Below are 112,564 nucleotides of genomic sequence, written 5' to 3' on the forward strand. Positions count from 1 at the left end.
GTGTTGGGGGGTTGCTCTGGGGTGGCCACGTGGGCGTGGGGGGGGCGGGGCGGCGGGGCGGGGGTCCCCGGGGGGGGGGCGGGGGCGCGGGGGGGGGCGGGGGGGGGGCCCGCCCCGCCCCCCGACATGCTGTGCGTCCAAGGTGAGGAGGCCGGCGGTCACCGCGGGTCGTTCACCAACGCGGACGCCGAGGCGATGCCCCTGGAGCGCCTGCTGTCTCAGGTGCGGAAGGTCTCACGGCTTCCCCTCATCGCGGGCGGTGCCGTCGCCACGGCCGCCGACGTCTCCCGGGTCCTGTCGGCGGGAGCGACCGCGGCCGCGGCGGGCACCGCCTTCCTGCTCTGTCCCGAGAGCGGCACCGGCGCGACCCACCGCGCGGCGCTGACCGATCCTCACTTCACCCGCACCGCCGTTACCAGGGCCTTCACCGGGCGCCCCGCACGCGGCCTGGTCAACCGGTTCATGACGGAGTACTCCGGCCGGGCCCCCGCGGCCTACCCGCAGATCCACCACCTGACGGCGCCGCTGCGCCGCGCCGCGGCGGCCGGCGGAGACGCGCAGACGCTGCACCTGTGGGCGGGCACCTCCTGGAGACGGGCACGCGAGGCGCCCGCGGCGGAGGTCACCGCCGGCCTGGCCGCGATCTGAAAACGGCCCTCGGCCCACACCACCGGAAAAAACCAGACCCACCACAGGTCCCAGGCTCGGAAACCACCCGCGTGACAGGTCACGGACAGCCATGCGACCGGTACGCGCCGCGATACGAGAAAGACCGCCGGCTCCGGCTCCTCCCCCGCCGAACACGGCTTCGGCGACCTCACCTGGGGAGGGAGCGCTCCCACCGCAAATGGATGATTGAGCAGGTCAGGATGGGTAGTGACCTTGCACAACTTTCACAGCGACCGTTCTGGTTCTGGCGGACACGTCGGTAGCGCCCCCGGTGAAAGCCACAGACGGCACTCACGTAAAGGGGACGGGCATGCACACCGACCAGCGTGGCCACTGGCCGATCAGCACCGACCTGATCGGCCTGCGGCGGCATCTGCACCGCTACATGAGCCAGGTCGGCCTGGCCGGAACCCGGCGCGACGACCTGCTGCTCGCGGCCAACGAGGCGGTCATCAACGTGCTGGAGCACGGCGACGCGGCCGGAAGCGTGAGCGTCTGGCACGACGAGGCGGACCTCGTCGTCGACGTCGTCGACGACGCCGGACGCCTCACTCCCGAGCAGGCCGACCGTCCCCGGCCCACCCCGGGCTCGGTGCGCGGGTTCGGGCTGTGGCTGATGGGCCGGCTTTGCGACGAGTTCAGCATCCGCCAGAGCGACGGCCGATCCCTCGTCCGGCTGCGGATGCACCTGAACGTCGTCTCCGGCGCCGCCGGATAGCCCGCCGGGGCTCTTTTGACCGGGTCGACGTCGTGAGGTGACCGGTGTCGCAGAAGAACCGCCGTGAGCGGCGACATCACGGCCGGCGGCGTAAGAGGGCCGGGCTGCGGTCATCGCCCGCCGGCCCGCGCCCTGCGACGAGACCGCGTTCCGCACGCACGGCAGGCCGCCGGGCTCAGCCGGTGAGCGAGTCCGGCTCCCGCGAGCGAGCGGCCGTGAACATCAGCGGGGTGCCGACCCCGTGCCGGGCACTCGCGTCGGCGAGAAAGGCGGCCAGCCACCCCAGCGCGTCCAACGACCACTCGGCCAGGGTGCCGCGCAGGGCGACTCGGTGACGGGCGGGACCGAGCCACAACTCGTCGATGACGGTGGGTTCCAGGATCACGTCGTCGTCCGTCACGGTGAGCGAGTCGCACAAGAAGACGTCCTGGTCGAGTTCCCGCATCCACCTGAGCATCTCGGGCGCCGCCGAGCGGATGGACGGATCCTGCCCGCCGTCCAGCGTCACCCGCACCCGTGTTCGCAGGTGCGGGTCACCGTCGGCGAACCAGCCCGCGTCCTGGAGCAGGGTCATCACCGCGCTCCCCTGCGACGAGGTGTCCGTCGGCGCTTCAAGACTCTGCACGGGCAGCAGGACCTGAAGCGCCTCCAGGCGCAAAGCGCCGATACGGGCCACGACGTCGTCCGCGCACGACAGGAACGCCTGCACCGGCAATGGCCGACCGGCCGGGACCGGCGTGGTCAACGACACCTGAAACCACGCGACGCGCGCCGGTCGCGATGATTCCGGAAGCGGATCCTGCCCGGCGTCGTTCATACCCCACAGGCCGCCGGACGCGTTCTGCGCGGCCTCGGTGAGCCATCCCATCGCGGAGGCTCTCGCGGCGAACAGACTGTAGGCGTCGGAGGAGGCGACGAGAGGATATCGCCACGGGTGCGGCACCAGCTCACCGTGCAAAGACACGAGCATGGTGCCGACCGGTCTGATTCTCACGTCGCCTCCTCGGGGTCACCGCCTGCAGTAGATGTTCTGGCCCGGGGTGACGAGCTTGCCCGGGTCGTCGGCCAGGCCGACCAGGTCCACGTCGATGACGCTACGCCACCCGGTCAGGCTGCTGCTGTTGCAGCCCGCACGCCCGGTCGCGCGGTTGCCGGCCCCGCCGCCGGACCTCACCGTCGCGCTGCCCACCGTGCCGGCGTTTCTCCAGCTGCCGTCAGCGTAATACTGCTGCAGCTGCACGGTGACGATCGCGAGCGTGGCATTGCAGTTGCCGTTGATCCACCAGCCGTGCCCGGACGCCTCGAAGGCGGAGCTGGAGACGTGGACGTAGTCGCCCCTGGTCTCGAAGTAACACACCGCGGAAAGCGATCGGCCGTTCTCCGGGGAACTCGTGTTTCTTGAGATCGCCTCACCACCTGCGGGCGCGGGTGCCGGAACGGGAGCGGGCGCGGGCGGAGGGGCGGGCGCGGGTCGCGCCAGGGCCGCGCTCGCCGAGGTCGGTGACATCCCGAGAAGCAACGCGCCCACGATGCCGACCGTCGTGGAGATCGTACGAAAAGAGTGACGCATGACCGCACCTCCGAGCTGAGTCGAGCAGGATCGGGGCTGTCGCGCACCCCCGTCCGGCGGTTGAAAGCACGCGCGGCGCCGACCTCGATCGGCGCGCGGCAAAAATAAAAGTTTCATTGTCGTTCTATTGTGTCAAGAAAATTAAAATCATTAAGCGATGTTTCGCCGCCATATGATTTATGATTTCGCATGCGCGCCGAAATTTCGCTCTTGATTATTTTCGCGGCGATTTATCGCAAATGCCCAATAAGCCGGAAGTGGGGAATTAAATATGTGTTTTTCTGATGATGTGAGCTGGAAATCCTGAGTGTCACGCCGACGGGCGGGCGAGTTTGGCGGCCACGGCGTCGAGGACCCACTCCAGGCCCGTCGCGAAGGACGTCTCGGCGTCCACCTCCGTGCCGTCGTGTATGGCCTTGGCGAGCCCCCGACGCCCGCCCCCCGGGCGGCACGCTGGACCTGCACGAAGAGATGGGCCAGCTCGCGCTGGACAAGGCAGGACTGCTGACGCACTTCCAGGCGCCGTCTCGCCCCGAGGGACAGGCCATGCGCATCCTGGACACGGACGGGACCGTCCTGCGCGACTGGCAACCGCGTCCGGGTGACCGCGCCAATCCCGAGATCGACCGGGGGCAACTGCGTGACCTGCTGCTCGGTCCCCTCGACGTCCAATGGGGACGGGGCGTGATACAGGTGGTACCGGAAACCGGGGACGGCGTGCTGATCCGTTTCGCGGACAGGCGGCAGGAGACGTTCGATCTCGTGATCGGCGCGGACGGCGCCTGGTCCAGGGTCCGCCCGGCACTCTCGTCCGCGACACCGCACTACACCGGCGTCACCCTGGTCGAGACCTCCCTGGACGACGTCGACACCCGCCACCCCGACCTCGCCCGGCTGATCGGCGACGGTTCCGTCGCCGTGTACGGCGTGAACCGCGCCCTCGTCGCCCAGCGCAACAGCGGCGGCCACGTCAAGGTGTACGCCCAGTTCCGCGCGCCGCTGGACTGGTACACGAACCCGCAGCGGCGCACAGGCCCGGATGCGGGCCTGGACCCGGCCGACGTCGAAGCCGTGCGATCAAGCCTGCTCACCCTGTTCGACGGCTGGGCCTACCCCGTCCTCGACCTCCTCCGCCACGGCACCGCCTTCTTCCACCGCCCCCTCCACGTCCTGCCCGTGCCCCACACCTGGACCCATGTCCCCGGTGTGACGCTACTGGGCGACGCCGCCCACCTGATGCCCCCGTTGGGGGCGGGCGCGAACCTCGCGATGCTGGAGGGCGCGGAACTCGCCGAGGCCGTCGCCGCCACCCCGGCCCAGAGGAGCTGGACGAGGCCGTCCGCGCCTTCGAGGAACGGATGTGGACACGGGCCGACAGGTGGGCGAAATTCACGACGGCCGGTCTGGAACGCCTCGTGAGCCCGGACCCCGCCGAAGCCCTCGCCCTCTTCGACGAGGTCCAGCCCTCTTGAACGCCGAGCGCGAGAGCACCGACGCCCGACCGGCCCGTGCGGTGTCCCTGCGGTCACCGGGGACGGTCGCGCCCCTTGGCAACCGAAACAGATGCAGTACCAGCCGACGCTACTGGACGGCTTCGTCACCGAGGCCGAGCTGTCCCTCCAATCGGACAACAAGGGTCTACTGCGGCCTCGATCGCCTGTTTCATCTCCCGTGCGCCGTGCTCGATGCGAACGCGGACCTCGGCGGCTCGCGTGTGGGGCAGCACGTTGGTGGTCCAGATCAGCCGCCCCCTTTCGTCACCCTCCGGGTGGACTTCGAACGAGGCGTGGTGGTGCTCGAGCGGTGGTCTCGCGCCTTCGACAACCGAATAGGTCAAGCAGCGGGAGTCATCATCGATCGCGACAATCAACTCGCGGATGACGTGCCCATCGGGAAAGGTCAGGAACCGCTCGTCCCCATCCAACCGGGTGTCGATGACACGGCCCGGCAACAGACGTTCGTGCACGGCTCCGACGTCACGCAGCACATCCCAGATGTGCTCGGGAGACGCCTCGATGACGATCTCGTGGCGAATGGTCGCGGTCATGGCCGCTGTCCGACCTGGCGCAGATGGTCGGCGAGGCGATGCTGGTTGGCGGCCAGCCGCAGGCACAGGTCGCGCAGAACGATCAGCTCCTCAGGGGTGAACCCCTGGAACATCGCCCGCATGGCGAGCCGCGACGGCTCGCGGAACGCCTCCACCCACGCCCGTCCCGCAGATGTGATCTCGGCCAGGACCGAACGTCGATCCCCGGGGTCGGGAACCCGACGGACAAGCCCGTCGTGCTCCAATGTGTCGACCAGCCCGGTGGCGTTGCGGGGGCTGATCCCGGCCGCCCGGGCCAGCTCGCCGATACTGATGCCGCGTTCGCCGGCGTGGAGACGGATCAGCAGGTCGAGCGCGCCCGCGCTGACCCCTCGCCCCTGGGAGCCGTGGGCGCGCATGCGCTCGACGGCATGGTTGGCGGTCCGGACGGCGGCACCCGCCTCGAAGGTGAGCAGGTCTCCGTCGTCGGCGGCGAACCGGGCCATCGCGACCCTGACCCGAGGATCATAGAGAAAGCCCTCGGGGTCACTCTCATAAACATTTACGTCCTTCATCATGAAGGACAACAATATTACGTGCTTCCATACTTTGTCAGTCTATCCCTGACGGCCCCCAGGAAAAATCGGAGAGGCACACGAAGAAGCAGGGATCGAAGCATGCACGATCGCCACCCTGCCTCCCCGCCCCCCAATGCCCCCACGCCCGGGTCCACCCGCCCGGCCCGCTCTCGGAAAGAGACAGAGCCTCCGGACCGGATACCAGACGAGCCGAGCGACACATCACCGCGATCGAACCGTGTCGGCCCCTAACGGAGACGGGGATCGTGGGCCGTGATCCGGTACCCCACCCCGGGAGTCGTGGTGATGGCCGAGGGCTCGCCGAGCTTACGGCGCAGGCGGCCGATGGTGACCGTGACGGTGTTGGTCAGGGGGTTGGCGTGCTCGTCCCACACCTGTTCGAGCAGGTCCTCGGCACTGAGGAACGCCGGAGCGGCGTGGAGAAGGGCTTCGAGCAGGGCGAACTCCTTGACCGACAGGTCCAGGTGACGGCCGTCGCGGGTGGCGGTACGGCGCAGCGGGTCGAGCTCGATGCCGGCCGCGCGCAGCGTGCGAGGCCGGGCGGTGGGCCGGCGGCGGGCCAGGGAGCGGATGCGCAACACCAGCTCGGGGAAGTGGAAGGGCTTGGCCAGGTAGTCGTCGGCCCCCAGGGTCAGGCCGGTGACCCGGTCGGCGGGCGAGCCGGCGGCGGTCAGCATCAGGACCATGACACGCTCGTCGCGCTCGGCGATCATCCGGCAGAGGGCGTCGCCGTGGATGCCCGGCAGGTCGCGGTCGAGGACGACCACGTCGTAGGCGTTGAGGTCGAGCTTGGCGGCGGCCTCCAGGCCGTCGTGGGCCACGTCCACGGCCATGCCCTGATCGCTCAGGCCTTCGACGAGCACGGCGGCGAGAGCGCGGGCGTCTTCGACCACGAGCACTCTCACGCCGCAACCTCCGCCGGCACGGCCACCAGGGGCAGCGAGATGGCGACGCGGAGGCCGCCTTCCGGCCGGGCCCGCAGGTCGAGGGTGCCGCCGTGCGCGGCGACGATGGCCGCGACGATCGAAAGGCCGAGCCCGGAGCCGCTGCCGGAGTGGGTACGGTCGGTGCCAAGACGCTGGAAGGGCTCCACCAGTCGGTCGACCTGCTCCTGGTCGAAGACGCGTCCGCCGGTCTCGACGACGAGCCGGGCCTTGGTGTCGTCGGTGTCGTCGGTGGTGGTGAGGCGGATCCAGCCCTCTTCGCGGTTGTGGGTGATGGCGTTGTCGACGACGTTGTCGATCATTCGGGTGAGGAGCGTACTGTTCCCCCGCGTCCACGCGCCGTCGTCGACACAGCCCGCCGAGTCGACGACGAGGCGATGGGCGCTGATGTCGGCGGCCCGGGCGTGCAGGGCGGCGCTCGCCAGTTCGCGCAGCGACAGCCTCGTGCGGTCGGCCAGGGCACCGCGCTGGGCGCGGGCGAGCGTGAGGAAACCTTCCAGCAGCCGATCGACCTGATCGAGTTCGGTGCGCAGCCGGCCGGCCAGCGCCACCGTCTGCACCGGTACGGGCTCCGGCTTGGCCAGGGCCACGTCCAAGGACGCGCGCATGGTGGCCAGCGGAGTGCGGAGCTCGTGGGAGGCGTTGGCGACGAACCGGCGTTGCGCGGCGAACGAGCCCTCCAGCCGTTCCAGCAGCTCGTCGACGGTGTCGGCGAGATCTTTGACCTCGTCGGCCGGACCTCGCAGGGCCAGCCGCTCGTGCAGGTTGTCGGCCGAGATCCGCCGGGTGGACGCGGTGATCATCCGCAGTGGGCGCAGCACCCTGCCCGCGACGATCCGGCCCAGGACGACCGACACCACGGCCATGACCCCGAGTGCCAGCGCCGAACCGATCAGGAGCCGGCGTGACTGATCCGCATGGACGTCGGAAAGCCGGGCCTGGAGCCAGGCGATGCGATCCATGGCGGCGGCGAGCGTGACCGGCTCGACCGGCGAGGCCCCAGGGGGCGCGACCTGGCTGACCTTCGTCTCTCCGAGCCCCACCAGGTTGTTGATGGCCAGCAGCCCGACCGCGGACAGCAGGAACATGGCACCGTACAGAACGGTGAAGCGCAATCGTACGGTGCGTGCAGGTCGTCGCCACTTTCGCATGGCATCCAGGATGCCGTGCCTGACCTAACAGCGGTGTGACAGCGCCCGTTCGACCCGTGTTAGGGCCGAGTCCGTACAACCGATCGCATGCGAGCGAACATCGAAGTCAGCGGGCTGCGTAAACGATTCGGCCCGACCCTGGCACTGGACGGCATGTCGTTCACCGTCCTGCCCGGTCAGGTCACCGGGTTCGTCGGCCCCAACGGGGCGGGCAAGTCCACCACGATGCGGGTGATCCTCGGCCTGGACACGGCCGACGAGGGCCACGCGCTGATCGGCGGACGGCCCTACACCGGCCTGCCCGACCCGCTCACCCACGTCGGCGCGCTGCTCGACGCCGACGCGCTTCAACCGAGCCGCACGGCACGCGACCACCTGCTGTGGCTGGCCCACTCCCAGGGCCTGGACGGCAGGCGGGTCGACGAGGTGCTCCACCAGGTCGGGATGCGGACCGCCGCCCGGCGCAAGGCGGGCGGCTTCTCGCTGGGCATGCGCCAGCGACTCGGTATCGCGGCCGCGCTGCTCGGGGACCCGCCGGTGCTCATGCTGGACGAGCCGGTCAACGGCCTGGATCCCGAGGGCATCGTGTGGATGCGCGGCTTGCTGCGGTCGCTGGCCCGCGAGGGACGCACCGTGCTGGTGTCCACCCATCTGATGAGCGAACTGGAGGACACCGCCGACCATCTCGTGGTGGTGGGCAAGGGCCGCGTCATCGCCGACACCAGCGTGGCCGATCTCATCACGACCGCCTCCCGCGGCCGGGTCACCCTGCGTACCGCCGCGCACTCGGAGGCCCTGTCCGCGCTGGGTCACGCCGGCGCCACGACGGCCGTGACCGACCGCGACACGATCGTCGTCTCAGGGCTGCCGCCGCAGCACATCGTCGCGGTACTCAACGCCAACGAGGTGCCGTTCTCCGAGGTGGCGACGCACCGAGTGACGCTGGAACAGGCCTACATGGACCTCACAGCCGACGCGGTCGAATACCGGGGAGCGGCACGATGAGCACTCCCCCCTCACGCTCCGCCGGGCGCGAGGACTTCCGGCGGCTGCTGCGCGCCGAGTGGACCAAGTTCAGGACGGTACGCGGCTGGGTGGTCACCATGAGCCTGGCCGCGCTGGTCACCGTGCTCATCGGGCTGCTGTCGGCCTCCGGCAGCCACACCTCCTGCAGCTCCGGCCCGGTCGAGGTAGCCTGCCCGCCGCCGCTGACAGGTCCGGGCGGCGAAGCGGTGGACGACAAGTTCTACTTCGTGCACCGGCCGCTGTCCGGAGACGGCGGCATCACCGTCCGCCTCACCTCCATGACCGGGCAGATCCGTAAACCCGATGTCACACCGGGGCGGCGTAACGTGGTTCCCGGCCTCGTGCCGTGGGCGAAGGCCGGAATCATGATCAAGGAGAGCGTCAGACAGGGCTCCGCCTACGCGGCGGTGATGATGACCGGCGAGCACGGGGTCCGGATGCAGCACGACTTCACTCACGACGTGGCCGGCCGGCCGGGTGGCGTCTCCCGGCAATCGCCACGCTGGCTCCGGCTGACCCGCTCCGGCGACACCCTCACCGGATACGAATCCACCGACGGTACGAACTGGACCCAGACCGGCATCGCAACCCTGGCCGGGCTGCCACAGACCGTCCAGATCGGCATGTTCGCCACATCGCCTGGAGATCTGACCGTCACACAGGGGGATCTCGGCGGGTCCGTCGCAGCGGTCCGCTTCACCGAGGCCACCGGCGAGTTCGACCAGGTCAAGCTTCAGGGCAACGTCTCCGGCACATGGCGCGACGACGACATCGGCGTCACCATCGCGCCCGACGGGACGAAGCACCACCCGGGCCGCGCCGGCCGGTCCGGCGGCACCTTCTCCGTAACCGGTGTCGGTGACATCGCGCCGGCCATCGAGGGCCCGGCCCCCGAACACCCCCTCAGCGGCGCGCTGATCGGCCTGATCCTCGTGATCGCGGTGGCGGTCATGTTCGTCACCGCCGAATACCGGCACGGCCTCATCCGGACGACCCTGCTGGCCTGCCCGCGCCGCGACCGGATGCTGGCGGCCAAGGCACTGGTACTTGGCTCGACCACCTTCGCCGCCGCCCTGCCCGCCACCACGATCGCGTTCACGGTCGGCGGGCGGATTCTGCGCGACAACGGCAACGCCGTCCTCCCGGTGTCCCCGCTCACCCAGGTGCGCGTCATCGTCGGCATGGCGGCGTTGTTCGCGCTGGCCGCCGTGCTCTCTCTCGCCCTCGGCGCGCTGCTGCGGCGCGGCGTCGCGGCGGTCGTCACCGCCATCACGGTGATCGTGGTCCCGCACGTCCTCGCGGTCACCTCGGTCCTGCCCGACAGCGCCGCGCAGTGGCTGCTGCGCGTCACCCCGGCGGCCGGCTTCGCCGCGCAGCAGAGCATCCCGCAGTACGCGCATGTGCTCGGCCACTACGCGCCCATCGCCGGGTTCTACCCGCTGCCGCCGTGGGCCGGTCTGACCGTGCTGGCCGGCTACACAGCGCTCGCTTTCGGCCTGGCCGTCCTCCGGCTCAGCCGGAGGGACGCATGAGACGTCCTCATCTGCACCCTGCATGGCGACGCGGGAGGAGTGCATGAGCAGGCATCTGCATGCGGAGTGGACGAAACTTCGCACCCTGCCCGATACCGGCCGACTGCTGCTCGCGATCGTGGTGCTGACCGTCGCCGTCGGCGTCGCGGCCTCCGCCGTCGTGTCGTGTTCCCCGGCTGCCTGCGGCCACGACCCCGCCAAGGTCATCTTTTTCGGGGTCCAGGTGAGCCAGGCCGTCGTCGCCGTCCTGGCCGTCCTGGCGATCACCGGCGAATACGACACCGGCATGATCCGCCTCACCCTGGCCGCCATGCCGCGCCGGACCGGCGTCCTGGCCGCCAAGGCGATCACCCTGGCCGGCGTGACCCTGATCACCGGGAGCGTCGCCGTGCTCGCCTCCGCGCTGTCCGTACCGCGCATCCTGCTCGGCAACGGCTTTCCCGCCGAAACGCTCGTCCTCACCAGCGCTCCCATGCTGCGCGCCGCCGCCGGGTCGGTCCTCTATCTGACGCTGATCGCCCTGTTCGGCCTGGGGGTCGCCACCGTCGTCCGAGACTCCGCCACCGCCGTCGGGGTCGTACTCGGCCTGCTCTACCTCTTCCCCGCCCTCATCCTCATGGTCGCCGACGCCGACTGGCAGCGGCTTCTCTGGCAGATCTCCCCGATGAACGCCGGGCTCGCCGTGCAGGCCACCACCGACCTCGCCACGCTCCCCCTCGGTCCATGGACCGGTCTGAGCGTACCGGCGGCCTGGGCGGCCGCCGCGCTCCTGGGTGGGGGGTTGTCTTTCTGGATGCGTGATGTGTGACCAACCGGCCATCTTTACGATGTAGATCAAATTGACCAAGCGGCCCGTGGGCCCTCAGCCGTGGAGCCGCGGCAGTACTTCGGCGCCCAACCGGCGGATGTTCTCCAGGGTGCGGGCGTGCTCGCCCGCACCCTCGACCATGAGGATCAGGTGCTCGAGCCCGGTCACCTCGCGGGTGCGCCTGATCGTCTCCACACAGTGGCCGGCGTCACCCACCGGATGGACATCGGTGAGGAAGTCGACGTACTCCCCCACGTCTCGCCCGGGCCGCCTGCGACCGTCCACCGGCACGTACCCCTTCAGGCCAGGCTCCAGCCAGCGGGGCATCGCGCTCCTCAGCTCGCGTACGGCCACCGCCGTCGAGTCGGCGACGTATCCGACGACGGCGGCCACGTGCCGGACCGCGTCCGCGCCCGGTGAAGGCGACGCGACGGCTCCCTGCGCGGGCGGGAGCGCCGCCTCGTAGCCGGCGAGCATCGCGGCCTTGCCCGCGTCGTCCATGTGCATGCCGAGCAGCATCGGCAGTCCCCGCGTGGCCGCGAGCAGCGCCGTCTGCGACGAGGTGCACGCCACGATGGGCCGCAGCGACGCCGCCGGTACCATCGCGACCTCACGGAAACGGAAGAACTCCCCCGCGGCCGACACCGTACGCTCCCCCAGTGCCCGGCACAGCAGGTCGAGCGACTCGGCGAAGCCGCGTTCGAATCTCGCCAGGCCGGTGCCGAAGACCTCAAGGTCCACCCATGGCCCGCCTCTGCCGACCCCCAGCGCGAAACGCCCGTCCGACAGGTGGTGCAGCATCGCCGCCTGCTCGGCCAGCGCCACCGGGTGCTGCGTGGACAGCACGCTCACGGCCGTCCCCACCCCGATCGTCCGCGTGCCGCCGAGCGCCACCGCCGCCAGCGTGGCCGCCGACGGGCACACCCCGTACGACATGAAGTGGTGCTCGGCGATCCAGGCGTCGTCGAACCCCGCCTCCTCCGCCACCGCGATCGCCTCCACGCAGTCGCGCAGCACCTGTCCCTGCGGCCTGCCGGGGAAACCCGCCGCGACCAGGAAGATTCCGATCCGCATCCTGCCCATCGAACACCTCCGGCGTGGATCTCCTACGTACGGTCCCGGGCCGCCTCGCCGGGCATGGTCGGCTCCGGCGCTCTCAGCCCGCGGGCCGGGTGAGGTGCCGGAGGATCAGGGAGGTGATCTCCCCGGGGCGCTCCATACTCGGCAGGTGCCCGGCCCACTCCAGGTGCACCGTCGTCACCGAGGCCAGTCTGTCGGCCAGGTGGCGGGCCGTCATCTGGAAGTAGGGCAGGTCGTGGGCGCCGCCGACCACCAGGGTGGGCATGGTCACCCGGTCCAGGTCGATCTCCCCCTCCAGCTGCGAAGGCTCGGGGTCAGCGGCGAGCTGGACCTCGAAGGCGTGGCGCTGCATGGCCATCTGCCCGGTGCGGGCCCGCCCGTCCGCCTCGGGGCCGAGCCAGGTGCGGGCGTTGAGCTCCACCGCGGCCTCGATCTCACCCGCCTCCAGCAGCCGGTCCTCCTCCTCGCCGAACACGACGAGGTCGGGGGTGGGTGGCAGCCCGCACCCCGGGTTGAGCAGCACCAGCCGGGAGACCAGGGCGGGATGTGCGGTGGCCACCTCCAGCGCGACCTGGCCGCCGTAGGAGGCCCCGACCAGCGCGGCCCTCTCCACCGCGAGGGCGGCGAGGAGATCGGCCACGTCGCCGGGATCGGAGTAGGGGGTCTCGGAGGCGTACGGTGTGCGGCCGTAACCCCGCAGATCTGGCCGGATCACTCGGAAGCGGGCGGTCAGCGCCTCCCACTGCGGGTCCCACATCCGTGAGTCGGCGGCGCTGGAGTGCAGCAGCACCACGACCTCGCCCGCTCCCGCCTCGTCGTAGGCGAGCGTCATCGGGCCTCAGGAGAACGAGGGTCGTGCGAGGTGAGCAAGAGCATTCGGCCATCGTCGCGGCTGTTTCCGCTCTCCGCAATCGGTTAACCGCAGGGGTACGGTCCCTGAAGCAGGCGAGCCGGGCGGGGGCAGGAGCAAGCCGGAGGAGCCGGACCGGCCGAGGACGAAAGCGGGCCGGACGGCCCGAGGTCCACGAGCGGACCGAAGGACGAGGGCGGGCCGGCTCCGCGAGTGCGCGGTCGACGCGAGTCCGGTGCGAGGAGCGGGCGGGGCCGCCCTCAGCCGGGATCCGTGCCGTACAGCGCGGCGAGGTCGGCTACGGTGGCGGCCATCCGCTCGCGCAGCTCGGGTGGCTCCAGGACCTCGATGTCGGCGCCCAGGCTCAGCAGCTGCCAGTGGGCTTGCTTGGCGGACTGGATCGGCAGGCGCAGCACGACCCAGCCGTGCTCGTCGGGCGGGTCCGCCTTGGCCAGCGCGGCCTCGGCGACCTCCGCGCCCACCGTGTGGCGCAGCATCCTCTCGTTGCCCGGCGCCATCCGCACCACGGCCTCACCGGTGTGCATCCGCTCGCGGAAGCCGGCGGTGTAGTCGCGCCAGAAGGCGGGCAGGTCGAAGTCGGCGGGACGCTCGAAGTGCCCCTGGGCGAGCTCGGCGCTCAGGATCCGCGACACCCGGTAGGTGCGTGGTCCTCCCTCACCGGCGCTCGCCACCATGTACCACGCCCCGCCCTTGAGGACCAGGCCGTACGGGTGGGCCAGGCGCTCGACGTCGCGAGGCCCCCAACGGCGGTAGGTCATCCGCAGCGGCCGCTGCTCCCACACCGCTTCGGCCACCTCCCCAAGGAAGGGGGCCGAGTCGGCGTCGCCGTACCAGCCGGGAACGTCCAGGTGGAAGCGCCGGCGCATCCGGGAGGCGAGCGAGCGCGGCTCGGGAGGAAGCGCGGCGAGCATCTTCAGCTCGGCGTTGGCCGCGACCTCGGCCAACCCCAGGTCGGCGGCCGGTCCCGGCAGTCCGGCCAGAAACAGGGAGGAGGCCTCCTCGGCGGTCAGCCCGTTGAGACGGGTGCGATAGCCGTCCAGCAGGCGGTATCCGCCGACGGGGCCGCGGTCGGCGTAGACCGGCACCCCGGCCGCCGACAGCGCCTCCACGTCCCGGTAGACCGTGCGGACGGAGACCTCCAGCTCCTCGGCCAGCTCGGTGGCCGTCATCCGACCGCGGCTCTGCAGGAGTAGCAGCAGTGAGAGCAGACGACTCGCGCGCATGGCGGCCATTGTCCCGCACGTTTGCCAATCTCACACAGCCTATGTTCAAATGAACACGTGGAGAGTAACAATCGCATTCGCGCGATCATGTCGGCACTGCGCGCCAGCGACGTCGTCTCGGTCGCGGAGCTGGCGGTCGAGCACGCCGTCTCTGAGATGACCATCCGCCGCGACCTCGACGAGCTCGCCCAGCAAGGCGTGGTCAGGCGGGTGAGGGGTGGCGCGGTGAGCCTGCTACTGCGCGGCGAGGAGCCGCCCTTCGGGGTGCGCGAGCGCGAGGCGGTGGAGGCCAAGCGACGGATCGCCGCCGAGGTCGCGGCCCTGCTCGCCGACGGGGAGGCCGTGCTGCTCGACAGCGGCACCACCTCCCTGGAGATCGCGCGCGTGATCCGCGACCGCCGTCTCACGGTCCTGCCGCTCTGCCTGCAGTCGGCCACCGAGCTCAGCTCGGCCTCCCGGATCCGCCTGGTGCTCCCCGGAGGTGAGGTCCGCCCGGGCGAGCTGAGCTTCACCGGCCCGCTGACGGAGAGCGCCATCCGGTCCCTGCGCTTCGACACCGCGGTCATCGGCTGCTGCGGCCTGTCCGCCGAGCACGGCCTCACCGCCCACGACCTGTCCGACGTCGCCGTCAAGCAGGCGGCGATCGCCTCGGCCCGGCGCGTGATCGCGGCAACCGACTCCGGCAAGTTCACCCGCACCGCGTTCGGCGCCGTCTGCCCGCTGGACCGCCTCGACATGGTCATCACCGACACCGCGCTGCCCCCCGCCGAGCACGACGCCATGATCGCCGCAGGCGTCGCCGTCCGCACGGTCTGACCCACACGACCTGAATCACACGCCTGATCCGCATCACCTGCGCCGCCGCACCTGTCCCCCTCGATCCGCATCACCTGGTCCGCACCGTCCGAACCATGCCGTCCGCCCCACGTCGCCCGACCCCGGCGACCGGCCGGAACCGGAATCCTCGCTCGGCGAACCCGCCGGAGACGCAACGGCCCACCCGCCCTCCTCCGATCCGCACCGTCCGACTGGAGCCCTCCCCCATGCACGTCACCACCTTCGACCGGGCCGCGCTGCTACGCGGCCGGGTCGCGGTCTATCTGCTCTTCCTGCTCTCGGGCATGTCCATCGGCACCTGGACGGCGCGCATCCCGTCGATCAAACAGGGGCTGGGGCTGAGCGAGGGCGAGCTCAGCCTCGGGCTGCTCGGCATCGCCGCCGGGGCGATCGCCGGCATGCAGGTGGTCGGCCGCCTGGTCGACCGCCACGGCAGCGTCAAGGTGATGCTGCCGATGGCCTTCGCGCAGGCCCTCGTGCTGATCCTGCCCGCCTTCATGCCGAACCTCGTCGGCCTCGCCCTCGCGCTGTTCGCCTTCGGCGCGGTGCACGGCACGCTGGATGTGGCGATGAACGCCAACGCCGTCGAGGTCGAGCAGGCCACGGGCCGTCCGATCATGTCGTCCTTCCACGCCGTGTTCAGCATCGGCGGCTTCCTCGGCGCCGCCGCGGGAGGGCTGCTCGCCCAGGCCGCGTTCAGCCCCGGGCAGACGTTCACCGCGGCCGCCGTCGTAATCGTCGCGCTCGCGCTCTGGGCCACCCGCTGGGCGCTGTCCCTGACCGCGCACACCGCCCCCACCGGGACGGGGGCGGCGGCCGGCGGCGGAAACGGAGGCGGTGGGGTGCTGCTGCTGGGCGTCCTCGCCTTCTGCTGCATGATCGGCGAAGGGGCCGCGGCCGACTGGAGTTCGGTCTATCTGCGCGAGAGCCTCAACAGTTCCGACGGGTTCGCCGCGGTCGCCTACGCCGCCTTCTCGATCATGATGACCGCGGGCCGTCTCGCCGGCGACAGGCTGGCAGCCCTGCTGGGACCGGTGAACCTGGTGCGCGCGTGCGGGGCGTTGGCCGCCTCCGGGCTCGGCTTCGGCCTGCTCGCCGGAAACCAGATCGCCGCGGTGATCGGTTTCGGCTGCTTCGGGGCCGGCCTGTCCTGCATCGTCCCGCAGGTCTTCTCCGCGGCCGGTAGACGTGACCCGGCCCGCGCGGGAAAGGCGCTGGCCAGGGTGGCGAGCCTGGGGTACGTGGGATTTCTCAGCGGGCCCGTGCTGATCGGCGGTGCCGCCGAGCTGGTCGGCCTGCCTCGCGCGCTCGCCATTCCCGCTCTGCTCGCTCTTTTCGTCGCACTGGCCGCGAGAGCGCTCAGGACCCCGGCCTTTACAAAGTAGATCAAAAAAGCGCACCCCGCCGGACGGTCAAAGAAGTGACAGTGCCCGGGCGGCGACCCCGGCCATGCCCAGGCGTTCGGCCAGGCGCAGCGCACGGCGCAGCAGATGGGCGGCCTCCCCGCCGGGATCCCTCGCCTCCTCCCCCACCGAAGCCGCTGCCAGGGCCCCTGACGAGTCCGCTACGAAGCCTTCCGCTGCGTCCCCGCGGGCCTCCCGAGAAGAATCCGCGCCGTCTCGCACCAGCAGAGCCCTGGCGCGGTCGAGGTGAAGGTGCGCGATCAGCGGGGAGGCGGCGTCGGCGAGCAGCAGCGCCTCGTCGAAACAGCGCAACGCCTCCTTCGCGTCCCCCTCGGCCAGCGCGAGCAACCCGAGATAGCGCTCGGCCGGCCCCAGCAGGATCGCCGGCCACCCGGCGAGCGCGATCTGCCCTCGGTGGGCCGACAGACGCCCTCGCACCAGAGCGGCGCACCGCGACAGTTCGGGGTCGCCGTGCCCCGCCTCGATGAGAAGCGCGCACGACTCGGCCAGCAGGGCGAGCGTCGGGACCGACCACCCCTCGGGCGGCAGCGCGCCGAGATCGGAGGTCTCGCGGAAGAACGCCCTCAGCCGGTCCCTCGCGTCCTCGTGCCCGCCGAGCTCGCAGAGCGCCAGGATGAGCGCCGCGCGCCAGATCGGGAAGTACTCGTACTCGACCGCCTGCCTGGCGAGCCCGGAGTCGAAGATCTCCCCCAGCCGTCCCTGCTCGCGCAGCAGCCAGTAGTGCTGCGCGAGCAGGGTCTGCCGCAGCGTGTCGGCGAAGACCGTCTCGCCCTCGCTCTCCTCGTCCAGTCGACGCCACTCGGCCAGGACCCGCTCCTCGGCCCGGCCGAACTCCCCCTGCCAGACGTCCATCAGCGTGTCCAGGGTGTTCTGCAGCCAGGCGCCGAAGACCCGGTGGTTGCGCGCGACGTGCCTGCGGTGACCGGCCACGGTGGCGGCGGCCTCTCTCAGACGGCCCAGCCGGAGCCGGTCGACCGTGAGGGCGACCATGGCCTCGCTGCGAAAGTGCGCCGACGCCGCCTCGATGCTCGCCTCCCTGAGCCGTTCGGCGATGCCCAGCAGCTCTTTCGGCGGCGCGAAATCGTACAGGCCCCATCTGCACTCGTTGAGCACCTCGCAGCGGATGAGCGGCCCGGCCCCCGACCTCTCCAGCTCGCCCAACGTCGCGCGGGCCAGCTCCACTCCGGGCCGCAGGCCCTCGTACGTGGGGTCGAGGCTGTCGCTGACCGCCATGGTCAGCTTGTGGGCGAGGTGCGCCTGCAGTTGCAGCCGTAGCGCGACCGCCTCCTCACCGATGTCGTCGCGCAGCGCCTCCAGGCTGCTGCCCAGCACGTGCAGCAGTTGCCGGTCGGCCTGTCCGGGGGCCGACCAGCGGCGCGCCAGCCTGATGGCCGCCACCGCCGCGAGCCTCGGCAGTTTCTCGCCGTCGCGATGGGCCCGCAGGTACAGGCGCTCGGCCTCCTCCAGGTCACCGGCGTCGGTGCGCGCGTCCCCCAGCGTGATCAGCAGGCCGACCCGGGTCTCGGCGTCGCACCGCATTCCCAGCCCGGCCAGTGCCCAGGTGATCGCCCCCTCGGTGGCGAAGCCGCGTTGCTGTGCCCGCGCGGCGCCGAGGCAGGCCGCGGCGACGCGTTCCTCGGGCAGCCCGCTTCCCGAGGAGCGGGCGTGTTCCGCGACGCGTACCGGCAGCGCCGGGTCGATCCAGCCGTCGCCGCTGATCCGCGCCGCCCGCTCGTCCAGGATCTCGAACGCCCGCCGGTGCAGTTCCATCGCGAGTGCCGGGTGGTGCCTCAGCTCCCGCAGCAGGCTCTCCCTGATCGTGTCGTGGCCGAAGCGCAGCCCCTGGTGGTCGATGAGCGTTCCGGCCGTCACGGCCACCGCGCGCCTGCGGTTCGCCTCATCGGTGTCGATCTCCAGCATCTCCGCGACGAGATCGGGGTCGATCTCCCTGCCCAGGGCGGTGACGGCCGCCGCGGCGAACCAGCGGAACATCGGGCTGGAGGCGGTGTCGTGCCCGGGGAGGTCGCGGGGCAGGTCACCGGCCTCGGTGATCCGGCACAGCTCCAGCGGCAGCCCTTTGGTGCCGTCCATCGCCCTGCCGGTCTCCGCGCGGGTCGGTTCGCGGCCCCAGGTCGCGCCCAGCCATTCCGCCACCTCCTCGATCCCCAGCCGTGACAGCGTCAGCACGTCCATCCGCCCTCGCCAGCGCGACGGCTCCGAACGGTCGGTGAGCACGAAGCCGACGGGAGTCTCGCCGAGCCTCCCGAGCTTCCCGAGGGCCTCTCGCACCTTGTGCAGCAGGTCCTCGGCGTCGGAACGGAGCAGGTGGGCGTCGTCGAAGACGATGAGCAGGCCGGCGCCGCAGGTCAGGCGCAGCAGGGCGACCAGCAGGTCGACCAGCCGCCGCGGGTCGCGTTCGTGGCCGGGTCCGCCGAGCGAGACGAACAGGCCCGCCGACATCAGTCCCTCCAGCGTCTCGCGCTCCTCGGGGCCGATCGGGACGGCCGGGCCGGCCAGGTCGCGCCGCAGATCCTCCCACAGGGTCCCGACCAGTACCCGCCACGGCTGGAGGTCGCCGAGTTCCTGGCACGGGACGGTCACCATGCGCACCTTCGGTGGCAGCAGCACGGCCAGCTCCTCCACGAGCCTGGTCTTGCCGACTCCGGGTACGCCGCAGACGGCCAGGGCCACCGGCTCGCCGCGTCCGAGCCGTCCGGCCAGGGTGGACAGCAGCAGGATCTCGTCCCTGCGGCCGATCAGGACCCGCGGGGCGCCGTGACCGTAGGCGCGGGCGGCGGGGGGTGACGGCGGGTGGCCGAGGCCGTGACCGCGCAGGGCCAGCAGGTCCTGCGCCCGGCTCACCGCGTCGTCCCCGGGGGAGATCGCGCGGCGCCGCTCGATCATCTCCCTCGCGACGACCGCTCCTTCGTCGCGCAGCGCGATGAGGAAGCGCAGCAGCCACAGCGGGCCGCTGTCCTGCTGCCCGTCGGCGAGGACCTCGCCGGTGAGGAATTCCGCGTCGCCCAGCAGGTCGAGCCGGATGGCGACGCGGGCGATGAGCCTGATCAGCTCACGGCGCCGCTCCCTCAGCCCGGCGTGGTAGCTCTCGCAGACCCTGGGCGGGATCCACGCGCCCGCCAGCGACGCGAACGGGTCGCCGGACCACTGTCCGAGCGCCTCTCTCAGCGTCCGCAGGGACGCGGCGAGGTCGCCCTGTTCCAGCAGTGTCCGTCCGTCGCGCAGGTAGGCCTCGAAGCGCCGGGTGTCGACGGTGGCGGCGAGGCGTCCTGGCGCGTCCTCGACCAGCTCGTAGACGTGTGAGCGCCTGGCCCCGGGGATGTCCAGCCCACTGCCGCGCAGCAGTGCGCGCAGCCGCGAGACGGGCGGTGCCACCTCCACGTGCCGGTCCGCGGCCGGTTCGGACAGCCCGGAGGCCAGGGCGGCCGGGGAGATCGGGCCGCGGGCGGAGACCAGCATGGCCAGCGTCTTCGCCAGCTGCGGGTTGATCTCCTGCGGCACTCCGTCGATCACGATGTCCACGGTGCCGAACAGCCTGATCTCGAAGCTCGCCACATCCACCGCCCAAAAGGATCGATTCGTGTTTTTCCGGCGACGGCTCCGGCTGCAAGGTCATCGCAAGGTTGTTCGCCGCATCGTGGAGATGAGCGCGGAAACCGGCTCGAAGCGCTCGACAACGATGTCACAGGAGACGCCCTCATGGCCAAGATCGAGGACTTTTCCGTCGGCCCGCTGGACGACGGCCAGCTGAAAAAGGCCAGAGAGAATATTCGGCGCGAGAGAAGTGCAGGATCAGATAAACCACTAAGTGTGGCAATAATGGGACAAACAGGAGTAGGTAAGACGTCTCTCCTGAACAGCCTTTTCGGTACCGATCTCGCCGTCGGCCACGTCCGGCCGGTCACCCGGAGACCGGAACCCGTCTCGGTGGCCGGCACCTCACGTCACATGCTGACCTTCTGGGACATGCCAGGCATCGGGGAGTCCGACGCCGCCGACGAGACCCACCTGGCCATGTATCTGGAGAGACTGATCCACTGCGACGTCGCCATCTGGGCCTGCCACGCCGACAGCCCTTCCACCGCCTATGACGAGCAGTGCCTGCGCAGGCTGCTCGACACCGTCGCGATCGAGACACGACGGCTCATCATGAGCAAGCTCACCTTCGTCCTCACCAAGGCTGACGTGCTCGCCCCTCCCCCGTGGATCTTCGACATGCGCGGGGACCGGGGCACCTTCGGCCCCGGCGGGGCGCTGCTGCGTCGCCTGGAGGAGAAGGCCGCCTACTACGAGAGCGTCTTTCTCGAACCCCGCGCCGACCTGCTCCTGGCGAGCACCTACGGCACCGGGGAGTTCACCGTCTCCGACGAGAGGCTCGGCTTCGACCGCCGGGGGGTTCACTACCGCGGTTATTTCTCCCAGCAGGTGTGCGACACCTACTCGGAGCGCTATCCGGCGCACCGGGAGGTCTTCTCCCGGCTGCGCGACAACCATCGGGTGCTGCCCTGTTCGGCGCTGTTCAGGTTCAACCTCACAAGGCTGATGACCGGCGTCGTGAACAGGCTCGGTCCCAGCGCCGTCTTCCGCTTCCGGCGCCTTCTCCAGGAGGTGGAGGAACTCGCCGAGGTGCCGGTGTCCACGGCGCGCACGTACGGCAATCTGATGATCTGGGACGGTGAACGCGGCACCAAGGCGTTCGACCTCGCCGAGATCCCCCTCTGAGCGGAAGAGGAGGATCCCGGCGGCGGCCGGAGCGGAGGGTCAGGCCGTACGGAGCCAGACGGCGGTGTCGGAAGGAAGAAGGTTCTCCTCCAGCGGGCCGCTGGCGAGCAGGACCGACTCGTGGGCGGGCAGGGTCACCGGCTCCGCGCCGAGGTTGACCACGCAGACCAATCCCGACTCCCGGCGGAAGGCCAGCACCCCGTCCCGCGCCTCCAGCCAGGTCAGCGTGCCGTCGCCGAGCAACTCGCGGCGCAGGTGCAGCCCGGCGCGGTAGAGGGTGAACATGGACGTGGGGTTGGCGGCCTGGGCCTCGGCCGTCAACGCCTTCCACTCCAGCGGCTGCGGCAGCCACGCCTGCCCGGCGCCGAACCCGAACGGCGGCTCGTCCCCCGACCACGGCAGCGGCACCCGGCAGCCGTCGCGGCCCGGGTCGGTGCGGCCAGAACGCACCCAGATCGGGTCCTGGCGCAGTTCGCCGGGGATGTCCTCGACCTCCGGCAGTCCCAGCTCCTCACCCTGGTAGACGTAGAGCCCGCCGGGGAGCGCCATCGCCAGCAGCGCCGCCGCCCGGGCCCTGCGCTCACCCAGCACCGGGTCGGCGGGCATGCCGTGCTTGCGGTCGGCGTGGCTGAAGGAGGTGTCGGCCCTGCCGTACCTGGTCACCGGACGGGTCACGTCGTGGTTGGACAGCACCCAGGTGGGGGGCGCTCCCAGCGGGACGTGCGTGGCCAGGGTGAGGTCGATCGACCCGCGCAGCGCGGCCGCGTCCCAGGCGCACGCCAGGAAGTCGAAGTTGAACGCGGTGTGCATCTCGTCCGGGCGCAGATACCGGGCGAACCGCTCCTGGTCGGGCAGCCACACCTCGCCGATCAGGATCCGGTCGTCGTACTCCTCGGCCACCCGGCGCCAGCCGCGGTAGATCTCGTGGACCCCGTCGAGGTCGGTGTAGGCCTCCTCGCCGCCCAGGCTGTCCATGTCCTTGACCAGCAGGGCGGCCGAGTCGATCCTGATGCCGTCCACGCCCCGGTCGAACCAGAACCGCAGCACGTCGTGGAACTCCTCGACGACCTCCGGGTTGTCCCAGTTGAAGTCGGGCTGTTCCGGCGCGAACAGGTGCAGGTACCACTCGCCGTCGGCGATCCGGGTCCACGCCGGCCCACCGAAGATCGACTGCCAGTCGTTGGGCGGCGACTCGCCGCTCTCGCCCCGTCCCCGGCGGAAGTGGAAGCGTTCGCGCTCGGGTGAGCCCGGTCCGGCCTCCAGCGCCCGCAGGAACCACCGCTGCCGGTCGGATCCGTGGTTGGGCACGATGTCGGTGATCGTCTTGATCCCCAGGGCATGCGCTTCGGCGATGAACTGCTCCGCCTCGGCGAGTGTGCCGAACGACGGCTCGATGTCACGGTAGTCGGCCACGTCGTACCCACCGTCGGCCATCGGCGACGGGTACCAGGGGTTGAGCCAGATCGCGCCGACGCCCAGGTCGGCGAGGTACGGCAGGCGCGCGCGCAGTCCCGCGAGGTCGCCGACGCCGTCGCCGTTGCCGTCGGCGAAGCTCCGGAGGTAGACCTGGTAGATCGCGGCTCCCCGCCACCACGTTTCGGACATGCTGGAACAACTCCTTAGTAAGCGTAGGTGGGTGACGAGGTCAGCCCTTGAGGCTGCCGGCGGTGAGACCGGCCATGATGCTGCGCTGGAAGACGAAAAAGACGATCATCGTCGGGATGCTCGCGATCACCAGCGAGGCGATCAGCACGTTCTGCGGCATCTGCGCCGAAAGGGAGGCGATGCCCACGCTGATCGTCATCTTCTCCCCGTCCGGCAGCACCAGCAGGGGCCAGACGAAATCCTTCCAGACGTTCACCACCGAGAGGATGGACACCACGCCGAGGATCGGCCGGGAGACGGGGAGCACGATCGACCACAGGATGCGCACCGGAGAGGCGCCGTCGATCTGCGCGGCCTCCAGTAGTTCCCTGGGGATCGAGTCGAAGAAACGCTTGAGCAGGAAGACGAAGAACCCGTTGGCCGCGGCGGGAAGCCAGATCACCCAGGGGGTGTTCAGCAGGTCCCAGCCGAAGATCGGCATGTCCTTCACCGTCAGGTAGGCGGGCAGCAGGATGACCATCGGCGGGATCATGAGCGTGGCGAGCATCATGCCCAGGACCACGTTGCCCAGCACCGGCCGCAGCTTCGACAGCGCGTAGGCGGCCGAGACGTCGACGGCGAGCGTGAACAGCCAGGCGCCGCCGGCGTAGACGACGGTGTTGGTGAGGAACAGCCCCAGGTCCAGCTGGTCCCACGCCTCGGCGTACACCCCGAGGTCGAAGGAGGTCGGGAAGAAACTCGGCGGGATCTGGGCGAGTTCCTCCGGGGTCTTGAGCGCGCCGGTGACCATCCAGTAGAGCGGGAAGACGAACACGGCGGTGAACAGGAGCACCACCGCGGTCAGCACGACGCGGTAGATCAGCCGCCCGTGCGGGGTGGTGAGGGTGTGCGGGGAGACCAGGCTGCGCACCTCCCGCGCCGCCTCCCTGGGCCTGCGCGGCCGCCCTCCCCTCTTTCCCCCGCCGGGTTCCGGCGACCGGACGGGAGCCGGGCGAGCAGGTTGCACGGTGAGGTTCGACATCGGCGCTTGCCTCCTTAGCTCTGGTTGTCCCGCGACAGGCGCAGGTAGAAGGCGGAGAACACCATCAGCACGACCATGAGCATCAGCCCGAGCGCGCCTCCGGCGCCGAAGTCACCGAAGTTGAAGGCGTACTGGTACATGAGGTAGGCGACGGTGAGCGTCGCGTTCTCCGGGCCGCCGCCGGTGAGCAGGTACGGCTCGATGAAGACCTGCATGGTCGCCACGATCTGCAGCAGCAGCATCACCAGCAGGATGAGCCTGGTCTGCGGGATCGTCACATGCCAGACCCGCCGGATGAGCCCCGCGCCGTCCAGCTCCGCGGCCTCGTACAGCTCGCCGGGGATGCTCTGCAGCGCGGCGAGGTAGATCAGCGTGCCGGTTCCCAGGTTCATCCAGGTGGAGACGACGACGAGGGAGACGAGCGCGGTGTCGGTGGAGTCGAGCCAGCTCAGGGCCGGCAGGTGTGCCAGGTCCAGGATCTGGTTGAACAGGCCCGCTCCCGGGTCGTAGAACCACTTGAACAACAGCACCCCGACGGCGGGCGGCAGCATCACCGGCAGGTAGACGACGAACCTCAGGTAGGCCCGCGCGTGACGCAGCTCGTTCAACACGATCGCCGCCACGAACGGGACGAGGTAGCCGAACACGAGCGCCAGGCCGGTGAAGGCGAGGGTGTTGAGCCACGCCTGGGCGAACGCCGAGTCCTCCGTCACGGTACGGAAGTTCTCCAGGCCGACCCAGGTGGGCTCGTCGACGAAGTTCGTCTGCTGGAAGCTGAGCAGGACCTCCCTCACCATGGGGTACCAGGAGAAGAAGGCGAAACAGATCAGCGCCGCGCACAGGAACCCGTATGCGGTCAGGTTGCGCCGCACTCCTTGCCGCAAGGCCCCCGGCTTCCGCCTTCGTGGACCTTTCACGGTCATTGTGGTCATCGGTTGACTCCCGATATCGACATGAGTGCCGGGGTGCCGGCCCATGGGCCGGCACCCCGGGCATCAGCGGGTCAGCTCGACTTCGCCAGCACCTTGTTCGCCTTGGCCTCGGCGTCGGCCAACAACTTGTCGATGTCGGCGTCCTGCCTGGTCAGCACCGCCGACATGGGCACGTCGAGGATCGCGTAGAGCTCCTGGGACTTCGGCGGCTCAAGCTTGTTCTGGATGGCCGCGGAACCGTCCACGAAGGTGGTGAAGTTCTCCACGGGCACGGTGGCGTTCGCCTTGCGCAGCTCGGTGATCTCCTTGCCGGGAGCGGTGTCGCCGTACAGGTCGGGGATCGGCAGGCCGACGGGGCGGCCCTGCTGCTTGTTGCGCGCGTAGTTGAACTGACCCTGGCCGGGGGTGAGCTCGTGGAACTCCAGCCACAGCAGGGCGGCCTTGATCTTCTCGGGGGTGGCCTTGGGGTGGATCATGTAGCCGTCGCCGCCGTTGAGCGAGGCCTTGGCCTCGGGCAGCGCGGTGACCCCGTAGTCCTCGAACTTGCCCTTGAAGTCGTTGTTCACCGCCTGGACGACGTCGGGGGCGCCGATCATCATGCCGAGCTTGCCGCCGCCCATCATCCGCATCAGGTCCTCCCACTGCAGGAGCTGCTTGGCGCCCATGCTGTTGTCGGTCCAGCGCATGGTCTTGAGGTTCTCCAGGACGGCCTTGCCCTCGGGGCTGTTGAAGGCCGCGGCCCTGCCGTCGGGGGTGACCATCTCGCCACCGCGCCCGTAGAGGGAGGCCGCGAAGTGCCAGCCGCCGGTGTTGCCGGCGCTGTACTCACCGAAACCGACGTATCCGGGGCCGAGATCACTGATCTTCTTGGCGGCGTCGCGCACCTCGGCCCAGGTCTTGGGCGGCGCGTCGGGGTCGAGACCGGCCTGGGTGAAGAGCTTGCGGTTGTAGACCAGGCCCATCGAGTAGTTGTTCCTGGGCAGGCCGTAGAGCTTCTCGCCCTCCTTGAAGATGCCGAGGACGTCGGGGCGCAGGTCGTTCAGCTTGGTGACACCACTGGCGTAGGGGGCGATGTCGGCGGCCTGGCCCGCGGCGATGATCTTCTTGACATCGGTGTAGTAGACGTAGAAGACGTCCTCCATCGACCCACCGGCCAGCTTCGCCTGGAAGGTGTCGGGGTTGATGCAGGGGAAGGCGTCCTTGCTCTCGATCGTGATGTTCGGGTGCAGCTTCTTGAACGCCGCCACGTCCTCGTCCCAGGCGGTCCGCTCCAGCGGGTTGCTCTTCGGCGGCTGACAGCCGACGGAAATCGTGACCGGAGCCTCGGCCCCGGCGGCACCCGGCGTGCTGTCCGCGGCCGGGGATCCGCTGTCGTCATTGCCGCACCCTGCGGCGGTGAGCGCGATGGCCGCGGCGAGCAGCATCGCGAGCTTGGGGGATTTCATCCGAGGCACTCCTTGGCGGGTCGGTTACGAGAAAGATATAGAGGCGTGCAGAGTGCAGCAAGAGTCCACCTATTCAGATGCAAAAAAGTGACAGTGATCGGTCTGCCATCCCCCCGTAACTTCTTGGCCCTCAGCGGACCCCCTCCCCGTCCGCGCGATCGACGGCGACAGGAGGAATCGGCGACACGGAACGGTCAGCCCGATATGGGCCCAGACCTCCGCCGGGGGGCGATGGAGGCACAGGACCGTCGATTCGGGACCGGACGACGGCTCGCCCTCGACAGAACCTCGACATCGATCGGCGCCACACATGAAAGTCGATGACATTTTTCGCAAATATTTGCATCGCTTACCGGAAAGGCGGCATCCGTTCGCGGGGATGACACGCCGTGAGCGGGTCCGACGCGTCCCGGCGGCGCGCCCTTCCCTCCCGCGTGGCGGCCCCGCATACTCCCCTGGCCGTACACCCCGAGGTGCGGCCGTAGCCTCGTACGCCACCGGGAGTACGGCCAAGCCCCGCCCTCGGGGTGACGACGCCCGAGCCCGTGGCCGAGAGCCTGGACACCACAATCCGACGGAGGTGTCCATGATTTCCCCGCCCGCCTCGACCGGCCGGGCCCGCGTGCCCGCCTGGATCGTCTGGTCCCTGCGGGCCACCGCCACCCTGCACCTGGCGACCGTGCTGGGGCAGGCGATCATCGCCGGGATGTTCGTCACCGGGCAGGTGGACCTGCTCGCCCACCACAGCCTCAACGCCACCGTGACCACGGTGCTGGTCGGCCTGCAGCTCATCGCCGCGATCGCGCTGTGGCGCCCCGCGCGCGGCCCGGTGTGGCCGCTGTGGGTGAGCGTCCTGCAGGCGGTGTTGCTGAACGTCCAAATTTTGCTGGGCATGGAGCGTCTGGTCGCCCCGCACATCCCGCTCGCGATGGTGATCTTCGGTCTCGCCGTGTGGATGACCGCCTGGACCTGGCGGGGACAGCGGAGGGTCGCGGCGTGATCTCCAGAAGGCTTTTCCTGGGCGGCGCGCTCGGTGCGGCGGGCCTGGCCGCGGCGGGCTGCGGTTCGGTGTCGGCCGAGGTCTCCGGCCGGGTCCTGTCCAGCGCGCTGCCGCTGCCCAGGCCGTTCACCGTCCCGCTGCCGATCCCCGCCGTGGCGCGCCCCACCGGGCCGGGACACTACGAGGTGGTCCAGCGTCCCGCGAAGGTGGAGATCATCCCGGGGACCACGACCGAGGTGTGGGGATTCGACGGCACCTTCCCCGGTCCCACCTTCGCGGTGAGGCGCGCGAGCCCCGTCACGATCCGGGTGCGCAACGAGCTGCCCGTGCCGACCTCCACACACCTGCACGGCGGCGTCACCCCGTCCGGCTCGGACGGCTACCCCACCGACCTGGTGGTGGCCGCCGGGCGCGGCTTCCGGCCCCCGCCCGGCGGCCACTCCCACCACGGCATGCTCGTGGACCCCTCCCAGTGGACCTTGCACGCCGGGGCGAGGGACTACGCGTACCCGCTGGACCAGCGGGCCGCCACGCTCTGGTACCACGACCATCGGATGGACTTCACCGCCCCGCAGGTCTGGCGAGGGCTCGCCGGGTTCATGATCGTCGGGGATGACGAGGACGACGCGCTGCCGCTGCCCAGGGGCGAGCGGGACGTCCCCCTGATGATCTGCGACCGCGCGTTCGAGGCCGACGGCTCGTTCCGCTACCCGGCGACCGATCCCAGCCTGCTGGTGAGCGCCGGGGTCGAGGCCGCCTACATGCAGGGCGTCGAGGGTGACGTGATCCTGGTCAACGGCGCTCCCTGGCCGGTGCTCGAGGTCTCGGCCACCCGATACCGGCTGCGGCTGCTCAACGCCTCCAACGCCCGCCGCTACCGGCTGGAGCTCACCCCCGGCGGCCGGTTCGTCCAGGTCGGCAGCGACGCCGGGCTGCTGGCCGCCCCCGTCGCGCACGAGACGATCACGATGGCCCCCGCCGAACGGTTCGACGTGGTCGTCGACTTCTCCGCCTACCCGGTCGGCAGCGAGGTGACGATGGTCAACACCCTCGGCACCGGCCGGACACGCGACGTGATGCGCTTTCGTGTCGCGCGCCGGGCCCGGGAGGACAGCGCGGTGCCCGGCCGTCTGGCCGCGGTCGAACCGGCCCTCAGGTCGTCCGCCGCCGCTTCGCGTCTCTTCGACTTCCGCAGGACCGGGGTGGGCCCCGACGCCGCCTGGACGATCAACGGCCTGCCGTTCCGGCCCGGTGTCCCGCTGGCCCGCCCCCGGCTCGGCACCACCGAGATCTGGCGCCTCACCAGCGACTTCCACCACCCCGTGCATGTGCACCTGGCCCACTTCCGGGTGCTGTCACGCAACGGCAGGGCCCCGGCAGCGACGGACGGCGGCTGGAAGGACACCGTCGACCTGCGCCCGTACGAGGTGGTGGAGGTCCTGGTGCGGTTTGAAGGCTTCCGCGGGCGCTACATGATCCACTGCCACAATCTCGAACACGAGGACATGGCGATGATGGCCGACTTCGAGGTGGTCTGAGTGCCCGCCGGAGGCGCACGGCGTGACGGGGCGCCCGTTGAGCGTGTCCCGAGGAGAAATCCGAGGACCCGCCTCAGGCGCACGGCGTGGCGGCGTACCCGTTTGAGCGTGTCCCGGGGAGGAAGCCGTAGCATCGGCGGTCCACACGAGGGATGAGGCGATGACGGAACGACTGGTGGTGATCGGCGGCGACGCCGCGGGGATGAGCGCGGCCTCCCAGGCCAGGCGCCGGCGCGGGCCCGAGGACCTGCGAATCGTCGCCTTCGAGAAGGGAGCGCACGCCTCCTACTCGGCCTGCGGCATCCCCTACCTGGTGGGCGGGGAGGTCGCCGACGTGGAGTCGCTGATCAGCCGTCGTCCCGAGGTGTTCCGCGACGAGTTCGCCATCGACCTGCGGCTGCGCAGCGAGGTCGTCGAGATCGACCTGGACCGGCGCGTGGTGACCGTACGCGACGAGGAGGGCCGCCGCGGCCTGGAGCCCTTCGACCAGCTCGTGATCGCCCCCGGCGCCGTACCGGCCAGGCCCGACCTGCCCGGCGCCGACGCCAGGGGCGTGTACGGGGTGCAGACCCTGGACGACGGCATCGCGCTGCTGGAGGCCCTGGAGCGCGGGCCGCGCAGGGCCGTGGTGGTCGGCGCGGGCTACATCGGCCTGGAGATGGCCGAGGCGATGGTGCGGCGTGGACTGGAGGTCTCGCTCGTCGACGGCGGCGAGCAGCCGATGAGCACGCTCGACCCGGACATGGGCGCCCTCATCACCGACGCCCTGCGCAACCTGGGGGTCCAGGTGCACCTCGGCGAACGCATCGAGTGCTTCGAGGAATCAGGGGGGCGGGTCCGCGCGGCACGCACCGGCAGCCGGGCCCTGCCCGCGGACCTGATCGTCCTGGGGCTGGGCACCCGGCCGAACAGCGCGCTGGCCGAGGCCGCGGGCATCCCGGTCGGCGAGACCTCGGGGATCAGGACGAACCGGCGGATGCGGACCCCGGTGGAGGGTGTCTGGGCCGCCGGTGACTGCGTCGAGACCTTCCACCGGGTCTCCCGGCGGCCGGTCGCGATCGCGCTGGGCACCCACGCCAACAAGCAGGGACGCGTCGCGGGCATCAACATCGGCGGCGGGTACGCCTCCTTCCCCGGTGTCGTGGGCACCGCGGTCTCCAAGATCTGCCAGTACGAGGTGGCGCGCACCGGCCTGACGACCGCGCAGGCGCTGGAGGCCGGGTTCGAACCGGTCGGCGAGATCGTGGAGTCCACCACGCGCGCCGGGTATTTTCCCGGCGCCCGGATGATGAAGATCAAGGTGATCGCCGACCGGGGGACGGGCCGCCTGCTGGGGGCCCAGATCGTCGGCCAGGAGGGCGCGGCCAAGCGCATCGACGCCCTGGCCGTCGCCCTGTGGCACGAGATGACGGTGGAGGAGATGACGGGGCTCGACCTGTCGTACGCTCCCCCGTTCGCCCCGGTGTGGGACCCGGTCCTGATCGCCGCGCGCAAGGCGGCAGAGCGCCTTGACCGGCATCCCGCATGATCGGCCGATCGTGGTCGCCGCGAGAAAATCCGGGGGGATGGTTGGGGCGGATGAGAGCGGGCAAGGGCGAAGAATCCAAGTCCCGATACCGACAAGGAGTAGCAATGCTCACATTGACGGACACGGCAGCCCAGGTAATCCGGGATCTCAGCTCGCAGATGACAGACTCCCCCGATACCGGGGTGCGCATCTCATCCCAGAGCGACGGAACCGGATCGCTCGTGCTCTCGATCGCGGAACACCCCGAGTCCGCCGACAGGGTGGTGGAGTCGGAAGGAGCACGGATCTTCCTCGACCCGCAGGTCGTGGACATGCTCGACGACAAGTCGCTGGACGCCGACGTCGACGAGGGGGGCGGCGTCGCGTTTCTCGTCACCGAACAGCTTCCCTGACACCGGAACGGACCCCGGCGCACGCGGGCCCCGGCCCCCGATCGGGGGCCGGGGCCCGTGCGTGTCGCGGGGCTCCCGCCTCGCCCGGTCTCCCTAAGGCCGTCACCGAGCCGGTGAGAAGACCCCTGCCAGCCGAGACGCCGTATCTCCTCTGCGTCCCCCGTAGAGGCATGCCCCTCCGACGTTCGGAGGGGCATGCCGCCGCGAGAGCCGTACGGACGCGTGAAGAGGTCAGGCGCGGGCGCTGCTCAGGGCGAGCGGGTCCCTGGGAGCCCCGGCCTTGGCCTTCTCCATCTCCTCACCGATCTCCTGGAGTCTCTTGCGCCCCATCGCCTCCCGCACCTCCGGGAACCACTCCTCCTCCTCTTCCTTGACGTGATGGCGGACGTTCTCGATCAACACCGTGACCTTGGCGTCGAACCGCTCGTCCTCGGGGTCGAGCCCGGCCAGTTCGGAGAGCATCCAGACCACCACGTGGTGCTCCTCGACGCTCTCCAGGACGTGGTCGGAGGTCTCGGGAGCGCCCTCACGCGCGGCCGGGTAGAAGATCTGCTCCTCGATGTGAGCGTGGACGGTGAGCTCCTCGATGATCTGGTCGACGAGTTCCCGCTTCTTCTTGTACGCCCGCTCCCCCGCGCTCTCGAACTCCTTGAACAGCTTTTCGACGGTCTTGTGGTCGTCCTTCAGCAGAACGATCGCGTCCATTCCTCTCCTTTTCCCCTTCGTGTTCTTCCGGTGACGTTCTTCGTGCTTCTTCTCGCGACCTGTCCGGTGTGTCAGGGGTTGAGAAGAACCTTGATCGCCCCGTCCCGCTTCTTCTGGAAGATCTCGTAACCGTGCGGCGCCTGGTCGAGAGGGAGCCTGTGGGTGGCCAGGTCCATCACCCCCAGAGGGTCGGAGTCGTCGGTCACCAGCGGCATCAGGTCGTCGATCCAGCGCTTGACGTGGGCCTGGCCCATCCGCAGGGTGACGCCCTTGTCGAACATCCTCAGCATCGGCATCGGGTCGGCCATGCCGCCGTAGACGCCGACGACGGAGATCGTGCCGCCGCGCCGTACCGTGTCGACGGCCTGGTTGAGCGCGCGCAGCCGGTCGACGCCCGCGCTGGACATCAGCGGGGCGGCGATCGCGTCGGGCAGCAGGCCGGTGACGGTCTGGGCGAACTTGGCGACCGGGGAGCCGTGCGCCTCCATGCCGACCGCGTCGATCACCGAGTCGGTGCCGCGCCCTCCGGTGAGCTCCCTGACCGCGCCGGGAATGTCGGCGGTCGCGGAGGCGTCGAGCACCTCGGCGCCGTGCCGGCGCGCCATCGCGAGCCGCTCGGGCACCCCGTCGACGCCGATGACCCGGTAGCCCAGGTGTTTGGCGATCCTGCAGGTCATCTGCCCGATCGGGCCGAGCCCGAAGACGGTGACGCTCCCGCCGTCGGGGATGTCGGCGTACTCCACCGCCTGCCAGGAGGTGGGCAGCACGTCGGACAGGTAGACGAACCGCTCGTCCGGCGGCCCCTCGGGAACCTTGATCGGGCCGAACTGCGCCTCGGGGACCCGCAGGTACTCGGCCTGCCCGCCGGGAACCTCGCCGTACAGCCTGGTGTAACCGAACAGGGCCGCACCCATGCCCTGGTCACGGACCTGGGTGGTCTCGCACTGGGCGAAGAGGTTCAGGCCGCACATGTGGCAGTGGCCGCAGGAGATGTTGAACGGGATGACCACCCTGTCCCCCGGCTTGATGGAGGTGACCTCGGAGCCGACCTCCTCCACGATGCCCATCGGCTCGTGGCCCAGGATGTCGCCCTCGCCCATGAAGGGGCCCAGGACCTCGTACAGGTGCAGGTCCGATCCGCAGATCGCACTGGTGGTCACCTTGATGATCGCGTCGTTCGGCTCCTTGAGTATCGGGTCGGCAACCTCCTCGACCCGTACGTCGCGTCTGCCGTGCCAGGTGAGAGCTTTCATGTTCTCCTCCTCGGATGGATGTCAGCGCAGCCGGGGCAGGACCTCTTTGGCGTAGAAGTCGAAGAAGGCGTCCTGCTCCTTGCCGATCTGGCTGATGTAGATCTCGTCGAAGCCCGCGTCCACGTACTCCTTGATCGCCTTGACGTGCACCTCGGGGTCGGGGCCGCAGGGGGCGGAGATCTCGTCCTCGGTGACCGCCTCGGCGAGATCCTCGAAGTGGCGGGGCAGTGGCAGCAGCTGCGAGGCCTCCCCCTTGATGCCCTGGGTCGGCCAGAGCTGGTGCGCGGTCCTACGGCCCGTGGCCTCGTCGGCGGCGTAACAGACCTTCAGCCCGCCCTGGGAGGGCTTGCCCGCGCCACCGGCCTTGTGGAACTTCTCCACCAGTTCGGCACTCGGGGAGGTGCAGATGTAGCCGTCGGCGATGCGCCCGGCCAGCTGCACGGCCTTGTCCCCGAAGGCGGACATGTAGACGGGCGGCGGCTCGTCGGGAAGGGTGTACAGGCGGGCGGTGTCGACCTTGTAGTGGGTGCCCCGATGGGTCACCAGCTTCCCGCTCCACAACTCCCTCATGAGCTCGACCGCCTCCTCCAGCATCTCCAGCCGCTCGGAGGCCGGGGGCCAGCGTGAGTCGAGGATGTGCTCGTTGAGCGCCTCACCGGTGCCGACACCGAGCTGGAACCGGCCGCCGGACAGCGCCGCACTGGTGGCGGCGGCCTGCGCGATGATCGCCGGGTGGGTGCGGATCAGCGGGCAGGTGACGGCGGTGGTGATGGGCAGCGAGGTCGCCTCGGCCACCGCCCCGATCACCGACCAGACGAACGGGCTCTCCCCCTGCACGTCCAGCCATGGGTGAAAGTGGTCGGAAATCCACAGCCCTTCGAAGCCCGCCCGCTCGGCGAGTTTGGCCTGCCGTACGAGTTCCGCCGGACCGTGTTCCTCGCTCGACAAGAAGTATCCGAACTTGGTCATTTCCCCTCCCGGATCGCCTGAGCTGCGGCGATGTCTCCCCTACCCCGTCCGTGCGGGTCAAACGGAGGGCCGCGCCGTACGGATGCCCGGCACGGGCCTGACCTCCTCCGGGCCCTCCCGAAGTGAGATCTCCTGGGAGAAAGGGGTCCCGGCCGGCCCCTCGCCGCACTCGCGGGCGGGAAGGGTTCAGGTCATTTCCACGGATGCCTCGAGCGCTCGCACGGGGCCCGCGGTCGCCACGGTGGCCGTGAACGTCGTCACGAGCGGACGACCGCGACGGCGCAGTGCGCGTGATGCAGGACACCCCGGCTGACCGACCCCAGCAGCAGCGAGCCCAGGGTGCCACGGCCGTGGGAACCGACGACGAGCAGGTCTCCCTCTTTGGAGGCCTCGGCGAGTGCCTCGACCGGGTGCGCGCACCGAACGTCCTCGATGAGGCTCACCTCGGGATACTTCTGCCGCCAGGAGGCGAGCCGGTCGGCCATCGCGGCGTACTGGGCGATGCGGACCTCGTCCATGTCGTAGGCGATCTCCGGGGCGAAGACGTGCACGGGCAGTTGCCAGGCGTACAGGGCGCGCAGCGTGCATTCGCGATGCCTGGCCTGTTCGAAGGCGTAGGCGAGGGCGGGCTCGCAGGCGTCGGAGTCGTCGACACCGACCGTGATCTCGCCGTACGCCGGCACCTGGCCCGGTTGGACCACGACGACCGGGCAGTGCGCGTGCCCGGCGACGTGCATGCTGACCGAACCGATGACGGCTCCGGCGAAGCCGCCGAGACCACGGCTTCCGATGATGATCTCCGCCGCGTCCCGTGCCAGATCGCGCAGGACCAACGAGGGTGGGCCCTCGGCCAACGTGGTGCTCACCTCCGCGGTGGGCTGTCGGGTGCGTGCCGTCGCCTCGGCCTCGTCCAGCACCTCGCGTGCGCCCCGGGTCATCGCGTCCTCCTCCCCGTCGAGGACGGGGAATCTGGAGATGTCGTTCGGCCGGCGGTGCACGGCGGTGACGATGCGCAGCGGCAGGCCGGTACGGGCGGCGTCGTCGGCGGCCCATCCGACCGCGGCGGTCGCGCCGATGGAGCCGTCGGTTCCGGCGATGATCAGAGCGGACATGGCTGTTCTCCCTTCCCTCCCATCAGAGCCGCGCCGGGCGGCCCGGCCCCAGGGCCACAGGTCCCGACTTCGGTGCGCGTGGACAGAGTCTTTTGTCCTCTCCGAGGACCAGGGCTTTCGTCCTCTCCGAGGACCAGGGCTTTCGTCCCCCCTGAGGAGCGGCCTTCCTTCGGGGGCGGACCTTCGCCCCTTTCCCCGGCACCGTGTTCCGCACGATCATGGAGGGGACATCGGCCGTCGAAAGGAAAAGGCACCGTGAAAATCACGGAGATTCTCGAACAGGCGAAGGACACCGTCTCGATCAGGCGGGTCTTCGGCGAGCCCATCGTCCAGGACGGTGTGACGATCATTCCCGTGGCCAGGGTGATCGGTGGCGGTGGTGGGGGCGGCGGAAAGGAAGGGGGCGAGCAGGCCGCGGAAGGGTCGGGGGGCGGGTTCGGTTTCGACGTCACCGCCGCCGGGGTGTTCGTCGTCAAGGACTCCGAGGTCCGCTGGCAACCCGCGGTGGACGTCAACCGCATCATCCTCGGTGGTCAGATCGTCCTCGTCGCCGCCCTGCTGACGGTGCGCTCCATCGTGCGTGCGCGTGCCAGGGCGGCGAGGAGGCGGTGACGCGCGAGCCCGCGCGAACCGGCCGGGCTCCAGGTCCCGTGGCGAAGGTCCCCGATCAGGAGAGGCCGGACAGGCTCAAAGTTCCCTGAAGGAGAGCTCCCGGCCACGGCCGTGCGGGCTGCGGGATCTCACCACGGCCACCGGCCAGGACGCGTGGTGCAGCAGTCCTCGGCTCACCGACCCGAGGAGCCGCGCTCTGAGGGGCCCCAGCCCGCGAGAGCCGACGACCAGCAGTGACGCCCGATGGCCGTGCGACAGCAGTGCCGCGAGCGGCGGTTCACCGGAGACGGTGGCGGTGACGACCATGCCGCGGCGGTCGCCTTCCAACGCGCTCGCCACCTCCTCCACCCATCGCCGAACGTCCTCTCCGGCCGCTGAGCGCGCGAATCTCCCCGTCCGGTGCGGGGTGTCCGCGCACGCGTGGATCACGTGCACCGGCAGCCGGTGGGCCCGGCCGTGGGAGAGGGCGAACCCCAGGGCCGCGAGCGAGCAGGCGGATCCGTCCACCCCCACCACGACGGGTCCCTGCCCCGAACCCGGCCGCGGTGTCACGTCCGGCCGCTGGACGGCGAGCACGGGACAGGGCGCGTACGCGGCGACATGGGCACTCACCGAACCGAGCAGCACGCCGGAGACCCCGCCGAGTCCCCGGCGTCCGACCACGAGCATCCGCGCCGTCCGGCCGAGTGAGACCAGTTCCGGCCCGGCGGCGCCGCGCGCCAGGATCGACCGCACGGTTCGGCCTGGCAGCAGCCGTTCGGCCAGCTCCACGCCGTCGGTCAGGATGCCGCCCGCGAGCGTGCGGCGCTGTCCGGTGACGGCGGCCTCGCGTTCGGCGTGGGGACCGTCCCAGACGTGGCAGACGGTCAGCTCCATCCACCGTGTGCGGCACTCGCGCGCCGCCCACTCGACGGCGGCGCGGCTCTGCGGCGATCCGTCGAACCCGACGACGATCTCCCTCCTCGCCGACGACCACCCGTCCGGGCGTGACGGCCCCTCCCCGGCGAAAACGTCGAAAGAGGCGAACGATGAGAACGGCACGGCGCCCCCTCCTCAGTCGCCCCGGCGAGACCCGGACGGCGGGACGCGCGCCGGGATGTCGTGGGTCCGCGGCTCGCGCCCGCCGACGATCCTCAGGCCGCGCCACACCTCGCCGACGCCGACGCCGACGACGCCGACGCCGACGCCGACGACTCTGTCGGCGAGAGCCCTGTCGGCGAGGGCCGAGTCCGTACTCACCACCACATACGCAGCCATGTCGACCTCCTCGGGGAGTGTCTCCATCCCATCGCCACAGCGGTGTTCGCACAGCGGCCGAACGGCCCGTCCGGCCGGGACTTCCGTCCCGCGCGCCGGTCTCGCCCGCGGCCGAACGACGTCTTCCGGGCAGGTGGGCGGCCCAGACGGGGGACGGGGGCGCTCATCGGCGGGCCTGGCCGTCGCGGACGTGCTCAGGAAGAGGGGCCGTCCTGCGGGGTGGCCCTTGACCGGACGCGCCTTCCGCAAGTTTTGTGATCTTGAAATTTCATGGAACACTACCTGAAATCCATAGGCAGTGAGAGAAAATAAGCAATAGCCTCAATTTCGCCTTCTGGACGATCTTGCCATGGCAAGTCAAGAAACATGGCAGTTCACGGAAAAGACATTGGTTCCCACTGACGGTCCAGGTCCGGCAGGCGGAGATGCTCGGAGGTGATGTGAACGCTCACACAGACGCAGGCGACATAGCGCGCCAGATCGTCGGCGCCCGGCTCCGGCAGCTACGGCTCCAGTGCAACCTGACCGCCGCCGAAGCCGGCAAGGCCATCCGCGCCAGCGAGTCGAAGATCAGCCGTATGGAGACCGGGCAGCGAGGCTTCCGCCGCGACGACCTGCGTGACCTGTTCACCCTGTACGGGGTCGTCGACCCGTACCAGCAGGAGATGCTGCTGTCGGTGGCGTTCGGCGAGCGCAAACCCGGCTGGTGGGACAGCAAGGAACTCCCGCTGGACACGGCGGTGGTGATGCGCCTGGAACAGACCTCGGACCTCATCCGCACCTACCAGCCGTTCGTCGTCCCACCGCTCCTGCAGACCCCGGAATACGCGGCGGCGGTCCACCGGATGAGCCGATACCCGGACCCGGCCCCGCGCGTCGAGAGGAACGTGGAACAGCTGCTGCGCCGCCAGAAGGTACTCGCGGGCGACGACCGGCCCGTGCTGTGGGCCGTGATCGAAGAGCCCGTGCTGTGGCGGCCGATCGCGGGGATCGACGCGCACATCCGCCAGCTCATCGCGCTGACCGCCTCCGCCCAGATGAAGGGCATCAGCATCCAGGTGAATCCGATGGGCTCACACTTCATCCCCGGATACGGGCCTTTCACCATCTTTCGCAGTGGTCACGGCCGGCCCCAGATGATCGCGATGCACGGCCAGCGGGACGAGGTCGCCGAGCGGTCCCTCCGGGAGGAGCACGCCGTCACCTTCGACCGGCTCTCGCTCGCGGCCCGCGACCGTGGCGACACGACGGCGCTCCTCATGAGGATCTGTGACCGCATTCACGTAATGGACGACCGTTCCCCTCTTGGAAAGGCATCAGGTGACCCATCCCAGTGACGCGTCGCAGGCGAGTGCGGCCCGTATGTACGATGTCATGCTCGGCGGCGAGGAGAACTTCGCGGCGGACCGGGAGGCCGTCAGGATGCTGGTGGCTCACTTCCCGACGGTCCCCGACGCCTGCCGGGCCAACCGCGGCTTCCTGCTGCGATCCGCCAGGGCGATGGCGGAAGCCGGCGTCGACCAGTTCCTGGACATCGGCTGCGGCCTGCCCACTCCCCCGAATCTCCACCAGGTCGTGCGCGGGATCCACCCGGACGCCCGCGTCGTGTACGTCGACAACGACCTGACGGTCGTCACGCACAACCAGTCGACGGTGGACCACTCCGGCGTGGTGACGATTCACGGCGACCTGCGCCGGCCACAGGAGATCCTCGACCATCCCCGGGTGCGGGCCACGCTCGACTTCACCAGGCCGATCGGCGTGTTCACGGTCGCGGTGTGGCACTTCGTCGTCGGGGACACCGCGCACGACCTCATGGCACAGTTGCGTGACGCCCTCGCGCCGGGCAGCTACCTGGGGCTGACCCACGCCTGCTCCGACACGATGCCGGAGGACGAGGCGTCCGCAGGGCTCGCGGTGTACGGGCAGACCCGCAACCCGGTACACCTTCGCACCATGCGCGAGGTCGGCGAACTGTTCGAGGGGTTCGAACTCCTCGACCCCGGACTCGTCCTGGCCGCGGACTGGCGCCCCGCCGACGGCGATCCCTACCCCGAGCACGCCTTCGAGGTCGTCGCCGGCCTCGGCCGGATCCCACCGCGCTGAGTGACGGCGCTCCGGCCACGCGGCCTCGTGCCGGGCCGTCCGGCCGCGAACTCCCGCCCTCGGATCGGAGGCCGCCGAACCGGCACCGAACCCTGATCGTGATCTTTTAAGGTAATTCGAGGTAACTCTTCTTTTTCGCGAGGTATCAGACCCAAGGACCTTGACCGGGAGCGGCGCCGACGCTCACGAGAACGACCGCCCGGAGCCGGGCGGCGAGCGCTCGCCGCCCGATGGCGGAGTCACCGTTCACCGGAACCCGGAGGTCGTTCCTCGCATCAGGGAGAGAGCAATGAGACCCGCCCGTGTCCACCTACCGCTCGGTGGGATCGCCCCCGCGGTGGCATTCGCCGTGATCGCGGCAACCACCATGACATCACCGGCGCCCGGTGACCGGGCGGCCACGACGGTACGCGCGCCGTCGGCGCCCACGGGTGAGCCGCTGCCCCCCTGCCGCCGATCGCCGGGCCACGCCAAGCCCACGGTCGTCCTGGTACACGGCGCCTGGGCCGACGCCTCCAGCTGGAGCGGCGAGGTGGGCTCCCTGCAACGAGCGGGCTACACCGCGCGGGCCATCGCCAACCCGCTGCGCGGGCTCACCGGCGACGCCGCGTCCGTCGCCGACTTCCTGAGAACGATTTCCGGCCCGATCGTGCTCGTCGGACACTCCTACGGAGGTTCGGTGATCACGAACGCCGCCGCGGACGTCCCGAACGTCAGGGCCCTGGTGTACGTCGACGCGGCGGCGCCCGACATCGGGGAGAGCACCGGCGAGCTCAGCGGCCACGACTCCGCCCTGTCCGCAGATCCCGCCTCTCTCTACGAGACGGTGTCCTACCCTGCGGCGCCCCAGGGAGCGGAGGACCTGTATCTCAGGCGGGACACCTTCGTCCGCTCGTTCGCCTCGGACCTGCCCCGTGCCACGGCCCTGCGCCTGTGGGCCTCCCAGCGGCCCGCCTCGACCAGCGCGTTCACGACGCCGTCGCAGGCCGCGGCGTGGAAGACGATCCCCTCCTGGTACTTCATCAGCACCGGCGACCGGATCATCACCCCGTCCTCGGAACGGTTCATGGCCCGCCGGGCACACTCGAAGGTCACCGAGTTTCCCGGCGGCTCTCACCTGACCCTGGTGTCGCATCCGGACGCGGTGACAGCGGTGATCGGATCCGCGATCTGCTCCGTCCGCTAGACCTGTTCGTCGCGAACCGGCGGCTCCGTCCGATCCGGTACGACGGGTGATCCCCGGGCCGATCGGATCGCACGCGGAACACATGGCCGGCATACGGTGGCGGCGCCGGCCGATCAAGGACGCAGCGCCGGCCGGGTCGTCCGGCGACACGGCCTGACGCCGAAGCCGCCACGCGGGGGTGCCCCGCGTGGCGGCTTCGGCGACGGGCCGGCGCTACCCGGCGGCCGGACGGTAGTCCAGCACGATGGCACCGGAGCTGAAGGCCGCGGTGCCGGCCAGCCTCCAGGAGGAGGTGGCGACACCGTCGGGGAACAGGCGCTTGCCGGAGCCGACCACGACCGGGTGGAGGAAGAGCTTGAGCTCGTCGACGAGCCCGTGCTCGATCAGGTAAGCGACCAGCTCGCCGCTGCCGTAGATCAGCAGGTCCTGGCCCTTCTCGGCCCTGAGCCTCGCGACCTCCTCGGCGACGTCCCCCTTGATCACGGTGGCGTTCCACTCCGGATCCCGCAGGGTGGTCGAGGCGACGTACTTCGGCAGGCCGTTCATCTGCTCCGCCCCCGGCGTGCCCTCCATCTTCGGCCAGGCCTGCGACATGCCGTCGTAGGTCTTGCGTCCCAGCAGCAGCGCCCGGCTGGCGTGCAGCTGGCCACTCTGGAACCTGGCGTGCTCGTCGTTCCAGTACGGGCCGGTCCAGGCGGGCTCCTCCACGACGCCGTCCATCGAGATGTAGATGACTGCGACAACCTTGCTCATGTCCTGCTCCTCAAGGGTGGCCGGCCCTTCTGGCCCGCTGTTTTCGATGTGCCTTCAGCGTGGCGGAACCCGTTTACGGATTGTTTACGGCTTCTCGCCGGACAGGCGGCCGCGGCCGGTCAGGCCAGGTCCCACAGCAGGCGGTAGTAGGCGATGCGCTCGGGGTCGGGGACGATTCCGTACGCCTCGTACACGACGCCGTCGTAGCCGGGGCCGTAGTTCCAGTCCATGCTCCACGCCGCGACCGCGAGGTCCGCCCACCGGTCGGCCACCCCGAGCGAGCCCAGGTCGACGTGCGCGGCGAACGTTCCGTCCTCGTGCAGCAGGGTGTTGGGGGCACACGCGTCCCCGTGGCAGACGACGAGGCGATCGACGGCGGGGGGATTCCCGATGCGGGCCCGTGCCTCCGCGAGTCCCAGGTGCCGGTGCTCGGGGAACCAGTCGGCGGGTCCCTCGCCGTCGGTGACGCGTTCGTCGGCACGCGCGAGCCGCCGCTCGACACTCCATTCGTACGGGCACCGGTCCACGGGCAGGGTGTCGTGGAGCAGGCGCATCCCCCGGCCGATCGCGGCCGCCGCGGTCGCCGGGGCGTCGCTCCAGCGGGGATCCACCGCCGAAAGGCCCGGGACCGCCGCCGTGACCAGCCACGCGCCGTCGGCGTCCGTACCGTGCTCGAGGACCCGCGGGACGGTCACCCAGCTCCGTGCCCAGATCAGGCGCTCCGCCTCCGCCTGAAGGTCGATCTCCGGGGTGCCGTCGGCGACCCACTTGGCGTATCTGATGCCGCCGCGTCCGTCTTCGAGGCGGAACGTCAGCCCGCCGAGCTCGTTGCGCCACACCGGGGTGACGGTGTCACCGGCGGCGAGCGCCGTGACGACGCCGGGCACGGTGACGGGGCCGGTCGGGATCTCGGAGATGACGGGACGGCTCATGAGAACCCCATCCTTCATAGGCGCGGCGCCGGCGGCAAACGGTTTTCCCTCCGAAGGGCCCGGCCGTGGGGACGAGCCGGGAAACCGATTGCCGCGTCCCGCGCGGGCGGTCAAGGATGAAGGCGGTGAGCAGAGCGAAGATGCACCCCGACGAGATCCTGACCGATGTTCCGCTGGTTCGCCGACGCTTCCGAGCCGAGCTCGACGTCGACGACGCGGCCTGGTCACGTGGCCGCGGCTGGGCGCTCTACCAGGCCGTAACGGGGCTGGCGTACTACTGGGATACCAATCCCGGGATGGTTCGGCAGACCGCGCACGCGCTGGCGCAGATCCTGGCCGACGACTTCCCGTCGTGAGGTGCCCGGCCCGTGCTCCGGTGCCCGCGGTCGGCATCGCCTGATCCACCGCGGGCACCCGTCGCGGTACGCGTGCGGCCGGCCGCCGTTCGATCAGGCGTTCCCCTTCTTCTCCACGGGGGAGCCGACGTCCGGGGCGAACTGCGCCAGCGAGACCTCGGTCGCGGCGGCGATCTCGGCGGAGTCGGCGGTGCCCGAGGCCTCGATCGCCGCGACCCACGCGTGGACCGACTGCCGGCAGAACTCCTGGCCCTCCGGCGAGTTCGCCGCCGCGACCGGGTCGTCACTCACCTCCCCGGCGACGAACAGGCCCAGCGCCATAAGAGCGCCGTCCCATCCTGGCCCGACATAGAGCGCGCCCGCGCCGCTGCCGGCCATCTCCAGGGGGACGGTGTGCTCAAGTTCGAGGGTGGTCGCCTCCTCCCCGTCGGGGGACAGGCGCAACTCGACCAGGCTGCTCTCGCCGCCGAACGTCACCTTCAGCAGGCTGGGAGGCTCGCAGCGCAGGATCCGGCCCCCCGCGTTGCCCTCCAACTGGAAGTCGCCGCCGACCCGCAGCTCGCCGCTGATCGGCAGGAACCAGCGCTTCATGCGGTCGGGGTCGGTCAGCGCCTCCCACACGTCATGGATCGGCGCCTCGTAGCGGCGGCGCAGCAGGACGCCGACGGCCTCGCCGTCGGCCGTCGGCCGGTTGCCGACCTCACGGTTGATGGCGTTGATCTGGGCGATGATGTCGATCATGGATTTTTCTTCTCCTTGGCAGAGGGGCGACCGTCGGCCGCCGCGCCCGGATCGTCGGTCGGGTGGCGTTCGCCGCGGGTGAGTTCGGTGGCCAGCACGTCCAGATGCCGGCTCCAGAACCGGCGGAAGCGTTCCAGCCACAGGTCGATCTCCCGAAGGGGGGCGGAGTCCATGGCGTACAGGCGGCGGACGCCTTCGGCCCGGACTTTCGCGAACCCGTTCTCCCTCAGCACCCGCAGATGCTGCGAAACCGCCGAGGGAGAGAGTTCGAACTCCTCCCGGATGACCGCGGTGATCGCACCGGAGCTCCGCTCGCCGTCGGCGAGCAGCTCCAGGATCCGGCGCCGGACCGGATCACCGAGAACATCGAAGGCGTGCACAGGACACATTATTTCAGCATTCACTTATATAAGTCAACGCTGCCATAACGGCGACGCGACCCACCGGCCTTCGGCCCCAACACCACCGCCCTCAGGGCCCGAGCCCCTGCCGGAGGTCGACACCTCCAGGATCACCGAGAGGTCCCGCCGCCCTTGCCGGGCGCGACGGGACCTCTCGGCGGCCCGGGGTCAGGCGCGGCGCAACCCGACGTACTGGAGTTCGGCGAAGGCGCCGACCAGCAGAGCCTGGGCGACGACGAAGGCGACACCCAGCGGGTTCGGGTCCACCCAGCCCGTGAACAGCAACAGGACACTGTCCACGGCCCACAGCGCGTTGACGACGATCAGCGCCCAGACGCCCGCCCTGGGCGGAACCGGGCGGGTGGCCAGATAGGCGACGAACGCCGTGAACGGCAGCAGCCCGATCCCGGCCCAGCGGATCAACGGCTCGGGGAGGGCGAGCAGACCGGCGAGCGGGGTCGCCGCGACGGCCAGCAGGAGCGCGAACCCTCCGGTGAGGACGGCGTCCGTCCTTAGCGCGCGGGTCAGCAGGGAGGTGCGGCGAGCGGTGGGGGCGGTCGTGGTCATCGATGTCTCCTTCGCTGAGGGTGTCGGGTTTCGACACGCCCAGCACACCGCCCCACCCGCTGCCATCTGCAGACATGGCACTGCCATTCACTGCCGATTCTCACGACGAAGATCATCGGCGACGAGTTTGGCCGCCGCGTTCTGCCAGTTGTAGAGCGTACGTTCGGGAACCTCGCGGACGAACCAGTCGAACGCCTGCCGCTCGGCGGCGGCGAGCCCACCTCGGTCGGCCCCGCGCCGGTAGGGACGCAACCCTCGAACGTACGGGAAGTACAGCACGTTGTAGAAGCGCCACTCCTCACTGGTGCCGAACTCGCCGTCGCGGGGCTTGAGCCGCTGGATGCTCTCCAGCAGCAGGTGCTTCAACTCGGCCGCCCGCTCCAGGGGAATGTCACCGGTGATCCGCGCGTCGATCACCGGCAGGTTCGCGAGCGGGCTGCTGGCGAGCTTGCCCAGATCGCCGTAGTTGGCCAGGGCGCGCCGCGTCAGCCGGACGAACTCGGTCTCGTCCGGCGGCGGCGGACCCTGCTCGCGGCGCGGTAGCGCCTCGGACGTCTCGCGCAGCTCGGCCCGCTCGCGGCGGATCCCCGAGTCGCCGGGAAAGGCGATCCGGTCCAGCGCCCGATGCACAGGACCGGCCAGCGTCTGCGCGGCGACGGCCACCGCGATCACGCCGAACAACAGCGCCGAGAGGGCGGGCGTGGACTCGCCGAGCGCGACGGCCAGGGCGACCTGGCCGCCGGAGGCGACGGCCACGGCCGTCGCCCCCAGCAGGGACCGCAGCATGTCGCGCCAGAGCGCCTCCCCCGCCTGGAACGCGCTGGACATCGCGATGGCCACGCCCAGCAGGACCATGTCCACGTCGATGGCGACGATGGAGAGCAGACCGGGCGGGCCGAACAGCGGGAACACGAGCAGCGCCGCCCCCAGCCAGAAGAACAGCGTGGCGACCACCACCAGCCACCCGGCCCGCGGCGGCCTGGCCCGCACGAGCAGCATCAGCACCCCGGCCAGCGGTCCCAGCAGCAGCACCCCGGCCACCACCCGCGCCGCGAGGCTCACCCCCTCCCCCAGCCCGGCCACCAGCAGCCACGTGAACACCACGAGCGTGAGCGGGACGAGCCCTCTGGACCAGACCCGGTCCAGCCACTCACCACCGGGAACGAGAGTCAGCACGGCGCCCGTCCAGAGCAGCGCCGGCAGGCAGACCAGCGTGGTCTCGACCGCGCCCAGCGTCTTCACCGCGTTGTCCGGTACGGCGGTGAGCACCTGGGCGATCGCCAGCGCGACGGCGTAGGCCAGCAGCCCCAGGCCGGCCCGCCTCGGTCCGCGCTCGCGAGGGTCCCGGGCGATCACGTAACACCCGAGCCACCAGGTGAGCCCGAACACGGTCGCGACGGCGAAAAGCATCGGCCTCCCTTCCCGCTCCCTTACGGTCCTTCCCGGGCGCGAGCGTATCGGCCGCGCGCCGCGGGTCGATCGTCAGGTGGACCAAGATCGCCAGGGAAGGAAGGTGATCTTGATTTTCGTCTGTTCATGGCCTCGCACGGGCGCCTTTACATTGTAGATCAATAACCGTCGGCCCTCGCGACGGAGAGTTTCTCGCGTCGAGCCCGCCGACTCACCGGATCCGCGACTCGATGCCGTCCAGCAGGTAGTCCAGCCCGATGCCGAACACCTGGTCCCAGTCATTACCGATCGGGGCCCCGTGCGCGGCGAGAGTCGGATACAGCTCACCGTCGGCCCGCACCCGCAGCTCGGCGGCCCGCCTCCACCCGGCCTCGCCGTACGCGGCACCGGCGACCTGCATCGTCGCGGAACCGATGACGTAGTTGGCCAGGGCGTAGGCGGCGGCGGTGAGGCCTGGACCGGTGAAGCCCGCCCCGGCGAGCACGGCGTGCAGGTATTCGGTGCGGGCCAGCACGTTGGGGCCCAGCAGAGGACGGTCGAGCACCGCCACCGACCACGGGTGGCGCAGCATGGTGGCGCGCCACTCGGTGATCAGAGCGGTGACGTCGTCGCGCCACGCCCCCCGCGACGCCGGCGGGACGGGCACCTCGCCGAACACGGCGTCGAGTGCGAGGTCCAGCACGTCGTCCTTGGTCTCCACATGCAGGTAGAGCGTGGTGGCGGCGGTCCCCAGCCGCTCGGCGAGGCGGCGCATGGTCAGCCGATCGGCCCCCTCCTCGTCCAGCAGCTCCACGGCCGCCGCCACGATCCGCCCGAGGGTGACGACCGGCTCGGCCCTGCCCGCGCGCGGGGGGCGCAGCCACACCCCGGGCGCCGCCTCACCGCTCCGGCGCCGCGTTCTCCTGCCCGGCGTAGCGCTCACGACCCTCCGATCCCCGACTCTCCCGCTCTGAGGATCTTAATGGCTTGAGAAGCGGCCCGATCAATGTTCATAGTGTATGACCAATGTTCTAGCTGCGGTTTCGCCCGTACAACGCGCCGAGAACCGCCATCTTCGAGGAGAGCCACCGTGGGACATGTCGAGGCCGACGAGCTCACCTACGTGCTGCCGGACGGACGGCTGCTGCTCAACGAGGTGTCCTTTCGCGTGGGTGACGGCGTCACCGCGGCACTGATCGGCCCCAACGGAGCGGGAAAGACCACCCTGATACGACTGATCGCCGGCGACCTCCCCCCCTCTTCCGGGCGGATCATCGCCTCTGGCGGGCTCGGTGTGATGCGCCAGTTCATCGGGGGCATCCGTGGAGGTCAGACGGTACGCGAGCTGCTGCTGTCGGTGGCCCCGCAACGCGTGCGCGCCGCGACCGCCGAGTTGGAGCGGGCCGAGCGGGCGATGGATGAGCGTGACCTGGAGGAGACCCAGCTCGCCTACGCCCGCGCCCTCGGCGACTACGCCGACGCCGGCGGCTACGACATCGAGGTCACCTGGAGCGCCTGCACCACCTCGGCGATGGGTGCCGACTACGAGCACGTCGCGGACCGCGACGTCGGCACACTGTCGGGCGGGGAGCAGAAAAGGCTCGCGCTGGAGGCTCTCCTGCGCGGCCCCGACCAGGTCCTGCTGCTCGACGAGCCGGACAACTACCTGGACGTCTCCGGCAAGCAGTGGCTGGAGGAGCAGCTGAGGGCCACCAGGAAAACCGTCCTGCTCGTCTCCCACGACCGCAGGCTGATCGCCAACACGGCGACCCGCGTCATCACCGTGGAGTCACGCGGGGTGTGGACCCACGGCGGCGGCTTCGCCACCTACGCCCAGGCCCGCCTCGACCGCAACGAGCGCCTGCACGAACGCCGCCGCCGCTGGGACGAGGAGCACGCCCGCCTCAGGAAACTGGTCCACACCCTGCGCCAGAAGGCGACCAACAACGACGCCGTCGCCTCCGCCTACCGGGCCGCCCAGACCCGGCTGGGCAGGTTCGAGGAGGCGGGCCCGCCCGAGAGCGCACCCAAGGAGCAGAACGTCCGGATGCGCCTGAGCGGGGGCCGTACCGGCAAGCGCGCGCTCACCTGCACCCGCCTGGAGCTCACCGGCCTGACGGAGCCGTTCGACGTCGAGATCCACTACGGAGAGCGGGTCGCGATCCTCGGCCCGAACGGCTCCGGCAAGTCCCACTTCCTGCGACTGCTCGCCGAATCGGGAAGTGGCGCGCTCTCCCCCGCGTCCACGCCCCCGGACCCGGTACGCCACCGGGGCACCGTGGAACTCGGGGCCAGGGTCGTACCCGGCTACTTCGTCCAGACGCACGCCCGCCCCGACCTGGCCGGAAGGACTCCCGCCGACATCGTCACGGCCGCCGGGTCGCTCACACTCAACGACGCCATGGCCTCCCTCGCCCGCTACGAGCTCGCCCCCGCCGGTCGGCAGCTTTTCGAGACCCTCTCCGGCGGGCAGCAGGCGCGCCTGCAGATCCTGCTGCTCGAACTGTCGGGAGCCACCCTGCTGCTGCTCGACGAGCCGACCGACAACCTCGACCTGGCCGGCGCGCAGGCACTCCAGGACGGCCTCGCCTCCTTCTCCGGCACCGTGCTCGCCGTCACCCACGACCGATGGTTCGCCGACGACTTCGACCGCTTTCTGATCTTCGGCGCCGACGGGGAGGTCAGGGAGTCCGGCGAACCCCTCTGGCAGCCGGACCGCGACCGCCGCGCACGATGACGGGCCGCGAAGCGGTCGAAGTCGTCGGCGAACATGTCACCGGCCTCGACCCGGCGGGTCCGCGTCCGATTCGTACAAGACAGCCCCGGCGAGTACCCGCCATCATCGGATGGCATGAGTGACAGCATCCTTGACACCGCTTCGGCCTTCATCCTCCGCGAGGGACGCCTGCTCGAACGCCGCCTGTTCGCCACGCTTTTCCAGGCGGCGCCCGCCACCGGAGTGGTGGACGCCCTGCGCGGTTATCGAAACGAGGACGGCGGCTTCGGTCACGGCCTCGAACCCGACAAGCGCTGCCCCGAGAGCCTGCCCATCGACGTGGAGGTCGCGTTCCAGACGTTGTCGACGGCCGGTGTGCCCGGGACCGACCCGATGGTGTCGCACGCGTGCGACTGGCTCGCGACGGTCGCCGCACCCGATGGAGCGGTCCCCCTCTCCCTGCCGGTCATGGAGGCCTACCCCAGGGCCGTGCACTGGTCGGACTGGACCTACGCGCCGGGGCTGAACCCCACCGCCGGGCTGGCCGGGCTGCTGCACGGGATGGGCGTGGAGCATCCGTGGCTCACCCGGGCCACCGACTGGTGCTGGTCGGCGCTGGAGAAGGGATTTCCCGACGACGCGCACGCCATGTCCGAGACGCTCGTGTTCCTCGAACACGTCCCGGACCGCGACCGGGCCGAACGCCTCGCCGAGCGGGTGGGCGAGTGGCTCCCGCAGCTGAAGTGGTATCGGAGCGACCCCGCCGACCCGGAGTACGGGGTCAGCCCTCTGCATCTCGCTCCCCACCCTGACAGCCGCTGGCGCCGGTTGTTCTCCGACGACGTGATCGAAGGCCACCTCGACCGGCTCGCCGCCGACCAACGGCCCGACGGAGGGTGGGCCATCACCTGGGAGCCTCCCGGCGCGGCCGCCACCCTGGAGTACCGGGGGGTGGAGACCCTGCGTGCCCTCCAGGTGCTCGGCGCCTACGGGAGGGTGCCGTCGAGCTGAGAATCCGCCACAGAAACCCGGCCGTCGGCGCGCGTGGAACCCTTACCACCGCGGTCGCGGTGGTAAGGGCAGAGCGAGCAGGACCGCGTCGTCGCCGGTGTGGGCCGGGTAGGTGAAAACCTGTGGCGGGGCGGCGGGGAGCGGTGCCAGGGTTCCCGGATGACCGTACCTCGCGTTGATCTGCTCGTCCGGCAACTCGACATCGCATGGGCGCTGTTCGAGTATCACCTGAAGGACCTCGACGACCCGGCCTGCCTCTGGGAACCCGCGCCCGGCTGCTGGACCGTCCGGCCCGACGACCGGGGCCGCTGGACGGCCGACTGGGAGGTGCCCGAGCCCGATCCCGCGCCGGTCGTCTCGATCGGTTGGCTGACCTGGCACATCGGTTTCTGGTGGACGACCACCCTCGGGCACTGTTTCGGATCCGGGGCGCCCGAGCGCGAGGAGATCACCTGGCCGGGCACCGCCACGGCCGCGGCCGACTGGCTGCGCGCTCTGAAGGACGACTGGCGGGCGGCGCTGCTGCCGCTCACCGACGCCGACCTCGACTCGTCCGACAGGACCGCCGGCCTGCCGTGGGGGCAGGATCAGCGGCTGGTCGACATAGCGGGCTGGGTCACCGTCGAGCTGACCAAGAACGTCTCCGAGATCGGCCTCGTCCGCCACCTTCACGGCGCGCTGGCCCCCTCCTTACGAGATGCGAACGTCGTCGTGGTGTCCCCCTCCCACGAGCCGGGGCGGGGATAGCGTCGCCGCATGAGGACACTGGTCACCGGTTCCGCCGGGTTCATCGGAAGTCACGTGGTCGAGGCCCTGGAGGAGGCCGGGCACGAGGTCGTCGGCCTCGACGCGCGGGCCGGTAGCGGGGATGTGCGCGACGACGCGGCGCTGGACCGCGTGCTGGGCGGCGTCGACGCCGTGGTGCACCAGGCGGCGAAGGTGGGACTCGGAGTGGATGTGTCCGACCTGCCGGACTACGCCTCGGTGAACGTGCTGGGCACCGCCACGCTGCTGGCCGCGATGGCGCGGCACGGCGTCGAGCGGCTGGTACTGGCCTCGTCGATGGTGGTGTACGGCGAGGGCGCCTACGACTGCGCGACCCACGGCAGGGTACGGCCCGGCCCCAGGACCCGCGACGACCTCGTCCGGGGGGAGTTCGAACCCCGGTGCCCGAGCTGCGGACTCTCCGTGACGTGCGCCGTCATCGGTGAGGACGCCCCGGCCGACCCGCGCAACGCCTACGCCACGACCAAGCTCGCCCAGGAGCATCTGGCGACGAACTGGGCGCGCGAGACGCGCGGCGCCGCCGTCGCGTTGCGCTACCACAACGTGTACGGGCCCCGGATGCCGCGCGACACCCCGTACGCGGGGGTGGCGGCGATCTTCCGGTCGGCGCTGGAGGCGGGCCGGGCCCCTCGCGTCTTCGAGGACGGCCGCCAGCGCCGGGACTTCGTGCATGTGCGCGATGTGGCGGCGGCCAACCTCGCGGCGCTCTGCGCGCTCGGCTCGTCGGCCGGGGGAACGCTCACCGCCTACAACATCGCGAGCGGGGAGCCGCACACGGTCGGGGAGATGGCCGCGGCGCTCGCGGACGAGCGCGGCGGCCCGGCGCCCGTGACCACCGGCGAGTACCGGCTGGGCGACGTACGGCACATCGTCGCCAGCCCGGAACGAGCGCGGGCCGAGCTGGGCTTTCGCGCCACCATCCCGTTCGCGGACGGGATGAAGGAGTTCGCCGGCGCCCCGCTCGGCTGACGGGAGTCACCGGGTCGGCTGATCGGGCGGACTCGACGCCTGGTAGCCGCCGGTGAGTGAGCGCTTTCTTCGGCTGGACCGATGTCGAGCCCCGAAGTCGGACCGGTCACCAGGGGGAGATGACGAGTCCCTGCAGCAGGAGCCCCGTCAGGGCCTGGGCGGCGAGCCAGCGGCGGCTCGGGGACCAGGCCGCCGCCAGGACGATCCAGGTGGCGTAGGGCACCCAGATGCGCTCGACCTCTCCCCTGGTCACCCCGCTGACGTCGAGGGCGAGCACGGCCACGATCGCCGCCGCGACCAGGGCACGCGTGTCACCGGACACCGCCCGCAGCAGAGCGGGCACGCCGCGGGGCACCGTCCCCAGCGGGGCACGCGCACCGCCGGGCGCCATCCGCGCCAGGCCCGCGGCGGTCGCCGGTCCGGTCAGCAGGGCGAGCACTGCCAGGTTGGCGATGAGGAAGTAGAGGTAGGGCCGCGCCGCGCCGGGGTCGGCGGTCCACTCCGCGTGGGTGGCGAGCACTCCGGCCGGCCAGAGGAAGCCTCCCGCGGCGAAGGCGGCCGTGACCGCCGCCACCCCCGCCAGGCAGGCGACCGCGCTCGCGCGGGAGATCCGGGCGACGACGGCGGCGACCACCGGGATCAGCAGGTAGGGCACGAGACCGTAGCTGAGGTACGGCAACGCCCCCAGCAGTACTCCGGCCGCCACCCCGGAAAGGACACGCGTCCTGCCCGCGCCCCCGGACACCAGCAGTGCCACCCCCCAGGCGCCCACCCCCGCGAAGAAGGCGTCCATGCTCGTGGCGATCCAGACCGCGGCGGGGCTCAGGGCGAGGTACGGCAGCGCGCGCCTGGCCGCCTCCTCCCCCGCGACGCTCCGGACGGTGACCGCGACCGCCACGACCGTCGAGCAGCCGACCAGCACGACCAGTACCGCCGCCCAGAACGGACCGGGCAGTCCCACCCTCGCCAGGGCCCAGAGCACCAGCACGGGCAACGGCGGATGTCCTCGCACATGGGTGGGATAGCCGGGAAGCCGCTCGGTGAAGGAGCCCAGCCAGCCCAGCGGGTCGTCTCCCACCGCGGGCAGCACGGCCGGATACTCGTGAGGGCCGGTGAACGGCCTGGCCAGTCCCTCGCCGGAGACGGCGAGCAGCACCGTCCAGGCCAGGGCCGTGCCGTAGGCGAGGAGCAGGGCGGCGCCGAAGCGCGACCGCGCGGTCAGGACGGGCAGTACGGCGACCGCGAGGACGCCGAGGAACAGGGGCGGCAGGAGCGAGAACGACGGCGTGCGGAAGTGTCCGTGCAGGGGTGGCAGGTGATCGATGGGCAGCATGCCCCGCGCGTGCAGGACGGCCCCGGCGGCGAACGCCGCGACGACGAGCGAGACCCAGACGGCGAGCGCCCGCCCGCTCCGGCGGCCGCCGGGGTCATCGGGAGCGGAGGGAGCAACGGCCGCACGCGGACCCTTGACCTGCCGGCGGGAGGGTTTGATCACCCTCCCACACTAGGTACGGGCCGCTTTCTTTCCCTGACACGTCACTACTCCGTAAGAGTTGACAGGCCCTGTCGACCTTAGCGTTCTCAAACATGAAGATCGATGTTGTGCTCCCGTGCCTGGACGAGGAGACGGCACTGCCGTGGGTGCTGGAGCGCATGCCCGACGGTTACCGGCCGATCGTGGTGGACAACGGTTCCACGGACGGATCGGCGCGGGTCGCGGCCGAGCTGGGAGCGCTGGTGGTGAGTGAGCCCAGACGCGGGTTCGGTGCCGCCTGTCACGCGGGACTGCTCGCCTCGATCGGCGAGGTGGTGTGCTTCATGGACGCCGACGCGTCGCTGGACCCGGGCCAGCTCCCTCGGGTGACCGAGCCGGTCGTCTCAGGTCGCGCCGACCTGATGCTCGGCAGGCGGGTTCCCGTGCCGGGAGCGGCCTGGCCGCTGCACGCGCGGCTGGGCAACGCCTTTCTCGGCCGGCGGCTGGCCGGGCGTACCGGCACCAGGCTCCGCGACATCGGCCCGATGCGCGCCTGCCGCCGCGCGGACCTCCTCGCCCTGAACCTGGCCGACCGGCGTTTCGGCTACCCGTTGGAGATGGTGCTGCGCGCGGCCGACCAGGGCTGGCGGATCGCCGAGACCGGGGTGGACTACCTGCCTCGCGCCGGACGGTCCAAGGTCACCGGCACCGTACGCGGCACGCTGCGCGCGATCGGCGACATGCGCAAGGTCATGAGCGAACCGGGCGGCGCGCGATGACCGGCGACCGGAACGCGCCGCGGCGGGACCCGCACACCCGCGACGCCCGGAACACGACGCGGCAGAGCGCACCCTTCAAGGACGGCGGCCCGAACACGACACGGCGAACCGCCCGCCCCCGGGACGGCGAGCGGCGTGACGTGGTCGGCGCCGGGCAGGACGGCCGAGCAGGCGGAGGTCAGGCCGTCCAGGCGGGCGACGGCCAGATCGTCGTCATCGCCAAGGAGCCGGTGGCGGGCAAGGTCAAGACCAGGCTCACCCCGCCGTTCAGCCCCGAGGAGGCCGCGACCCTGGCCACCGCCGCACTGGCCGACACCCTGGGCGCGGTGGCCGACGCTCCGGCACGCCACCGGGTGCTGGCGCTGCGCGGCGACATCGGCCCCTGGCTGCCGCCGGGTTTCACCGTCCTGCCGCAGCGGGGCGCCGGGCTGGACGAGCGGCTCGCCGCCGCCTTCGAGGACGCGTACCACTCCCGCCCCCTGCCCATGGTTCTGATCGGCATGGACACCCCGCAGGTCACCCCGGCGCTCCTGACCGACGCGATGGCCGGGCTCGCCACCCGCGACGCCGTGTTCGGCCCCGCCGCCGACGGCGGCTTCTGGCTGCTCGGCCTGCGCCGACCCGACCCCGCGCTCCTGCTCGGGGTGCCGATGTCGCGGCCCACGACCGGCGCCGCCCAGCTGCTGCGACTGCGTGCGGCGGGCCTGTCGGTGGGCATGCTGCCCCTCCTGCGGGACGTGGACACCGCCGACGACGCCGCGGCGGTCGCGGCCCAGGCGCCCTCGTCCTGCTTCGCGACCGTCCTCGCCGCGCTCGGGACGAGGGCGATCCGGTGACCGAGCGACCGTACGACGCGCCGCCCGCCGCCCGGAGGGCACAGGTGATCCGGTGATCGGGCAGCTCTACGAGAAGTCCCTGGCGGGCGCCACCGTCGAGATGGAGTACGCCGACGGCAGGACCGCGCCCCTCGACGCGGCCCGCTGGCTCGCCCCGATCGACGGGGACGAGGCCATGCTGTCGCGGTGCGCGGCCCCCACCCTGGACGTCGGGTCCGGTCCCGGCCGCCTCACCGTCGCACTCGCGCGGCGAGGCGTTCCCGCCCTGGGCGTCGACATCGCCCCCTACGCCGTCCGGCTCACCCGGCGCGCGGGAGGCCGGGCGATCTGCCGCGACGTCTTCGACCACCTGCCCGGCCACGGCCGCTGGGCCACCGTGCTGCTCGCCGACGGCAACATCGGGATCGGCGGCGCCCCGGACGCCCTGCTGCGCAGGGTCCGCGAGCTGGTACGGCCCGGGGGCGAGGTCATCGCCGAGGTGCAGCCACCGAGCGCATCGGGCCGCGTCGAGCATCTGCGGCTGCGCGGCCGCGAGCTCGCCGGCCCGTGGTTCGGCTGGGCCACCGTGTCCGTCTCCGACCTGGGAACCCTCGCCGGGCGTAACGGTTTCTCCCGGGTGGACTCGTGGAAGGAGGCCGGAAGGTGGTTCGCGAGCCTGCGCTGACGGGGAAGGTCCACCGGAACGCCACGCTCGGAGGGCGTCGTTCTTTTCCTCGGCGTTGTGCCGTTCGAACGCGTCGGGAGGTGACGCACCGCGCCTTCCGGCATCACAGGTCGGCGACGACGCTCGCCATATGACATGCCGATGGACAGCGGCGGATCGAATTCGTCGATTATCGACAAAGGCTCACCGGGGGTGAGCCGACGGCGAACGGGGCATCCCGTCTCCCGGAGCGCTGCCCTGCGGAGGAGAATCGATCCCCATGTCCGGGGAACTCTCGTGTCGTGCGGATCCCTTAGCGCCTGAAGACAAGCCGCCACGGCATCAGGGCCGATTCCCACTGCACCCGGAGGCTCATCTTCGAGTCACCCGCCCGGCGGTCGGAGAAATGGATGGGGATCTCGACGATCGTCATTCCGGCCCTGATCGCCCGATAGTGCATCTCCACCTGGAAGCTGTAACCCCCCGAGGAGATCGTGCCGAGGTCCAGGGCGGTGAGGCTTTCCGCCCGCCAGATCTTGAACCCGGCGGTCACGTCCCGCAGCCCGAGGCGCAGGATGGTGCGGACGTAGAAGTTCGCCCACCTCGACAGGGCCCGCCGCCACAGGCTCCACTCGGCGGCCAGCGTCCCGCCCGGCACGTACCGGCTGCCGATCACGCACGCCGCCCCCGTCGCCCGCGCGGTCTCCAGCAGACGCGGAACGGCGTCGACGGGGTGCGAGAAGTCGGCGTCCATCTGCACCACGAACTCCGCCCCCGCCGAGAGCGCGGTCTCCATGCCGTCGACGTAGGCGCGCCCGAGCCCTTCCCTGACCTGCCGGTGCACCACGTCGACCCGGCCGGGGTGCGCGGCGGCCAGTCGGTCGGCCACCTGGCCCGTACCGTCCGGGGAGTCGTCGTCGACCACCAGGATTCGCAGGCCGTCGAGCGGCAACGCGAGCAGGGCCTCCGCGATCGACGGAAGGTTGTCCGCCTCGTTGAACGTCGGGATCACGACGGTGACGGTGGCCATGGTCGGGGTCAGGGCCTTCCGGGATCGATGGTCGGATGTTCTTCGCCGCGAACGACGTGGCGCCGCCTTCCGGTGATGTCCGACACCGGAAGGGACGAAGATCAACCCAATGCTAGCGGCCGCGCCGTTCCCCTCCCGACCGAAGGTCACCGCACGTCATGTCGCCATGAGTATGAGCAGGAAAAACCCATTGCGCTCACATCAGGTCGACGTATTCTAAAGGATCATCCATTCATAATGGAACCGGGCGGCGACCGATTATCGCGGGGACATTATGCGGGCCGAATCCATGTCGGCCGGCCAACCCCTGGAAATCGCCTGTGACGAGTCCGGTTCGGAGGGTGAGAATCTCATCGGGGGAACACCGATGTTTTCACGCACGCCGGCCTGTGCCTGGACGTCGAGTCGGCGACCGGCCGCATTCGGGAGATACAAAAAATGGCGCCCTCTCCAGCGGTGGAATACAAGGCCGATCTTCTGCTCCGCGAGAAGAACAGGCCGGCGAGGTACCGGAACGGCGCGGAAGACAGCGTCGGACGAGCTCAACGGCCGGGGTGACGCGGAGCTCACCGTCCTGCCGCGACCGTACGTGGATTCGTTCTCGGTCTGGGGAGACGACCGGAGCCGGCCCCTGCTGGAGCCCGCCCCCGGCACCCGTTCGCAAGGCCTGGGCGACTCCCCCTGCGTGCGACCAGGTTGCATTACTGGATAGCGATAGTATCTAATACTGGATAGTTCAACTATCCGAGTAAGAGGTGGGTCGATGTCCGCATTCGTGGTTGAAATCGTTCTCGTGGCCGCCACCCTGGGCTTCCGGGCGCTGGGCGCGCTCGGCGCCCGCCGCTTCGCCACCTGGCCGGTGAGCGCGGCACACGGGATGGCCGCCATGCTCGTCGTCACCGCCACCGCGCACTTCGTCCCGGCCGAGGTGACCTTCATGCCCAACCACGCCGACCTGGTGCGCATGGTGCCGCCCGTCGTGCCGTTCCCCGGCGCCGTGGTCTACGCGACCGGCGTGCTGGAACTCCTCGGCGCCGCGGGACTCGTGGTCGCCGCGACACGCCGGGCCGCCGGGATCGGCCTGGCCGCTCTCTACGTGCTGCTGCTTCCCGCCAACGTCTACGCGGCCGTCGCCGACGTCCCCTTCAACGGCGACGAGGCGACGCCCCTGTGGCTCAGGGTCCCGCAGCAGGTCCTGTACATCGCCATCGCGCTCTGGGCGGCCAGGTCGGCCGACACCACCCTGACCCGCCCCACCCGGACCTCACGATCTCTCCGCACCGAGAGCTCGGAGCCCGCGACCCGCTAGCAGCGGACGTCTCGCGGAACAGGCCGCCGTCCGGCGCCAAGACCGTGCCGCGAGAAAGAGAGCGGCGGCCTTGGCGACGAGTCCGGGACGGCGGCCCTTCTCATTCCTCCCGCAGCCCCTCCGGCCGCAGCGTCCGGCGCAGGATCGGCCGGGCGGCCCGCGCCACCAGCACCGCGGCCAGCACGCCGATCCCCACCATGAGCATCGCCCGGGCGGCGGCGACGGAGAGCGCCGCCGGCAGGTAGATGTCCGCCAGCGACAGGACGACCACTGCCACCCCCGCGACGGCGGCCACGACGCACACCGGCAGCGCCGCGATGAGCGCCTGCCGGGTGAGGACCCGGCCCAGCGCGACGCCGGGCACGCCCGAGGCGGCCAGGGCGGCGAACGAGCGCCGGTGATCCAGCAGGTCCTCCGCCTGGTGCACCACGAGGGCGGCGGCCGAGGTGACCAGCGCGATCAGCAGGGCGAGGTCGACGAGCAGATAGGCCACACCCCAGGAGTGATTGATGCCGCCCCGGAGAAGGATCTGCCCCTGCTGGGCACCGACCGCGGAGCCGAAGAACACGGTCAGCCCCACCACCGCCAGCGCGCGGGCCCACCCCCGAGGGTCGGCCCCGACCATCCGGGCGGCCAGCAGGGTCTCCGCCACCCCGGTGCGGTCGCCGATCCGCCGGGCGGCGGCCCTGATCAACCACGAGGCAGCGAGGACCAGGCCGAACAGCAGGAGCACCATGCCGGCGGTCATGAACAGCGCCGCCCCGTACGGCACAAAGGGGATCTTGTTCTTGAGTCCGGCGACGAACATCACGGCACCCGCCGCGGTCAGCGCCAGGTCGGACGCCCTGGGACCGGCCGGGGGTGTCCGCCGGACCACGCCCAGCGGCGAGGTCACCACGTGCCGTCCCGCCCTCAGCCCGGACAGCGTCCCGGCGAGCAGCACCACCGCGAGGATCGCCAGGATCTGCGCCGACGGGACACGAGGCACCGCACCCTCCAGCGACCACGCCGGCACCAGGTGCGCCACCAGGTACAGCGCGACGCCGGACACCCCGCCCAGCAGGGACCGCCACCCGCTCTCGTACGCCCCTAGCAGACGCACCTCGCGCGGCGTGGCCCCGGCCAGCCGGAGCGCGGCGAGCCTGCGCTCCCTCGTCGCGGTGGCCAGCCGGCTCACCTGATAAACGAAGGCCATGGTGGGCACGACCAGCAGGGCCAGCGCCAGCGCGGTGACGAGCCGTGCGTCCCTGCCGGAGAAGAAGCCGAGATACTCGATCCGCCTCTCGACGAGGAACCCGTCGGGGTGGCGCGAGACGCCGAGCCCGAACGCCAGCAGGTTCGCCGCCACACACAGCAGGAAGGTCGCGAGCGCCGCCCCCGCGACCATGAGACGCCCCCGCACCCGCTCGCGCCGCGACCCGCCCCTGGCGAGCATCCGCATCACGGTGATCACACGGTCACCCCGGCCGTCCTGCCGTCGCGCAGCACGATCTCCCGGTCGGCGTAGGCGGCCACCCGGTTGTCGTGGGTGACGATCACCAGGGTGGTGCCGTCCGCGCGTGCCGTACCGACGAGCTCGTCCATCACCCGTTCACCGGCCAGCGAGTCGAGCGCGCCGGTCGGCTCGTCGGCGAAGACCACCCGTGGACCGGTGACCAGGGCGCGGGCCACGGCGACCCGCTGCAGCTGTCCGCCGGACAGCTCGCCGGGGCGCCGGGCCGCGCAGTCGGCCACCTCCAGCCGTTCCAGCCGGGAGCGGGCGGCCAGCAGCGACTCCTGGCGTCCGTGCCGGTTGAACAGCAGCGGCAGCGCCACGTTCTCCTCGGCGGTCAGCTCGGGGACGAGCCCGCCTGACTGGAAGACGACACCGAAGCTCTGCCTGCGCAGCGTCGTCCGGGCGGCGTCGTCGAGGGTGTCGACGCGCCGCCCGTCGAAGTGGACCTCCCCCGACTCGGGACGGATGATCCCGGCCAGGCAGTGCAGCAAAGTCGACTTGCCGGAGCCACTCGGGCCGGTGATCGCGACGATCTCCCCGTCGCCGATCTCCAGGGACGCGCCGTCCAGTGCGACGGTCCTGCCGAAGGTCTTGCGTAACGCACGTGCCTCAAGCATCGATCTCCTCCTTGAGATCCGCGAGTCGTTCCATGGCCGCCTCGATCCAGCGCAGGTCGGCGTCGAGGTGCTGAAGGGCGTAGTCGGCGGCGAGCGCCTGCGCGGGGGACCCCGAGGCCCGCTCCGCGGTGAGTTCGCGCATCCGCGCCAGGTGGGCCGCGCGCTGCCTGACCAGGTAGCCGTCGGCGGCGCCTCCGGCCACGATCGCCACCACCACGCGCGAGACGAGCGTGCTGGAAACGTGCGGCGCGGGTGTCTCCACCTGCTCCAGCCACCGGGTCAGCTCGGCCAGCCCCTCCTCGGTGAGCGCGTACACCGTGCGCTCGGGACCGCTCTCCCGCACGGTCTCCGCCACCTCGGCGAAGCCGTCCCTCTGCAGTCGCTGCAATGTCGCGTAGACCTGCCCGTACGCGAGCGGCCTGGCGCCCGGCAGGCGCTGGTCGTGCTCGCGTTTGAGTTCGTACCCGTGCTTGGGCCGCTCCGCGAGCAGCCCGAGCATCACGTGTCCTGTCGACATGATCGGGACTATACATTCAATACATACACTGAGCGAATAGAGAGAGGCCGATCACCTCGCGCCGGGGAAGGCGAGCGCCGGCGTCGTTGGAACAGGCCCCGGTAACAGGTGAATCCGCGACGCCGGTCGTCATATCGGCGAGTCCTGCGGCGTCACGCGGAACGCGTGCGCGTGCTCGGCCCCCGGTCGCGGAAGGCGCACCCGGTCACGGAAGGTACGCGCCGCGTTTCCCGGTGGCCTCCCGTACCCGCAGGGAGTTCTCGCTCGCGGCGACCGGGAAACGCGGCGTTGCTCCGATGCGTTTGTGGCATTACGGTTGACCTTGTGACTGCCGGGTCGGCCTTGGGCCAACAGCGAGTAGGGCACCCGGCCGAGGCGTGAGCCCCGGGCGGGCCAGAGGCCCTCCCCCTTTTTTCCTTCCGCGCTCTCAGCGCGACGTTTCTCCGTGGACGCGACCCGGATCTCTCCTTCGTGGTCTCCGCGTCCCATGTAGCCCGCGCGTGTGATTCCCACCGGTTTTCCATGGTCCGGTGGCTTCCACGTCCCGCGTGACGCCCACCTGCTCTCGCGGCACCGGTCACCGCGGGTTTCGCGCCGTTCGTGAACCGGCCCCGGCGATGAATCGCCGACCGGGCCGGTCGCCCGGTGCTCCTTCCTGATTTCCCGCACCACGGTCGCGGTCGCCCCGTGGTGATTTCGTCCTGCCCATCGGACGGTCCTTCGTCATGCCCGCGAACAGTCGCGGGACCATCGATTCCGGAGAAGAAAACAGAGAATGCCCAACGAATTCAACCAGCAGATCATCGAGGAGTTCCGCGCCAACGGCGGGCGGGTCGGCGGCCCCTTCGAGGGGGCCCGGCTGCTCCTGCTCACCACCGTCGGGGCGCGGTCCGGCGCCCGGCACACGACCCCGCTCGGCTACCTTCCCGACGGTGGCGCCCGGGTCCTGGTCATCGCCTCGGCCGGGGGCGCGCCGAACCACCCCGCCTGGTTCCACAACCTGGTGGCCGACCCTCTCGTCACGGTCGAGGACGGCATCTTCACCTACCAGGCGCGGGCCGTCGTCCTGGAGGGCGCCGAACGCGACCGCGTCTTCGCCCGCGCGGCCGAGGCCGACCCCGGGTGGGCCGACTACCAGGCCAAGACGGCGCGCGTCATCCCGGTGGTCGCCCTCCAGCAGGTCGGCGGCGGGCCACCGAAGGGGTCGTCGGCGGGCGCGACCCTCAGGATGGTCCACGAAGCGTTCCGGCGAGAGCTCGCCCTGATCCGCAAGGAGGTCACCGAGTCGGGTCCCGGACTCGGCGCCCAGCTGCGGGTGAACTGCCTCACCCTCTGCCAGGGGCTGCACAACCACCACACCGGTGAGGACATCGCGCTGTTCCCCTTCCTCGCCGGGAGCCACCCCGAGCTCGCCCCGACCCTGGAGCGGCTGAGCCGGGAACACGAGAAGATCGCGGCTCTCGTCGAGGAGCTGCGGGACGTCATCTCCACCGAGGGCGCGGATCCGCTGCCGGTGCTCCCCGAGGTCGAGCGGCTCACGGACGAGCTGGAAAGGCACCTGGCCTACGAGGAGGAGCAGCTGCTCCCGATCCTCGGCGCATAGCACCCCGCCGCCCGCGTACCGGTGACGTTCGCCGTCGGCCGGTACGCGGGTCGCGCGCCGCGTCCACTCCTCCTCAGGCCCGCCACTCCCCTGTTTGCCGGTTCGGCAACTAAGTTTGCCGGATTCGGGGAGGTGGGCGGAGTATTCACGGCGAACGGAGGTACTACACACATGACCGTACAAGCGGAACAGGCCGTGACGTCCACCCCCGCGGGTGAGGAGCGGCGCTACGACGTCGTGGTCGTCGGCGGTGGCGCCGCCGGGCTGAGCGGGGCGCTGACCCTGGCCCGTGCGCGGCGCTCGGTGCTGGTGATCGACGCGGGCCGGCCGCGCAACGCTCCGGCGTCCCACGTCCACTCCTACCTGACGCGCGACGGCATGCCCCCCTCGGAGCTGGTGGCCGCGGGACGCGCGGAGGTGACCCGCTACGGCGGCGAGATCATGCAAGGTGACGTCGTGGCGGCCGAGCGCCTGGACACCGGAGGTTTCCGCGTCGCCGTCGACGGCGGGATCTCGGTCGCGGCGGACCGGCTGCTCGTGACCACGGGCCTCGTCGACGAACTGCCCGAGGTGCCGGGCCTGCGGGAACGCTGGGGGCGCGAGGTCCTGCACTGCCCGTACTGCCACGGCTGGGAGGTGCGCGACCAGGCGATCGGCGTCCTCGCCACCGGGCCGTTCGCGGTTCACCAGGCCCTGCTGTGGCGGCAGTGGAGCAGGGACGTGACCTTCTTCTCGCACACCGCGCCCGAGTTCGGCGCCGAGGAGTACGAGCAGCTCGCCGCCCGCGACATCGCCGTGGTCGACGGGCCGGTGACGGCGCTGGAGGTGGTGGACGACCGGCTCACCGGCGTACGCCTGGCCGACGGCCGGGTGGTCCCCCTTCAAGCTCTCGTGGTGACCCCGCGCTTCACCGCCCGCTCCGGCCTCCTCACCGGCCTGGGCCTGGAGACGACCGACCAGGAGATGGGCGGGCACGTGTTCGGCAGCTACGTCGCCGCCGACCCGTCCGGGGCGACGGCACTGCCCGGGGTGTGGGTGGCGGGAAACGTCACCGCGCTCACCGAGCAGGTGATCGGCGCCGCCGCGGCGGGCGGGCGTGCCGCCGCCGCGATCAACGCCGACCTGATCGCCGAGGAGACCCGCCGGGCCGTCGCCGCCCGCCACGACTCCGGCCGGCACGAGCACACGCGGGAGGATGCCGTCCCCGAGGAGGAGTTCTGGGACCTCCGCTACCGCGAGAGCGACCGGATCTGGAGCGGGAACCCCAACGTCGTCCTGGTCCGCGAGATCACCGGTGTGGAGCCGGGCAGTGCCCTGGACCTGGGATGCGGTGAGGGCGCCGACGCGATCTGGCTCGCGCGGCGAGGATGGCGCGTCACCGCCACCGACATCTCCGGTGTCGCGCTGGAGCGCGCCGCCCGGCACGCCGCGTCGGCGGACGTCACCGGCCTTGTCGACTGGCAGCGGCACGACCTGGGAGTCTCCTTCCCGCAGGGCGTCTTCGATCTCGTCTCCGCCCACTTCCTGCACTCCCCCGGCGACATGCCGCGAGAGAAGATCCTGCGGACCGCCGCCTCGGCGGTCGCGCCCGGCGGGACGCTCCTCATCGTCGGGCACGCGGGATTCCCCGCCTGGGAGCACAACCCCCATCCCGACGTGCACCTCCCCACCCCGCAGGAGGTGCTGGAAAGCCTGGAGCTCCCGGAAGGGGAGTGGGAGGTGCTGCTCTGCGAGGAACACGAGCGGATCCAGAACGACCCCGAAGGACAGCCCACCACCCGCACGGACAACGTCCTCAAGGTCCGGCGCCTGAAAGGCTGAACGGCGGCCCCTCCCCCTTTCCAGGGCCGGGCGTCTCCTGTGTCTCGTGGAACGGGGTCACGCGACGATCGCCTGGGCGAGGGTGAGACCGAGGAACACCGCGCCGAGACCGGCGGCGACCGAGGCGACGACGTTGACCACGGCGAAGAGGACCGCGCCGGTCTCGGCGAGCCGCAGCGTCTCGTAGGAGAACGTCGAGTACGTGGTCAGCGCCCCGCAGAAACCGGTGCCGAGCAGCAGTTGCACGCCGGGGCCCACCGCGCCGGACAGCGCGACCCCGGTCAGGGCTCCCAGGATCAGCGAGCCGACCACGTTGACGGTGAAGGTGCCCCAGGGGAAGAGCGTGTCGTGGCGGGCCTGCACGGCCCGGTCCGTCAGGTAGCGCAGCGGCGCCCCGACGGCACCGCCGAGCAGCACCACGAGCCAGTTCTGCGGCCCGCTCACGTCGTCGCCCCGGTCCCGGGGCGGACGACCTCGACCTCGTCCAGGGTGGCCAGCCCTTCGGTGAGGAGGTCGTCCAGCCTCGGCAGGAAGGCCCGGATCCGTTCCTCGGTGTCGATGATCGTGACGATCACCGGCAGGTGGTCGGCCATCGACAGCAGCCGGGTGGTGTGCACCATCGAGGTGGCGCCGAAGCCCTCGATGCCGCGGAAGACGGACGCCCCCGCCAGCCCGGCGGCGTGGGCCCGATGCACGATCTCGGTGTACAGGGGTCGGTGGCGCCAGGTGTCCGTGTCGTCGACGAAGATCGTCAACCTCAGTGCCCGGGCGGCTGGAATCATCGCGTTCCCCTCCTCGCCCTCGTCGCTCTAGCCAGAAGCCTGCGGGTGGTCCACGCGCCGGCCGTCACCGCGACCAGGGCCGCGATGACCGTCGCCGCCAGGTAGCCGAGCGCCGGGCCGATCCGGCCGGCGGAGACCAGGCGCTCGATGTCCAGGCAGTAGGTGGAGAAGGTGGTGAAGCCGCCCAGCACCCCGGTGGCCAGGAACGGCCGCGCCCAGGTGGGCACCGTCCAGGCCTCGGTGAGCACGACCATGAGAGCACCGATCAGCAGGCAACCGGCGGCGTTGACCCCGAGCGTCGTCCAGGGGAAGGAACCGGCCTCGGTCGGCCACAGCAGGGCGGCTCCGTAGCGGGCACCCGCGCCGATCGCGCCACCGGCGGCGATCACCACCAGCACGGCGTGATGGGAGCGACGCGACTCGCCGCCCCCGCGCGCACCGGGTGGATCGAGGTCGGGATCGATGCCGGGGTCGACGGGCTCGGTCGCCACCGTGAATTTCACCTGGTCCGGACGCATGCCTCTCCCTACACGCGGGGGGATGCCCGGCATCGCGGGCACCGCCTGTCACGGGTAGGGACCGTTGGCGGCGGATGCCGCGGTTGGGAGCGGCGGGCCCCACCGCCGCGAGGCCCGCCGGATATCGGCGGGCTCCTCGTGCCCAGCCTAGCGCGACCGCCCCGCGATCATCCGTACGGCCGCTCCCCGAGGCCCGTGTCGCGGAAAATCACGGAGAGGGAGCCGTGGCACACCCGGGCGGGCGAAACGGGATCTCGTGGCTTGCGGAACCCGCTGCCCTGCGGTGCCACGCTCCTCACGTCCGTTTCGCGATCGCGCCACCAAGGCCGGCGCGCGGAGCCGCGACGACCCCGGCGGAGTCCCCACCGGTCATGAGCCGGTCCAGCACGGTGGCATCCGTGCTCACCCGGTTGCCCGCGTCGAAGGAGCGGACGTGGACACGCCTCCCGACGGGCTCGCCGTCGCCGAGCAGGGCGAGCGTCTTCTCGTCACCGTCGGCGGTCTTCGCCAGGAAGCGGCGACCGTCGGCCTCGAGTCTCCCGATCACGATGCCGACGCGGGTGCCGTCGCGCCGGTGCCTCACGGTGTAGGTCTCGATCGTGCCCCGCCCGTCGGCCCGGACGGCCTGCGGGACGGCGGGCCAGGCGTCGATCTCGGCCTGAAGCTCGGCGCTGCGATCCTGGCGCCACCCGGTGGGAGCGGTCGAGTAGACGCCGACCGAGTACTTGCTCAGCATCCCGCCGTTCGCCCCCACCATGCCGTACGAGCCCGGCCTGGCTCGGAGCCTCCGGACGATCTCGGCTATCGCGTGCGTCGAGTAGTTGTTGCCCGCTCCGCCGAAGAAGGGGAGTCCTCCGGTGACCGTCAGCCCGCGCGGGTCGTCGGCGGCCAGGCCGAGGCCGTCGCAGATGTTGGAGACGGCGATGGGAAAGCAGCTGTACAGGTCGATGGCGTGCAGGTCGTCCACCCCGATGCCCGCCAGGTCCAGGGCGTGCCGGGCGGCCGTCACGGAGGCCGGTCCCGCACCGAGGTCGGCCCGGTCCAGCAGGTCGCGCTCGCGCAGATCGGCGTGGCCGTGCAGGAAGACCCACCTCTGCGCGGGGACGCCGAGACGCCTCGCGTCGGCCACGGACATCAGCAGGACGGCCGCCCCCTGGTTGACCTTCTCGCGCGCGACGAGGTAGCGGGTGTAGGGCTCGGCGATGAGCCGGTTGTCCTCGGTCGGGGTGACCAGTTCCCCGGCGTCGCGTTCGACGGGCGCGGCGGCGTGCGGGTTGGCGGCGGCGACCCTGGTGAACGGGGCGAACAGCGCCCCCATCCCGGCCGCGTACTCCTGCCTCGTCTGCCCGAGGCGGGCCCGGCGCGCGTTGTCGAACAGCGCGTACTGGCTCGGCGCGCCCGCCAGCCCGTGCGCGGCCAGGAACCGGGAGACGAGTCCCTTGAGCCCGTAGCCGCGATCCTCCAGATCACCTTCGACGGTCTCGCCGAAATCGGGCCTGTCCTCGGCCCCCGCCAGGTGCAGGACCGTCGAGATCGCCTCGGATCCGACGATGAGGGCCACCCGCGAGGACCCGGTCGCGATCGTCGCGGCGAGTTCGTTGACCAGGCGCTGGGGCGCCTGCCCGCCGACCACCTCCAGGATCGCCCGGCCGGGGTTCGCACCCACCCGGTTCGCGACGGAGCGAGGGTAGTTGGTGGATCTGCCCAGCGGTGCGAGGGCGCCGGGCGCGGAGATCTCGAACTGGCGCACCCCTGCCACGGTGTCGACGGCGGCGGCGACGTCCGCGGGGTTCGCACGGGTGTCGGCGAGGGCCTCGCGGACGGCGGCAGCGGCGAGCTCGACGGGTGACAGGCGCCGGTAGTCGCGCTCGCCGATCCGCTCGGACGACTGCCCGACGCCCACGAGCACCGGCGTGCGGGGGTCGAGGTCCTCGAAGGTCATCTTCACGCTCCCGCGGATCCGGCGCCGAGGGCGTCACCACCCCGAAGTGATGCTCACCCGGGCCACCCGTGATTTATAGCTGAAAACCGCCCTTGAAGGATGGAGCGTATCTCCTTCCTCCACGCGATCGCCGTGAGGTCGGACCGGCACGGGTTACGGGTCGACGAAGAGCCGCAGTGGATCCTCACCGCGACGTCCACGCAACTACTATTTGGAAACTTTCCTATTGACAAACTTTCTGATCACATGTTTGATCCGAGGTAATTTTAAGGGGTGAAGTTACCAAGGCCTTCCTTCCAGCCGATGGGAGAGGGTTCGGGGCCGCTCACCCCACGGAAGCACCTGTGGCCCGCGGCTTCAGGAGCGCGTGCCGCGCCCACGAAGAAACCCCCAGAGAGGAGAGCCACCGTGACTCCGCAGCACCCCCCACCGCCACTCCCGGGCGCGGTCGCCGCGCCGCCCCCCGCAGTCACCGGATACGCCGAGGTGCCATCCGGCGCGACCAGGAACACCCCCATGTCACGGCGGGATGCCGGGAGACTCCGATGAGACACCTCCTCATGGCGCTCGCCGTGGTCGCGGCGTTCCTGATCGTGCCGGCGGGTACGGCGCAGGCCGCGCCACCCGCCGGGCTCACCACCGTGATCAGCCGCAACAGCGGCAAGTGCGTGGACGCGCGGGCCGCCGCGACCGCCAACGGCACCGTCGTCCAGCAGTACGCGTGCAACGGCTCGGCCGCCCAGCTCTGGCGGTTCCAGTCGACCAGCGGCGGGTTCCACCGGGTCGGCAACGGCAACAACGACGCCCAGGCGTGGGACGTCAAGGACGTCTCCACCGCCGACAGCGCTCCCATCCAGCTCTGGTCCTACTCCGGCGGCAACAACCAGCAGTGGCAGGCCGTGGAGGAGGCCGGCGGCTTCTACCACTTCGTCAACCGGCACAGCGGCAAGTGTCTCGACGTGCCGGGTGCCTCGATCGGGGACAGCGTGCAACTCCAGCAGTACACGTGCAACGGCACGGCCGCCCAGTCCTTCAGCCTGGGCACCCCTCCACCGAGCGGGAACAACCCCGACCTCGGCCCGAACGTGAGCATCTTCGACCCGTCGACGCCCACCGCGACCATCCAGGCCAGGCTCAACACGGTCTTCAGCCAGCAGCAGACCGACCAGTTCGGCGCCAACCGCTTCGCCCTGCTGTTCAAGCCCGGCTCATACTCGGTGGACGCCAACATCGGCTTCTACACGCAGATCGCCGGTCTCGGCCTGTCACCCGACAACGTCACCATCAACGGCGCCGTGCACGCCGAGGCCGACTGGTTCCAGGGCAACGCGACCCACAACTTCTGGCGCGGAGCCGAGAACCTGTCGGTCACCCCGCCCTCCGGCACCGACCGCTGGGCGGTCTCGCAGGCCGCCTCGTACCGGCGGATGCACCTGCGCGGCAACCTGCAGCTCGACGACGGCGGCTGGTCGAGCGGCGGCTTCATCGCCGACTCCAAGATCGACGGCCAGGTCCGGTCGGGTACGCAGCAGCAGTGGCTGTCGCGCAACGCCGAGTGGGGCGGCTGGACCGGTTCCAACTGGAACATGGTGTTCGTGGGCGTGAACAACCCGCCCGCGGGCAACTTCCCGAACCCGCCCTACACCAGGGTCGCGACCACGCCGCTCGTGCGCGAGAAGCCGTTCCTGTACGTCGACCAGGCCGGTGCCTACCAGGTGTTCGTGCCGGCGCTGCGGACGAACTCCTCCGGCACGACGTGGACCGGCGGCAACCCCGCGGGCACCTCGATCCCGATCGGCCAGTTCTTCGTCGTCAAGCCCGGCCACACCGCGGCGGACATCAACGCGGCGCTCGCACAAGGGCTGAACCTGCTGTTCACCCCGGCCGTGTACCACCTCAACGACACGATCAGGGTGACCCGGGCCAACACCGTCGTGCTCGGCCTGGGCCTGGCAACGCTGATTCCCGACAACGGCGTGACCGCGATGACCGTCGCCGACGTGGACGGCGTCAAGGTCGCCGGGCTGCTGCTCGACGCGGGTACCACCAACTCGGCCATGCTGATGCAGGTCGGTCCCGCGGGATCGTCGGCGAGCCACGCCGCCAACCCGACATCGCTGCACGACGTGTACTTCCGGGTCGGTGGCGCGGCCGTCGGCAAGGCCACCCAGAGCCTCGTCGTCAACAGCGACAACGTGATCGGCGACCACCTGTGGATCTGGCGCGGTGACCACGGCAGCGGCATCGGGTGGAACACCAACACCGCCGCCAACGGACTCACCGTCAACGGCGACGACGTCACGATGTACGGCCTGTTCGTCGAGCACTACCAGCAGCACCAGACTGTCTGGAACGGCAACGGCGGCCGGACGTACTTCTACCAGAACGAGATGCCCTACGACCCGCCCAACCAGGCCGCCTGGATGAACGGGAGCACGCAGGGCTACGCCGCGTACAAGGTGGCCGACTCGGTCACCACGCACGAGGCCTGGGGCCTGGGCAGCTACTGCTATTTCAACGTCAACCCCGGGGTCGTGGCGGCCCGCGCGTTCGAGGTCCCGAACAAGCCGGGGGTGCGCCTTCACAACATGGTGACGGTCTCGCTCGGTGGTGTCGGCACGATCCGCAACGTCGTCAACACCACGGGCGGCCCGTCCAACTCCAGCACCAACGTGGCCAATCTCGTCGATTACCCCTGAGCTGGTCTCCCCCTCGTTCCTGAACCGCACGGAAAACGAGCCCTTCCCCGGGCGGGGAAGGGCTCGTCGACGGTCAACGACTACAGCGTGCCGGGGCCGTAGTAGCCGCCCAGCTTCTCGCGGTAGTCGGGCTCCCTGTAGGTCGCCTCGTCGAACTCCGGCGCGTCCTTGATCTCCTGCTTGGTGCGCGAGACGTAGATCTTGCGCTCCTGCGGATCGATCTGGTGCACGGTGCCGGCCGGCAGCAGCACCTTCTTGCCGAAAATCCAGAACCCGGTGTCGACGACGATGTAGCTGTTGCCCACCGTGTTGCTCTCCTCGTCCACCGAACCGATCTTGCCGTCGGTGGCCTCCACGTCGAACCCCACGAGATCCAGCGCCTGCTCGCCGCTGTAGGTGTCGGGGCGGTAGCTCCACACGTCCGTCATGGTGTTTCTCCTCGTCGGTGAAGGTGGGACAACCGCCCCCTACCCGCCGCGCCCGCGCTAAACAGGCCGTCGGAGATCCGGGACCGGGCCCCCGGCGGCCGCGTCGCCCTCCCTCCGAGGTCGAGAGCCGAATCCACCGGTGCCGACGACCGCGTAATCATTTCGCGGCGAAGTACTCCGCCACGATCCGGGTGTGCAGCGGGAAGGCGAGTTCTCGCGGTCCGTCGATCAGCAGCCACTCCGTCGTCTCGTCCGTCGGCACGACCGGTGGGAGGTCGGCCGCGCCCGTCCGAGGTCCCAGGGCGAAGACCAGCACGGTCCCGTCGGGGGCGCTGAGCACGTCGAGGAGGCGCACGCCGTCCGGGTCGACGACGACCCCCGTCTCCTCGCGAAGCTCCCGGACGGCCGCCTGCTGCCAGGACTCGCCCATGTCGACGAAGCCACCGGGCAGCGCGAGAGCGCCCCGGTGCGGTTCAACGCCACGACGGACCACCAGCAGGCCCTCGTCCACCGGCAAAACCATCACCGCGACCGGCAGCGGGTTGAGGTAGGAGGTGTTCCCGCAGCCGGAGCAGGTGCGCGGCCACGCCTGGTCGGGGGCGAAGGCCCTGCCGCAGAAGGAGCAGTGTGAGTTCCTGATCGTCACGATCGCGAGACTAGACCAGAACGAGGTCTTGATCCGACTTCTCCGCCCGAACGACCCGAAGCCCGAACGACCCGAACGGGAACCCGCGACGAGATCCCGCCCCTCACCGCCCGGCCGGGTCCTGCCGGGAAGCGGTCGTCCGGCCGGTTTCCGCCGGGGTAGGCCTTCCCGGGTGACGCCCGGCGCGACGTCCTCTGCGCGCAGGGGGCAGACTTTCCCGCGTGAAGCGAATCCTCATCATCGGCATCGGCGCGGGAAACCCCGACCACCTCACCCTTCAGGCGGTCAAGGCCATCGCGGCGGCCGACGTGTTCTTCGTCCTCGACAAGGGAGAGGCCAAGCACGACCTCGTCCAGCTCCGGCAGGACCTCGTCGACGCGCACGCCCGCGCCCCGTACCGGCTGGTCGAGGCCCGCGATCCCGAGCGCGACCGGACCACCCCCGCCTACGCGGGCGCGGTGGAGGACTGGCGGTCGCGCCGCGCCGACATCTACGAGCGGCTCGTCCGCGACGAACTCGGCGACGACGAGACCGGCGCGTTCCTCGTCTGGGGCGACCCCTCCCTCTACGACAGCACGCTGGCCATCGTCGAGGAGGTCCTTGCCCGGGGCACGGTGCGGTTCGAGTACGACGTCGTCGCCGGCATCAGCAGCGTGTCCGCGCTGGCCGCCCGGCACCGCACCAGCCTGACCCGGGTCGCACGGCCCCTGCACATCACCACGGGCCGCCGCCTGTCGGAGGAGGGACCCGGCGAATCCGACGACATCGACGACATCGTCGTGATGCTCGACGCCCGCAACGCCTTCGCCTCCCTGCCCGACCCCGCCGACTTCGAGATCTACTGGGGCGCCTACCTCGGCACCCCCGACGAGATCCTGGTGGCGGGGCCGGTCGAGGAGGTCGCCGACCGGATCCGCGACGTCCGCGCCGAGGCGAGGGAACGCAAGGGCTGGATCATGGACACGTACCTGCTGAGGCGGGTTCCTCGCGGGAGCTCTCCCTCCTGACGGGAGGTCGCGGCGGGTGGCGCGCGAGGGCCTGGCGTCGGATCGGCCGCGTCGAGGAGCGGCGTCGGCGTTCCGCTCCGACAGGGGCACGGGGAGTTCGGCAGGACCGAGGTGAGAGCCGCCTCGCCGTAATGTGTTCGTACGGAGGGCGGCTCGGAGGTAGTGTTGCCCTCCAGCAATGGACGTGATCGAGGAGGTGAGACCCATTACCGCTGTGTCAGGTCGGGTGCTCCCGTCCCACGGTCGCGCGGTCCTTCCGGCGTAGGTGACCGAGGGAGCCCCATCGGCATCCCGAAAGGCTCCAATGTCGGCTTTACCGCCGTTTCTCCCCCAACCCGTTGTCGTCACCAGGCTCCGGGCCGCCGGTTGCGTCTTCGCCGAGGACGAGGCACGGTTGCTCCTCTCCACGGCGCGGACGTCGTCCGAACTCGCCGCCATGCTGGACCGGCGGATCTCCGGTCTGCCCCTCGAACACGTTCTCGGCTGGGCGGAGTTCTGCGGGCTGCGGATAGCCGTGGACACCGGGGTCTTCGTTCCCCGGCGCCGCACCGAGTTTCTCGTCCACCAGGCCGTCGCCCTCGCCCACCGAACCGCCGGATCGGCAGATCGGTCCGCCCCCCTCCCCCGCCCCGCCTCCGATCCCCCTGTTTCCTCCGGCTCCGAAGACCTCACCGCTCCCGGCGACCAGATCCCTCGGCCACGGATCGTCGTCGATCTGTGCTGCGGCTCCGGAGCGGTGGGGGCCGCACTGGTCGCGGCCCTGGAACCGGTCGAGTTGCACGCCGTCGACATCGACCCCGCCGCGGTGCGCTGTGCCCGGCGCAACGTCGCCCCGGACGGCCGGGTGTACGAGGGTGATCTCTACGAGCCGCTGCCCGCCACGCTGCGGGGCCGCGTCGACATCCTGACCGCCAACGCCCCCTATGTGCCCACGGAGGCGATCGGACTGCTGCCCCCGGAGGCCCGCGTACACGAACCACGAGTGGCACTCGACGGCGGCGCGGACGGGCTGGAGATCCAGCGGCGGGTGACCGCGTCCGCGGCGCGGTGGCTCGCACCGGGCGGTCACCTGCTGATCGAGACGAGCGAACGCCAGGCACCGCGGACCGCCGAGGCCTTCGCCCGCAACGGGCTGGTCCCGAGGGTGGTCGAATCCGAGGAGCTGGACGCCACCGTCGTCGTCGGGACCATGCCCGCCCTCCCTCCGCCCCGCGATCCCGCCCGCGATCGGGAAACAGGCGCGGTCGGATAGGGTTTAGCGGTTGAATCGCTGTTCGCGGCCCTGTTTCAAGGGCCGCGAACAGCGCGACCGCCCCGCATGAGGAGATCCCCGCATTGTCCGACAGCCGTGAGCACACGGCCCCCTCCACCGGGGGAGATCGTGCCGATCTGCGAGCCGACTGCGAGAGCTGCTTCGCGCTGTGCTGCGTCGTGCCCGCCTTCTCGGCCTCGTCGGACTTCGCGATCGACAAGAAGGCCGGGCAGGCCTGCCCCAACCTGCTGACGGACTTCCGCTGCGGCATCCACACCCGCCTCAGGGACAAGGGTTTCCGTGGTTGCACCGTCTACGACTGCTTCGGCGCCGGGCAGAAGGTCTCCCAGGTCACCTTCGGCGGGCAGGACTGGCGGCGGGCGCCACAGACCGCGAAGCGGATGGCCGAGGTGTTCCCGGTCATGCGCGACCTCCACGAGCTGCTCTGGTACCTGACCGAGGCGCTCACCCTGCGACCGGCCCTTTCCATCCACGATGAGCTCGGCCTCGCCCTGGAGAGGACCGAACGCCTCACCCGCGACACCCCCGACGTTCTCGCACGGCTGGACGTGGCGGCACACCGGCGGGAGGTCAACGCCCTGCTGCTGCGCGCGAGCGAGCTCGTGCGCGGCGAAGCCGGGCGCGGGAAGAGGAAGGACCGCAGGGGCGCCGACCTCATCGGAGCCAAGCTGAAGGGCGCCAACCTGCGGGGCGCCAACCTGCGGGGCGCCTACCTCATCGGGGCCGATCTGAGGGGCGCCGACCTCAGGACGGCCGACCTCATCGGAGCCGACCTGCGGGACGCGGACCTCTCGGGCGCCGACCTCACCGGGAGCATCTTCCTCATCCAGTCCCAGCTGGACGCGGCCAAGGGTGACGCCCGGACCTCGCTGCCGCCGTCACTCACCCGACCGGCCCACTGGTAGCCAGATCCAGGCTCAGCGGAGTCCCCGGCCTTCACTTGTCCAGTGAGGGAAGTGCGTTCTCGTACGAACTCAGCACACGCGCCGCCGGCCGGTCCCTGTCCGGCGTTGGGTGCCTATGAGGCGAGTGTCTGGCGGACGCCGGTCCGCGAGGCGTTCTCGATGGCGGCGAGCACGCGGTGCTGGCGCACGGCGGTGTGGAAGGAGGGGTACGCCTCGCGTTCCTCGGTGATCGCGCGGGCGACCTCCAGATAGAGGGCGGCGACGTTCGCGGGCGGGCCAGGGGGGACGTTGGCGAGTGAGGGCTCAGAGGCGTGGGCGAGGGCTTTGACGGCGGGCGTGGGCGCAGGCATGGGGGCGTTGGCGTGCACGGCGACAGGCACGAGCACGGGTGGACTCGCGAGGGTGTCGCCGGGAACGTCCTGGCGCGTGGGGCGGCCCGCGACGACCGGCTCGGCGCGGGTGCCGTCGGCGGCCGAACGGGTCACCGTCCAGTCGGCCCAGTGCGGGTACATTCCGGGCTGTGTGGGGGTGATGGTCAGCGCGCCCTCGCTCCCGGTGATCCTGAGATGGAAGCCGTCGGGCCCCGGCGCGTTGCCCCCGGATATGCTCACCACGGCCGCGGCGCCGCTCTCCAGGCGTCCGTGAACGGTTACGTGACCGGGCACCCCGCTGGGGATCGACCGGTCCGTCCCGGCCACGACGACCTCACGATAAGGATGGGTGAGCGAAGCGGATATCTCCGTCAGCGGACCCGCCAGATGCTCGACCGTCGCCAGGACGTGCCCGGCCATCACGGTCAGCAGGTTCATCCCCGCGGCGGGGTCGGTGCTCCAGGCGAGGTCGCGCGGGATACGGCTCCCGCCGAGCGGGGCGCCGTCGGCCACGATGGTGATCGACTCCATCCGTCCGATCCGGCCCTCGGCGATCAGATCCCTGACGAAGCCCGCAGCCGGGGAGTGAAATCCCTGGAGGACGACCGCGTGGACGACCCCCGCGGCGGTCGCCGCCTCGGCCAGTTCGACGGCCTCGGCCAGGTTCACCCCCAGCGGCCACTCGGACACGACGTGCTTGCCGTGGTCGAGCGCGGCCCGTATCGCCTCGGCGTGGTCGGGCGCCTTGACCGTCACGGCGACCACGTCCACGTCCGGGTGGGCGGCCAGCTCGGCGGCGCCGGCAAAGGCGTGCGGGACTCCGAACGCGGCGGCGGTGCGGCGGGCGCTGTCCTGTCTGGTGGTCGCGACCGCGGTGACGGCGTACTCCCCCAAGCCTGCCAGGGCCGGTAGGTGAGCTGCCGTTCCCCAGCCCCGGTCAGGGCTGGCGCCGACGACGCCGATACGGATCGGACCGGCGGGTGATCTGCTCATGGTCCCCCTTCACGAGTTAAGTATCGATCGGTAAAAAACTAGCTCGGAGCGGATCGGCTCGTCAACGGGGTAACGTATCGATCGGTAAGAAACTAGGGAGGTGCGCATGCCAGGAGGGCGCCCGCGCGCGTTCGACCCCGAGAACGCCCTGGACCGGGCACTCGAGGTCTTCTGGAGCCAGGGCTATGAGGGAACGGCGATATCGGATCTCACCGCGGCCATGGGCATCAACCGTCCCAGCCTCTACGGCACCTTCGGCAACAAGGAGGAGCTGTTTCGCAGGGTGTTCGACCGCTATGTCAACGGTCCGGGGGCGTTCACCGTCCGCGCCCTGGAGGCGCCCCGGGCACGAGAGGTCGTCGAACGCCTGGTGTACGGCGTGATCGAGCTGACCACCGGCCCCGACACCCCCCTCGGATGCCTCAGCATCCGCTGCGTGCAGGCGTGCGCGCCGGAGGCCGAGCAGATCAGGAGCGAGGTGGTGGCGCACAGGCAGGCCGGAGAGGCGGCACTGCGGGCGCGCCTGTCACGGGCGAGGGAGGAGGGCGACCTGCCCGGCGGCTGTGACCCGGCGGACCTGGCCCGCTTCGTCACCACCCTCGCCGACGGCCTCGCGGTACAGGCGGCCGCGGGCTGCGCCAGGGAGGATCTGCTGCGGGTCGCCGAGACGGCACTGCGCGCCTGGCCCACCGAGGGGTGAGCCAGAGCGCACGCGGCTACCCGTTTTTACGTGTAGTAGCCCTCGACCGGGACGCGCGCCTCGTCGAACAGCGCCGGGCCCTCCTGGGACACGTGCGGCCAGCCGCCTCCCGGCTTGAGGCTCGCGAGTTGCTCGTTGGAGAGCGCGAACACGACGCGGCCGAGACCGGATCGTTCGATGGCGCCCGCGCACATGGGGCAGGGCTGGCAGCTGGTGTACATGGTCGTGGCCGCCGCGACGTCGGGGGTGAGCTCGCGGGCCGCCCACCTGGCCAGCTTCAGCTCGGGGTGGGCGCTGATGTCGCGGTCGCTGAGAACCGTGTTGTGATCCTCGGCGAGGATCGTGCCGTCCGGGCCCACCAGCAGCGACCCGAAAGGGGCGTCTCCGGCCGCTCGCGCCCCGGCGGCGAGTTCGATCGCCCTGCGGAGATGCTTCTCGTCGTCGTGCGTCATGATCGTCCTGTTCGTGGTCGATGAGTGTTCAGGTCCCAGTGGGCCGCCACGGTCGCGAGCGCCTGCCAGGCCACCTCCGGGTGGCGCGTCTCCTGCGGGTCGCCGTTGAACGGATCGAGCACGACACTGTCGGCGCCCAGCAGGCGCAACTGTTCGAGGTCGTCGATGACCTGGTCGATCGTGCCTTCGCCGGCGAGACGTCCCGGAGCGGTGATCGGGGCCTGCGTGAGCCGCAGGACGATGCGGGGTGCGAAGCCCGGTACCGGGCGCCGTTCCTCGTCCGCGAGGACCTTCAGCCGGTCCAGCCCTTCGCGCATCCGCTCCAGGGTGAGGCGGAGCGGGTGCCACGCCTCCCCGAGACGTACCGCCCGGCGCAGTCCCACGTCGCCGTTGCCGCCGACCCAGATCGGTATTCGCCCGGCCTGGTAGTCCTCGTCGTCCTCCCAGGCGGCGCGTATCACCCGGAGGTGATCGTCGGTCAGCGCCCCGCGTCGCTCGAACGGAACCCCGAGCGCCTCGAATTCCTGCCGCGCCCAGCCGACGCCCACGCCGAGGACGAGCCGCCCGCCGCTGAGCCGGTTGAGGTTGGCCGCCATGCGGGCGACGAGCAGCGGGTGGCGGTACGGCACGATGAGCACCGTGGTGCCGAGCCGGATCCCGTCGGTCACCCCGGCCAGCCAGGACAGGGTGGTGAAGGGCTCGTAGAACGGCGGCGGGTACTGCTCGGCGACATCGGGGGTTATCGCGACATGGTCCGAGACCATGAGGAGGTCGAAGCCCAGCCCCTCCACAGTCCGTGCCCAGCCGCGCAGCACCCCTGGATCGGTGCCCGGCCCGAAGTTCAGTACGTTGACGCCTGTTTTCACCACTTCAGGCTAGCGAGCGATCATGGAGATCCGGAAGGGATACCTCGATCAGCGCCGCATGCTCTTTGAGGACATGCGACCGTGAAATCACCCGCTCGACCGCTTCAGCCGTCGGAGACCTCGGACTGAAGGACCTCGAGAGCCTCACGCAGCACGGGTGCCGGCGCGAGGTCACAGGCGGCCCGGATCGCGCCCGTCAGAAAGGCGACGAAGACGTCGACCAGCGCCTCGATCTCGTAGGGACGACCGCTTCTCAGCCAGACCAGGGCCGTCTCGTCGCAGGCGGCGCTGAACCCGCGCATGGTCAGCCGGAGCGCCGGCGCGTCCGCGTCGAGGCCGAGTAACCCGCAGATCGCACGGATTCCCTCCTGGCTCGTCGTCTCGAAGGCCTTCCAGGCCGCGTCGGTGGTGTCCGCACGCCGCAGGATGAGGTTCAGGGCGGCGTCCTCGTTCTCGGCCAGAAACCTCAGATGGGCGGCGAGGTGGCGGCGGAGTCGCTCGACGACGGGCCCGTCGGAGCCGATCTTCGCGGCGGCGCGGAGCCGTTGGTCGATCACGCCTACGACTTCCGCGTAGAGGTTCTCCTTGCCGTTGAAGTGGTGGGACAGAAGCCCGTGGGCGACCCCGGCCGAACGGGCGATGTCCGCGACGGTGACGTCGGCGTAGGGGCGCCTGGAGAAGTTCTCCAGCGCGGCTTCCAGCAGTTTCCGGCGCGTCTCCTGAGCGGCCAGTTGCCGCCGGGTGGGCGGCTTGCCCACGACGGACTGGGTCACGTCCATTCCCCTCCTCGCGACGCCGGCTCGGCCTGTCATCAGCGTATTCCACGATCGTCCCCCGCCCGGTCACGGAGAACGCCCATCGGCATTTGATTGATTATCATTCAATGAAGTATGTTCAACGTAACGCATCGCCCACGGCGGCCGGACGGCGAAGTGGGACAGCAGATCGCTGGAGGAAGAGCGATGACCAAGGTTCTTATCGTCGGGAGCACGGGCACCGTGGGCAGCCTGGTGCTCGAAGAGGTGCTCAGGCGCGGTACCGACGCGCGAGTGCTGGTGCGCGACGAACAGCGCGCCGCGCACCTTCCCGCGCACGTCGAGCGCCACGTGGGCGACCTCGGCGACCCCGAAGCGGTGCGCGGTGCCATGAAGGGCGTCCAGGCTGCTTTCTACATCCCCCCGCACGAGCCGGACGAGGTGCGACTGGGCACGTCGTTCGTACGAGCGGGCGAGGAGGCCGGGATCCGGCTCGTCCTCGCCGGCACGCACATCAGCGACCCCCAGATGAGAGCCGCGTTCGTGGAGAGCATGCCCGCCTACCGCGGCAAGCTCGAGGTCAGCACCGCCTTCGCGGCGTCGACGGCGAACCCCGTCGTGATCGCTCTCGCCAACTACAACCAGAACGACGAGATCTTCAAGGAAGACATCCTGAACGGCGTCTACCCGACGCCGATCAAGCGATCGAACCGCATCGACCTGCGAGACATGGCCGAGCTGGCGGCGACCGCGCTCATCGATCCCGCTTTCCCGAGTGGCGAGTACGCCCTGATCGGGCCCGAGTCGTTCACCGGGGCCGAGGCCGCCGAGATCTGGGCGGCCGAACTCGGGCGTCCGGTGACATACGTGGACGGCGATGGGGAGTGGCAGGCGATCTTCGGCAAGCGGCTCGCCGAGCAGAAGCTCGAGGACTGGATCTCGAGCTTCGTCCTGCTGAAGAACGCGGAGTTCCCGACCGATCCGGCGCAGGTCCAGGAGGTGACCCGGCTGCTTGGCCACGCGCCGCGCGACTACCGCAGCTACGTGCGCGAGACCGCGCGACTGTGGAAGAGCCAGGAGCGCTCGGCGCCTCCGGCTACCTCGTCGATCTGACCCCGTCCAGGGAAGGCGCGCGCCGCGACCCGTGAGCCGCGGTCCGTCGTCGGTGGGAACACGGACCGCTCCGGTACGCCGGTGAGACGGTTCGTGATCCCACCGAGCGCCTTTACGATGTAGATCAACAAAACGCGGGCCGGAGATTTTAGCCGACGAAACCCCGCCCGCGAGCGGGCCCGGCGCGGCCCCCGGCGCGAGCGTGTGCAATGGGCCCATGGCTGCCGTACCGATATGGACCGACCTGCTCAAGACCCGATCCGCCCTCTGCCTGGGAATCGCCCCCTCCCCCAAGTGGCTGGAGGCGTGGAGGATGGACGACGACGTGGACGGGGCCCGGCGGATGTGCGGGGTGGTGCTGGAGGCCGCGGGCGAGCGGGTGTCCGTCTACCGGATCCAGGTCCCGTTCTTCACCCGTTTCGGCACTTCGGGCACGGACCTGCTGCGCGAGGTCGTCGACGGCGTGCACGAGCGGGGCTCACTCGCCGTGCTGGACGCGAAGGTGTGCGACGCCGACGACACGATGGACTCCTACGCCGACCTCTACCTCGGTCCCGGCAGCGTGCTGGGCGGGGACGCGGTGACGGCGAACCCGTTCATGGGCTTCGCCGCCCTCGATCCCCTGCTGCACAGGGCCCGTGACAGCGGAACCCTGGTCATGGTGCTCGTCCGCACCTCCAACCACGCGGCCGGCGGGGTCCAGGGCGCCGTGACAGGGTCGCGCACCGTCGCGCAAAGCACCGCCGACGAGGTGCGGGAGTGGAACGACGAGCACGGCGTGGCCGCCGCGGCCGTGGTCGGGGCCGGCCGCGAGGAGGCGACCGACCTGGTGGCCCGCATGCCGTCGGCGGTCGTGGAACTGCCGGGCCTGGGCAGGGCCGGACGCGAGACCCACGACCTTCTCGCCGTCGCCGCCGAGGCTCCCGGACGTGCCGTCCTGCCGGTGACGACCGGGGTACTGCGACACGGGCCCGACGTCGCCGCGCTGAGCGCGAGCATCGCGGCCTGGCGAAAGGAGATCGACGCCGGGGTCCCGGCGTGCTGATCGAACTCCGGCCCGGCACCTCCGCCGAGGTCGCCGAGGAGGTGGCGGCGCTGGCCGGGGCGCACGAGGACGTCGCCGCCTGGCCGGTCAGGCTGGCCGGGCGGGTCTTCGTCGTGGTGAGCGGCGACGAGTCCCTCGCCCGCGTACCCACCTCGCCCGCGGTGCTGGCCCGTCACCCGACCCCTGAGGGCCACTGGCTGGTACGGCGGGAAAGCGGCGTGGCACCGAGCGAGGTGGCGATCGGCGACGGGGTGGTGGGGGGAGATCGGCTGTGGTGGGCGGCGGGGCCGTGCGCGCTGGAGTCGGCCGAGGACACGGTCGAGACGGCCCTGGCGGTCAAGGCGCAGAAGGCGCACGCCCTGCGGGCCGGGCTTTCCAAGACGCGCAGCAGCCCCTACCACTTCCCCGGCAAGGGCAGGCGTGGCCTGGAGGCGCTCGCGGAGGTCCGGCGGGCGGCGGCCATCCCCGTGATCACCGAGGTGTGCGACCCGCGCGAGGTGGAGGCGGTCGCCGAGGTGGCCGACTGCCTGCAGGTGGACGGGCGGCAGCTGGACAACCGCCCGCTCCTCGCCGAGCTGGGCGCCCAGCCCAGGCCGGTACTGCTGATGCGGGGGCCTCGGGCGAGCCTGAACGACTGGCTGCGGGCCGCGGAGTTCGTCCTCACCCGGGGCAACGACGCCGTGGTGCTCTGCGCGGGCGCCTCGGGAACCCCGCCGCAGCCCGGGTTCGGGGCGATCGCCGCACTGCGCGCCCGCACCGACCTGCCGGTGGTCTTCGACCCCAGTCACAGCACCGGCTCGGCCTCGCTGGTCGCCCCGGCCTCGCTGGCGGCCGCGGCGTACGGCGCGGACGGGCTGCTCATCGAGTCGTGTTTGAGGCCGGAAAGGATGTACCGGCCCGGCGACGCGGCGCACATGTTCCCCCCCGAGTCCCTCGCGGACCTGGTCGCCGCCTGCGAGCGGGCCCGGGACTCCGCACGATCCCTGGCGGTTCCGCGATGACCGTTTCCCCGACCTCTGCGACCTCTGCGACCTCTGCGACCTCTGCGAGCTCTGCGACTTCCATGACCTCAGTGACCTCGACGACGACCTCGACGCGCGCCGCGGTTCATCCCGCGAGCTGGCTGGTGCCGCTGCACCGGCCGGAACGGCCCCGCGCGAGGCTGGTCTGCGTGCCCAACGCCGGAGGCGGCGCCACGACGTTCCGCGGCTGGGCCGACCTGCTCCCCGGTGACGTGGAACTGTGGGCGGTGCGCTCGCCGGGCAGGGAGACCCGCATCTCCGAGAAGCCCAGGCACAAACTGTCGATGATCGTCGACCCGGTGATCGACGGGCTGTCACGCCTGGAGGCGCTGCCGTTCGCGCTGTTCGGGCACAGCATGGGCGCACTGGTGTCGTTCACGGTCACACGGCGGCTGCGCTCGCGCGGGTTGCCTGGCCCCGGACGGCTGTTCGTGTCGGGCTGGAACGCCCCCCAGGTCCGCGACGGCATGCCACGGCTCGGGCAGCTCGGTGACGAGGACCTGATGCGGGTGCTGCACCGGCTGGACGGCATCCCCCCGGAAGTGATCGGCAACGCGGAGCTGATGAGCCTCATCATGCCGGTGCTGCGGGCGGACCTGAACGCCGCCGAGTCCTACGTCCACGAGGACGAGCCACCGCTCGCCTGCCCGATCTCGGTGTTCGGCGGGAACGGGGACCCGACCACGACGGCGGCGGGCCTGAGCGCGTGGAGCGCGCAGACAGGGGCGGCGTTCCGGCTGCGGCTGCTGCCGGGCGGGCACTTCTTCATCCACACCCAGCGCCGCACCATGCTGCGCGCGATACGGGAGGATCTCGGCGCCTGCCGCTGAGTCGGCCGGGGACGAGTTCCGCCGAACTCCCGGCCGGGAGTGCCCCGGGAGGAGCTCAGCGTTTCTTGCCGACGAGTTTCCCCATGGACAGGGTGGCCTCGGCGCCGTAGAAACGGCCGACGCGCTCGACCTCCTTCTCCAGCTCCCCGCTCTGGCCGGAGTCGAGCTTGACGAACGACTCCAGCTTGATCTCGACCTTGCCGCCCTTCTCCTTGCGCTCCCACATCCCGGCCACGACCCCGTCGACGAGCATGATCTGGTGAGCGACCGCGCCCTCGTACCTGCCCCTGCCGTGTTCGAAGACGCGAGCGGCGGTGTCCTTGGGCACGACGACCTCCTTGGGACCACTGCCGAGAACGTACGCCTCGTACTGCGGCAGCAGCCGCACGCAGCTCGGGTCGGACGGCCAGCGGCCCTCGTCGGCGGCGAGGACGTACGCCTTGCGTCCCTCCACCTCGACCTGGGCGACCTCCTCGCCGAGCGACTCCAGCGCCTCACGCGCCTCGGGCGGTCTGAGCGCGAACCAGCGGGCCAGGTCCTGGTGGGTGGCGGGACCGTACGCGCGCAGATAGCGGCGCACGATCTCCATCGCCGACTCCTCGGGGTCCGGCTGGTCCTTCACCTCGGTCTTCAGCCCCGCCCACCGGTCGGGCCTGACATAGGTGACCTTGGCTCCGCGTACCGGCCCGAAACAGAGCACGCCGAGGTAGGCGACGGGACGCAGCAACTCGCCCCAGTTGGAGGCGAGCTTGTCCTTCGCCCACGCTCCGACACGTCCGGAGACCTCCTTCGCCAGCTCCTCGCGGGTCAGGCACTCGCCGTCCAGCGCGTCACGGACCGCGTCGACGAACGCCTCGCCCTGCTTGGCGGTGAGCCCGTGGTGGGCGTGCCAGCTGTCCTTGGCGCGCCAGTAGGGCTTCCAGCGCATCGCGGCCATCCACAGTGCCAGCTCGTCGGCGGCGTGCACGTGCAGGGTGCCGCGCAGGCTGTACGTCTTGACCAGGCGCTTCTTGTCGTACAGCTCCGCGCGCACCTGCTCCTGCGTGGCGTCCTTCACCCGTGCCCCGATGGCCAGCTCGGCCGCGGCGGCGACCTGCGACTGCACCCCGCACACGTCGCGCACGGGTTTGCGCAGGTCGCCGGAGACGGGTTTCACGAGGTGATGGCGGGCCAGCCGCCGCGCGTGGACCTGATCCCAGGTGAGTGAGTTCATGGTCGACGCTTCTACCCCATGGGATGGAGCCGAACCTGGACGTGCTTGACACCGTTGATGACGGGAGAGCGCAGATAGTCGGGCGGGCCGAGCAGTTCCGCCCCCGACACCGAGTTCGCGAGCTCGTCCAGGAAGACGGTGAGTTCCAGCTCGGCGAGAGCGGCTCCCAGGCAGAAGTGCGGGCCGGAGCCGAACGCGACGTGCCCGCTGCGGGAGCTGCGCGGACGCCCGACGTCGAACACCTCGGGAGAGTCGAACACGCGCTCGTCGCGGTTGGCGGAGGTGTGCCAGATGACGACGTCCTGGCCCTCGTGAATGGTCTTGCCGTGCAGCTCGGTCTCGCGGGCCGCGCGGCGCAGCACGTGGCGGCTGGGCGAGGTCCAGCGCAGCAGCTCGCCCACCGCGTTGGGCACCAGCTCGGGTTCCTTGCGCAGCCGGTCCCACTGGTCGGGGTGCTCCATGAAGGCGAGCAGTCCCCCCACCGCGGCGTGCCGGGTGGTCTCGTTGCCGCCGAGCATCAGCACGTCGAAGAAGAGCAGGCACTCCTCCTCGCTCAGCACCCCCGCGTCCTGGGAGCGGGCGAGCAGACTGACGATGTCGTCACCGGGCGACCTGCGGCGTTTTTCCACCAGGCCCTGGCAGTACAGCAGGAGCTGGCCGTGCGCCTGGGCGGCGTTGGCGCGCACGTCGGAGGTCATCTGGTACTCGCTGTCGTGCGAGCCGAACGCCGTGGAGGTGAGCCTGAGCATCAGGTCCCAGTCCTGGCGCGGCACGTCGAGCAGCGCGGAGATGCCCGCGACGGGCAGGGCCGCCACGACGGTGGCGAAGTCGCACTCTCCCTTTTCCAGCGCGTCGGCGAACACGTCCTTGACGACCGAGCGCAGGTACGGCTCCAGGGCGGCGATCGCCCGGGGGGTGAAGCACTTGTTGACCAGCTTGCGCAGCTCGGTGTGGCGGGGCGGATCCGTCGTGTTGATCATCTTCCCGGACCCCTGGTCACCGGTGTTGCGATGCGGGCCGAGGGTGTTGGTCTGGTTGGAACTGAAGGTCTGCGGGTCCTTCTGGACGTTCACGCAGTCCTCGTAGCGGGTGACCGACCAGAAGCCGGGCTCCTTGCCGTCGGGATTCCAGTAGAGCGGGTCGTTGTCTCGCAGATGGCGGAAGACCTCGTGGGGTCTGTCGCCGACGTGCAGATCGGCATCGGCCAGATCGACATCAGTCATTTAGGAACTTCCCATTCCTCGGAGAATTTTCCGGCAGAAGTCATCTCGCCGGCGGGATGGCTCGATTACCGGCGGGCCCGATTACCTGCGGGGCGGCCTCGATTAACCCGCGTACCGTCCCGATTAAGGCGAGGGCGGGATTATAGGCCGCCTTCCGGAGACCCGTCCGAGCGTTTTTTCCTGTTTCCGGTGACATGGTTATCGTCCTCCCATGGTTCTACGTGTCAAGCTCGCCCTGTCATTGCTCACGGCCGCCGCCCTGGTGGGAGGTGCTTCCCCACCGGCTTCCCCGGTGGTGGAACGATCCGTCGCCGCGGGGACCGCGCGGCCGTTCGCGATGCAGGACTTCATGACCACGAAGAAACTCGGTCAGGTCGTGCCGTCCCCCGACGGTAAAGCGGTGGCGGTGGTCGTGAAACGCGGCCCGAGCGAGTCGAGCAGATATGGGGCATCATTTGTCGACGGAAACGAGCGCGCGGACATCTGGATAGTCGACGGCCAGGGTCCGGCGCGCGACGTGACGCACGGCGCGAAGGACGGCACCGGCCACTACAACCCGGTGTGGTCGCCCGACGGGCGCATGCTCGCCTTCGCCTCCACCCGGGGCGGCGACGACGTGTTCCTGCACGTGTGGGACCGCGAGACGGGCGAGACCCGCAAGCTGACCCCGCGCGGGGTGCAGACGATGACGAACGCCTCGGGCTACCTCATCCAGTGGCTGGACGAGCGGCGGGTGATCGCTCCGATGGTGAACGCCGGCCGCTGGGCGCTGGAGTACGGCCAATGGCTGGAGGCCCAGCGCGTCGCCCCGAAGCAGTGGGCGAAGGTCGAGAAGGGCAAGGAGGCCACCGCCTCGGTGCTCGACAGCTCCACCGCCCAGAGCGAGGACAAGCTGGACGAGGAGATCGCCGTCATCGACGCCGTCACCGGGAAGCTCACCTCGGCGGGCCCTGCCCGTACCTACACGGCGGGCAACCTGGTGGCCGATCCGACCGGACGCCTCATCGCCCGGGTGGACGACCTCGGCCCCACCCCGGCGGTCGCCGGGCAGCTCAAGCGTGTTCTGGAACGGCGCACCCAGCTCGCGATCGCCTCCGCCTCCGGCGGGCAGCCGCGCGTGGTGACCGAGGTGCCGAACCCCTCGGTCACCGTGCAGCCTCGCTGGGCCGCCGACGGCTCCCGGCTGCTCGTCGTCGGCAAGACCACCCCCGAGACGCCCGACCCGTTCACCGCCTACCTCGTACCCTCCACCGGTGGAAAAGCCACGCCGCTCGCCGCCGACCGGCTCGTCGCGACGGGCCTGCTGTGGGGCGCCGGAACCCCGCTGGTGCGCGGATCAAAGGTCGTCGATGCTGTGAACCCGATGGCCCGCCAGGACTGGTGGGCGTTCGACCCCGCCGACCCGGCCGCCGCGCCGCGCGACCTCACCTCGCGGTTCAAGGTCCCGCCGCTGGAGCTGGTACCTGTGCCCGGCGGCGTGCTGGGCGTGGCCGACGGGCGCGCCTGGCTGATCGACCCGCGTACCGGAAAGGCGCGCGACCTGAACGCGGGCGGCGCCGCGCCGCTGGCGGAGCTGGCCTGGCCGCTGGACGACGGCGTCAAGCGCAACGGCGTGCGGCCCACCGACCGGGGAGGGGCCGAGCCGGCCAACCCCCGCCTCGACCGCGACTTCCCCGTGGTGCTCGCCCGTGACGCCAAGGGCGGCCTGTACGAGCTGGCGCCCGGCGCCTCACCCGTGCTGACCCCGCTCCCGCTGCCGCACCCCGAGGCGGGCGTCGCCGGATACTCCCCCGCGAGCCGCACCGCGGTCTTCGGCGCGGGCGGCGACCAGGGCACCGCGCTGTGGACCTCCCAGGCGGGCCGCCACACCCAGCGGCTCTCGCTGAACGGCCACCTCGCCCAGGTGACCCCTCCGAAACGCGAGCTCATCACCTACAAGGGGGCGGACGGGGAGAAGCTCACCGGCGCGCTGCTGCTGCCACCGGACCACCGCGACGGGCAGCGCCACCCGCTCGTGGTCAACGTGTACGGCACCAGGATCGTCTCCACCCTGGAGGACGTGCCGGAGTTCCAGGTGAACAACCCGAGCTACCTCACCCTGCAGTTCCTCGCGGCCGAGGGTTACGCCGTGCTCGTCCCCTCCATACCCCGCCCTCAAGGCAAGGCCGCGGCCGAGCCGATGACCTGGCCCACCAAGCCGATCATGAACGCGGTGGACGCCGCGATCGACGAGGGCGTGGCCGACCCGAAGCGGCTCGCGGTGCTGGGACACTCCTTCGGCTCCTACAACGTGCACAGCCTGGTGACGCAGACCGACCGCTTCAAGGCGGCGATCGCGATCTCCGGCTTCTCCGACGTGATCAGCAGCTACGGCGTGTTCGACTCCCGCTTCCGCTACACGCCCCGCGCGCAGGAGTGGTTCGCGCCCGCCTACATCGAGGACCCCGCGTTCGAGTTCGGGCTGGGCAAGCCGCCGTGGGAGGACCCGCAGAGGTACGTGCGCAACAGCCCGCTCCTGCACGCGGGCAAGATCAAGACGCCGGTGCTCATGCTGCACGGCGAGCGTGACTACCTGACCCACACCGGCTCGGAGGAGATGTACACCGCGCTGGCCAGGCAGGCCAAGAAGGTGCGGCTGGTCAGCTACTGGGGCGAGGCGCACATGCCGTACTCGATGATCTCCCCCGCGAACTTCCAGAGCATGATCGAGCAGGAGCTGGACTGGCTCCGTCTCAACCTGCCCGGAGGCACCCCGTGAGACTCTTCTCGCCCGCCCAGGAACGGGCCTGGCTGGAACACCGCATCCGCGGCGACGCCGTACCCGACGGGATCTCCCTGCGGCTGCGGCTGACCGGCCCTCTCGACGAGAGGGCGCTGGGCTCGGCGCTCGGCGACCTGGCCGCGCGGCACGAGGTGCTGCGCTGGACCCTGCCCACCCGTAGCGACGGGCCTCGCCCGGTGGTGTCGGCCGGGGCTCTGCCCGCGCCCCGGGGGGTGCCGGTCGAGCCGGAGAAGCTCGGCGCGGCGCTGACCGAGGTGGAGTCCCGGCCGTTCGACCCGGTGACCGGGCCGCTGGCGCGCGCCTCCCTGCTCGCGCTCGGCCCCGAGGAACACGTGCTCGTGGTGCGCATGCACCCGTGCGTCGCGGACGAGGGCTCGGTCGCGGTGCTCGCCGCCGACCTGACCGAGCTGTACCGGGCCCGGGTCGAAGACGACTCCCCGCGCCTGCCCGGCACGCCCCGCGTGCCCGGCAGGGACGACTTCCCCCGTCCGGACGCGAAGGCTCCCAACGCGAAGGCCCCTGACCCGTCGGCGTCGTTTCCCGGCGCCCGGGACTCGGCGCCCGTTCGCGGCCGGGACGCCGCGCCCGCCGACACCGCGGCGGTCTCGGACAGTGGTCCCGGGGCGACGGGCGACGACAGGCGGGAGTTCTGGCGCGAGGCGCTGCGGGACGTGCCGCCGCTGGAGACGGCCACCGACCGGCCCCGCCCCGGGCGCCGCTCCGGCGCGGGCGGGACGCACCGCTTCGAGGTGGCCGTGCCGTCCGAGCCGGCCTCCCCCTCCCTCGCGGTGCTCGCGGCGTTCGCCGTCCTGCTGTCGCGCTGCTCGGGCCAGGAGCGCTTCACGATCGGCGCGCACGCCCCGGGGCGTGTCTCGGGGCTGCTCGGCGGGGAGCCGAACGAGTTCGCCGGGACGGCCGGACCGCTGGACGACCTTCTCCCCTTGCCGGTGGACCTGTCAGGCGACCCGGACCTCGCCACCCTCTCCGCCCGGCTGGGGCGGGCCGCGGACGACGCCTGGCGGCACCGGCTGCCCCTGCAGGACCTGGTCTCCGCCGTCGCGCCGCCCCGTGACCCCAGCCGGGGTGCGCTGTTCGACGTGGCGTACGGCGTCGTACCCTCTCCCGCCTCGCACGAGGCGGCGGGCCTGCGCCTCGAACCGCTCGGCGACGAGGAGCCCGCCGCCCGGCGTACGGCCTGCGACCTGGACCTGCGTCTCACCGCGAAAACACCGGACAGGACAGGAACCCGGAACGGCGAAAGCCGGGGAAACGGGGACGGAGAAGGAAGAGGGGCCGGGGAAAGCGCCGAGGACGGCCGCCTGTTCCGGGCGACGCTGACGTACGCCACCGACGTCTTCGACCACGCCACGATCGAACTGATGGCCGCCCGCCTGGCCCGGCTGCTCGGCGAGATGGCCCGCTCCCCCGCGCGCCCGGTGCTCGACCTGCCACTCGACGACCGCTCAGGACCGATCGCGGGCCCGCCCGCGGCGGTGGACCTGGACTCCCCGGGCTCCACCCTGGCCGCGCTGATCGCCGCCCAGGCCCGGCGCACCCCAGAGGTGACGGCCGTGGACGGGGACGACGAGCGGCTCACCTACCGCGAGCTGGACGAACGCGCCCGCGAGCTGGCCGGATGGCTCGCGGCCGAGGGGGTGGGCCCCGGCACCGTGGCCGCGATCTGCCTGCCGCGCTCGGCCCGCCTGGTCACGGTCGTGACCGGGGTGCTGTACGCGGGCGGCGCGTTCCTCGCTCTCGACCCGTCCCAACCGGCCCCCAGGCTGAAGTATCTGCTGTCCGACGCGGCGGCGGCCGTCCTGGTGAGCACCGGGGAGATCCTCGGCGGCCTGCCCGAGGGCGGGGGGCGCCGCCTCGACCTCGACCGACGCGATCCCGTTCCCCTCGACCGTCTCGTCCCCGGGCCGTCCAACCGGCATGCCCTCGCCAAGGAGACTCCGCCCGGCCCTGCCGGGCCCCACGACCTCGCGTACATGATCTACACCTCGGGCTCGACCGGCCTGCCCAAGGGGGTGCTGCTCGAGCACTCCGGCGCGTGCAACCTGGTCATGGCCCTCGCCCCCGAGCTGGGGATCGGCCCCGGGGTACGGCTGCTGCAGTTCGCGCCGCCGACCTTCGACGCCTGGGTGTGGGAGGTGTTCACCACGCTGGTCTCCGGGGGCACCCTGTGCGTGCCGGAGGCGGGGAACATCCTCGTCGGCCGGGCGCTGAGCAGGTGCCTGTCGGAGCGCGAGGTGAACGCCGTGTTGCTGCCCCCCTCGGTGATCGCGACGCTGCCCGGCGACGACCCGCTGCCCGCCCTGCGGGTGCTGGTCACCGGCGGTGAGGCGTGCACTCCCGACCTGGTGGAGCGCTGGGGCACCGGCCGGCGCATGGTCAACGCCTACGGGCCGACCGAGGCGACCGTCATCGCGACCCTGGCCGACTGCTCGCCCGGCGAGGGCGTACCGCCTATCGGGCTGCCCATGGCGGGGGCGTACGCGCTGGTGCTGGACGCCGCCGGACGCGTCGCACCGTGGGGGGTGCCCGGGGAGCTGCACGTCGGCGGCGCGGGCGTGGCACGTGGTTACCACCGGCGGCCCGCGTTGACCGCCGAGCGATTCGTCCCCCTGGCCGGACGACCACCCACGGCACCGGACACACCGTCACCTTCGGCCCTGAACGGCCCATCCCCCTCGGCGCCGGACGGGCCTCCCCCTTCGACCTCATGCGGGTCGCCCCTCTCGGGGGCGGATGTTCCTCTCCCCTCGACGTCAACCGGCCCATCCCCCTCGGCCCCCTCGGTGCCGGGCGGGCCGCCTCCGGTGTGCGGTGAGCGGCTCTATAGGACCGGTGACCTGGTGCGGCAGCGCCCCGACGGCCGCCTCGACTTCATCGGCCGGGTGGACCACCAGGTCAAGCATCGCGGCTACCGGATCGAGCTGGGCGAGATCGAGCAGACGCTGCGGGCCTGTCCCGGCGTGGACGACGCGGCGGTGGCCCTGGAAGACGAGCAGCTGGTGGCCTACGTGGCCACCTCCGCCTCCACCGCCGCTTCGGGGACCGCCGCCGCGTCCGTTTCCACCCCCGCGCCCCGCTCGGGATCCACCGCGACCTCCACCTCCACCTCCGCGATGACGGTCACGGCGAAGGACGCCAGGGCGTGGACGGCCGGGCGGCTGCCCGGCTACATGGTGCCGGGGACCGTGCACGTGCTGGACGAGTTGCCGCTGACCACCGCGGGCAAGATAGACCGCCGCAGGCTCGCCTCCTCGGCCGCCCGCGCCGCGAGCCGGTCCGACGAGCCTCGCGACCGGCTGGAGCTGGAGGTACTGGAGGCTTTCCGGCGGGTGCTGGACGAGCCGGGTATCGGCCCGCACGACGCCTTCTTCGAGTCGGGCGGCGACTCCCGGCTCGCGGTGACGTTGCTCGGCCGCCTGCGCGGCGGCCTGCGCAGGCCGGTGGCGGCCCGCCTGCTCTGGGAGCGTCCCACGGCCGCGGGCCTGGCCTCGGCGCTACGCGAACTCGGATAGGCAGGAACCGCACCACCAGGCCGCGCCCGGACGATCGAGTCCAAGGAGTCTGCTTACCGGCCAAACCTGTTCCGTCACCCGGTGCCGAACCTGATCGGCGTATGAGATCGGCGCACCCGCGCCGCGAGGGCCGCGGCCCACCCCCAGCCCAGGAGCGCGATGGCGCGCAGGAGCAGGCTCAACGGCCGGGAGTTCTCGCCGTTATCCGACAGCAACCCTGCCAGCAGGTAGAGAGCGAGAAGCGCCACGCCGGTGGCCGCGCAGTAAAGCGCCCACCCGCGCTCTCCCCGTACGGCGAAGTAACGGGTGAAGACGAAGCACGCCGCGACCAGCGAGACGAACAACAGGACGAAGGCGACGCCATGCAGGATGTAGCTCAGGCCGGGGTCGTCGGGAAGTCCTGGCGGCGCGCCCGGCGGGTAGCCCCACGCCGGTTCGAAGCGGAAGACGCCGGCCGCGACCAGGCCGGTCCCGTATCCACCGATCAGTAGCGGTCCCCAGGTGCCGCCGTTGCCCGGACGTAGCACCCGCCACAGCCCCGCCGCGAACGCGATGTTCAGCAACCCGGTGATCACGAAGTTGGCGATCTGGATCCACCCCAGGTCGCCCAGGCTCAGCATGCTGAGCGGCTGCCGCCGGGGATCGAAATCCGCGCGCGTGTAGTCCTGGATCACGACCACGAGGATGAACAGCGGTCCGGCGACGGCACCGCAGGTCAGCATCGCCCTCGTCAGCCGCTGTTCTCGCGTGACGGGCATGGTTCCCCCTCTTGACCGGCTCTGTGACCGGCATCCCCGAAGTGCTCGGGGGTACCGATGCTCACACTTTCCTTAGCAGCGCTAAGTGTGCATCGCCGCCATGCTTCCTTAGCGCTGCTAAGGTGTCAACCGATGGGAGAGAGCAAACGAGGAGCCGGCCTGACCCGGCAGACGGTGATCGATACGGCGCTACGGCTTCTCGACGAGGTCGGTCTGGACGGGCTCACGGTGCGCAGGCTCGCCTCGGAGCTGGGCGTCCAGTCACCCGCCCTGTACTGGCACCTGCGCAACAAGCAGGAGTTGTTCGACGGGATGGCCGACGCGATCGTCCTGGCCGCGGGGATGGGCCCGCCCCGCGACGACGAGTCCTGGCAGGACTGGCTCGCCCGCCGGGCCCGCGCGTACCGCGACTCCCTGCTCGCCCACCGCGACGGCGCCCGCCTCGTCGCCAACGCCGCGAGCCTGAGCCCGGAGACGATCAGGATGTTCGACGAGGAGCTGACCGCCATGGTCGGCCGGGGCTTCACGCCGGTTCTGGCGCTGCGTACGATCACCGCCCTCACCCGTTACGTCAACGGGTACGTCCTGCAGGAGCAGGCCGAACGCCGACAACACCCGGACGCCCCGCCGGACCGGCTCGCGACGCTGGCCGCACTGCTCGACGGCGGCACGGAGGCCACCCTGATCGCGGCGCTCCGCGAGAGCGGCGGCTCGTTCGGCGAGGACGCCTTCGAACACGGCCTCCAAGCGCTGATCGACGGCACGGCCACCGCCCTGGCCCGCACGGCCTGAACCGCGCTCATTCGGTTAGACGGCGTCCGGGCCGAAGGCTCGCAGGAACGTGTGGACGGCGGCGACGGCCACGCTCCGCAGTTCGGCGTCGGTGACCTCGCGGGTGCCGAGCCGGGACCGTGCCTCCATCGGGCCGGTGAGCAGTGCGCTGAACTGTTCGGCGGCCCGGGCCGGGTCGGTCGCGCGCAGGCGGCCGGCGAGTGTGAGCCTGGCCAGCCGGTCGGCCAGGGCTCGGGCGACGCGCTCGGCCGCATGCCCTTGGACGATGTCGAGCAGGTCGGGAAACTGGTTGAGCTCGGCCGCGAGGAGTCGCCGCAGCGCCCAGGAGCGGTCGTCGCAGTAACAGCGGAGCAGGCTGTGGCCGACCTCCTCCAGCATCGCGCGCGGCTCGCCTCCGTCGTCGGTGAGCCGCTCCAGCGCGGCCATGTTCTTGGCCAGCGCCCTGTCGGCCTGAGCGGTGATCGCTTGACGGAGCAGGGTCTCCTTGTCGCCGAAGTGGTTGTACACGGTGGCCTTGGCGACGCCCGCCTCGGCGGCGATCACATCCACCCCGGCCTGGGCGTATCCCTGGCGGGCGAACACGGTGAACGCGGCGTCCAGGATCGCCTGCCGCTTGTCGATGCGTCCGCGCGCGGGGGCGAGATCCCGCCCTGCCGAGGTTCCCGCTCCGTTCATGGGCCGCATTCTAGCGCGTCGATCACCCGACCAGACTCGTGAGTCCATCTGTCTGGACGCGATTGACTAAGACTGATCGGTCTCTTAATTTGTACTCGCTGGTCTAGTTTGCCGCGCCCCGACCACCGAAACCGCCGAGTCGAAGGACACCGCATGACACGACCCCAGGACGACAGGCTCGATCCGGCGCTGCTGCGGCTGATCGGCGTGATCCTGCTCGGCGGACTGCTGGGCATCCTCAACAGCACGATGGCCGCCGTCGCCACCGGCACCCTGGCCAGGGCCTTCGACACCTCGCTGAGCACGGTCGGCTGGGCCTCCACCGGCTTTCTGCTCGCCGTCACGGCGACCATCCCCTTCACCACCTGGGCCGTGGACCGGTTCGGGGGCAGGCGGCTGTGGCTGTGGGGCCTGGCCCTGTTCCTGGCCGGATCCCTCGCCTCCGGGCTGGCCTGGAACGTCGGCAGCCTGATCGTCTTTCGTGTCGTCCAGGGCGTCGGCGCGGGCGTCCTCGACCCGCTCGTCCTGATCCTGCTGGCCCGCGCCGCGGGTCCCCACCGCGCCGGGCGCGTGATGGGCCTGATGGGCGTGGTCCTCTCCCTCGGTCCCGTCCTCGGTCCCGTCATGGGCGGGGTCATCCTTCAAGGGCTGCCGTGGCGCTGGATGTTCCTGCTCAGCGTGCCCGTCGGCCTCGTCGCCCTGCTGCTCGCCCTGCGCGTGCTGCCCGCGGATCCACCGCTCGGGCGGCAGCGGTCGCGGGTCCGGCTCGACGTCCTCGGCCTGGCCCTGCTCGGTCCGGGGTTCGCCGCTCTCGTCCTGGCCCTCTCGCAGACGGCCGAGCAGGGCGCCTTCACCGCCTGGCAGGCGCTCACCCCTGTGGCCGCCGGCGTCGTCCTGCTCGCCGCCTACACGATCCACGCGCTCCGCGTCCGGCGTACCCCGCCCCTGATCGACCCGCGGCTGTTCGCGGGCCGGGGTTTCGCGGCGAGCGTCACCATCATGGGCCTCGGCGGGCTCGCGAACTTCGCCGCCCTGTTCGCGCTGCCGCTGTACCACCAGCAGGCGCACGGACACGGCGCGCTCGCCGCCGGGTTGCTGATGGCGCCGGTGGGCCTCGGCGGCGCCGTCAGCATGCCGCCGGCCGGACGGCTCGCGGACCGGATCGGCGCGCGCGGGCCGGCCTGCGCCGGGGCGCTCGTGGCCGCCCTCGGCGCGCTGGTCCTCACCCGGGTCGGAGCGCAGACCCCCGAGGTGTGGCCCGCGCTGGCCGCCTTCACCATGGGCCTGGGGATGGGCTTCTTCAGCGCGGCCACGATGGGATCGCTGTACCGGACGCTGCCCGCTCCGCTGGTGGCGCAGGGCAGCTCGGTGCTCTACATGCTCAACCAGCTCGGCGCCGCGATCGGCGTCGCCGTCGTCACGCTCATCCTGCAGACCGCGGACGACGTGATCACCGGCTTCCACGGCGTCTTCCTGTTCGCCTTCGCCATGATCGTGGTCGTCCTCGCCGCCGTCCCGCTCCTGCCCCGCCGCGAGGACGCTCCTCGCGGCGTCGACGTCCCGGTGTGACCCGCCGACGGCCCCGCGAACGGCCCGTCATGGGCAGGCCCGCAGACGCGGGACGGCGGTGTGCCCCCTCGCGTCACATCGAGGGTTCCGCACCCGGTGCCGGGGTGGCGGCCTTGGGCTCGCGGCGCAGCATGGCCCGCAGCCGCTTCTCGATCGGATACTCGTACAGCCGGTACAGCCCCCACGACAGCAGCACGCTGACGACCAGCCCCGCCAGCGCGTACGGCAGGTGCGCCCAGGTGGGCTCGGGGAAGTCGTAGAGCGACTGCCGCCCGAACGCGTGCTTGGCGATGGGGAAGAGCACCAGGAAGTGAACGAGGTAGAAGGCGTAGGACCACTGGCCGAGCGCCACCAGCGGGCGTGAGCTGAGCAGGCTGCGCCGCCCGGCCAGGTCGTTGGTCGCCGCCGCCGCGATGAGCAGCGCGAACACCACGATGCTGCCCCGGTTGGCGGTCTCGGCGAGCGCGGTCTGCCACACGCCGGACCAGGACCACGCCCACAGCAGCGCGAAGTAGCCGACCGTGATCGCGGTCGCCGTGCGCAACCCGATCGGGCTGCGCCAGCCCCGGCGCACGGCGGCGGCGATCACGATGCCCAGCACGAACTCGCTGACCCGGGAGATCGGCGAGTGGGTGGCGAAGTAGTACAGGTCGGAGGTGAACCAGTTCTCGGCGGTGAGCTGCGGGTTGGCAAGCCAGAGCCACACGCGCGTGCCGATGCTGATCACGATGAGCACGGCGGCGATCATCACCATCTGACGCAACGTGCGCCGCACGATCGGGCGCACCACGAACGGGAAGACCGCGTAGAAGAACGCCTCGCACGACAGCGACCAGGAGACGGTGTGCGGCACGGCGTCGCTCTGGAACGACGCGGGGAACCACGCCTGCACCATGAGCAGTGTCGCGACCGTCCACCACACCAGCGCCGTGCCGCCCTCGGTGGGCCAGAGCTGGCCCCCGACGAGCAGTGCGACCGCCGCGACGGTGGTGATGAGGAGCGAGGGCCAGATCCTGGCGAAGCGGCGCCAGTAGAACTTCGGCGCGGTGTCCCTGTCGAAGAACGTCCAGGTGAGGACATAGCCGGACAGGACGAAGAAGAACGTCACCCCGGCCGTGCCGAGGACGAACAGCTCGTTGAGGTAGGGCAGGGGCAGCAGGATCGCGACGTGGCTGAAGAACACGCCGAACGCGGCGAACCACCGCAGCCCGGTGAGCGACTCCAGCCGCGTCCTCGGCGGCCCCCCGATCGTGTCCGGTGACGGCTTGGCGGCTACCGAGGTCATGACGCCGCCTCCTCTCCCGCGAGGCCGGCTTGCGCGCGGCGCTCGTCGAGGAGCGCCGCCTGTTCACGGACGGTCGCGTGACGCAGCAGGTCGGGTAGCTCCACCTCGACGCCGAACGCCACCTCGTAGCGCAGGCTCAGCCTGGCCAGGGTGAGCGAGTGGCCGCCGAGGTCGAGGAAGCCGTCGGAGGCTCCGATCTCCTCCACGCCGAGCAGCTCGCGCCAGATCCCGGCGACGGTCTCCTCGGTGCCGCCCTCGATCGGCACGTGCCCGCCCTCTTCGCCGGGGGCCTCGGGGCTGGGCAGCTCGGTATGGGCGATGTGGCCCTCGGCGGTCCTGGGCAGGAAGTCCAGGACGGTGACGGAGCCGGGGAGCTGGTATTCGGGCAGGTGGGCGGTGAGCTCGGTGAGGTCGATCCCCTCCCCCGCCACGTACGCGGCGAGCCGGTCGTGGCGCACGTCGACGGCGGCCTCGGCGACGCCGGGCCGCCCCGCCAGGGAGCGGGCCAGCTCGTCGGTGTCCACCCGGAACCCGCCGACGGTGAACATCCGGTCGAAGCGGCCGAGCAGTTCCAGCGAGCCGTCGGGGAGAACGCGGCCGCGGTCGCCGGTGGCGGTGCCGCCGACGTGGATCTCGCCGGGAACGCCGACTGCGCCGGGGCGCCCGGTCCGGTCGGCGATCTCGATCGACGTACCGGCGAGGGCCTCGCCGAGCAGGACGCCCCTGCGGGGTTCCGTGAGCGGGTCGACCCGGTGGGCCGCGGCCCAGTGCTCGCCGTACAGGGTCCAGGTGGGAATCGCGGCGGCCAGTTCCCGCGCGAGAGCGGGCGGGGTCGTGGCCGCGTCGCAGAGCGCGGTGAACGGGCGGTCGGCGGGCAGGCCCTCATGGAGCAGCAGCCGCCACGCGGCGGACGGGGCGTGCACCACGGTGGCGTCCGCGACCAGGTCCCTCAGCCGTCCGGCGTCACGGGCGGCCTCGGGGGGCGCGGTCACCAGGTGCGCGCCGTGCAGGAGTGCGAGCAGCACGGCGTCGGCGAACGCGCCGGACGTGGGCGGGGCGAAGGTGAGCACGGTGTCGGCGACGCCCAGGCCGATCCGCGAGGCGAGGTCGGCGATCGGCGCGGCGCCCGCGCCCTCCGTACGGCCGTCGAGGACGTCCGCCTTGAGGTGGGCGTATCGCCAGACGGCCGGATCAGGACTGTCGGCGGCCGGGGGGCCTGCTCCCCTGCGTACGGCGGGCGCGAGGTTCTCGGCGCGGGCGTCGAGCTCGGCGTAGGTCAGCGTGACGGCGGAGGGGGCGCCCGTGGAAGACGTGCCCGTGGCGGTGCCTGTGGAAGTGCTCGTGGAGGTGCCGGTGGAAGGCGTGCCCGCGTGGGTGGTGACGGCGGGCGCGTCGGGGGTGAGCCGCACCCGCTCGGCGAGGACGGCGGCCGGTCCCTCGGCGCCGGTCCCTGGCTCCGCGGGCCGGGGCGCGGGAGGAAGGGAGAGGTCACCGACCGCTAGGTCCGGGTGGGCGCAGGCTCCGGCGACCAGGAGCTCGAACTGCTCGGCGAGGACCTCGACCGTGGCGGGGTCGAACAGGTCGTCGTTGTAGCCCCACAGGCCGGCCATGCCGTCGCCGTCGACGCTGAAGTCCACCATCAGGTCGAAGTGCGACACCTCGACGTCGGGGACGAACTCCGAGGCCCGCACGCCCGGCAGGTTCAGGAAGACGCCGTCGTTGTCGCGCACCCCGAGCCCCGCCTGGAACAACGGCGTGTGGCTCTGGGGCCGCTGCGGGTGCAGCTCGCGCACCAGTTCCTCGAAGGGCATCTCCTCGTGGTCGTGTCCCTCGACGGAGGCGTGACGCACGCGGCGCAGCAGTTCGCGGAAGGTGGGCTCCCCGCGCAGGTCGAGGCGCAGGCAGATGATGTTGATGAAGCATCCGACGAGCGCTTCGAGTTCGGGCCGGATGCGCCCGGCGGCGGGTACGGCGGTGACGATGTCGGCCTGGCCCGCGTAGCGCGACAGCAGCACGCCGTAGGCGGCGAGCAGCACGGTGAACGGGGTGGTGCCCTCCTCACGTGCCACCGCGCGCACGGAGGCGACGACGTCGCCCGGCAGCCGGGAGCGGTGGAAGCGGCCCGCGCGGCGCCGGTGCGGCGGCCGGGGCCGGTCGGAGGGCAGGTCGAGCAGGCGGGGTACGCCGTCCAGGGTGCGCCGCCAGTAGTCGACCAGGCGTGAGCGCACGTCCTCGGTGCGCAGCCGTTCGCGCTGCCAGAGGGAGAAGTCGGTGTACTGCAGGTCCAGGTCCGGCAGGCTCACCGGTTCGCCGGAGCCGGTACCGGCTCCGGTACCGGTCGCCCCGCCGACGGCCCCGGTGTAGAGGGCCTCGACCTCGCGCCCGACGATCCCGAAGGACGGGTCGTCGAAGACGATGTGATGGAAGGTGAGCACGAGCACGTGGTCGTCGGGGCCCAGCCGAAGCAGCAGCGCCCGCCAGAGCGGCCCGTGGCGCAGGTCGAACGGGGCGAGGATGTCGTCGGCGGCCATCCGCGCGGCCTCGGCCTCGGCGTCCGGCTCGTCACCCAGGTCGACGGAGCGCAGCACGCTCGCGGGCGCGTCACCGACGCGCTGCACGGGCATGCCGTCGACCTCCGCGACGGTGGAGCGCAGGATCTCGTGCCGCCTGATCACCTCGCACAGCGCCCGGTCGAGGGCTTGGGCGTCAAGGGGTCCGCGCAGCCGCAGCGTGGCGGGCACGTGGTAGAACCCGAAACCCGGATTGAACATCTCGCCGAACCAGATGCGCTCCTGGGTGGAGGAGACCGGCACCCCCGAATCGGGCACGGCGTGTCGCGGGATGCGATCTCGCTCGCGCCTGCGGCGGGCGATCAGGTCGTGCACATTGTCCGCGCTCTTGGAAATCGTCATGTGAATGGTGTCCTCACGTCTGTGGGGTGCAGCGTGAATGCAGAATTTTGCGTCAGGATATGTCTTGATAAGCGAGAGCATTTACCCTCTATTGCGAAAAGGCGGCGAAGCGGATATGGAGCTGCAGGGTGTGACGGCGCTGGTCTCCGGGGGCGGCGGAGGGCTCGGCGCCGCCACCGCGCGCGAGCTCGCCAAGGCCGGAGCGCACGTGGTCGTGGCCGACCTGGAGGCCGCCGCGGCGGGCCCGGTGGCCGACGAGGTGGGCGGCACGTTCGTGGAGACCGACGTGACCGACGCGGGCTCGGTCGAGCGCGCCGTGCGGACGGCCGCCGAGGTCGCGGGACCGCTGCGGGTGGCGGTGAGCTGCGCGGGAATCGCGCCCGCCGCCCGTACGGTCGGGCTGGACGGCCGCCCGCACGACCTGGAGACCTTCGAGCGGGCGCTCGCGGTCAACGTGGTCGGCACCTTCAACGTGATGCGTCTGGCCGCCGCCGCGATGGCCGCGACCGAACCGCTGGAGGACGGCGAGCGTGGCGTGGTCGTCAACACCTCCTCGGCCGCCGCCGAGGACGGCCAGGCGGGCCAGGTCGCCTACGCCGCCTCCAAGGGCGCGGTCGCGGCGCTCACCCTGCCGGCCGCCCGCGACCTCGCCTCCGTCGGCGTGCGGGTGTGCGCGCTGTCACCGGGCCTGTTCGACACCCCGCTGCTCGCGGCGATCCCGCCGGAGTTCCGGCGCCCGCTGCTGCGGCAGATCGCCTTCCCGCCCCGGCCGGGAACCCCTGCGGAGTTCGCGCGAGCGGTCCGCGCCGTATGCGAACTGGGTTACCTCAACGCCGCCGTCGTCCGCCTGGACGGCGGCCTGCGCCTGCCGAACACCTGAGGGAACTCGCCGTACGTTCGGGAGCGGAACACCGGAAAGACCCGCCGAACACGTGAAAAACCAACGGGGCGTTTGGCGGCGCAACTTCCGAGCAGAACACCGATCCCGTGAACGCCGACACGTCTCGCCGGCGGGATGCGGGGTAGCGTCCCGTTACGTTTCCATGGTCGTCGATCGAAGGAGATGAGGAAATTGCTCACCCCACCCGACGGAATGCCGAGAATCACTCCCGTCATCTTCTACTCCGATGTCGAGAAAGCCATCGAATGGCTCATCGAGGCGTTCGGATTCGAAAAGCGCAAGGTGTTGAACGACGACGACGGGTCCGTCGTCCACGCCGAGCTGTCGTTCGGCGAGGGGGTCGTGCAGCTCGCCGGAACGGGTGACGGCCGCAAGCACGAGCCGCAGGGCGAGGGCGAGCTGCGCCAGAGCCTGTACGTGTTCGTGGACGACGTGGACGAGCACTACGAGCGCGCGAAGGCCGCGGGAGCGGTGATCCGCGACAAGCCGGACACGCGTTTCTACGGTGACCGCAACTACACCACCGAGGACCTGGAGGGCCATCACTGGGTCTTCGCCCGCAGGGTCGAGGAGATCCCGTACGAGGAGATCGACACCCCATGAGCGCCGTCGAGCAGGTCAGGGAGCTGTACGAACGCTACCCGTGCCCGTCGCTGACCGTCGGCGACGACCTGATCCTGGACCTGGCGCTCGGCATCGGTATGGTCGCCAGGGACAAGACCCTGGCGGGCAAGCGGGTGCTGGACGCCGGGTGCGGCACCGGGCACCAGCTGCTCGGGCTCGCCTCGCAGTATCCCCGGGCGCACTTCACCGGCATGGACCTGTCGCAGTCGTCACTCGACGTCGCCGAGGAGCTGCGCGAACGCAACGGGCTGACCAACGTGGAGCTGGTGCGCGGCGCCATCGGCGGGGAGGGGTTCGAGGGCCCCTACGACTTGATCGTGATGACCGGGGTGCTGCACTGCCTGGACGACCCCCGCGCGGGCCTGGCCTGGCTCGCCGAGCGGCTGTCGCCCGGCGGGCTGATGTACCTGTGGCTGTTCCACAGCTTCGGCGAGCACCAGCGGCTGATCGACCGCGAGCTGGTGCGGCTGCTGTCGGGCGGCGACACCGGCGAGGAGGGCCTGTCGGTGGTGCACCGGCTGGGCTTCGGCCGCTCCGCGGGCCGCTACGGCACGGGCACCGCGCCCGGCGCCGACCCACGCGACCAGGACGTGCTGGACGCCGACGCCTACCTGCACCCGGTCATGCGCACCCACCGCTTCGGTGACGCGGCCCGCCTGTTCGAGGGCCTCGACGGGATCGGCTGGGTCGCGCTGAACGGCGTCAACTGGGACGGCGGCGGCAAGATCCTGGACCTGGGCCGTCGCCACCCCGCCTCACCGGTGTTCCTGTCGGACGCCGACCTGTTCGACGACGAGGAGCTGCTCGCCCGCTACGCGGCGCTGCCCGTCGCCGAACGGGCCGCGGTGATGGAGCTGCGGCTCGCGCCGACCGGCTTCACCGTCGTGGCCGGCACCCCGGAGGCGGAGAGGCTGTGCGAGTCCAGGATCTCGGGCAACGTGCTCCTGCGGAACCAGATGGCCGCTCCCGGCGAGACCGGCGACCGGTGATGACCGTGACACCCTGCCGGACGTGCGTCCGGCAGGTGAAAGGCGCGTCCGGGCCGACCGGCGTGGGCCGGCCCGGACGCGCCGAACAACTCACTCAGGCGAGGTCGAACCGGTCGAGGTTCATCACCTTGACCCACGCGGCGACGAAGTCCTTCACGAACTTCTCCTTCGCGTCGTCGCTCGCGTAGACCTCCGCGAGCGCGCGCAGCTCGGAGTTCGACCCGAAGACGAGGTCGGCGCGGCTGCCGGTCCACTTGACCTCGCCCGTGGCGAGGTCGCGGCCCTCGAACGTGCTCTCGTCCTCCGACGTCGCCTTCCACCTCGTGCCCAGGTCGAGCAGGTTGACGAAGAAGTCGTTGGTCAGGACCCCGGGGGTCGTGGTGAGGACGCCGAGCGAGGACTGCCCGTGGTTGGCGCCCAGGACACGCAGGCCACCGACGAGGACCGTCATCTCGGGGGCGCTCAGGGTGAGCAGGTTCGCCCGGTCGATCAGCAGGTACTCGGCGGGCAAGCGGTTGCCCTTGCCGAGGTAGTTGCGGAACCCGTCGGAGGTCGGCTCGAGCGCGGCGAACGACTCCACGTCGGTCTGCTCCTGCGAGGCGTCCACCCGGCCCGGCGTGAAGGGGACCTCGATGTCGAAGCCCGCGTCCTTGGCGGCCCGCTCGACGGCGGCGCTGCCGGCGAGCACGATCAGGTCGGCGATCGAGACCTGCTTGCCCCCGCTCCGCACGGCGTTGAACGCCTCCTGGATCTCCTCCAGGACGCGCAGCACGGTGGCCAGCTGGTCGGGGTCGTTCACCTCCCACCCCTTCTGCGGCTCGAGGCGGACGCGCGCGCCGTTGGCGCCGCCGCGCTTGTCGCTGCCACGGAAGGAGAAGGCCGACGCCCACGCGGCCGACACCAGCTGGGAGACCGGCAGGCCGGAGGCGAGGATCTTGCTCTTGAGGAAGGCGACGTCATCGGCGTCGATCGGCTGGTACGTCGCGGTGGGCAGGGGGTCCTGCCACAGCAGCGTCTCGGACGGGACCTCCGGGCCGAGGTAGCGCACGACCGGGCCCATGTCGCGGTGGGTCAGCTTGAACCACGCCCGGGCGAAGGCGTCCGCGAACGCGGCGGGGTTCTCCAGGAAGCGCCGCGAGATCTGGTCGTAGACCGGGTCCACCCGCAGCGCGAGGTCGGTCGTGAGCATCGTCGGAGCGTGGCTCTTCGACGGGTCGTGGGCGTCGGGGACCGTACCGGCACCGGCGCCGTCCTTGGGCTTCCACTGGTGCGCGCCCGCAGGGCTCTTGCTCAGCTCCCACTCGTAGCCGTAGAGGATCTCGAAGAAGCTGTTGTCCCACGTCACCGGGGTGTTCGTCCACGCACCCTCGAGACCGCTGGTGATCGTGTCGCCACCCTTGCCGGTGCCGTAGGTGTTGTTCCAGCCCAGGCCCTGCTCCTCGATCGAGGCGGCCTCCGGGTCGGCGCCGACGTGGTCGGCCGGGCCCGCGCCGTGGGTCTTGCCGAAGGTGTGACCGCCCGCGATCAGGGCGACCGTCTCCTCGTCGTTCATCGCCATCCTGCGGAACGTCTCGCGGATGTCGCGGGCCGAGGCGAGCGGGTCCGGGTTGCCGTTCGGGCCCTCGGGGTTGACGTAGATGAGACCCATCTGGACCGCGCCGAGCGGGCTTTCGAGCTCCCGGTCACCGGTGTAGCGCTGGTCGTCGAGCCAGATGGTCTCCGGACCCCAGTAGACGTCCTCCTCGGGCTCCCAGACGTCCGCACGGCCGCCGGCGAAACCGAAGGTCTCGAAGCCCATCGACTCCAGGGCGACGTTGCCGGACAGGACCAGGAGGTCGGCCCACGAGAGCGCCTGGCCGTACTTCTTCTTGACCGGCCACAGCAGGCGGCGGGCCTTGTCGAGGTTGGCGTTGTCGGGCCAGCTGTTGAGGGGGGCGAAACGCTGCTGACCGGCACCGGCGCCGCCGCGGCCGTCGCTGATCCGGTAGGTGCCCGCGCTGTGCCAGGCCATCCGGATGATGAACGGGCCGTAGTTACCGTAGTCGGCCGGCCACCAGTCCTGCGAGGTGGTGAGCACCTGCGCGATGTCCCGCTTCACGGCCGCGAGGTCGAGGGACTTGAACGCCTCGGCGTAGTCGAACTCCTCGCCGAGGGGGTTGGCCACGGCGGGGTTCTTCGCGAGGATCTTCAGGTTGAGCCGCTCCGACCACCACTGGCGGTTTCCGCCGCCCTGAGTCGGGTGCGGGGCGCGCTCGTGCGCGACCGGGCAGCCACCTTCGCCCTCCGCCTTCGCGTCCGTGACGATTGCATCGTGGTTCTCAGACATGGAATCCTTCTGGATCTTCTGTTTCAGGGAGTCGCGGCGCTCAGGAGCCGCGAGGGGTGGAACAGCCGGGGCACAGGCCCCAGAAGATGACCTCGGCCTCGTCGATCGAGAAGCCGTGGTCGTCGGACGCGGTCAGGCAGGGCGCCTCACCGACCACGCAGTCGACGTCGGCGACGACACCGCACGACCTGCACACGATGTGATGGTGGTTGTCGCCGACACGCCCCTCGAACCTGGCCGGACTGCCGGCAGGCTCGATGCGGCGTAAGAGCCCGGCCGCGGTGAGCGCCTGGAGGGCCTCGTACACGGCCTGGAGTGAGATGTGGCCCACCCGATCGCGCACTCCGGAGGCGATCGCCTCGACTCCGAGGTGGTTGCCGTCCCGGACGGTCTCGAGCAGGGCCACCCGCGCGGCCGTCACCCGCAGGCCCACCCCGCGCAGCTCATCTGCGGTGGTCGGAGTGCCAGGTGCGGTCATGGGGCCAAATCTAGCGCCATAAACACGAAGAGTTCAAGTTAACGAACGATGCAAATTTAGAACCCCGCCAGGCGAGGAGACGGTCCGGGTTCCCCGAGGACCCGAGGACCGGCTCCGAGTGGCGACTCCGGCCACCCGGAACGGCCCGGTGGGAGTTTCGTCCTGGTTGTTCCGTCTCAGTTGGGGAGGACCGAGAGGCCGGACTGGGCGACGATGGCCTGAAGTGCGGCGACGTGGCCGGTGTAGGCGGCGCGCCCCTCGCGGGTGAGGCTGAACCATGTCCTCGGGCGCTTGCCGACGTGCCCCTTGCGGATCTTCACGTAACCGGCCGCCTCCAGGGCGCTCGCGTGCTTGGACAGCACCGAGTCGCTGACGCCCAGGTTGTCGCGGACGAAGGCGAACTCCGCCTCGTCGGCGGCGGCCAGCAGCGAGACGATCCCCAACCGGGTCGGCGCGTGGATCGCCGGGTCGAGTCGCGGCGTCATCGCGTCACCGCCTCCGCCCGGCGGACGGCCCGCCCGGACATCCAGCGGGCCAGAAGAGGCGTGGTGATCGCCGCGACCACAGTCATGATCACACCCATGAGCGTACGCGGGTAGGTGAGGCCCAGTTCCGTGAACCACAACGCCATCAGGGCGGCCCCGACACCGGTGGCGACCAGCCAGCCGGTGAAACCGATCCACGCCCACGGGTCCACCACGGAGGAGTGCAGGCGCATGTTCGCGTTCTTGACGTCTGTCACGAACTTGAGGACGGCGACGGCGAGACCGGCCGACAGGGCCGGCACCGCGATCCAGATCCACCAGGCGGGCGGGACCTCGGTGACGAACTGTATTCCGGCGACGAAGACCCAGACCGCCACGGGATACCAGGCGGGGAACATCGGCGGCGCGGCGCGCAGGGCCCTGCGCCGCGTCTCGTGAACCTGGTCCAGCGTCCGCGCAGCCTCTTCCGGGGAGATTTCCATGCCCACTCCTTCACTCTTTCCTATCTGGAAAGTACTTTCTACTTTCCAGATCGTCAAGTACTTTCCGAGACTGGCCAAGCATGGACAGGCCCTTCCGACGACCGCCCCCGCCAGGAGAGACTTCCGCGCCTTTCCGCGGACGATGCAACAGTTCGCCCGGTCAATCCATCTGAGAGGTGATGGGACGACGAAAGGCGAGGGCAGTTGGAATCAGATCCCCGGTTCGCCGGGTTCGTCGCCGAGCGCGGTGACGCACTGTTGCGTTACGGCTACGTCCTGGCCGGGAACCCGCACGACGCGGCCGACCTGGTGCAGGAGGCGCTGCTGAGGCTGCGCGCCGCCTGGCCGAGACTGCGCGCCAAGGACAACCCGGAAAGTTACGTGCGTACCACCATGGCCAGACTCCACACGGCGACCTGGCGACTACGACGGCGCGAGCTGCTCGCCTGGGACCCACCGGAGCACGGGTACCACGACACGCCGCCCGGCGAGGACGAGCGGGCGCTGGAGGAGGCGCTGGCCGGTTTGCCCCGCAAGCAGCGGGTGGTGCTGGTGTTGCGCTACTACGAAGGGCTGACCGACGAGGAGATCGCGACGGCCCTGAAGATCTCCCGCGGAACCGTGCGGAGCCAGGCGTCGCGGGCGCTCGGCAAGCTCCGTTCCGCGGCGGGCGAGCACACGGAGGAGAACGTCATGTCGGAGCACGGGGAGCGTCGATGACCGACATCGAGGAGCGGTTGAGCAGGTCCCTGGGCCGCATGGCCGAACGAGCGCCACGACTGGCCCCCTCGGCGGCGGAACGGCTGGAGACCGGCCACCGGCGGCGTAGGAGCAGGTCCCAGACCCTGCTCGCGGCGGCGACCATCGTGGCGGTCGCCGGCGGGATGACCGTAGCCCTGCAGGGGGGCGACGACGGAAGGGCGGTGACCGTGGCCGACCACCCGTCGGGAAGGCCGTTCGTGGAGATCGACACCATCGTCGAACCCGTCGAGAAGGTGTGGCCGCAGGCGGTGTGGAAGATACCCGCCAAGGATCCCGAGGGCAGGCGACTGCGTCCGATCGCACTGACCGACGACCAGAACCTGCTGGTCGAGGCGCTCTCCGAGGCCATGCGGCCCGAGGTTCTCTACCTCTACGACCTGACCGGAGGAGATCTACGAAAGATCACGGATATACGCGCGCCGGGGAACGCCGCGAACATCGGCCTGGGCGAGAGCATGGTGGCGTGGTCGACCTCGACGAAGACCTCCGTGCGCCTCTGGGCCGTACCGCTGACCGGAGGCGAGGCCAGGCAGGTGGCCGAGCACAGGACCGGAGGCGACACGATCGACGGCCTCGCCGTGGCGAAGGGCGCGATCGTGTTCTCCGTGCGGAAGGGCGGGGTGTTCAGCGTTCCCGTGGACGGGGGCCGGGTGACACCGCTCGACCACGGGACCGGGCTGCACCTGCTGTCCTGGCCGTGGGCGGGCTCGCCGGGCACATGGAGCCCACAGGACGGGGCGGACGGGGCGCCGTTCACCCACCTGGTCAACCTGGAGACCGGCCAGACCGACGACGCGGCCCCTGCCCGGCAGGGACAGCAACTGCTCGCCTGCGGCGTCCAGTCCTGCATCTCGACGACGCCCGGCGGCGCCAGAGCGTTCACCCGGTCACGTGACGGCTCGACACAGCAGGAGGTGCCGCCCGGTTTCCATATCCCGGAGCCTCCCAGCCAGAGCCGCTTCTACGCGCGCAACCTCCGAGACGACGCCCCAGGGCTCGGGCTCTACGACATGAAGACCGGAAAGCTGGCGGCCTTCGACAGCGGGAACGACGGCACGCAGGGCGGGGTCCCGGTCGCCGACCGGGCCGGGCGGATGATGACGTACCTCACCGTGGAAGGCAGATATGTGATCGACCTGTCCAGGATCCCCTGACGGCGCCGCGTACAGGGGCCCGCGCGGGCACCGGGGTCCGCGCGGGCGGCGCCCTCGGTGAGGATGCCGGTCCGCGACGCGGACCGGCATCCTCACCGGCTCAACCTTCGGCCAGTTCCACGAGATTGGTGACGGTTCTCCAGTTGCGCATGGTGGCCGGGGTCTTCAGACGTCGTTCGAGCGCGACCGGGAGCTTCGCGCGGCCGGTACCGTTCGGCAGGCTCAGGTAGATCTCACGGCTCGCCGTCCACATCTCCTCGGGCGCGAACCTCCCGGCGTCGAAACCGTCGAGCCAGTCCGCCACCAGAGGGTCGAGCAGGAACCACACCGAGTATCTGGTCGGATCGTCGGCCTTCGCCGGGCTCGCCTCGACGACCGCCCTCAGCTCGTCGGCGGTCCGCAGGATGATTTTCGTGGTCAGCCCGAGCCCGTCGGCGAGCCGCTCCTCAAGCCGCGCCGCGACCTTTCCCGCCTCCGGCTCGGCGGCGGTGAAGACGACGTTGCCGCTCTGCAGATAGGTCTGGATGTCGGTGTGCCCCAGCTCCGCGCACACCGCGCGCAGGTCGGGCATGGAGATCTTCTTGTGGCTGCCGAGGTTCACCGCGCGCAGCAGCGCCACGTATCGCGTCATGCCCTATTTTCTCCCTTCCGCTCTCGGAACGGCACGAGACCTGATCAGCGACCTTGACTCTGACGGTGGCACTCTCAGCGGTCCGGCGGAATGCGGTAGACGGACACGTGAGAACGCGACTCGGCGGTGAATTCGGCTCCGGCCCAGTCGGCGTGCCTGCTCTCCAGTGCGAACCCGGCCAGCTGGGCCATGAGGTCGAGCTCGGCCGGCCAGATATAGCGGTGCGGGCTGCGATACAGCTGGGCCTGCCTGCTCTCGTCGAACCTGAAATGGTGTGACACGACGTGCTGGCGCAGGGTGTCGTAGGTGTCCAGACCGATGTAGCCGGTATCGCTGTGCCAGACCATGGCCTGCTGACCCGGTGGGAGCTTGCGCAGCTCAGGCACCCACAGCTCGATCACGAACCGGCCGCCGGAGTTGAGGTGACGGGCGGCGTTGCGAAAGCACGCGACCTGATCGGCCTGGGTGAGCAGGTTGGAGATCGTGTTGAAGACGAGGTAGACCAGCGTGTACTCGCCCGGGGCGGCGGTGGTCGCCATGTCGCCGACGACCACCGGAATCGTCGCCTCGTCGACCTTGGTCCGCAGTTGGTCGATCATCGGAGGTGACAGCTCGATACCGGTGACGGGCACCCCTCGCTCGGCGAGCGGCACGGCCACGCGACCGGTCCCGATGGCGAACTCGAGCGCCTGCCCGTCCCCCGCGAGCTCGGCGAGGCGGTCCACGGTCGGCCCCAGGATCTCGGGCGCGAACATGCCGCTACCCGGCGTGTCGTAGCGCTGGGCGGCGTCGACGTCCCAGATCTCCTCCTGTCGCATGCCGCCAACGATCGCCGTCCCGACAGGCGTTGTCCAACGATTTTGTGCCCCCGCGAACGCGTTCGTTCGAAGCCTCGCGAAACGGTGAACACCCGAGTACTACCCTGCGCTCCCTGAAACTTTCGGGGCCGTCGGCTCCACCTGCCGCCCGCCCGGGTTGGATCAACAGACCGTGCGCGCCTCTCCGGATCGAGACCTCGGCACACGCCACAACGAACCGCGTACCGTCCGTTGACGGGGGTCCCTTCGCCGGGCTAAGAATGCGCCAACGCTCGAATCACCGTCTCCGTACGCTCGCCGTGAAATGTTATCGCTAACATCATGGAGGTACCGGAATGCGTAGGTATCACAGAGTTTTGGCCGCGTTGTTCACCGTCGTCATGGCCGTTGTCCTGACACCGGTGGCGGCCCACGCCGCAGGTCCGGTCCCCCACTACCTGATGACGGCCTTCACCAACAGCAGTGAATCGAACATGTACGTCTACGACTCCCCCAACGCCTCCACCTTCTCCCTCGTGCGGGCCAACGCCTACACGCCACCGTCGGGGCTGATCAGGGATCCCAGCGTGTTGCGGCACACCGACGGCTACTACTACCTCGTCTACACGACGAACTGGACCGGTGACACCATCGGCTTCGCTCGCAGCGCCGACTCCGTGAGCTGGACGTTCCTTCGCAACGTGACCGTCGGGCTGAACGGCGCCACCGGCAGCACCTGGGCTCCGGAGTGGTTCAAGGACTCCGACGGCAGCGTTCACGTGATCTTCTCGGCCTCGACGACCGGCACGGCGGGACAGTTCAGGCCGTATCGGATCACCGCCACCAACGCCGACCTGTCGTCCTGGAGCGCCCCGGCGGCGTTGGGCATCCCGGCGAACTACATCGACAGCTTCGTGGTCAAGGTCGGCTCCACGTACCACAACTTCCTCAAGAACGAGACGACGAAGTACATCGAGCACGCCACCGCCACCTCGCTCACCGGCCCCTGGCAGTTCACCGGCGTCGGGAACTGGGCGGGCTGGGGTTCGGGGCTGGAAGGGCCCGCGTTGACCCGGCTGCCCGACGGCAGGTGGCGGATCTATTTCGACAACTACACGGGCGGCCGCTACTACTACGCCGACAGCTCCGACCTGTCCACCTTCTCCGCCAAGGTCGAACTGTCCGGCCTGTCCGGCGTCGCCAGGCACTTCACCGTGCTGCGCGAGGACGCCGGCGACACGACGGCGGTGCCGACGGGTAACCGCTCGCTGCGCTCGGCCAACTTCCCCGACCGCTATCTGCGCCACCGCGACAATTTTGCCCGTATCGATCCGCTGAGCGCCTCCAGCGCGCTCGCCGACCGCCGGGACGCCACGTTCACCGTGACCGCCGGGCTGGCCAACAACGGCTGCTACTCCTTCCAGGCGGTGAATCTGCCGGGCTACTACCTGCGGCACTACAACATGCGGCTCACCCTGCAGCGTGACGACGGCACGGCGATCTTCAAGGGTGACGCCACGTTCTGCGGCAGGGCGGGGCTGGCCGGCGGCGGTACGACCTCGTTCGAGTCGTACAACCTGCCGGGCCGCTATCTGCGCCACTACAACTACGAGATGCGGCTGGACCTGAAAGCGTCCACCTCGGTCTTCGCCTCCGACGCCTCCTTCACGGTGACCTCCCCCTTGGCCTGACGAATGCCCCCTCGCCCAGGCGCCGCTCGCCGGCGCCTGGGCGGTCGACGTAGCCGGGCCGTGCCGGTCACAGCCGGTCACAGCCGGTCACAGGGCCGAGGTGGGATCGTACGTGGCTCGTTCGTGACGAACTACGATTGGCGCCGAACGCGCCTCACCTGCCGCATATCACCGCTTGTTCGGCGGCGGCGACCGTCGGCAAGACCGTGACACGACCATGACATGGCGAAGACGAGGCGGAGACACGGCCGGCCGACACTGGACGTGGTCGACCGGCGGACGAGTTACGGGGGCGTGCGGTGAGACTCGGCGGCGTGTCGCGAGTGCTGTTGATCGAGGACGACCCGGCCGTACGGGAGGGTCTTGAGCTGGCCCTGACCCGGCACGGATACCGGGTGCGCGCGGCGGAGTCCGGCGAGCAGGGGCTGGAGCGGCTGCGCACGGATCTTCCCGATGTCGTCGTGCTCGATCTGATGTTGCCCGGCATGGACGGGTTCGAGGTCTGCCGCCGTATCCGGGCCGCCGGTCAGACACCGATCATCATGCTGACCGCGCGCGGCGACGACATGGACGTGGTGGCCGGGCTGGAGGCGGGCGCCGACGACTACGTGGTCAAGCCGGTGCAGCCCAGGGTGCTTGAGGCACGCATCGGCGCCGTGCTGCGGCGGGTCGGCCGGGACCAGGCGGAGCTGGAGCGGCACGGGGAGCTGACCATCGATCGGGCCGGGATCGTGGTCGCCAAACGCGGCGTGCCGGTGGACCTCGCCCCGACCGAACTGCGCCTGCTGCTCGAACTCTCCGGCACTCCCGGCCGGGTGCACAGCCGCCAGCAACTGCTGGAGTCGGTGTGGGAGCACGGGTATTTCGGCGACTCGCGCCTGGTGGACGCGTGCGTGCAGCGGTTGCGCGCGAAGATCGAGGACGACTCGGCGACCCCCGTCTACGTGCAGACGGTGCGTGGGTTCGGGTACCGGTTCGGGCCGGTGTGAGCCGCCGGTGACACCTCGGCCGAGCCTGGGGCTGCGTGCCCGGCTGTTGTTCGCCTTCGCGCTGCTGTGTGTGGTCACCGCGTCGGCGGTGGCCGGTGGGATCTACGTCCAGGCACGCAACTCCATCCTGAAGAGGACCCAGGATGCCGCGGTAAAGGCGATGACCGGCCGCCTGCAGGCGCTCTACCCGTTGCGGAGCGCGACGCCCGGCCCGGACGAGCTCGGCGAGATCGCCGAGGCCGCGACCGACGGCGACGGCTTCGCGGTCGCGGTCTACCGCGAGGCGCACTCACCGCTCCCTCCGTCCTCGCCGCCGCTGGGAGGCGACAGGCCGGGCGAGGAGTCCCCGGCCCTGGATTTCGGGATGGCCTCACCGGAACTGCGACGGGTGGTGGCCGGTGGCCGCACCGCGTGGCAGAGGGTGGTGCGGCAGGGCGAGCCCACTCTCATCATCGGCATGCCGTTGCTGATCATCGAGGAGGACCGGACGACGCGGGTGTCCGGTATCGAGGTCTACATCGCGCGCAGCCTGCTTCCCGAGCAGCGCAGCATCGACGAGCTCGCCGCCATCGCCTGGCTGATCGGCGGGGCGGCCCTCGCGTTCGCGGTCGTCCTGGCGTTGCTCGCCGCCCGTGGCGTGCTGGGCCCGGTGCGCGAGCTCGGCCGGGCGGCGCGCCTGCTGGGCGAAGGCGAGATGCGGACCAGGATCGCGGTGCGCGGCTCCGACGAGCTGGCCGACGTGGCGCGCACGTTCAACAACACCGCCGCGGAGCTGGAACGGCTCGTCGGGCAGCTGCGCGAGATGGAGGCCGACGCCCGCAGGTTCGTGGCCGACGTGTCCCACGAGCTGCGCACCCCGCTCGCCGCGCTCACCGCGGTCGCCGACGTCCTGGAGGAGGAGGCGGACCGGCTGCCCGAACCCGCCGACAGGGCCGCCAGGCTGGTCGGCCAGGAGACGCTCAACCTCGCCGCCCTGGTGAACGACCTCATCGAGATCAGCAGGTTCGACTCCGGCGTCGCGGCCCTCGCGCCGAACGACGTCGACGTGGCCGAACTGGTGGACGCGACCTTGCGCGTTCGGGGCTGGTCGGAGCGGGTGCGCACCGAGGTTCCCCCCGGGGTGACGGCGCGGCTGGACCCACGCCGGGTGGACGTCATCCTGGCGAACCTGGTCGGCAACGCCCTGCGGCACGGCGAGCCACCGGTGTCGGTACGGCTTCGCGCAGACCCGCACCGGATCGTTCTTGAGGTCCGCGACCACGGGCCGGGGGTGGACGAGGCGGTGCTGCCGCACGTGTTCGACCGGTTCTACAAGGCCAGCGCGGCCAGAGCCAGGTCCGAGGGCAGCGGCCTGGGCCTGGCCATCGCCCGGGAGAACGCCCGCCTGCACCGAGGTGACCTCACCGTCACCAACGCCCCGGACGGAGGTGCCGTGTTCACGCTGCGCCTGCCGCGCCGGGCAGCCGATCCGGACGGAGGCCCCGAATGAGGACAGGATTCGCCCGCCGCGTGCTCGCTGTGGGCCTCGTATCGCTCGTCGCCGTGGCCGGCTGCGGCGTGCGCCCCAGCGACGTCATTCCGGCCGGCGACCCGCCGAGCGGACGTGTCGCACCGACCACGACGATCACCTTCGCTCCCCGGAACCCTCCTGGGTGACGGTGGGGACCCGTCCTCGGCGTCGAACGTGTCCGCGCCGAACTGCGGCACCGGCGGTCGTACGGCGTCAACGCGCTGTGCGGGGACGCGACCGAGGGTGCGTCACTCGGCGAGCGCGAAGCCGGCCGCCGCCTCCGCGTGCAGCCGGGCGCTCGGCAGCAGCGGGACGGCGGTGTCCTTCTCGGTGATCAGCAGCTCGATCTCCGTGCAGCCGAGGACGACGCCTTCGGCTCCTTCGGCCGCCAGATCGGCGATGATCTGGGCGTACGCGTCCCTGGAGGATTCCCTGAGCACCCCGCGCACCAGCTCGTCGAAGATCACGCGGTGGACCGTTTCCCGCTGCTCGCGTCGCGGGACGACCACGTCGAGGCCGTGGACGGCCAGCCGCTCCCGGTAGAAGGGCTGCTCCGTGGTGAAGCGAGTGCCCAGCAGCCCGACCTTGCGCATCCCCCTCGCCCGGATCTCCGCGCCCACGGCGTCGGCGATGTGCAGCACGGGCACGCTCGCGGCCCGCGCCACGTCGTCGCTCACCCGGCTGAAGGTGTTGCTGCAGACGAGCAGGACCTCGGCGCCGAGATCCTCCAGCTTCCCGCCGGCCTCGGCGAGCAGCGCGCTCACCTCGTCCCAGCGGTCGGCGAAGACGAGGTCCTCGACGGTCGTGTAGTCGACCGACCAGATGAGGCTGTTGGCCGAATGGCTGCCGCCGAGCCGCTCGCGGACCCGCTGGTTGATGATCTGGTAGTAGATCACCGTCGATTCCCAGCTCAACCCGCCGATGAGACCGATCGTACGCATGGAACTCCGTTTCGATGACTGGTGCCGCGACCGGCCAGGCGGTGCGTCGGCGTGGACTTGATCCGCTCGTCTCCTCGGCGACGCGCCGGCGGTC

The 112,564-nt window shown here is 70.9% G+C and carries 105 protein-coding genes (1 of these 105 cut by a window edge); 49 read left to right on the forward strand and 56 right to left on the reverse strand.

Translation table 11 applies throughout. The features are described 5' to 3' along the window. The first annotated feature begins 126 nt into the window (after positions 1-126). Together ACFY3V_RS18855 and ACFY3V_RS18860 are read left to right on the forward strand one after the other, a co-directional pair. Positions 127-648, forward strand: coding sequence for a nitronate monooxygenase (locus tag ACFY3V_RS18855; RefSeq protein ID WP_389774769.1), 522 nt, complete (start codon positions 127-129; stop codon positions 646-648). Between the two features lie 331 nt (positions 649-979). After that, complete coding sequence (locus tag ACFY3V_RS18860; protein ID WP_362904613.1) at positions 980-1,387, forward strand: ATP-binding protein; 408 nt, start codon at positions 980-982, stop codon at positions 1,385-1,387. A gap of 175 nt (positions 1,388-1,562) precedes the next feature. On the opposite strand, the gene ACFY3V_RS18865 is transcribed toward ACFY3V_RS18860, so the two are convergent. Further along, positions 1,563-2,381 (reverse strand): hypothetical protein, encoded by an 819-nt coding sequence (locus tag ACFY3V_RS18865; RefSeq protein ID WP_389774773.1) that lies wholly within the window; start codon positions 2,379-2,381, stop codon positions 1,563-1,565. Between the two features lie 15 nt (positions 2,382-2,396). Beyond that, entirely contained in the window at positions 2,397-2,957 is a 561-nt protein-coding gene (locus tag ACFY3V_RS18870; RefSeq protein ID WP_350949907.1) for a hypothetical protein, read from the reverse strand. Between the two features lie 471 nt (positions 2,958-3,428). Here ACFY3V_RS18870 and ACFY3V_RS18875 point away from each other — a divergent pair, with 471 nt between their 5' ends. Beyond that, positions 3,429-4,376: an FAD-dependent oxidoreductase gene (locus tag ACFY3V_RS18875; RefSeq protein WP_389774776.1), complete on the forward strand. Its 948-nt coding sequence runs from the start codon at positions 3,429-3,431 to the stop codon at positions 4,374-4,376. A 178-nt stretch (positions 4,377-4,554) separates the two neighbouring features. On the opposite strand, the gene ACFY3V_RS18880 is transcribed toward ACFY3V_RS18875, so the two are convergent. From ACFY3V_RS18880 to ACFY3V_RS18895, 4 genes are all read right to left on the reverse strand, one after another. Then, the gene (locus tag ACFY3V_RS18880) at positions 4,555-5,004 is read right to left on the reverse strand and encodes an SRPBCC family protein (RefSeq protein ID WP_389774779.1); all 450 of its coding nucleotides are present in this window, start codon (positions 5,002-5,004) and stop codon (positions 4,555-4,557) included. After that, the gene (locus tag ACFY3V_RS18885) at positions 5,001-5,561 is read right to left on the reverse strand and encodes a MarR family transcriptional regulator (RefSeq protein ID WP_362904605.1); all 561 of its coding nucleotides are present in this window, start codon (positions 5,559-5,561) and stop codon (positions 5,001-5,003) included. The genes ACFY3V_RS18880 and ACFY3V_RS18885 overlap by 4 nt, the downstream gene beginning before the upstream one ends. Positions 5,562-5,809: 248 nt before the next feature. Next, on the reverse strand, positions 5,810-6,487 hold the full coding sequence (locus ACFY3V_RS18890; protein WP_362904603.1) for a response regulator transcription factor: 678 nt from the start codon (positions 6,485-6,487) through the stop codon (positions 5,810-5,812). Further along, positions 6,484-7,677, reverse strand: coding sequence for a HAMP domain-containing sensor histidine kinase (locus tag ACFY3V_RS18895; protein WP_362904601.1), 1,194 nt, complete (start codon positions 7,675-7,677; stop codon positions 6,484-6,486). The genes ACFY3V_RS18890 and ACFY3V_RS18895 overlap by 4 nt, the downstream gene beginning before the upstream one ends. A gap of 87 nt (positions 7,678-7,764) precedes the next feature. On the opposite strand from ACFY3V_RS18895, the gene ACFY3V_RS18900 reads away from it, so the two are divergent. Genes ACFY3V_RS18900 through ACFY3V_RS18910 form a run of 3 tightly spaced genes read left to right on the forward strand, consistent with a single transcriptional unit; the run spans position 7,765 to position 11,043 of the window. Then, positions 7,765-8,682, forward strand: a complete 918-nt coding sequence (locus ACFY3V_RS18900; RefSeq protein ID WP_362904599.1) for an ATP-binding cassette domain-containing protein — start codon at positions 7,765-7,767, stop codon at positions 8,680-8,682. Further along, positions 8,679-10,235: a hypothetical protein gene (locus ACFY3V_RS18905; protein ID WP_389774784.1), complete on the forward strand. Its 1,557-nt coding sequence runs from the start codon at positions 8,679-8,681 to the stop codon at positions 10,233-10,235. Before ACFY3V_RS18900 ends, ACFY3V_RS18905 begins: the two co-directional genes overlap by 4 nt. Positions 10,236-10,278: 43 nt before the next feature. Next, the gene (locus tag ACFY3V_RS18910; RefSeq protein ID WP_389774787.1) at positions 10,279-11,043 is read left to right on the forward strand and encodes an ABC transporter permease; all 765 of its coding nucleotides are present in this window, start codon (positions 10,279-10,281) and stop codon (positions 11,041-11,043) included. Between the two features lie 54 nt (positions 11,044-11,097). Here ACFY3V_RS18910 and ACFY3V_RS18915 read toward each other — a convergent pair whose 3' ends face one another. The 3 genes from ACFY3V_RS18915 to ACFY3V_RS18925 all read right to left on the reverse strand — a co-directional run bounded on the left by ACFY3V_RS18915 (position 11,098) and on the right by ACFY3V_RS18925 (position 14,217). After that, on the reverse strand, positions 11,098-12,117 hold the full coding sequence (locus ACFY3V_RS18915; protein ID WP_389774790.1) for an LLM class flavin-dependent oxidoreductase: 1,020 nt from the start codon (positions 12,115-12,117) through the stop codon (positions 11,098-11,100). Between the two features lie 82 nt (positions 12,118-12,199). Continuing rightward, positions 12,200-12,955, reverse strand: a complete 756-nt coding sequence (locus tag ACFY3V_RS18920) for an alpha/beta fold hydrolase (RefSeq protein WP_389774793.1) — start codon at positions 12,953-12,955, stop codon at positions 12,200-12,202. 278 nt (positions 12,956-13,233) lie between these two features. After that, positions 13,234-14,217, reverse strand: a complete 984-nt coding sequence (locus ACFY3V_RS18925; protein ID WP_362904590.1) for a YafY family protein — start codon at positions 14,215-14,217, stop codon at positions 13,234-13,236. A 57-nt stretch (positions 14,218-14,274) separates the two neighbouring features. Between ACFY3V_RS18925 and ACFY3V_RS18930 the strand changes: the two genes are divergently transcribed. Then, positions 14,275-15,033 (forward strand): DeoR/GlpR family DNA-binding transcription regulator, encoded by a 759-nt coding sequence (locus ACFY3V_RS18930; RefSeq protein ID WP_350949898.1) that lies wholly within the window; start codon positions 14,275-14,277, stop codon positions 15,031-15,033. A gap of 227 nt (positions 15,034-15,260) precedes the next feature. After that, positions 15,261-16,439: an MFS transporter gene (locus ACFY3V_RS18935; RefSeq protein ID WP_362904588.1), complete on the forward strand. Its 1,179-nt coding sequence runs from the start codon at positions 15,261-15,263 to the stop codon at positions 16,437-16,439. 27 nt (positions 16,440-16,466) lie between these two features. Here the strand turns inward: ACFY3V_RS18935 and ACFY3V_RS18940 are convergent, their stop codons facing one another. After that, on the reverse strand, positions 16,467-20,057 hold the full coding sequence (locus tag ACFY3V_RS18940) for an AAA family ATPase (RefSeq protein WP_389774798.1): 3,591 nt from the start codon (positions 20,055-20,057) through the stop codon (positions 16,467-16,469). 138 nt (positions 20,058-20,195) lie between these two features. On the opposite strand from ACFY3V_RS18940, the gene ACFY3V_RS18945 reads away from it, so the two are divergent. Beyond that, complete coding sequence (locus tag ACFY3V_RS18945) at positions 20,196-21,218, forward strand: GTPase family protein (RefSeq protein ID WP_389774801.1); 1,023 nt, start codon at positions 20,196-20,198, stop codon at positions 21,216-21,218. Between the two features lie 39 nt (positions 21,219-21,257). Here ACFY3V_RS18945 and ACFY3V_RS18950 read toward each other — a convergent pair whose 3' ends face one another. The 4 genes from ACFY3V_RS18950 to ACFY3V_RS18965 all read right to left on the reverse strand — a co-directional run bounded on the left by ACFY3V_RS18950 (position 21,258) and on the right by ACFY3V_RS18965 (position 26,221). After that, the gene (locus ACFY3V_RS18950; RefSeq protein ID WP_362923541.1) at positions 21,258-22,823 is read right to left on the reverse strand and encodes a glycoside hydrolase family 13 protein; all 1,566 of its coding nucleotides are present in this window, start codon (positions 22,821-22,823) and stop codon (positions 21,258-21,260) included. 40 nt (positions 22,824-22,863) lie between these two features. Continuing rightward, a complete protein-coding gene (locus ACFY3V_RS18955; RefSeq protein WP_350949893.1) occupies positions 22,864-23,844 on the reverse strand; it encodes a carbohydrate ABC transporter permease in 981 nt (326 codons plus the stop codon). A gap of 14 nt (positions 23,845-23,858) precedes the next feature. Next, complete coding sequence (locus ACFY3V_RS18960; protein WP_389774805.1) at positions 23,859-24,728, reverse strand: carbohydrate ABC transporter permease; 870 nt, start codon at positions 24,726-24,728, stop codon at positions 23,859-23,861. A 119-nt stretch (positions 24,729-24,847) separates the two neighbouring features. Further along, positions 24,848-26,221, reverse strand: a complete 1,374-nt coding sequence (locus ACFY3V_RS18965) for an extracellular solute-binding protein (RefSeq protein ID WP_362905991.1) — start codon at positions 26,219-26,221, stop codon at positions 24,848-24,850. Between the two features lie 586 nt (positions 26,222-26,807). Here ACFY3V_RS18965 and ACFY3V_RS18970 point away from each other — a divergent pair. From ACFY3V_RS18970 to ACFY3V_RS18985, 4 genes are all read left to right on the forward strand, one after another. Next, complete coding sequence (locus ACFY3V_RS18970; RefSeq protein ID WP_362905989.1) at positions 26,808-27,221, forward strand: hypothetical protein; 414 nt, start codon at positions 26,808-26,810, stop codon at positions 27,219-27,221. Beyond that, positions 27,218-28,759, forward strand: coding sequence for a multicopper oxidase domain-containing protein (locus ACFY3V_RS18975; protein ID WP_362905987.1), 1,542 nt, complete (start codon positions 27,218-27,220; stop codon positions 28,757-28,759). Before ACFY3V_RS18970 ends, ACFY3V_RS18975 begins: the two co-directional genes overlap by 4 nt. Before the next feature lie 160 nt (positions 28,760-28,919). Continuing rightward, entirely contained in the window at positions 28,920-30,287 is a 1,368-nt protein-coding gene (locus tag ACFY3V_RS18980; protein ID WP_362905985.1) for an FAD-dependent oxidoreductase, read from the forward strand. A gap of 104 nt (positions 30,288-30,391) precedes the next feature. Next, positions 30,392-30,679 (forward strand): Fe-S cluster assembly protein HesB, encoded by a 288-nt coding sequence (locus ACFY3V_RS18985; RefSeq protein ID WP_350949887.1) that lies wholly within the window; start codon positions 30,392-30,394, stop codon positions 30,677-30,679. A 231-nt stretch (positions 30,680-30,910) separates the two neighbouring features. Here the strand turns inward: ACFY3V_RS18985 and ACFY3V_RS18990 are convergent, their stop codons facing one another. The 4 genes from ACFY3V_RS18990 to ACFY3V_RS19005 all read right to left on the reverse strand — a co-directional run bounded on the left by ACFY3V_RS18990 (position 30,911) and on the right by ACFY3V_RS19005 (position 34,718). Next, positions 30,911-31,384 carry a hemerythrin domain-containing protein gene (locus tag ACFY3V_RS18990; RefSeq protein WP_362905983.1) on the reverse strand — a complete coding sequence of 158 codons (474 nt, stop codon included), beginning with the start codon at positions 31,382-31,384 and terminating at the stop codon, positions 30,911-30,913. Between the two features lie 71 nt (positions 31,385-31,455). After that, on the reverse strand, positions 31,456-32,637 hold the full coding sequence (locus ACFY3V_RS18995) for a zinc-dependent alcohol dehydrogenase (RefSeq protein WP_362905981.1): 1,182 nt from the start codon (positions 32,635-32,637) through the stop codon (positions 31,456-31,458). Positions 32,638-32,658: 21 nt separating this feature from the next. Further along, complete coding sequence (locus tag ACFY3V_RS19000) at positions 32,659-33,606, reverse strand: TIGR03557 family F420-dependent LLM class oxidoreductase (protein WP_389774812.1); 948 nt, start codon at positions 33,604-33,606, stop codon at positions 32,659-32,661. A 257-nt stretch (positions 33,607-33,863) separates the two neighbouring features. Then, the gene (locus tag ACFY3V_RS19005) at positions 33,864-34,718 is read right to left on the reverse strand and encodes a universal stress protein (RefSeq protein WP_362905977.1); all 855 of its coding nucleotides are present in this window, start codon (positions 34,716-34,718) and stop codon (positions 33,864-33,866) included. 255 nt (positions 34,719-34,973) lie between these two features. Here ACFY3V_RS19005 and ACFY3V_RS19010 point away from each other — a divergent pair, with 255 nt between their 5' ends. Beyond that, entirely contained in the window at positions 34,974-35,330 is a 357-nt protein-coding gene (locus ACFY3V_RS19010; protein ID WP_350949882.1) for a spore germination protein GerW family protein, read from the forward strand. Between the two features lie 75 nt (positions 35,331-35,405). Here the strand turns inward: ACFY3V_RS19010 and ACFY3V_RS19015 are convergent, their stop codons facing one another. Next, entirely contained in the window at positions 35,406-36,371 is a 966-nt protein-coding gene (locus ACFY3V_RS19015) for a universal stress protein (protein ID WP_389774816.1), read from the reverse strand. Between the two features lie 12 nt (positions 36,372-36,383). Beyond that, on the reverse strand, positions 36,384-36,587 hold the full coding sequence (locus tag ACFY3V_RS19020) for a hypothetical protein (protein ID WP_389774819.1): 204 nt from the start codon (positions 36,585-36,587) through the stop codon (positions 36,384-36,386). A 440-nt stretch (positions 36,588-37,027) separates the two neighbouring features. On the opposite strand from ACFY3V_RS19020, the gene ACFY3V_RS19025 reads away from it, so the two are divergent. The 3 genes from ACFY3V_RS19025 to ACFY3V_RS19035 all read left to right on the forward strand — a co-directional run bounded on the left by ACFY3V_RS19025 (position 37,028) and on the right by ACFY3V_RS19035 (position 39,879). After that, on the forward strand, positions 37,028-37,924 hold the full coding sequence (locus ACFY3V_RS19025) for a helix-turn-helix domain-containing protein (protein WP_389774822.1): 897 nt from the start codon (positions 37,028-37,030) through the stop codon (positions 37,922-37,924). Next, entirely contained in the window at positions 37,908-38,693 is a 786-nt protein-coding gene (locus ACFY3V_RS19030) for an SAM-dependent methyltransferase (protein WP_362905970.1), read from the forward strand. The genes ACFY3V_RS19025 and ACFY3V_RS19030 overlap by 17 nt, the downstream gene beginning before the upstream one ends. Positions 38,694-38,982: 289 nt before the next feature. Then, complete coding sequence (locus ACFY3V_RS19035) at positions 38,983-39,879, forward strand: alpha/beta hydrolase (RefSeq protein ID WP_362905968.1); 897 nt, start codon at positions 38,983-38,985, stop codon at positions 39,877-39,879. Positions 39,880-40,092: 213 nt separating this feature from the next. Here the strand turns inward: ACFY3V_RS19035 and ACFY3V_RS19040 are convergent, their stop codons facing one another. Together ACFY3V_RS19040 and ACFY3V_RS19045 are read right to left on the reverse strand one after the other, a co-directional pair. After that, positions 40,093-40,632 (reverse strand): dihydrofolate reductase family protein, encoded by a 540-nt coding sequence (locus tag ACFY3V_RS19040; protein ID WP_362905967.1) that lies wholly within the window; start codon positions 40,630-40,632, stop codon positions 40,093-40,095. A 119-nt stretch (positions 40,633-40,751) separates the two neighbouring features. Beyond that, positions 40,752-41,564: an aminoglycoside 3'-phosphotransferase gene (locus tag ACFY3V_RS19045; protein ID WP_362905965.1), complete on the reverse strand. Its 813-nt coding sequence runs from the start codon at positions 41,562-41,564 to the stop codon at positions 40,752-40,754. Between the two features lie 125 nt (positions 41,565-41,689). Here ACFY3V_RS19045 and ACFY3V_RS19050 point away from each other — a divergent pair, with 125 nt between their 5' ends. Then, positions 41,690-41,920 (forward strand): hypothetical protein, encoded by a 231-nt coding sequence (locus tag ACFY3V_RS19050; RefSeq protein ID WP_389774825.1) that lies wholly within the window; start codon positions 41,690-41,692, stop codon positions 41,918-41,920. Between the two features lie 93 nt (positions 41,921-42,013). Here the strand turns inward: ACFY3V_RS19050 and ACFY3V_RS19055 are convergent, their stop codons facing one another. The 5 genes from ACFY3V_RS19055 to ACFY3V_RS19075 all read right to left on the reverse strand — a co-directional run bounded on the left by ACFY3V_RS19055 (position 42,014) and on the right by ACFY3V_RS19075 (position 45,961). Then, positions 42,014-42,661 (reverse strand): SRPBCC family protein, encoded by a 648-nt coding sequence (locus tag ACFY3V_RS19055; protein WP_362905961.1) that lies wholly within the window; start codon positions 42,659-42,661, stop codon positions 42,014-42,016. Then, a complete protein-coding gene (locus ACFY3V_RS19060; RefSeq protein ID WP_362905959.1) occupies positions 42,658-43,041 on the reverse strand; it encodes a metalloregulator ArsR/SmtB family transcription factor in 384 nt (127 codons plus the stop codon). The genes ACFY3V_RS19055 and ACFY3V_RS19060 overlap by 4 nt, the downstream gene beginning before the upstream one ends. A gap of 189 nt (positions 43,042-43,230) precedes the next feature. Further along, entirely contained in the window at positions 43,231-43,629 is a 399-nt protein-coding gene (locus ACFY3V_RS19065) for a hypothetical protein (protein WP_362905957.1), read from the reverse strand. An 87-nt stretch (positions 43,630-43,716) separates the two neighbouring features. Further along, positions 43,717-45,039 (reverse strand): hypothetical protein, encoded by a 1,323-nt coding sequence (locus tag ACFY3V_RS19070; RefSeq protein WP_389774830.1) that lies wholly within the window; start codon positions 45,037-45,039, stop codon positions 43,717-43,719. Between the two features lie 211 nt (positions 45,040-45,250). Beyond that, positions 45,251-45,961, reverse strand: coding sequence for a TetR/AcrR family transcriptional regulator (locus ACFY3V_RS19075; RefSeq protein ID WP_362905953.1), 711 nt, complete (start codon positions 45,959-45,961; stop codon positions 45,251-45,253). Positions 45,962-46,108: 147 nt separating this feature from the next. On the opposite strand from ACFY3V_RS19075, the gene ACFY3V_RS19080 reads away from it, so the two are divergent. The 4 genes from ACFY3V_RS19080 (at position 46,109) to ACFY3V_RS19095 (ending at position 50,500) form a co-directional block, all read left to right on the forward strand. After that, positions 46,109-47,755, forward strand: coding sequence for an ABC-F family ATP-binding cassette domain-containing protein (locus ACFY3V_RS19080; protein ID WP_389774833.1), 1,647 nt, complete (start codon positions 46,109-46,111; stop codon positions 47,753-47,755). Between the two features lie 114 nt (positions 47,756-47,869). Beyond that, on the forward strand, positions 47,870-48,745 hold the full coding sequence (locus tag ACFY3V_RS19085) for a hypothetical protein (RefSeq protein WP_389774836.1): 876 nt from the start codon (positions 47,870-47,872) through the stop codon (positions 48,743-48,745). 159 nt (positions 48,746-48,904) lie between these two features. Then, positions 48,905-49,492, forward strand: a complete 588-nt coding sequence (locus tag ACFY3V_RS19090) for a DinB family protein (RefSeq protein ID WP_362905947.1) — start codon at positions 48,905-48,907, stop codon at positions 49,490-49,492. A gap of 9 nt (positions 49,493-49,501) precedes the next feature. Next, on the forward strand, positions 49,502-50,500 hold the full coding sequence (locus ACFY3V_RS19095) for an NAD-dependent epimerase/dehydratase family protein (protein ID WP_362905945.1): 999 nt from the start codon (positions 49,502-49,504) through the stop codon (positions 50,498-50,500). Positions 50,501-50,606: 106 nt separating this feature from the next. Here ACFY3V_RS19095 and ACFY3V_RS19100 read toward each other — a convergent pair whose 3' ends face one another. Further along, the gene (locus ACFY3V_RS19100) at positions 50,607-51,995 is read right to left on the reverse strand and encodes a hypothetical protein (protein WP_389774839.1); all 1,389 of its coding nucleotides are present in this window, start codon (positions 51,993-51,995) and stop codon (positions 50,607-50,609) included. A 92-nt stretch (positions 51,996-52,087) separates the two neighbouring features. Between ACFY3V_RS19100 and ACFY3V_RS19105 the strand changes: the two genes are divergently transcribed. The 3 genes from ACFY3V_RS19105 to ACFY3V_RS19115 are packed head-to-tail and all read left to right on the forward strand — an operon-like array spanning position 52,088 to position 54,253. Beyond that, complete coding sequence (locus tag ACFY3V_RS19105) at positions 52,088-52,753, forward strand: glycosyltransferase family 2 protein (RefSeq protein ID WP_362905941.1); 666 nt, start codon at positions 52,088-52,090, stop codon at positions 52,751-52,753. Further along, positions 52,750-53,589: a TIGR04282 family arsenosugar biosynthesis glycosyltransferase gene (locus tag ACFY3V_RS19110; protein WP_389774843.1), complete on the forward strand. Its 840-nt coding sequence runs from the start codon at positions 52,750-52,752 to the stop codon at positions 53,587-53,589. The genes ACFY3V_RS19105 and ACFY3V_RS19110 overlap by 4 nt, the downstream gene beginning before the upstream one ends. Before the next feature lie 52 nt (positions 53,590-53,641). Beyond that, positions 53,642-54,253, forward strand: a complete 612-nt coding sequence (locus ACFY3V_RS19115) for a class I SAM-dependent methyltransferase (protein ID WP_350949381.1) — start codon at positions 53,642-53,644, stop codon at positions 54,251-54,253. A 292-nt stretch (positions 54,254-54,545) separates the two neighbouring features. Here ACFY3V_RS19115 and ACFY3V_RS19120 read toward each other — a convergent pair whose 3' ends face one another. Then, positions 54,546-55,262: a polyprenol monophosphomannose synthase gene (locus ACFY3V_RS19120; RefSeq protein WP_350949382.1), complete on the reverse strand. Its 717-nt coding sequence runs from the start codon at positions 55,260-55,262 to the stop codon at positions 54,546-54,548. Positions 55,263-56,025: 763 nt separating this feature from the next. Between ACFY3V_RS19120 and ACFY3V_RS19125 the strand changes: the two genes are divergently transcribed. Beyond that, positions 56,026-56,571: a hypothetical protein gene (locus tag ACFY3V_RS19125; RefSeq protein ID WP_389774847.1), complete on the forward strand. Its 546-nt coding sequence runs from the start codon at positions 56,026-56,028 to the stop codon at positions 56,569-56,571. Positions 56,572-56,671: 100 nt separating this feature from the next. Here the strand turns inward: ACFY3V_RS19125 and ACFY3V_RS19130 are convergent, their stop codons facing one another. From ACFY3V_RS19130 to ACFY3V_RS19140, 3 genes are read right to left on the reverse strand one after another with little or no spacing between them, the layout of a single operon-like run. Beyond that, the gene (locus ACFY3V_RS19130; RefSeq protein WP_389774850.1) at positions 56,672-58,024 is read right to left on the reverse strand and encodes an FtsX-like permease family protein; all 1,353 of its coding nucleotides are present in this window, start codon (positions 58,022-58,024) and stop codon (positions 56,672-56,674) included. Then, a complete protein-coding gene (locus ACFY3V_RS19135) occupies positions 58,021-58,683 on the reverse strand; it encodes an ABC transporter ATP-binding protein (RefSeq protein WP_389774853.1) in 663 nt (220 codons plus the stop codon). Before ACFY3V_RS19135 ends, ACFY3V_RS19130 begins: the two co-directional genes overlap by 4 nt. After that, positions 58,676-59,200, reverse strand: coding sequence for a PadR family transcriptional regulator (locus ACFY3V_RS19140; protein WP_362905930.1), 525 nt, complete (start codon positions 59,198-59,200; stop codon positions 58,676-58,678). The genes ACFY3V_RS19135 and ACFY3V_RS19140 overlap by 8 nt, the downstream gene beginning before the upstream one ends. 775 nt (positions 59,201-59,975) lie before the next feature. On the opposite strand from ACFY3V_RS19140, the gene ACFY3V_RS19145 reads away from it, so the two are divergent. Then, positions 59,976-60,803: a nitroreductase/quinone reductase family protein gene (locus ACFY3V_RS19145; protein ID WP_362905929.1), complete on the forward strand. Its 828-nt coding sequence runs from the start codon at positions 59,976-59,978 to the stop codon at positions 60,801-60,803. Between the two features lie 171 nt (positions 60,804-60,974). Beyond that, positions 60,975-62,624 (forward strand): FAD-dependent oxidoreductase, encoded by a 1,650-nt coding sequence (locus ACFY3V_RS19150; protein WP_389774858.1) that lies wholly within the window; start codon positions 60,975-60,977, stop codon positions 62,622-62,624. Positions 62,625-62,681: 57 nt separating this feature from the next. Here ACFY3V_RS19150 and crcB read toward each other — a convergent pair whose 3' ends face one another. From crcB to ACFY3V_RS19170, 4 genes are all read right to left on the reverse strand, one after another. Continuing rightward, positions 62,682-63,068, reverse strand: a complete 387-nt coding sequence (crcB, locus tag ACFY3V_RS19155; protein WP_362905925.1) for a fluoride efflux transporter CrcB — start codon at positions 63,066-63,068, stop codon at positions 62,682-62,684. Continuing rightward, positions 63,065-63,406 (reverse strand): DUF190 domain-containing protein, encoded by a 342-nt coding sequence (locus ACFY3V_RS19160; protein WP_362905923.1) that lies wholly within the window; start codon positions 63,404-63,406, stop codon positions 63,065-63,067. Before ACFY3V_RS19160 ends, crcB begins: the two co-directional genes overlap by 4 nt. Then, the gene (locus ACFY3V_RS19165; protein ID WP_389774864.1) at positions 63,403-63,924 is read right to left on the reverse strand and encodes a fluoride efflux transporter FluC; all 522 of its coding nucleotides are present in this window, start codon (positions 63,922-63,924) and stop codon (positions 63,403-63,405) included. The genes ACFY3V_RS19160 and ACFY3V_RS19165 overlap by 4 nt, the downstream gene beginning before the upstream one ends. A 295-nt stretch (positions 63,925-64,219) precedes the next feature. Continuing rightward, positions 64,220-65,866 carry an acetyl-CoA acetyltransferase gene (locus tag ACFY3V_RS19170; protein ID WP_389774866.1) on the reverse strand — a complete coding sequence of 549 codons (1,647 nt, stop codon included), beginning with the start codon at positions 65,864-65,866 and terminating at the stop codon, positions 64,220-64,222. 545 nt (positions 65,867-66,411) lie between these two features. On the opposite strand from ACFY3V_RS19170, the gene ACFY3V_RS19175 reads away from it, so the two are divergent. Continuing rightward, the gene (locus tag ACFY3V_RS19175) at positions 66,412-68,565 is read left to right on the forward strand and encodes an RICIN domain-containing protein (protein ID WP_389774869.1); all 2,154 of its coding nucleotides are present in this window, start codon (positions 66,412-66,414) and stop codon (positions 68,563-68,565) included. Between the two features lie 80 nt (positions 68,566-68,645). Here the strand turns inward: ACFY3V_RS19175 and ACFY3V_RS19180 are convergent, their stop codons facing one another. Then, positions 68,646-68,993: a PRC-barrel domain-containing protein gene (locus ACFY3V_RS19180; protein WP_350949394.1), complete on the reverse strand. Its 348-nt coding sequence runs from the start codon at positions 68,991-68,993 to the stop codon at positions 68,646-68,648. Between the two features lie 157 nt (positions 68,994-69,150). Next, complete coding sequence (locus ACFY3V_RS19185) at positions 69,151-69,639, reverse strand: NUDIX domain-containing protein (RefSeq protein ID WP_362905914.1); 489 nt, start codon at positions 69,637-69,639, stop codon at positions 69,151-69,153. A gap of 221 nt (positions 69,640-69,860) precedes the next feature. Between ACFY3V_RS19185 and cobF the strand changes: the two genes are divergently transcribed. The 3 genes from cobF to ACFY3V_RS19200 all read left to right on the forward strand — a co-directional run bounded on the left by cobF (position 69,861) and on the right by ACFY3V_RS19200 (position 72,824). Then, on the forward strand, positions 69,861-70,646 hold the full coding sequence (gene cobF / locus ACFY3V_RS19190) for a precorrin-6A synthase (deacetylating) (RefSeq protein ID WP_362905912.1): 786 nt from the start codon (positions 69,861-69,863) through the stop codon (positions 70,644-70,646). A 304-nt stretch (positions 70,647-70,950) separates the two neighbouring features. Further along, entirely contained in the window at positions 70,951-71,898 is a 948-nt protein-coding gene (locus tag ACFY3V_RS19195; protein ID WP_389774873.1) for a putative protein N(5)-glutamine methyltransferase, read from the forward strand. 83 nt (positions 71,899-71,981) lie between these two features. Next, the gene (locus ACFY3V_RS19200) at positions 71,982-72,824 is read left to right on the forward strand and encodes a pentapeptide repeat-containing protein (RefSeq protein ID WP_389774876.1); all 843 of its coding nucleotides are present in this window, start codon (positions 71,982-71,984) and stop codon (positions 72,822-72,824) included. 113 nt (positions 72,825-72,937) lie between these two features. Here ACFY3V_RS19200 and ACFY3V_RS19205 read toward each other — a convergent pair whose 3' ends face one another. Further along, positions 72,938-74,188, reverse strand: a complete 1,251-nt coding sequence (locus ACFY3V_RS19205; protein WP_362905905.1) for a Gfo/Idh/MocA family oxidoreductase — start codon at positions 74,186-74,188, stop codon at positions 72,938-72,940. A gap of 106 nt (positions 74,189-74,294) precedes the next feature. Here ACFY3V_RS19205 and ACFY3V_RS19210 point away from each other — a divergent pair, with 106 nt between their 5' ends. Next, positions 74,295-74,888 (forward strand): TetR/AcrR family transcriptional regulator, encoded by a 594-nt coding sequence (locus tag ACFY3V_RS19210; RefSeq protein ID WP_362905902.1) that lies wholly within the window; start codon positions 74,295-74,297, stop codon positions 74,886-74,888. 26 nt (positions 74,889-74,914) lie between these two features. Here ACFY3V_RS19210 and ACFY3V_RS19215 read toward each other — a convergent pair whose 3' ends face one another. The 3 genes from ACFY3V_RS19215 to ACFY3V_RS19225 form a co-directional block, all read right to left on the reverse strand. After that, positions 74,915-75,340: a nucleoside deaminase gene (locus ACFY3V_RS19215; protein WP_389774881.1), complete on the reverse strand. Its 426-nt coding sequence runs from the start codon at positions 75,338-75,340 to the stop codon at positions 74,915-74,917. Further along, the gene (locus ACFY3V_RS19220) at positions 75,337-76,206 is read right to left on the reverse strand and encodes an LLM class flavin-dependent oxidoreductase (RefSeq protein ID WP_389774884.1); all 870 of its coding nucleotides are present in this window, start codon (positions 76,204-76,206) and stop codon (positions 75,337-75,339) included. The genes ACFY3V_RS19215 and ACFY3V_RS19220 overlap by 4 nt, the downstream gene beginning before the upstream one ends. A gap of 104 nt (positions 76,207-76,310) precedes the next feature. Then, entirely contained in the window at positions 76,311-76,985 is a 675-nt protein-coding gene (locus ACFY3V_RS19225) for a TetR/AcrR family transcriptional regulator (RefSeq protein ID WP_362905896.1), read from the reverse strand. A 183-nt stretch (positions 76,986-77,168) separates the two neighbouring features. On the opposite strand from ACFY3V_RS19225, the gene ACFY3V_RS19230 reads away from it, so the two are divergent. The 4 genes from ACFY3V_RS19230 to ACFY3V_RS19245 all read left to right on the forward strand — a co-directional run bounded on the left by ACFY3V_RS19230 (position 77,169) and on the right by ACFY3V_RS19245 (position 80,971). Further along, positions 77,169-78,074, forward strand: coding sequence for an SDR family oxidoreductase (locus ACFY3V_RS19230; RefSeq protein ID WP_389774887.1), 906 nt, complete (start codon positions 77,169-77,171; stop codon positions 78,072-78,074). 217 nt (positions 78,075-78,291) lie between these two features. Next, positions 78,292-79,119 carry an orotidine-5'-phosphate decarboxylase gene (pyrF, locus tag ACFY3V_RS19235; protein WP_389774890.1) on the forward strand — a complete coding sequence of 276 codons (828 nt, stop codon included), beginning with the start codon at positions 78,292-78,294 and terminating at the stop codon, positions 79,117-79,119. Continuing rightward, positions 79,113-80,120 (forward strand): 3-deoxy-7-phosphoheptulonate synthase, encoded by a 1,008-nt coding sequence (locus ACFY3V_RS19240; protein WP_389774893.1) that lies wholly within the window; start codon positions 79,113-79,115, stop codon positions 80,118-80,120. The genes pyrF and ACFY3V_RS19240 overlap by 7 nt, the downstream gene beginning before the upstream one ends. 71 nt (positions 80,121-80,191) lie before the next feature. Further along, positions 80,192-80,971, forward strand: a complete 780-nt coding sequence (locus ACFY3V_RS19245) for a thioesterase II family protein (protein ID WP_389774896.1) — start codon at positions 80,192-80,194, stop codon at positions 80,969-80,971. Between the two features lie 55 nt (positions 80,972-81,026). Here ACFY3V_RS19245 and ACFY3V_RS19250 read toward each other — a convergent pair whose 3' ends face one another. Together ACFY3V_RS19250 and ACFY3V_RS19255 are read right to left on the reverse strand one after the other, a co-directional pair. Continuing rightward, a complete protein-coding gene (locus ACFY3V_RS19250; RefSeq protein WP_362905886.1) occupies positions 81,027-82,184 on the reverse strand; it encodes a winged helix DNA-binding domain-containing protein in 1,158 nt (385 codons plus the stop codon). An 11-nt stretch (positions 82,185-82,195) separates the two neighbouring features. Further along, positions 82,196-83,407: a cytochrome P450 gene (locus ACFY3V_RS19255; RefSeq protein WP_362905884.1), complete on the reverse strand. Its 1,212-nt coding sequence runs from the start codon at positions 83,405-83,407 to the stop codon at positions 82,196-82,198. Between the two features lie 211 nt (positions 83,408-83,618). Here ACFY3V_RS19255 and ACFY3V_RS19260 point away from each other — a divergent pair, with 211 nt between their 5' ends. Beyond that, positions 83,619-86,165, forward strand: a complete 2,547-nt coding sequence (locus tag ACFY3V_RS19260) for a S9 family peptidase (protein ID WP_389774900.1) — start codon at positions 83,619-83,621, stop codon at positions 86,163-86,165. After that, complete coding sequence (locus ACFY3V_RS19265) at positions 86,162-89,719, forward strand: amino acid adenylation domain-containing protein (RefSeq protein WP_389774903.1); 3,558 nt, start codon at positions 86,162-86,164, stop codon at positions 89,717-89,719. The genes ACFY3V_RS19260 and ACFY3V_RS19265 overlap by 4 nt, the downstream gene beginning before the upstream one ends. A gap of 74 nt (positions 89,720-89,793) precedes the next feature. Here ACFY3V_RS19265 and ACFY3V_RS19270 read toward each other — a convergent pair whose 3' ends face one another. Continuing rightward, a complete protein-coding gene (locus tag ACFY3V_RS19270; protein ID WP_362905878.1) occupies positions 89,794-90,477 on the reverse strand; it encodes a DUF998 domain-containing protein in 684 nt (227 codons plus the stop codon). A gap of 132 nt (positions 90,478-90,609) precedes the next feature. On the opposite strand from ACFY3V_RS19270, the gene ACFY3V_RS19275 reads away from it, so the two are divergent. Beyond that, positions 90,610-91,269, forward strand: a complete 660-nt coding sequence (locus tag ACFY3V_RS19275; RefSeq protein WP_362905876.1) for a TetR/AcrR family transcriptional regulator C-terminal domain-containing protein — start codon at positions 90,610-90,612, stop codon at positions 91,267-91,269. Between the two features lie 15 nt (positions 91,270-91,284). Here ACFY3V_RS19275 and ACFY3V_RS19280 read toward each other — a convergent pair whose 3' ends face one another. Continuing rightward, a complete protein-coding gene (locus tag ACFY3V_RS19280; RefSeq protein ID WP_362905874.1) occupies positions 91,285-91,944 on the reverse strand; it encodes a TetR/AcrR family transcriptional regulator in 660 nt (219 codons plus the stop codon). A gap of 153 nt (positions 91,945-92,097) precedes the next feature. On the opposite strand from ACFY3V_RS19280, the gene ACFY3V_RS19285 reads away from it, so the two are divergent. Beyond that, the gene (locus tag ACFY3V_RS19285; RefSeq protein ID WP_362905872.1) at positions 92,098-93,513 is read left to right on the forward strand and encodes a DHA2 family efflux MFS transporter permease subunit; all 1,416 of its coding nucleotides are present in this window, start codon (positions 92,098-92,100) and stop codon (positions 93,511-93,513) included. 73 nt (positions 93,514-93,586) lie between these two features. On the opposite strand, the gene ACFY3V_RS19290 is transcribed toward ACFY3V_RS19285, so the two are convergent. Together ACFY3V_RS19290 and ACFY3V_RS19295 are read right to left on the reverse strand one after the other, a co-directional pair. Continuing rightward, entirely contained in the window at positions 93,587-94,798 is a 1,212-nt protein-coding gene (locus ACFY3V_RS19290) for an acyltransferase family protein (protein WP_389774908.1), read from the reverse strand. Further along, complete coding sequence (locus tag ACFY3V_RS19295) at positions 94,795-97,710, reverse strand: condensation domain-containing protein (protein WP_389774911.1); 2,916 nt, start codon at positions 97,708-97,710, stop codon at positions 94,795-94,797. Before ACFY3V_RS19295 ends, ACFY3V_RS19290 begins: the two co-directional genes overlap by 4 nt. A gap of 115 nt (positions 97,711-97,825) precedes the next feature. Between ACFY3V_RS19295 and ACFY3V_RS19300 the strand changes: the two genes are divergently transcribed. The 3 genes from ACFY3V_RS19300 (at position 97,826) to ACFY3V_RS19310 (ending at position 100,224) form a co-directional block, all read left to right on the forward strand. Then, positions 97,826-98,590, forward strand: coding sequence for an SDR family NAD(P)-dependent oxidoreductase (locus tag ACFY3V_RS19300; protein ID WP_362905866.1), 765 nt, complete (start codon positions 97,826-97,828; stop codon positions 98,588-98,590). Between the two features lie 183 nt (positions 98,591-98,773). Further along, entirely contained in the window at positions 98,774-99,214 is a 441-nt protein-coding gene (locus tag ACFY3V_RS19305; RefSeq protein ID WP_350949423.1) for a VOC family protein, read from the forward strand. Next, entirely contained in the window at positions 99,211-100,224 is a 1,014-nt protein-coding gene (locus ACFY3V_RS19310) for a class I SAM-dependent methyltransferase (RefSeq protein ID WP_389774916.1), read from the forward strand. Before ACFY3V_RS19305 ends, ACFY3V_RS19310 begins: the two co-directional genes overlap by 4 nt. 94 nt (positions 100,225-100,318) lie before the next feature. On the opposite strand, the gene katG is transcribed toward ACFY3V_RS19310, so the two are convergent. From katG to ACFY3V_RS19330, 4 genes are all read right to left on the reverse strand, one after another. After that, positions 100,319-102,550: a catalase/peroxidase HPI gene (gene katG / locus ACFY3V_RS19315; protein WP_389774919.1), complete on the reverse strand. Its 2,232-nt coding sequence runs from the start codon at positions 102,548-102,550 to the stop codon at positions 100,319-100,321. Positions 102,551-102,590: 40 nt separating this feature from the next. Then, entirely contained in the window at positions 102,591-103,028 is a 438-nt protein-coding gene (locus ACFY3V_RS19320) for a Fur family transcriptional regulator (RefSeq protein WP_350949426.1), read from the reverse strand. 176 nt (positions 103,029-103,204) lie between these two features. Next, complete coding sequence (locus ACFY3V_RS19325; protein WP_362905858.1) at positions 103,205-103,513, reverse strand: transcriptional regulator; 309 nt, start codon at positions 103,511-103,513, stop codon at positions 103,205-103,207. Further along, entirely contained in the window at positions 103,510-103,995 is a 486-nt protein-coding gene (locus ACFY3V_RS19330) for a hypothetical protein (protein ID WP_362905856.1), read from the reverse strand. The genes ACFY3V_RS19325 and ACFY3V_RS19330 overlap by 4 nt, the downstream gene beginning before the upstream one ends. Before the next feature lie 204 nt (positions 103,996-104,199). On the opposite strand from ACFY3V_RS19330, the gene ACFY3V_RS19335 reads away from it, so the two are divergent. Beyond that, on the forward strand, positions 104,200-104,715 hold the full coding sequence (locus ACFY3V_RS19335; protein WP_389774924.1) for a SigE family RNA polymerase sigma factor: 516 nt from the start codon (positions 104,200-104,202) through the stop codon (positions 104,713-104,715). Then, on the forward strand, positions 104,712-105,911 hold the full coding sequence (locus ACFY3V_RS19340) for a TolB family protein (RefSeq protein ID WP_389774926.1): 1,200 nt from the start codon (positions 104,712-104,714) through the stop codon (positions 105,909-105,911). Before ACFY3V_RS19335 ends, ACFY3V_RS19340 begins: the two co-directional genes overlap by 4 nt. 100 nt (positions 105,912-106,011) lie before the next feature. Here the strand turns inward: ACFY3V_RS19340 and ACFY3V_RS19345 are convergent, their stop codons facing one another. Both ACFY3V_RS19345 and ACFY3V_RS19350 read right to left on the reverse strand, forming a co-directional pair. Further along, entirely contained in the window at positions 106,012-106,542 is a 531-nt protein-coding gene (locus ACFY3V_RS19345) for a DUF1697 domain-containing protein (protein WP_362907601.1), read from the reverse strand. Between the two features lie 74 nt (positions 106,543-106,616). Continuing rightward, entirely contained in the window at positions 106,617-107,360 is a 744-nt protein-coding gene (locus tag ACFY3V_RS19350) for a class I SAM-dependent DNA methyltransferase (protein WP_389774929.1), read from the reverse strand. A gap of 356 nt (positions 107,361-107,716) precedes the next feature. Between ACFY3V_RS19350 and ACFY3V_RS19355 the strand changes: the two genes are divergently transcribed. The 3 genes from ACFY3V_RS19355 to ACFY3V_RS19365 all read left to right on the forward strand — a co-directional run bounded on the left by ACFY3V_RS19355 (position 107,717) and on the right by ACFY3V_RS19365 (position 111,508). After that, positions 107,717-109,030, forward strand: coding sequence for a glycoside hydrolase family 43 protein (locus tag ACFY3V_RS19355; protein ID WP_389774932.1), 1,314 nt, complete (start codon positions 107,717-107,719; stop codon positions 109,028-109,030). Positions 109,031-109,344: 314 nt separating this feature from the next. Beyond that, a complete protein-coding gene (locus tag ACFY3V_RS19360; protein WP_350949441.1) occupies positions 109,345-110,019 on the forward strand; it encodes a response regulator transcription factor in 675 nt (224 codons plus the stop codon). A 7-nt stretch (positions 110,020-110,026) separates the two neighbouring features. Next, positions 110,027-111,508, forward strand: a complete 1,482-nt coding sequence (locus tag ACFY3V_RS19365; protein ID WP_362907594.1) for a HAMP domain-containing sensor histidine kinase — start codon at positions 110,027-110,029, stop codon at positions 111,506-111,508. A 269-nt stretch (positions 111,509-111,777) separates the two neighbouring features. Here ACFY3V_RS19365 and ACFY3V_RS19370 read toward each other — a convergent pair whose 3' ends face one another. Both ACFY3V_RS19370 and murF read right to left on the reverse strand, forming a co-directional pair. Then, on the reverse strand, positions 111,778-112,470 hold the full coding sequence (locus tag ACFY3V_RS19370) for an aspartate/glutamate racemase family protein (RefSeq protein WP_362907592.1): 693 nt from the start codon (positions 112,468-112,470) through the stop codon (positions 111,778-111,780). Between the two features lie 92 nt (positions 112,471-112,562). Next, positions 112,563-112,564, reverse strand: a 2-nt sliver of a protein-coding gene (gene murF, locus ACFY3V_RS19375; protein ID WP_362907590.1) for a UDP-N-acetylmuramoyl-tripeptide--D-alanyl-D-alanine ligase. The gene runs 1,378 nt beyond the window's last position; only 2 of the gene's 1,380 nt are visible here; the start codon falls outside the window, past its right edge; its stop codon straddles the right edge of the window (only 2 of its three bases are visible, at positions 112,563-112,564).

It is taken from the genome of Streptosporangium sp. NPDC000095 (genome assembly GCF_042899335.1).
Classification (GTDB): domain Bacteria; phylum Actinomycetota; class Actinomycetes; order Streptosporangiales; family Streptosporangiaceae; genus Streptosporangium.

Bases quoted from the DNA above. Each gene is read 5' to 3' on its own strand.
- ACFY3V_RS18855 (WP_389774769.1), top strand. From the start codon at position 127: ATGCTGTGCGTCCAAGGTGAGGAGGCCGGCGGTCACCGCGGGTCGTTC.
- ACFY3V_RS19070 (WP_389774830.1), bottom strand. From the start codon at position 45,039: ATGCTTTTCGCCGTCGCGACCGTGTTCGGGCTCACCTGGTGGCTCGGG.
- ACFY3V_RS19215 (WP_389774881.1), bottom strand. From the start codon at position 75,340: ATGACGCACGACGACGAGAAGCATCTCCGCAGGGCGATCGAACTCGCC.
- ACFY3V_RS19295 (WP_389774911.1), bottom strand. From the start codon at position 97,710: ATGACGATTTCCAAGAGCGCGGACAATGTGCACGACCTGATCGCCCGC.
- ACFY3V_RS19300 (WP_362905866.1), top strand. From the start codon at position 97,826: ATGGAGCTGCAGGGTGTGACGGCGCTGGTCTCCGGGGGCGGCGGAGGG.
- ACFY3V_RS18935 (WP_362904588.1), top strand. From the start codon at position 15,261: ATGCACGTCACCACCTTCGACCGGGCCGCGCTGCTACGCGGCCGGGTC.
- ACFY3V_RS18860 (WP_362904613.1), top strand. From the start codon at position 980: ATGCACACCGACCAGCGTGGCCACTGGCCGATCAGCACCGACCTGATC.
- ACFY3V_RS18915 (WP_389774790.1), bottom strand. From the start codon at position 12,117: ATGCGGATCGGAATCTTCCTGGTCGCGGCGGGTTTCCCCGGCAGGCCG.
- ACFY3V_RS19135 (WP_389774853.1), bottom strand. From the start codon at position 58,683: ATGCTTGAGGCACGTGCGTTACGCAAGACCTTCGGCAGGACCGTCGCA.
- ACFY3V_RS19140 (WP_362905930.1), bottom strand. From the start codon at position 59,200: ATGTCGACAGGACACGTGATGCTCGGGCTGCTCGCGGAGCGGCCCAAG.
- ACFY3V_RS19250 (WP_362905886.1), bottom strand. From the start codon at position 82,184: ATGAACTCACTCACCTGGGATCAGGTCCACGCGCGGCGGCTGGCCCGC.
- ACFY3V_RS18990 (WP_362905983.1), bottom strand. From the start codon at position 31,384: ATGGACGCGATCGTTCTGCTGAAGGACGACCACAAGACCGTCGAAAAG.
- ACFY3V_RS18925 (WP_362904590.1), bottom strand. From the start codon at position 14,217: ATGCGCGCGAGTCGTCTGCTCTCACTGCTGCTACTCCTGCAGAGCCGC.
- ACFY3V_RS18870 (WP_350949907.1), bottom strand. From the start codon at position 2,957: ATGCGTCACTCTTTTCGTACGATCTCCACGACGGTCGGCATCGTGGGC.
- ACFY3V_RS19160 (WP_362905923.1), bottom strand. From the start codon at position 63,406: ATGATTCCAGCCGCCCGGGCACTGAGGTTGACGATCTTCGTCGACGAC.
- ACFY3V_RS19120 (WP_350949382.1), bottom strand. From the start codon at position 55,262: ATGGCCACCGTCACCGTCGTGATCCCGACGTTCAACGAGGCGGACAAC.
- katG (WP_389774919.1), bottom strand. From the start codon at position 102,550: ATGTCTGAGAACCACGATGCAATCGTCACGGACGCGAAGGCGGAGGGC.
- ACFY3V_RS18905 (WP_389774784.1), top strand. From the start codon at position 8,679: ATGAGCACTCCCCCCTCACGCTCCGCCGGGCGCGAGGACTTCCGGCGG.
- ACFY3V_RS18880 (WP_389774779.1), bottom strand. From the start codon at position 5,004: ATGACCGCGACCATTCGCCACGAGATCGTCATCGAGGCGTCTCCCGAG.
- ACFY3V_RS19145 (WP_362905929.1), top strand. From the start codon at position 59,976: ATGCCCAACGAATTCAACCAGCAGATCATCGAGGAGTTCCGCGCCAAC.
- ACFY3V_RS19125 (WP_389774847.1), top strand. From the start codon at position 56,026: ATGTCCGCATTCGTGGTTGAAATCGTTCTCGTGGCCGCCACCCTGGGC.
- ACFY3V_RS18885 (WP_362904605.1), bottom strand. From the start codon at position 5,561: ATGATGAAGGACGTAAATGTTTATGAGAGTGACCCCGAGGGCTTTCTC.
- ACFY3V_RS19180 (WP_350949394.1), bottom strand. From the start codon at position 68,993: ATGACGGACGTGTGGAGCTACCGCCCCGACACCTACAGCGGCGAGCAG.
- pyrF (WP_389774890.1), top strand. From the start codon at position 78,292: ATGGCTGCCGTACCGATATGGACCGACCTGCTCAAGACCCGATCCGCC.
- ACFY3V_RS19230 (WP_389774887.1), top strand. From the start codon at position 77,169: ATGACCAAGGTTCTTATCGTCGGGAGCACGGGCACCGTGGGCAGCCTG.
- ACFY3V_RS19195 (WP_389774873.1), top strand. From the start codon at position 70,951: ATGTCGGCTTTACCGCCGTTTCTCCCCCAACCCGTTGTCGTCACCAGG.
- ACFY3V_RS19165 (WP_389774864.1), bottom strand. From the start codon at position 63,924: ATGCGTCCGGACCAGGTGAAATTCACGGTGGCGACCGAGCCCGTCGAC.
- ACFY3V_RS19325 (WP_362905858.1), bottom strand. From the start codon at position 103,513: ATGACGCCGCGACTCGACCCGGCGATCCACGCGCCGACCCGGTTGGGG.
- ACFY3V_RS19065 (WP_362905957.1), bottom strand. From the start codon at position 43,629: ATGACCACGACCGCCCCCACCGCTCGCCGCACCTCCCTGCTGACCCGC.
- ACFY3V_RS18895 (WP_362904601.1), bottom strand. From the start codon at position 7,677: ATGCGAAAGTGGCGACGACCTGCACGCACCGTACGATTGCGCTTCACC.
- ACFY3V_RS19260 (WP_389774900.1), top strand. From the start codon at position 83,619: ATGGTTCTACGTGTCAAGCTCGCCCTGTCATTGCTCACGGCCGCCGCC.
- ACFY3V_RS19150 (WP_389774858.1), top strand. From the start codon at position 60,975: ATGACCGTACAAGCGGAACAGGCCGTGACGTCCACCCCCGCGGGTGAG.
- ACFY3V_RS19005 (WP_362905977.1), bottom strand. From the start codon at position 34,718: ATGTCCGCTCTGATCATCGCCGGAACCGACGGCTCCATCGGCGCGACC.
- ACFY3V_RS19105 (WP_362905941.1), top strand. From the start codon at position 52,088: ATGAAGATCGATGTTGTGCTCCCGTGCCTGGACGAGGAGACGGCACTG.
- ACFY3V_RS18970 (WP_362905989.1), top strand. From the start codon at position 26,808: ATGATTTCCCCGCCCGCCTCGACCGGCCGGGCCCGCGTGCCCGCCTGG.
- ACFY3V_RS19270 (WP_362905878.1), bottom strand. From the start codon at position 90,477: ATGCCCGTCACGCGAGAACAGCGGCTGACGAGGGCGATGCTGACCTGC.
- ACFY3V_RS18950 (WP_362923541.1), bottom strand. From the start codon at position 22,823: ATGTCCGAAACGTGGTGGCGGGGAGCCGCGATCTACCAGGTCTACCTC.
- ACFY3V_RS18910 (WP_389774787.1), top strand. From the start codon at position 10,279: ATGAGCAGGCATCTGCATGCGGAGTGGACGAAACTTCGCACCCTGCCC.
- ACFY3V_RS18900 (WP_362904599.1), top strand. From the start codon at position 7,765: ATGCGAGCGAACATCGAAGTCAGCGGGCTGCGTAAACGATTCGGCCCG.
- ACFY3V_RS19095 (WP_362905945.1), top strand. From the start codon at position 49,502: ATGAGGACACTGGTCACCGGTTCCGCCGGGTTCATCGGAAGTCACGTG.
- ACFY3V_RS19320 (WP_350949426.1), bottom strand. From the start codon at position 103,028: ATGACCGCACCTGGCACTCCGACCACCGCAGATGAGCTGCGCGGGGTG.
- ACFY3V_RS19275 (WP_362905876.1), top strand. From the start codon at position 90,610: ATGGGAGAGAGCAAACGAGGAGCCGGCCTGACCCGGCAGACGGTGATC.
- ACFY3V_RS19340 (WP_389774926.1), top strand. From the start codon at position 104,712: ATGACCGACATCGAGGAGCGGTTGAGCAGGTCCCTGGGCCGCATGGCC.
- ACFY3V_RS18955 (WP_350949893.1), bottom strand. From the start codon at position 23,844: ATGTCGAACCTCACCGTGCAACCTGCTCGCCCGGCTCCCGTCCGGTCG.
- ACFY3V_RS18945 (WP_389774801.1), top strand. From the start codon at position 20,196: ATGGCCAAGATCGAGGACTTTTCCGTCGGCCCGCTGGACGACGGCCAG.
- ACFY3V_RS18920 (WP_389774793.1), bottom strand. From the start codon at position 12,955: ATGACGCTCGCCTACGACGAGGCGGGAGCGGGCGAGGTCGTGGTGCTG.
- ACFY3V_RS19205 (WP_362905905.1), bottom strand. From the start codon at position 74,188: ATGAGCAGATCACCCGCCGGTCCGATCCGTATCGGCGTCGTCGGCGCC.
- ACFY3V_RS19280 (WP_362905874.1), bottom strand. From the start codon at position 91,944: ATGAACGGAGCGGGAACCTCGGCAGGGCGGGATCTCGCCCCCGCGCGC.
- ACFY3V_RS19035 (WP_362905968.1), top strand. From the start codon at position 38,983: ATGAGACCCGCCCGTGTCCACCTACCGCTCGGTGGGATCGCCCCCGCG.
- ACFY3V_RS19305 (WP_350949423.1), top strand. From the start codon at position 98,774: ATGAGGAAATTGCTCACCCCACCCGACGGAATGCCGAGAATCACTCCC.
- ACFY3V_RS19020 (WP_389774819.1), bottom strand. From the start codon at position 36,587: ATGGCTGCGTATGTGGTGGTGAGTACGGACTCGGCCCTCGCCGACAGG.
- ACFY3V_RS19330 (WP_362905856.1), bottom strand. From the start codon at position 103,995: ATGGAAATCTCCCCGGAAGAGGCTGCGCGGACGCTGGACCAGGTTCAC.
- ACFY3V_RS18985 (WP_350949887.1), top strand. From the start codon at position 30,392: ATGCTCACATTGACGGACACGGCAGCCCAGGTAATCCGGGATCTCAGC.
- ACFY3V_RS19350 (WP_389774929.1), bottom strand. From the start codon at position 107,360: ATGCGACAGGAGGAGATCTGGGACGTCGACGCCGCCCAGCGCTACGAC.
- ACFY3V_RS19110 (WP_389774843.1), top strand. From the start codon at position 52,750: ATGACCGGCGACCGGAACGCGCCGCGGCGGGACCCGCACACCCGCGAC.
- ACFY3V_RS19210 (WP_362905902.1), top strand. From the start codon at position 74,295: ATGCCAGGAGGGCGCCCGCGCGCGTTCGACCCCGAGAACGCCCTGGAC.
- ACFY3V_RS19090 (WP_362905947.1), top strand. From the start codon at position 48,905: ATGACCGTACCTCGCGTTGATCTGCTCGTCCGGCAACTCGACATCGCA.
- ACFY3V_RS19040 (WP_362905967.1), bottom strand. From the start codon at position 40,632: ATGAGCAAGGTTGTCGCAGTCATCTACATCTCGATGGACGGCGTCGTG.
- ACFY3V_RS19170 (WP_389774866.1), bottom strand. From the start codon at position 65,866: ATGACCTTCGAGGACCTCGACCCCCGCACGCCGGTGCTCGTGGGCGTC.
- ACFY3V_RS19290 (WP_389774908.1), bottom strand. From the start codon at position 94,798: ATGACCTCGGTAGCCGCCAAGCCGTCACCGGACACGATCGGGGGGCCG.
- ACFY3V_RS18875 (WP_389774776.1), top strand. From the start codon at position 3,429: ATGGGCCAGCTCGCGCTGGACAAGGCAGGACTGCTGACGCACTTCCAG.
- ACFY3V_RS19255 (WP_362905884.1), bottom strand. From the start codon at position 83,407: ATGACTGATGTCGATCTGGCCGATGCCGATCTGCACGTCGGCGACAGA.
- ACFY3V_RS19225 (WP_362905896.1), bottom strand. From the start codon at position 76,985: ATGGACGTGACCCAGTCCGTCGTGGGCAAGCCGCCCACCCGGCGGCAA.
- ACFY3V_RS19310 (WP_389774916.1), top strand. From the start codon at position 99,211: ATGAGCGCCGTCGAGCAGGTCAGGGAGCTGTACGAACGCTACCCGTGC.
- ACFY3V_RS19345 (WP_362907601.1), bottom strand. From the start codon at position 106,542: ATGACGCGATACGTGGCGCTGCTGCGCGCGGTGAACCTCGGCAGCCAC.
- ACFY3V_RS18965 (WP_362905991.1), bottom strand. From the start codon at position 26,221: ATGAAATCCCCCAAGCTCGCGATGCTGCTCGCCGCGGCCATCGCGCTC.
- ACFY3V_RS19000 (WP_389774812.1), bottom strand. From the start codon at position 33,606: ATGACCAAGTTCGGATACTTCTTGTCGAGCGAGGAACACGGTCCGGCG.
- ACFY3V_RS18980 (WP_362905985.1), top strand. From the start codon at position 28,920: ATGACGGAACGACTGGTGGTGATCGGCGGCGACGCCGCGGGGATGAGC.
- ACFY3V_RS19055 (WP_362905961.1), bottom strand. From the start codon at position 42,661: ATGATCGACATCATCGCCCAGATCAACGCCATCAACCGTGAGGTCGGC.
- ACFY3V_RS19175 (WP_389774869.1), top strand. From the start codon at position 66,412: ATGAGACACCTCCTCATGGCGCTCGCCGTGGTCGCGGCGTTCCTGATC.
- ACFY3V_RS19285 (WP_362905872.1), top strand. From the start codon at position 92,098: ATGACACGACCCCAGGACGACAGGCTCGATCCGGCGCTGCTGCGGCTG.
- ACFY3V_RS19085 (WP_389774836.1), top strand. From the start codon at position 47,870: ATGAGTGACAGCATCCTTGACACCGCTTCGGCCTTCATCCTCCGCGAG.
- ACFY3V_RS19045 (WP_362905965.1), bottom strand. From the start codon at position 41,564: ATGAGCCGTCCCGTCATCTCCGAGATCCCGACCGGCCCCGTCACCGTG.
- ACFY3V_RS19370 (WP_362907592.1), bottom strand. From the start codon at position 112,470: ATGCGTACGATCGGTCTCATCGGCGGGTTGAGCTGGGAATCGACGGTG.
- ACFY3V_RS18995 (WP_362905981.1), bottom strand. From the start codon at position 32,637: ATGAAAGCTCTCACCTGGCACGGCAGACGCGACGTACGGGTCGAGGAG.